This window comes from Erythrobacter sp. S227 (genome assembly GCF_057364925.1).
This window is the reverse complement of the sequence record NZ_CP200280.1, coordinates 1,955,001-2,070,343: the sequence shown is the minus strand read 5'-3', so window position 1 is coordinate 2,070,343 and position 115,343 is coordinate 1,955,001. Positions and strand designations below refer to the sequence as shown.

Genomic DNA, 115,343 nt, shown 5'->3' with positions numbered 1-115,343 from the left:
CGTGAGGTTGTGGCCAAGGTGTCCGTTTTTATATCTTCGCTCATGACGCCAATGGCTAGGCGAGGGCTTGCCAAAAGGAAAGCGTCGCCCGGCAAGCTGTCAACGGGCCCTTGCGCGCGCCCACTTGCGAACTTTGACGCAAACTGCCACGCCGCTGTGCATTCAAATCGGGAAAAGGGGGCAGGGATCGCCCATAAGCGCGTGACCTGCGGCTGAGTGCTTACGTGAGTGAAACTGCAACTTCGATGCTGTTCAGCGTCTTTGGTATTATCGCAATTCTGGCAATCGCATTCCTGCTTTCATCGGGAAAACGGCGCATAAAACTGCGGGTTGTGGGGGCGGCTTTTGCGTTGCAGGCGCTCATGGCTCTGCTGGTCCTGCGCACCGATTTTGGCGTGGTCGCAATCCAGTTTTTGTCCGACGGGGTCATCGCCCTGCTCGGGTTCTCGGTCGTCGGGATTGAGACACTGTTCGGTCCGATGGGTGACAATCCCTTCGCCAACACCTTCCTCATCGCCGCCCTGCCGGTGATCGTGTTCTTCGCAGCGCTTGTATCAATCCTCTATTATCTCGGTGTTATGCAGCGGTTGGTGCGCTGGCTTGGCGGGGCGATTGGTTGGCTCACCGGGATCAGCAAGGTCGAGGCATTGGGCAGCGCTGCCAATATCTTCGTCGGCCAATCCGAAAGCCCGCTTGTCGTGCGCCCCTATCTGGCCGCCCTACCTCCCTCGCGTCTGTTCACTTTGATGTGTGTTGGCATGGCGGGTGTGGCCGGCACTATCCTTGCTGCATATGCCTCTTTCCTCGGGTCTGACGCAGTGCCCTATCTTTTGGCAGCGGCCTTTATGTCAGCACCCGGAGGCATTTTGATGGCTAAAATCATTATGCCTGACGATCCCGAAGAAGCCGCCGAACACGACAAGCTTATGGAGACCGTTGCTGTCTCCGAAACCTTCGAAGAGGGCGAGGCGCCTGCCAATATTATCGAAGCGGCCGCGCAAGGGACCACTACCGGCGTTAAGCTCGCAGTGGCTGTTGGTGCGATGGTTATGGTGTTTGTGGCGCTGGTTGCACTTGCCAATGGCCTTTTAGGCGGTGTTGGTGGATGGTTCGGCTATCCTGATGTGACCTTCCAGCAGCTGCTTGGTTATGTCTTCGCGCCTGTCATGTTCCTGATCGGTATTTCGGATTGGGACCAGGCGCAGATCGCCGGCGGACTGTTCGGCACAAAAATCGTGCTCAACGAATTTGTGGCCTTCATCGAGCTTGGCGCAGTCGAAGGGTTGAGCGAGCGTAGCCGCTCTATCGTCACTTTCGCGCTGTGCGGTTTTGCCAATTTTTCCTCCATCGCCATCCAAATGGCGGTGACCGGCGGACTTGCTCCGAACCAGCGGCCAGTGATTGCGCGCCTTGGCCTTAAAGCGCTTGCTGCTGGCAGCCTCGCCAATCTGATGAGCGCGGCATTGGCGAGCCTATTTTTGCCTTTTTAGAGCAAACACTCTGGAATGGGGCGGCTCACTCCATTAAGTGGGCGCAATGACCGACACACGAGAAACCGCTCTGGCAACCGCCGGCATCGCCTCCGTTTCCCTGGCCCAGCCTCCTCAGGATATTGCGGAGGAATTGGGGCGCAGCTTTGCCGAATATGGCTTTGCGGTGGTGCGCGATCATGGCATTCCGCAAGAGTTGATCGAGCGCGCTGAAGAAACATCTAAAGCGTTCTTTGCCCTGCCCGATGAGGTGAAGCGCAGCTACAAGCTTGAGGGCGGAGGCGGCGCGCGCGGCTACACGCCGTTTGGCACAGAAAAGGCCAAGGACGCTGAGGTTTTTGATCTCAAAGAGTTCTGGCACGTTGGCCGCGAATTGCCGGAAGGTCATGAACTGGCCGAGTACATGGCGCCCAATGTGTGGCCCAAAGAGATCGCCCAATTCGAAGAGACATTCAGTGCGCTCTACGCCGCTTTCGAGAGCACCGGCCTACGCGTGCTCGAAGCGATTGCGCTGCATCTTGAGCTTCCACAGGATTTCTTCGCCTCAACGGTTAAGGACGGCAATTCTGTGATGCGCCTGCTTCACTACCCGCCGCTTGGAGACGATGCGCCGGAAGGGGCCATTCGCGCAGCAGCGCATGGCGATATCAACACGATCACCCTTTTGCTTGGCGCGGAAGAAGCCGGACTTCAACTGCTGACGAAATCCGGTGAATGGCACCCGGTCTTTGCCGAGGAAGGCTCAATTGTCATCAATGTGGGCGATATGTTGGAGCGACTGACAGCGGGCGTTTTGCGTTCGACCACGCACCGTGTGGTCAATCCGAAAGGGGCAGGGGCAAAGCGGTCTCGCTATTCTATGCCGTTCTTTCTCCACTTCCGCCCTGATTACATGATCGATCCCTTGGAAAGCTGCATCAAAAAAGAAGGCGCAGTCCCGCAAGCACCGATAAGCTCGCATGATTTTCTTCTGCAGCGGCTGCGCGAAATCAACCTCGCCTGAACCATCTGATTCGCCAAATCCGCGTTTTTGCGGGCGTTGATTAGGCCAAAATCAAAAAGGATTCCTGCGTGGCATCGGCGCAACACCGCGCTGTATGGCGCAGAATCCCTAGGGATTTTGGCGATTGGTCTAGGCTGAATGGTTAGTTTTCCAGTCAGGGCAAGGCGGCCGTCATGGACCTGTCACAAAAACCCCCTCATGGGCACCTCAGCGGGCGCAGGCCCGTGTCCAGTTATCCGATCCTTAAAGTGGTAAGGGGCCCCTCTCTCATGAAGTTAAAATATCTCCTAGCAGCAAGCGTTGTCAGCCTTTCGGCAGCAGCGACTATCGCTACACCTGTTCACGCACAGCAGATTACATCTGGCGTGGAAGGCAATGTCACTGACGAAGCAGGCAATGCGCTGAATGGTGCAACCATCGTCGTCACCGACACTCGTACAAACCAGGCCAGCACGCTTTCTGCTGGTTCTGACGGTAATTTCCGCGTTCAGTCGCTCCAGCCAGGCGGCCCGTACACTGTTACGGTGACCGCTGACGGTTTCGAAGGCCAAACCGTTGAAGACGTGTTCCTGAACATCTCAGGTAACACCAGCTTCAACTTCTCGCTGAGCTCGCAAAACGCAGGCAACACGATCGTTGTTACCGGCGTTCGCGCTCAGGTCAGCCAGGTTGCTGTGGGCCCGGGTTCGGCATTCGACACCCAAACGCTCGAAGCATTCCCTTCGATCACCCGCGACATTCGCGACATCATCCGCATCGACCCGCGCGTCAGCCTCGAGCAGAACAACGACGTTGATCGTATTTCCTGCCTTGGCGGGAACGACCGCACCAACACCTTCACCGTTGACGGCATTGTGCAGTCAGACGTGTTTGGTCTCAACGGTACGCCGTTTGCTGCACGTAACTCGCTCCCGCTTCCGTTCGACATCGTCGATCAGCTTTCGGTTGAGTTCGCACCATTCGACGTTGAGTACTCCGAGTTCACCGGCTGTCTCATCAACGTTGTGACCAAAGCTGGCTCGAACGAGTTTAGCGGTTCTGCGTTCATCACCTATTTTGACGGCGGCCTGTTCGCTGACAATCTCGATGGTGCACCATTGAACGCCAACGAAGAGAAGCGTTACGGCGCGACCCTTTCTGGCCCAATCATCAAAGATCGCCTGTTCTTCTCGGTCGGCTACGAAGAAGCTGATCTCACCGGCGGTAACAACTTTGGTCCTGCTGGCGGCGGCTTCACAAACGAAGCTGACTTTGTAAGCCAGGCACAGTTTGACGAATTCGCTCGTATCGCGCGCGACGTCTACGGTCAGGACATTGGCGGTTATCCGACGGCTCTTCCAGAAGGCAACAAGCGTTACTTTGCGCGTCTCGACGGTATCATCAATGACGATCACCGTATCGAGGCAACCTACCAGCGCCTTGAAGAAACCAACATCGAAAGCGATTTCGGTGGTCAGAACATCACCGGCTTCAACTCGTTTGAAGATGAAGGCACGACTTCTGACTACTACTCCGTCCGTCTCTACTCAGACTGGACAGATACGATCTCGACCGAGCTTCGTGTGAGCCGTGCCGAAGTCGGCGACGTCCAAGGCCCGGTCGGCTTTGGCGAAGCGCAATCTGACAACCCAACCCCGCGTCTTGTCGTAGGCGTCCTGCCTGACGGCACCGCGCGTTCGGATGGTGGTGTCACCGATCAAGAAGGCATCCTGAGCACTGGCCCGGGTATCTTCCGTTCGGCTAACCAGCTTGACACGCGTATCGATCAAGCCCGCTTCCAGATGAACATTGATGCGGGCGGCGGTCACTTTGTTAAGCTCGGCGCCGAGGTGAACGATTTGCAGGTGTTCAACCTGTTCGCGATCAACGCAACCGGTTCGCTCTACTTCCAGAACTTCGCTGACTTCGAAGCAGGTCTTTTGTCGCCAGGCACCGAACTGTTCCCGAACGCAGAAGAAATCGCTACTGGTGCAGCTCTTGGCGGCGATATCAACGCAGCTTCAGGCGGCGACATCAACAATGCAGCAGCAACCTTCGGCCGTACGATCTATTCGTTCTACGCTCAAGATGAGTGGCAAGCGACCGATCAACTGTCGATCAACGCTGGTGTTCGCGTACAGATCTATGACGGTGACGCACCGCAGTTCAACCAGAACTTCGTCGACCGTTATGGCTTCAGCAACGCTGTACCGTTCAGCTCGCTCGATCCTGTCATTCTCCCACGTCTCTCAGCGACTTATGAGTTCTTCAACGAAGGGTTCATCTCTGATAGCCGCGTGACAGGTGGTGTAGGCATCTTCTCGGGCGGTGATCCGGTTGTGTATTACTCCAACGCGTTCTCGAACAACGGTTTCTCGAGCGCATTGGGTACAACCCGCTTTGACTGTGGCCCTGGCGACATTCCTGTCGATCCTGTGACCGGCCAGTTCAACGTACTTGCTGGCGGCAGCTTCAGCGGCTTCCCTCAATGTGCGATCGACGGCGCAGCGGCCGATGCAGAAGCGGGCTTGGCTGACGTTCAATCAACCAATCCGGACTTTGATGTCCCAACGGTGACGCGTGCCAGCCTTGCGTTCCAAACCACTTTCGGAACCGACACCGGCTTCTTCAGCGACTGGAACCTGCAGCTCGACTACATCTACTCAAAGTTCAACAACTCGCTGAACTTCGTAGATCTGTCGCAGACACCTGACATTCGTACGGGCGTCAATGGCTTCACCACTGATGGTCGTCCAATTCTTGCAGCGATTGATAATGTTGCCAATGCTGATTGTAATGCGGTGCTTCAGGGCACTGGAGGAACGCCTCCGGTTTACACCGGCGTAACGCCAGAGTGCTTCAACACCAGCCGCGATGACAACATCCAGTTGACCAATGGCCGTGACGGCGATGCGCACTCGATCTCGGCTGTAATCAGCAAGCAGTTCCAGAGCGGTCTTCTCACGCAAGGCGGTTCGACACGTGTTCAGTTTGGTTATGCATTCACGGACAGCAACAACGCTCGTAACAACCAGTCATCGACGGCTACTTCGTCGTTTGACGCAACCGCAGCCTTTGATCGTCAAGATCCGGCACTGTCGACTGCAACCACGGAGACCCGTCACAACTTCACAGCGGCGGTTAACTTCCGCGAAGAGTTCTTCGATGGCTACGATACCAACATCGGTATTTTCTTCCGTGCCCGTGAAGGTCGTCCATACAGCCTGACCTTTGATGGTGGCGGTGTCTTCGCTGATCGTTCTTCGGGTAATGATAATGCGCTGCTTTATGTTCCATCAGGCATGAGTGATCCGAACGTATCACCGCTTTCTGATCCAGAAGCCGTGGCGGCTGTGATAGACTACGTGAATGCATCGGGTTGTGCTTTCACACCTGGTGAGAGCATCCGTCGCAACACCTGCCGTAACGATTGGCACTACGACATGGACCTGCGCTTCAGCCAAGAACTGCCGTTCATCGGTAGTCTCACGGGTATCAAGGATGACCGCATCGAGCTGTTTGCCGACTTTGCAAACTTCCTGAACCTGCTTGACAGCGGTGCGAACCTGCTGCGTTCACGAGGTGGTTTTAACGGCCTCGTTGACGTGATTGATGGTGAGATTGATGATGAAGGTCGTTATGTCTTCGATATCGATGACTTTAACCCAGACGATCAAAACTTCATCGCCATCAACCCATCTGCATGGCGCATTCAAATCGGTGCTCGCTACGAATTCTAATTCGAGCCTGCACTTGATACAAAAAAGAGCGGCGGGGCCTTCGGGTCCCGCCGTTTTTTATTGTGCCGCTTCTTTCCGGAGTGTTTCCGGCTTGGCTTTACGCATCGATTTTCGTCAGCGTGTCTTCCGGGTCATCGGCAACGGTGAGCAGCTCAAAGGCCAGCGCCTCACGAACATCGCCGGGAAGCCCCATGCGTAGAGCATTCTCGAGAGCCGCGGCCTGATCGCCAAGCTCGGCCTCGCCAAAAATCGCCGCAGTGCCGGCAAGCTTGTGCACCAGTCCGGCGATCTCATCCCAATTCTCGGGCGAACCGCGTTCTTCGCTCAATGTCCCTTTTTCCAGTGCAAGCCGCACTGCTTCTACCGCTTCGCTTCGGCGCTTGGTCCAGCGCTTGATAAGGTTAGGCGAATGGAATTGTGAAAGGCTCGAACCGAGCCTGTTCTTGATCTGCGTTTCGGGAAGAGCGATCTCACCGATTTTAGGAGGGCGCGCTGAGCGATCGCGTGAAATGTCGACGATTTCGGCGGTGAGTTCGGGCTCTGCATCCTCCTGCGCTTTCCCGCTATATTCGCCCGAGGGTTCCGCCTCAGCAGGCCTGGTTTCGTCCTCGTCTCTGAAATTGAGACGATTTTCCTCGACTGGAACAATCCGTGTGGGCAGCCAGCGTTGCAGGGCCCGCGCCAGGTCCGCAAAAACGAGTGGTTTGGCCAGATGCGTTTGCATCCCCGCATCGCGCGCAGCGGCCAGATCTTCGGGGAAGGCATTGGCTGTAAGAGCAATGATCGGAAGCTCGTCCGGCGTGATCCCTTCCATGCGAATGGCCCGTGTGGCGGCGTAGCCGTCGCAACCGGGCATCTGTATATCCATCAGCACAAGGTCATAAGGTTTGCCGCGCATGACAGAATCGATGACCATCGCGATTGCCTCGTTCCCGTCATAGGCGGTGGCGACGCTCTGTCCGCAGCGCTCCAGCATTTCCGACACCAGCAGCCGGTTGACGTCATGGTCTTCGACCAAAAGGATGCTGGCTGATTGGGGGAGCATATAGGGCTCAAATGGCTCGTCTGGTGCCGGTTCCGGGACCACAGGCTGGGTATAATTTGCAGGCAAGGTAAGGCGGAAGGTAGATCCTACTCCTGCCTTGCTTTCAACATTGATCGTGCCGCCGAGAAGCTCTGCCAGTTGGCGACTGATCGACAGGCCAAGACCGGTGCCGCCAAAGCGTCTTGCGGTGTCATTCTCACCTTGCGTGAAAGGAGCAAAGATCGACTGCAGCCGCTTTTCGCTAATTCCAATCCCTGTGTCCTTGATATCGACATAGAGCTCCTCGACGTCGCAAGAGACCACGATCTCGACCCAGCCAGCTTCGGTGAATTTTAAGGCATTGCCAAGCAGGTTGAGAATGATTTGGCGGAGGCGAAGGCCATCGGTCTTGATCCAGGGGTTGTTCGCTGAGGCATCTTCGCTCCCCTCAAGGTCCGGGCAGGCAACTGCCATGGAAACATCGAGTGAAAGCCCCTTCTTCTCCGCGCTTGGGCGGTAAAGTGCCGCACATTCGGAGATAGTGGCCATAAGGTCGACCGGCTCATCTGTGATCCCCACTTGCCCGGCTTCGATTTTCGAAAGGTCGAGAATATCATTCAAAAGCATCATCATGGACCGGCCCGACTGGACGATCATATCCACGTGGCGACGGTTCTCCTCGCTCAAATCGCTCTCCCGCATGAGCTCTGCAAATCCCAGCACTCCGTTCATCGGAGTTCTGATTTCGTGGCTCATATTGGCAAGAAACTCGCTTTTCGCGCTCGCTGCTTTTTCCGCTGAGCGGCGCGCTCGGGTCAAAAGCAACTCAAGTTCTACTCTGTCGGTCACATCGCGTGCTGACATGACAATGCCGGTGCGCTTGCCGCTCGATTTGTCGGTCACCACCGCGCAATCGGCCTCGATAAAGACCGGGTTGCCTTTGTCGTCATCCAGAAGGCGGCGATACGTCAGCCGCTCTTTCTCGCTTTGCCCGCTGACGAGTTTTTCGAACACTTCGTTTATGGGTTCATTAGCATCCTCATGGGTGCGTTCGATGATGTTATGGCCCACGAATTCGAGTGGCGGGCGACCTAATACGACCGCGACGGATGGCGAGGCGTAAGTGCACACGCCGTCAAATCCGATCATCAAAACCGCGTCAGTGATACCTTCTGTGAGCAGTGCGAGTTCGCGCTGGCCTTTGTCGAGTTCATCCGTCAGTCGTCGCCGCCCTGCCAAGATTGCGGCAATTGGCAGGCCGGTAAGGAAATTGGCAGCGATAAAGGTCTGGATCAGGTTGACTTGAGCAACCTGGCTGAACCCACCTTCTGCGATTGGACCGAGCCCGGCAAAGCTTGCAAGTAGTGTTACGATGGCGATGCCTGGTACAAACAATGCAGTGCCAAGCGCACCTAATCGGAAAGCGACCAGAAGCGTGACAGGGGGAATAAGGAAGAGAAGCGGATAGGAGCCCTGGTTGAAGACCAGATAGACAAGGCTGAGTGTCATAGACGAGATCAGGAGGGCCTCGCGAAAGCGTTGTCGAAGATCGGACAGAGGCGAGTTTCTGAGCTGTGCAACGAGCAGAATGGCGGGGACGACCAGAATGATGCCAAGGCTTTCCACCAGAAACCAGGTCGATGCTCCTTTCCAGATTGCGCTAAGTTCGGGGCCCATGACCGGGGCTGCGATTAAGGCTCCTGCGATCGGGCCCACCACGCCGCCATATCGAAGAAAATGCCCCAGATGCGTAAGGTCCGAAAGATCGGGTACTTCCCCGCAGCGTCGTCTGGTTAGCCAAGTAACCAGAAAAATGCCGACGATATTGCCGCCTGTGAATGCCAAAGCCATCCCGAAGGCGGTTCCCGAGAACATATTGGCAGCCAGACTGGCAACCGCCATAGTGAGAAAAGCGGGTAGTTCGTTGCGCAGGCGGCCAAGGAAAAGCGCTGCGATCGCAATCGCATTGGGTATCCAGACACTGGCCAAAGTGGCGTCAAAGCGCGCGATCGACAGGCACAATATGCCGGAAAAGAAGAAGGTGACGCCAAGCCCGAGGCTAAAACCCCATTCGCGCAATCCCGTATGAGGGGCAAAGAGGCCTTGCCAGCTCACTCGTGAGAATGGGCTGTCAAAGCCGGGGTGCCTCCCCTCAGCGGACTGATCTGAGTCCGTATCCTCCGGGCGCAAGGAGCCGGTCGGCGTTGGACAAGTTTGCACTTCGCTTCTAATTGTAGGCTCCATAGAAATTCACCCGAGGTGGTCGAAAGTGCAAGCCGAGTACTGGATTGTGAGATCCTTGCTTGTGGGCGGCTAACATCGTTCGAAGTCACAAAATTCCACTGTCACACTCGCAGAGAATCGATGATCAAGACCAAACCGCGCTATCAGGGAAAACCGCGATCACCGCGCTGGCCCTTGCTTGCGGGGATTGTCGTGTTTCATGTCGCGGCGCTTTACGGTCTCTCGCGCCTTCTTGCGCCGGAGTTCACCGCTTCGATCGAGCGTGAAGTGGTCAGCGCCCTGACGGTGACGATCACCACGCCCCAAGAACCCGAAACACCGCCCGAGCCCGATGAAGGGGCGCAAGGCGAGGCTGGCAAAGAAGCTGTGCCCCAACCAGTGACCGCGCCAAGTCCTGCGAAAATCCCAAAACGGCCCGAACCGCGCCCTCGCGCCTCCTCGACCGGTACGGCAAGTGTATCGGGTGCAACCGACGCAGGAGACGGCACCGGCAATCAGGGCGAGGGAGACGGGACCGGAAGCGGCAATGGCGGCGGCGGGCAAGGCAATGGCGTTGTCGTCAAGCCAAGCGTGCGTTCCGGATCGCTTGACCCGCGCCGCGATTTTCCTGTGCCAGAGGGAGGGCGCGCCTCACGCTTTGGCACCTCGGTAACGGTGGTTTTTACCGTTCTTCCCGATGGACGCGCCACCCGGTGTTCAGTTGCGCGTTCAACCGCGGATGCAGAAACCACCGCTTTGGTCTGCGGGTTGGTTATTCAAAAGATTAGGTTCAATCCTGCGCAAACAAGCAATGGCGACTATGTTTCATCCCGCTATGGCTACCGCGTTGATTTTCGCGAGCGATAATTCAGTTGCATTCAGGCATTGTTCTGCCTTGTAATAGGATGCATTGCAGAGAGGCGGGGCGGCACTTGAGGCAAGGACAGGAATACACGTGATCCACCCGGTTATACTATGCGGAGGCAGCGGCACGAGGCTTTGGCCTTTGAGCTTGAAAAAGCGCCCCAAACCCTTTCTCCCGCTTGTTGGTGACACCAGCCTGTTTGAACAGGCGATCGACCGGGTCGCTGGCGATGATCGTTTTGCGCCGCCCATCATTGTGGCGGGCACCGCACATATCGATTTGATCAAGAAACAGTTGGGCGATACGTCCCATCGCTTGATCGTTGAACCGGGGGCAAAGAACACCGCTCCTGCGATTGCTTTGGCAGCAGCAACGCTTGAGCCAGACGACATCATGCTCGTGTGCCCAAGCGACCATTACATCGCCGATCCGCGCAGCTTTCGCGAGGCTGCGATTGCGGCCGGAGAGCTTGCCGGGCAAGATTACCTCACGGCCTTTGGGATTACGCCTGATCGCCCCGAAACAGGCTATGGTTATATCCGTCAGGGCGAGGCTTTGGGCACCGGATTTGCGATTGGCGAATTTGTCGAAAAGCCCGATCTGGCCCGCGCTGAAGCCTATCTTGCAAGCGGCCAGTACAGCTGGAACGGCGGGATTTTCGCATTTCGCGCCGGCGCATTTCTAGACACCTTGGCGGAACATCGTCCCGCTATGGCTAAGGCAGTGAAAGCCTCGGTCGATGGCGCTTTGATTGATGGTTCAATGGTCCATCCCGGTGCGACGAGTTTTGCGGAGATCGAGGGCGAATCTGTTGATTATGCTGTGATGGAAAACTCCCGGCGTGCGGCCATGGTGCCTGCCGATATGGGGTGGTCCGATATCGGCAGCTGGGCCTCGCTTCAGGACGCTCTGGTCGAACAGGGCAGTGATTTGGAGCAGAGGAACGTTTCCAAGGGGAACGTCGACCTTGTTGATTGCCAGAACGTGGCTGCCATTACCGACGGGATGCGCGTTTCCGCGGTAGGTTTGGAAGACGTATGCATCATTGTCGCCAATGGCGAGGTTCTGGTGACCACGCGTGACGGCGCACAGAAAGTCGGCAAGCTGCCGGGCGCGGCCAATCAATGAACCGCGCTGCTGAAACAACCGCCAATATGGACCCGTTTGTACGCAAGCTGCCCAAACGCATGGTCGAAAAAGTATGGGGTCGTGATGCGTTGCCGGCCCCTTTCAAGACGCCTGAGGGGCAGCGGATAGGGGAAATCTGGTTCGAACCTCCCCCTGAGCTTGATGACCTTTTGGTCAAATATCTGTTCACGAGTGAAAAGCTCTCCGTGCAGGTCCATCCGGGTGATGAGAACGCTCTGGAAGGCGAGCAGGGGAAGGAAGAGTGCTGGCTCGTCCTCGACGCGCAGCCCGGCGCGCAATTGGCGATCGGTTTCGATGAGGAAATCAGCGCGGAAGCGATTGGCAAGGCCGCGTCAGATGGAACGATTGAGGACCTGCTCACATGGCATGATGTAAAGGCAGGCGATATCTATCATCTTACACCTGGCACGGTGCACGCAATCGGTCCCGGCCTGTCTCTGGTCGAAGTGCAACAGAACAGCGACACCACTTTTCGCCTTTATGATTATGGCCGACCAAGAGAATTGCACCTGGACCGAGCGTTGGCCGTAGCAAGCGGCGCTCCGTTCCCTGATGAATTGAAGGGTTCGCTAAAAGCCCGCGGCGAGACGCTCATTGATGGTAAGCACTTTCGGCTTGACCGGATCGAGGGCGCACCCGGACCCGATATCGAGAGAGTATACCCCGGTGCCTTATTGGCCTTGCCGCTGGAAGGCATGCTCAAAAGCGCTGCTGGCATGGAGGCGGGAAAGGGTGCTGGAGAGGTAATGGCACAAGAGGGCGAATGCCTCCTCGCCTCTAGTCTCAAGGCGCTCGATTTCAGCTATGCAAAAGTGACCTTGCTAACCCGCAGCATTTGACCCGCTAGCTCACCGGCTCTCCGGCGAGCGCGCGTTCGATCTCTTCCTTGCCATATGGTTTGCGGATCAACCCGTCCGCGCCCAAGCCTTCCAGATCCTTGCCCAGCTCTGAATAGCCGCTCGCCAAGACAAATCGCACGCCGCGCCGAGACAGTTCCTCTGCGATCTTGGCGCTTGACTCCGATCCCAGATTGAAATCGACCACCGCAAAATCCGGTTCGCGTTTCTCGATTGCAGCTAGGGCTCCGCTGACTGTGCTCTCGACGCTGACTGACTTTACCCCGGCATCGCGCAGGCAGTCTTCGGTATCGAGCGCGATGATCATATTGTCCTCGACCAAAAGGACATGCTCTGGAGCTGACCAACCGCGATCTGGTTTGTTGCCTTGCGCATCGATGATGTCTTCACCGCTGGCGGTTGCCTCCGTCTCGGTTTCCACCGATATGTGCCGCGCCGGAATGCGAAACTCTGCTTCAAGCCCCGAGAGTTTGAAATTCAATTCCGCCTCGCCGCGCAAATCGTGCGGGATGATGCGCGTGATGATTGTAGTGCCAAATCCGCGCCGTGTCGGCTGTTTGACCGGAGGGCCTCCGCGTTCGCGCCAGTAGACAAGCAAGTCGCCATTACCTGCACGCGCAACCTCGATATCAATCGTGCCCCGACTGTCGCAAAGGCTTCCGTATTTGGCAGAATTGGTGACGAGTTCGTGCACGACCAAAGCGAGCACGGTGTAGGCTTCCGGCTTGATCATCACCGGCTCACCCGTAATATTCAGCCGACCCTTCTTGCTGCTGAGATAGGCTTCAATCTCGCTTTCAAACAATGACGCAAGCGGAGCCGCCGACCAGTTCCGGCGGGTAATGTTGTCATGCGCCGTTGCAAGTGCTGCGATCCTGCCGTCGATATTGGTGGTGAAATCCGCAATGTTGACCGCGTCCTTTGTCGATTGCGAAACCAGCGAGCGGATCAGGTTCAAGATGTTGCGAACACGGTGATTGAGCTCCGCAATGAGCAAATCTTGCTGCTCACGGGCCCGTTTGCGTTCATTCGCGACTTCGTCGGTCATCCGCAAAATGACCTCAAGCAATGTGGTTCGCAGATTGTCGGCGATAGTCAGATCGCGATCATCCCACTCCTCGCTACACCCCTTGATCGTTTCCTCCCACGCGGCAAAACTGCTTCGTGGTTCAAGGCGTCCTTCACCGTCGGCCATGGCTTTTGCCGGATCGCCGGCCCAACGCACCGTTTGGGTAAGAGGTTTGCGCCACAGCACGAGGTAGTCGCGCGGCGACCTTGAAACCTGAAGAACAAGCGCGCCCGTCACTTGATTCGAGAAACGATCAGCTTCTCGAACGTGCTCGGAAAGCGAGCTTGTCGCCAGAAACTGATTCTCGGGAACTGCGCTTAGCCCGGGCAAAAGAGCGAGGAATTCATCGCGCCCGGGGCTTGTCCCAAAAGAGCGGTATTCATCACGGATGAACACCGACAATCCGTCATGCACGATCAAGTCGCCAAGCGCAGGGGCAAACATGTCAAGATCGTCAACAAAAGATGCGCCTTCTGCGAGCCTTCGCATGAGCATGTCATGGAGGTCCTGAGAACGAGCGCGCAAAGTCTCCGACCGCTCAATCAACAACCGGTCAAGCGTCATGGAGAACATGTGGCTCATCATCTCGGCAACGCTGCGCAGCGAATAGGGCACCACTTTGGGGCTTGTATGGTGGCACGAAATCATGCCCCACAATTTGCCTTGCCGGACGATGGAGATCGCAAGAGAGGCCTCTACGCCCATGTTTTTCATATATTGGACATGAACTTGCGAATGGGCCCGCAGCACGCTCATCGACAGATCGAGCGGTTCGGTCTCATCACCGGGTGGCGGCTCGATGGGGACAGGCTGCATGTCCATGTCCGCAATGATGCGGAAGCGGTTGCGCAAGAAGAGCTGGCGCGCTTGTTGGGGGATATCCGTTTTGGGATAACGAAGGCCCAGATAGGGCTCCAAATCGTCCCGCTTGTCTTCAGCGACCACTTCACCGCTGTCATCGCGGTGGAAACGATAGATCATCACCCGGTCATAGCCGAGCATTTCGCGCACATGCCGCGCAGCCAAATCGCATAGCGCATCGGTGCTGGTCGCTGCAGAAAGCTTGGCGATAAGCGGTGGGACCGCCCCGAGGTGGTCGCGAAATTCATCAGCCGCATGGGGCTCGAATTCCACAATGATGGTGTGACCCGATGCGTGGACCGCGCAGTCGAAAAGGGAGCCTGTGCTGGCCAGATCAAGGCCAAAAAGGCGCTCTACAGCGTCGTCTTCATTGATTTTGCCAAGCGCCGTTTTCAACGCAGAGACTGCCGATAGCGAGACATATTCTGCAAGCGGGCGACCGGTATCAACGGGTTCCTTGCTCCCCAACATTTGCGCACAATTGGCCGATCTATGGGTGATCACCCAATTTGCATCAAGCGCGATAAGAGCACCAAAAGCCTGCACAGCCGCAATGTGATGGATCGCTTCCCGATCGCATTCGGTCAGCTCTTGCGAGACGGAATGGAAGTTCAAAGCGCGGCTTCCAATACAGGCGACGAAGCATCAGAGCGCGCGACGCCCAAGAAGTGTTCAAAGACACACCGTGCAGCGCGCGTAGCCTCGTCGGCCTTGTCTTGGGAAACTGGCACTTCGACGCGGGAGCGCAATTCCTTCCAAAACCGGGTCATTGCCCGGCTGCCCAAAAACTCGTGGGGCCAGTGCGTGCCTTCAGGAAGATTGAGCCGCATATCGTGAAGCATGGCGCGATTGCCAAGAGACGAACCTGCCAGGACCCAGGCAACGCCCATCGTTGTTGCATCCCCTGTAAAGCCCAAATCAAATCTTGGTCGCTCGGCAGGGAGAGGCTCACCAAGCTGTGCAAGATCACGGGCAATGAAAGGGGTTTGTTCGGGCGGCTTCAGGCCGGGCGTTGCAAACATTGAAAGCCACAGTTCAACCGATGCGCGCGCGGCATATTGCGCATTCAGGAAACGGGCATAATCCGCGGGCGAGCGCCAGTCAGACGCCGGACGCATGGATGTGTCGAGCATGTCATGGGAATGCGCTGTCGCCCTGCGCAAATGTTCGCGCAGCGTTCGTGCTTGTGTGTCTGTGCGCAGGGATCCGATGGCGCTTTCTCGATCTGAGTCTAAAGTGTCAGACAAGGTAGCCTAAATCAGCGTCAATGCAACCTGACACTTGTTAATGTCAGTGCTATTTGATGGGAGGCAAGGGCTTCATCGGGACCGGCGTTTTGGCAGGTGCCGCGATCTATTCGAGCAGCTTGCCACCATGTTTGCGCACCGCGCGTTCAAGTGTGCCACCAAGGAAGCCCAGAATACCTGGCAGATCGAGGTCAATCACCACCTGATCATCGGTGATATCGATCCCGCCATCGATCTGCTGCCCGGCAGCAGTGATGAACAGGTCCATCCGGTCTTCATTTGGCCACTCGGTTTCAACCGTCGCCATGCCGGGTGGGAAATAGCTGCCGATATCGCCTGCATGTTTGTGCATCCGGCGGCGCACCTCCTCGCGGCCCAGCTGGTGGGGAAGCGCTATGCGCATTCCTAACCCGCCTCTTTCTTCGTCGCAGGAGCAACGTCAAAATCAGGGAGCGGGACGCCGGTGTCAGGCATGCCAGAGGCGTCTTCGAGAATGTCGTCCCCGCCAAAGCGGTAGTCGAGATAACGCGATTTCACCGCCAGATCATCCATGACACCTTCGGCGAGGCGGCGCGTTACCCGATCAATCTCGCCCGAGATTTTGGTGAGGCTCTCGACCAGACGTTCGTCTGCTGTGCTTCCTGCATGCTCTTCAGAGCGCAAATGCTCCGGGATTTTGCGATAATTGTCGATCGTCTCGGGGATGTAGTCGCCCACCAGTTCTCGCACTTCGGACATCGCGGGATGGGATTGGTCCATGGTCTCAAGCTGGGCGCCAAGCGCGTCCAACTGCCCGCCCATTTTCTCAACCAGAGCCGCAGCCTTCGGAGGAAGCCCGGCGCGCTGGCTTTCAAGCCAAAGCTCGACACGCGTCACCATCTGCTTGGGATTGCCCTGTTTGAGCTCGGACCGCTTGGGGATTTTGACCTTGGGGAAGCTTGAGAAGATGCCGACGGCAATCGCGGTCGCAAGTACAACCGCCATCACGCCCCAGAAACCGATCCCATTTACAAATGCACCCGCGATGCCTGCGCCGACCCAGATGGTCGCGATGGCGATGGCGAGATTGCGAAGCCGGATCAGCCAGTTCTTACGCTTGGCCATGGCAGAGCCCACACCAATCGAGGCCGCACGTCGGTGCACGCCGCCTGTGCGATTGGCGGTAAGCGACTGTTTCGCTGCGCCCAATATCTGATCGGATTCCCGCGTGCTGTCGGCCATTATTTATCCAGCGAAAGCAGCGACGGTTCGGAAGAAGCGACCTTGGCTTGTGCCTGCGCCTGACCTTCTGCCCGGGCGATATAGCCCTTTGATTTCTCAACCTCGTCAGTGAGCACATCAACCGTCTGCTTCATGCTGTCGAGCGCGCGCACCTTGAAGTCGTCGACCTCATCCATAGTGTCGTAGATGTTCTGGAACGCGCGTTGCAGCGTTTCGAGCGGTATGGTGCTGGAAGCGGCCTGCTCGTGGATTTGCCCTGTTTGTTCGCGCAGCAAAGTGCTGGTTGAATCGATGATATCGCTCGTCGTCTGGTTGAGTGCGGTGATTTGGCCGAGCACAAGACGCTGATTGGTCATCGCCTGCGCGACGGTCACCGCGGTGCGAAGTGCGCCAACAGTCGTGGTGCCAGCGCGGTCGACGCCTTTCACCAGCTCGACGTTGTTCTTTTTAACAAGATCGAGCGCAAGATAGCCTTGAACGCTCACCGCCATTTGGGTGAGAAGGTCTTGGGTGCGTTGACGCACGTAGAAAAGCGCGCTTTCGCGAAGCGCTTTCGCCTTTTCCGGATCACTTGCATCGAGTTCCAAGGCTTTGGCCTCGAGCTTTGCGTCCAGCGTTTTGGCGATGTGGATCATCTGTTCCAATTCGCCCATCGCATCCCACAGCTTGGCGCGCTCTGTATCGATCGCAGCATTGTCCATGTGGAGCTCTTTTTTGCCGTTCTCGAGCCGCTCAAGGATTGCCTGAATGTGGCCCTGGCTGCTGGTGTAGCTGTCGAAGTAGTTCTTGAGCTTGTTTCCAAACGGAATGATCCCGAACAGGCGGCGCGGCTCCAACAGCTTACCCTTTTTGCCCGGATCAAGGTCTTCGACCGTACGGCGAAGCTCTGCCAGGTCGCTTCCGACGCCGCTGTCTGCGTCCATTGCGCGAACGGGGCGGTCAAGGAACCTGTTGGAATGAGCAGCGGCCGCTCGGATTTGCTCCTGACCCATGCGGGTGATCTGATCGACCTTCGCGCCAAATTCGGGCGAATTGGCGTCGATTGAAATGAGGTCATTCACAAAGGCGTCGGCTTTCGACTCAAGCTTGGTTTGCTGTTCGGTTGGCACCGGCACGAGGCCCGCCGCTTTCTCAGGCGCCACATGGGGCACAGGTGTGGGCGGGGTCAGCTCAAAATCGGTGGCCGTTTTGGTCGGTGCTGAAACATTCAGATCAGGTGTCGTTTCGGTGCTCATGGCGAAAAAATCGTCGCTCCCTTATTGGCCGTCGAAAAGACCGCCTTGCTTACTCTACTGTATTAGGTATCTAAAACACGTTGTTCAAGACTGCCCTTTTCCGGTGCGCTCGTCCATGGTTTTGCGATGCGCAGACTTGTGTTTCGCGCTTTTGTTTGAATTCGATTGCCATTAAAGGGCGATGCTGAAGGGAACGAACTTGGCTGACAACGTCAAAAATTCTGGCAAGACCGACGATTCTTCTGCCGCAACTCCTGAAGAAACGACTTCTACCGAGCGTGATCCCAATGCAGTCTTTGGAAAAGTCGATAGCGCGGGCGAAGCGGTAAGGGCGGCCACACAAAGCCGCTATGGCTTTAAGCGTGTTCTTGCGACCTTGCGCGGCTGGTGGCGCGATGAGGTTGTGGATACGATTGAGCAGTCAGCTGTAATCGAAAAACGTCGCGCTGAATGCGATCTTTCCAGCCGATATTTGTTCATGACAGCGATGAGTGCCGGGATTGCGGTGCTTGGCCTTTTGCTTTCCTCGCCTGCGGTTGTGATCGGGGCCATGTTGCTCTCGCCGTTGATGGATCCGATTATGGGGCTGGGATTTGCGCTTGCGATTGGCGACTACCAATGGCTCAAGAAATCGGCGCGCAGCCTTTTTTGGGGCACTATCATCGCAGTCGGTTTGACGGCGACGCTGGTGTATCTCTCTCCGATCCAAACGATCACGCCAGAGATCGCTGCAAGGACGCAGCCCAATCTGTTTGACCTGTTTGTGGCGCTCTTTTCTGCGCTTGCCGGCGCTTATGCGATGATCCGCGGGCGCGAGGGCACGATCGTAGGTGTGGCGATTGCGACCGCGTTGATGCCGCCTTTGGCAACGGTTGGTTTTGGCCTTGCGACATGGAACTGGACGGTCTTTTCGGGCGCGCTTCTTCTTTACATCACCAACCTTATCACCATCGCACTCACAGCGCTCGCGATGGCGCGCCTGTACGGGTTTGAATCCTCGCTAAGTGCGCGCAACAGCCTGTTTCAAAATATTGCGGTGGCGACTGTGTTTGTGGCGCTTGCTGTACCGCTTGCCCTATCGTTGCAGCAAATCGCCTTTCAGACCAATTCGCAGCGGATCATCCGCGCCGAGATCGAAGTCGCATACGCCGGCAGTGTCGATATCGCTCAGCTTGATGTGGATTTTCGCGCCGACCCCGTTCTTGCGACCGCGACGGTCTATACTCCTTCGCCCAAAGTCAGCGCCGAAACCGACATTGAAGCGGCACTGATTGAACGACTAGGGCGACCAATCGAATTCAATTTACGCGAGTTTGGCGTCGATTCTGGCGCTAGCGCGGCGCAGCAGGCTGCGCTCTCTGCGGCCCGGGCGAGCGAGGAAGCCGCAGCTCAACAGCGCGCACAGACCTTGGCTTCGCGGCTCGCTCTCGTGGCCGGCGTCGATGAAGATGATGTCACGGTCGATCGAACGCGTCGACGCGCGACTGTTCGCGCAAGGGAATTGGAAGGCGCAACGCTTGCAGCCTACCGCGCTCTGGAGCTGCGAATTGCCAAGGATGAGCCTGAGTGGGTTATCGAACTGCTTCCGCCTCCGGGCGATCTGCCTGATGAAATCGGGTTTGGCGAGGATGGCCCTACGTTCGAGGGCTCTCAGGCGCTTGGCGTGATCGAATGGGCGGCAAAGCGCACCAGCCTGCCAATCGTGCTCGAGGGACGCGAAGAAGATGCCTCGCGCGCGGCCGAATTGCTTGGCCGGCGCGGAGTGAATGTGACGGTTGAAGGCGGTCTTGGCCCGGTAAGAGCCAGGTGGGGCCCGAATTAAGCGGCCAATTCAAGCGGTACGATTTCGCCTGCCAGATACAGCTTCTTCGCCTTGGCGCGGCTGAGTTTGCCCGAGCTTGTGCGCGGCAGCGTCCTTGGCGGGACCAATTCGACCACGCAGCTCATCCCGGTGACAGAGCGGACTTTGTCCGAGATCTGTTCGCGCAGTTTTACACGCTCGACCGGATCAGAGACGCGGCAATGGACAAGTACAGCCGGGGCCTCTTCACCGTTCTCGGTTTCAAGCGAAAAGGCCGCGATATCGCCGTGGTTAAAGCCGGGGAGTTGTTCCACGGCCCATTCAATATCCTGCGGCCAATGGTTCTTGCCATTGATGATGATCATGTCTTTGGCGCGGCCAACGATGAAGAGATATCCATCGGCGGTGTAGCCCATGTCGCCAGTATCCAGCCAGCCATCAACGAGGCAGTCTTTTGTCGCTTCCTCGTTGCGGAAGTAGGAGTGCATCACGGATGGGCCACGGCACCAAACTTTGCCGATCTGGTGGTCTTCGCGCGCCTCTCCGCTTTCGCCGGTGATTAGCACTTCCATGTCGGGCAGTGGCTTGCCGCAATTGACGATCGCTCGGTAGCGGGCAGGACGGCTAAGATCGCGCGGCGTACCCGACAAGCGCTCTTCCTCGACCAGCTCAACCTTGATCCCTTCGCCTGGCGGCATGACGGTGACGGCAAGAACCGCCTCGGCAAGGCCATATGACGGGGTGAAGGCGGACGCTTTGAATCCTGCATCGCTAAAGGCGTTGACGAAGCTTTGCATAACGTCAGGACGGATCATATCCGCACCGTTTCCGGCAATCCGCCAGCGCGAGAGGTCGAACCGTTCGGCCACATTTGTCTGGCTTGAAATCCGGCGCGCGCAAATGTCGTAGCCAAAGGTCGGTGAATAACTCGCAGTGTTGCCCGGATTGCGGCTGATCATGTCGAGCCAGGCAAGCGGACGGCGCGCGAAGGCATCGGGTTTCAGGAGGTCGGCCGAAAACTGATTGGCGATTAGCGAAAGGAAACAGCCGACGAGGCCCATGTCGTGATACCACGGGAGCCAGCTGATACAGCGGTCGTTTTCCCCCAGGTTCATCGAAACCGCGTGACCATAAAGATTGTGCAGCAATGCCTCATGCGTGACCGCGACACCGGTCGGGAAACGGGTCGAGCCAGAGGAATATTGCAGATAGCAAATGTCATCCGGCGACGCCTTTGGGAGCTCGACTTCGGGCGCGTCGTACTTGCCAAATTCCTGCCAGCTGATTCCAGAACATCCTTGCCGCTCGGCAGCCTGGCTGGCCATGTCAGCGATTTCTTCAGGATAGATCAGGACGACCGGGTCAGAGCTATCGAGCTGCACCGACAGCTGGTCGATATAGCTTTCCTTGCCGCCAAAACTGGTGGGCAGGGGCAGCGGAACCGGCCATGCACCGACATAGACACACGCACAAAAGAGCGCTGCGAAATCAGGGCCGGTCTCTGCGATCAGGGCGACGCGATCTTCGCGCTTAATTCCCGCAGCGATCATGCGGTAAGCCATTTGAATGGCGTCATCGCGCATCTCTGAATAAGGATACACCCGCTCCAGATTTCCACGCATATCGTGGAAGTTTAAACCCTTCTGGCTCTTGGCGGCATAGTCGATGGCGTCATTGAAGGTCGCGAACTGAGCGCGGATCCTTGGCAATTCACAGTCATTCGGCGTCGGTGTTAACGGGGGCGTCAAAGCGGCGTCGGTCATAGTGTTTGCAGTACCCGTCATTTCCTGTGCGCCTTTCAACCTGTTTGGTCGTCGAACGCACCCTTTCGATCCCACACCCCCAGCGATTTTACATACAGACCGGGGGTTTTGTCTTTTCCATTTGATAAGGACTGTGGCACGAATAAGGCGAAATGGCCCTTGATGGAAGCAAAAGGTCGCTTGGGAAGCGCAAAAATGCCCGGTTTTCGGACGAAAACGGGTCTGGGCGCGAGGGCCGAAAAGATGTGCGTAAACGCAAAAAGGCGCGCCCTCTCGACGAAACGACCTTGCGCGACCTTGCATTATCCTATGTCGCGCGCTTCGCTACGACGGGCTCCAAGCTGGAAGGATATCTGGCACGCAAACTGCGCGAGCGTGGTGTTGCAGAGGATGCGGACGGCAGGGTTCAGACACCTGATGTACATGCTCTTGTCACGCGACTTATCGAGCTTGGCTATGTCGATGATAAGGCTTATGCGCGCTCGAAAACCCGTGATCTGACGGCGCGGGGCTATGGAGCCCGGAGGGTGGAGCAAGCGCTTTGGGCGGCAGGCGTTGATGAGAACACGCGCGAAAAAACTGCTCCGAACGAGGCGGAAACGCGGCGCGCGGTGATACTTCTGGCGAAGAAGCGCAGGTTTGGGCCCTTTGCCCGGCACTTGGACGAAGATGAACCCGCAGATGCCTTGCGCAAGCGCCGCGATAAACAGGTTGCCGCCATGCTAAGGGCAGGCCACAGGTTCGAACACATCGCATTCATCCTTGATGCACGCGAAGAAGGCGACATAGACGAGTGGCTTATCGAAGCCGAAGATGAAGCCGAAAACGAAAAGGGTCCAAATTCATGGTGAGAATTGCTGTAGCATTGGCAGGTTTGGCGCTGGTGGCGTGCTCTCCGAACGGAACATCGGCACAAGAAACCGCGCCTGCACCCGCACCTGCGGCGCAAATCGGCGGAGTTTCCGAAGCGGGTCTGCGTCTCATTGATGTCACTGTCGTGAGCGGCGACACCCGCCACAGCTTTAAGACCGAGCTCGCAGCATCTCAGGAAGAGCAAGCCAAGGGCATGATGTTCCGCACGCAAATGGGAGATGATGAAGGGATGCTTTTCCCCTCATACACTCCGCAATTTCGCAGTTTCTGGATGAAGAACACACCGCTTCCGCTCGACATCATCTTTATCGGGCCAAACAAGCGGATTACCAATATCGAGGCCGGTGTGCCTTACTCGCTCGACAGCGTAACCTCGCGCGGAATGTCGATCGCGGTTTTCGAGATCAGGGGCGGATTGTCCGAGGAACTCGGTATTGGGCCGGGTGATATGGTCGAGTTTGAGCTGCCGACGGACGCTAGCCTCTAGTTTTTCGCTCCAACGTAAAACCTCTGGCTTGGCGTGCCGTGTCAATTCCGCTAACGGCTTGGCTTATGGGAATCCTAGGTAAGATATTCACTTGGTGGGACGGTGCGACGCTTGGTACGCATTGGTGGGCCAAACGCGTCGGCGGCGAGCATGTTGGCACGGACGCCGAAGGCAACAAATACTACCGCTCCAAAGGGACCGGCGGTCCCAATACTGGCTCTTACACGCAGAAAGAGCGCCGCTGGGTAATCTACAACGGCGTTAACGACGCAAGCCGCGTGCCGAGCGAATGGCACGGCTGGCTGCACGGAGCGTTCGATGACGTGCCGGAAAGCCACCTTCCCCCAGCCAAAGTGTGGGAAGCCGATTACACGCCTAACGCGACCGGAACACCGAACGCTTATCTGCCCCAGGGTATGATCGAGCGCGGTGGCAAGCGCGCCAAGGCCGATGGCGACTACGAAGCGTGGGCGCCTGAAGGCTGAGGGCCGAGCGATTTTGAGCCGCAGACTTTCTCTGACCTTTCCGCTTGTCGCCGCTTTTGCGTTGGCAGGATGCGACGCGGCCAGCTCTATTCTCGGATCAGAGGCAGAGGATGGCGACGTCGAGACGGACGAGCCGCAAATCTCAGCCCCGTCAGAAGCGACAGCCGCTGCATTGGCAGCCGCTGATGCCCAAGATGGTGCCACCCCTATGGCAGAGCGTGTTGCCACCATTGGTCTTCTCAACAAGCGCAACAATGTGAGCCAGGATTTCGAACTTCGCCCCGGTGAAAGCGTCGAAGAGGGTGCGGTGATTGTCCGGCTGGATGCGTGTGAGCGCACGGCACCTTATGAATTTCCTCAGGAAACCGGCGCCTTTGTGCAGTTGGACGTGCTGGAGCGTGGGCAGGACAACCACTCCCGCGTGTTTTCTGGCTGGCTGTTCAAGGAAAATCCCAGCCTGAATGTGGTTGAGCACCCGGTCTATGATGTTTGGATCAAAGACTGCGCGATGAGCTTTCCGGGCGAAGAGTGATCGCCTTGGGAATTGTTTGAGCAGCTTTCAAACGCGTCCATCAGGCCCATATCGGGGGCATTCCGCGCCATTGCTACAAGTTTGAGATATGCCTTTTGCGGCATCTCCACTGCACCCATGCTCGCAAGGTGATCGGTCATAAACTGGCAATCGAGCAGTTTGAAATTTGCAAGCTTCAGACACGCGACCAGCCAGCACAGCGCAACCTTGCTGGCATTGTCGGCAAGGCTGAACATGCTCTCCCCGCAAAATACCGAATCGAAGGAAACGCCATAAAGTCCACCGACCAGACGCCGCTCGCCGCTCTCTTCCTTCTCCCAACACTCGATGGAATGGGCGTGCCCTGCTGCATGCAATCCTTTGTAGCTTTCCACGATGCGCCCACTGATCCAGCTTTCCGGGTGGCCCGGACGGGGCGCAGCGCAGGCGTGCATGACGCCTTCGAAATCCTGATCGATCGTCACCGCAAACCGGTCAGATCGCAGCACTTTGCGTAAGGATTTCGAGACGTAGAGGCCTTCCAGCGGAATGATCGCCCGTTCGCGCGGCTCGACCCAGAATATCTCGTCATCCTCGCGATTGTCCGCCATCGGGAAAATCCCGCTGCGATAGGCAAGCAGCAAGGTCTCCACCGGGATAGGCGTCGGCGTCTGAGGGCGTTTCGGCGCGTGCATAGCGTTTGAACGCCTACCACCGCGCTTGCCACGCGTCAGTATGCAATTGACCTGCAAACTAACAAAAGAGTGCGCTTGCCTATTGCAAATGCACGTTCTAAAGGCGCTGTCTTGCGTAGGGGCGTAGCTCAGTTGGTAGAGCGTCGGTCTCCAAAACCGAAGGTCCAGAGTTCGAGTCTCTGTGCCCCTGCCATTCTCTCTACATCGCCGGATTGATTGCAGATCACCCTGCGTCACCCTTTGGGTGTGATGCGCAGGATGCGGCTGGTTTCGCCCTCTTCCTCGGTTAGGAGATAGAGCATTCCATCAGGTCCACTACGCACATCGCGGAAACGCACGTCGAGCTCACCGAAAAGCTCTTGCTGCTTGCCCAGTGTCCCATCCGCTTCCAGTTCGATATGGCGCACATGGCGGAGCGCAAGAGCGGAGAGGAAGAGGTCGCCTTGCCATTCGGGGAAAGCCTCTCCTGCATATTGCGCAAATCCCGAAGGCGCGATCGAAGGGGTGAAATGGACCAGCGATTGCTCGGTTCCCTCCAGCGCTTCGAATGGTGATACCCGCCCGCCCGAATAATCGAGCGCATAGGTGACCGTGGGCCAGCCGTAATTGGCACCTTTTTTGATATGGTTGACTTCATCGCCGCCTGCTGGGCCATGTTCGTTTGAGAGCACGCGGAAGTCGGCAGCCACAAGAATGCCTTGAGGGTTGCGGTGGCCGTAGGACCAGATCTCGGGCAGAGCACCCTCTTGGTCCACGAAGGGATTGTCATCGGGAACCGACCCATCGTCATTGAGCCGCACAATCTTGCCAAAATGGTTGTCGAGGCTCTGCGCTTCCTCGCGGAAGTGAAAGGCATCGCCTATGGGCATCAACAAAGTGCCATCGGGAAGGAAGGCGATCCGTGCGCCATAATGGTTGCCTTGAATGCGGCTAGGCGAGGCGCGGAAAATCTCTTCCCCATCCAACAGCTTCCCGTCTGCATAAACGAAGCGCGCCAGAATAAGCGTGTTCTCGCCATTTTCGAGAAGACCCGCATAAGAGATGTAGATGAGATCATTGTCTTCAAACTGCGGATGCAAGACCACATCGAACAGCCCCGCCTGTATCCCATTGCCAAAGTGGACCGGGGGAAGTTTCCAGCTTCCGGTGAACTCTTGAACCGTCTCTTGTGATCCATCGGGCTTAATCAACAAAAGCGCACCAGTCCGCTCTGTCACCAGCATGTTTCCATCAGGCAGGAAGGCAAGCGACCACGGATGATCGAGCCCCTCGGCCACCGTCTGGACCTCGTAATTGACCGGTCCCGCATCCACGCGCCCTGCAGAAACGCTGGTCTTGTCACCGGTTGGCGATGCGCCCTGGTCCTCGCATGCTGCCAACGCGAGGGCCGCTGCGCCCAAGGCCAGAGTGGTAAAAATCGCGCGCATGTTCGTAGTCCTCGAAGCCCCGGTCGTTTTGCGACGCTTATCAGATGGCATGGAGCATTTGTCCACTGGCATGCATATCACTTGATCACACACGCAAAGCATCTAGTTTGCGCAAAGCTTTTGGAGAGAGAAATGAAGCGTTTTGGACGGTGGATTGCCGCCTTGATCGTTGCAAGCATAGGCACCTATGTGCTGGCCGTGATCGCCAATGCGCAGTTCGTGATTGGCGCGCATAATGTGCCGGTCACCTTCACCGACAGGCTTAATATGACCGCCTTCGATATCTCCAACATGTGGCTTTACCTTGCGGTTATTGCCGCCGCGTTTCTGCTGGGTTTTGCAATCGCCGCCTTGGTCAAACGCATCCTGCCGGGTCTTTCCAGTGTTGCCTATCCGGTAGCGGGTGCTGCCGCTCTAGGCATGGTTTTGGGTCTCATGTATTTGCAGTTCCAAACTGTCCCCATCAGCGGCGCGCGTTCGGCGTTTGGCTTTACCAGCCAGATAATTGCAGGCGGCATCGGCGGATGGATTTTTGCAAAGGTTCTGGGCACTCCGGGCAAACCTGCAATGGCTTGACACTTGCGTGCGCCGTTACGCAATTTTCCGGATGTGGCAATTTGCACATCGCGACACGCTGCCACCCTGCATTTTCCGCCCCGAGTTCAGCGATTCGAAGGACTTGGTGTCAGGCACGATCTCTCTCGAAATGGCCTGATGATGATATCATGCGATTGATCTCACTGGGGGGTAAGATCGCTTGCGTGCCAACCTTTCGGATCGCTGCTCGCGGCCTGACGCTTGAGAGCAATCTTTGGAGCGTCCAGCTTGTGAGGCTCACTGCCACAAGGGCAATGACTTGTGGCGAAGCTGATCAAGGGTGCATGAGCCTCCCGCGGGCTCTTAATGAAGGCCGCAACTTATTGGGGGGACCTGTATCCGGGTGTTGGGAGCGTTCTTGCGAGTAGAACGCTCCCTTTTCCGGTTTAGGAGTTGTCTGGAGCCTAGTATTCCTCAGGCTCTTCGGGCGTGTCTGCCGTATGTGTCGGCCCTGCATCACGCATCCCTTGCGCCAGTTTGAACACCACACCTGAAAGCAGCAGCAGCGCCACAAGGTTGGGCAAGGCCATCGCCGCGTTGGAAATGTCGCCAAGGCGCCAAACCAGGGTGAGGTCCTGGGTCGAGCCGACATAAATCACCACGCACCACAACACGCGCCAGATCATGTGCAAGACCTTCTCACCGCCGCGGGTCGAGCCCGGGATGCGGTCATAGATGAACGTGATCGCCCGCTCGCCGTAATAGCTCCAGGTGAGCAAAGTGGTGAACACGAACAGGATCAGAGCCGTCGATGCGATAAGCGTGCCCAGAGGGATCGCAGCGATCTCGAACGGGAAGGCTGCTGCAAAAGCGCCGCTTGTCATCGCGAAGCCTTGAAGGTCGCTTTCATAGGCGTGTGCCACAGCTGCGCCGCCATTGCTGAAATCGCCCTGTACGGTGAGGATCACCAGCGCCGTCATGGTGCAGATCACGATCGTATCAATGAAACAGCCAAGCATCGCCATGCGACCTTGCTGTTCCGGATCGTTGGTCTGTGCCACAGCGTGCGCGATTGGGGTGGAGCCCTGTCCGCTTTCATTAGAGAACAGCCCGCGCGCAACACCGGCTCGGATCGCCAAAGCAATCATCGCGCCGGTAAATCCGCCCGCTGCTGCATCAAAGCCAAACGCGCCGCGGAAGATCAGACTGAAGGTCGCGGGGATATCCTGAATGTTCAGAATAAGAGCGATGACAGCCATGACGATGTACGCTGCGGCCATGAAGGGAATAACTTTCTCCGCAACGCCGCCGATGGACTTGATGCCGCCGATGATGACGACGAAAACGGCGACCGCTACGATCAATCCGCCCAGCCATTCTTCGATACCGAACAATTCATTGAGGCCGTCCGCCACGGCGTTTGCCTGAATGGAGTTACCGGTCACCATCGCTGAGAACAATGTGCCAAGGCAGAATACGATCGCAAGCCAGGTGAATTTGGGGCCAAGGCCAATCATGATGTAGCTCATCGGGCCGCCGCGATAGACCCCGTCAGAGGTTTTCTCGCGGTATCGGATCGCAAGCGAACCTTCGGCAAAGGCAAGCGCCATGCCGATTAGGGCGGTGATCCACATCCAGAAAATCGCGCCAGGCCCACCCAGCGCAATCGCGGTGGCAACGCCTGCAAGGTTACCTGTGCCCACCTGTCCCGAGAGCGCGGTTGAAAGCGCGGCAAAGGGTGAGATCTCCCCGTCGCCTTCGCTTTTGCGGCCCTTGAACAGGCCCGCAAAGGCGCTGCCCAATTGGCGGATAGGGTAAAATTTGAGGCCGAACATGATGTAAAGCCCTGCGCCAAGCAGGATGATCACCATCGGCGGGATGGGATTGCCAGCAATCGACAACCAGGAAAGCGTCTCGCCATTCCAGGTCCCTCCCCAGATGAAGTCAGAGATGTTAGTGACGTGATCGATCAGGCTCATCGACCCGTTATCTGCTGCGGCCATTGTGTGTGAAATCCCCGTTTGCTTCTCTCTATGCCGCGTCGACCTGTTGTGTAAGGTGGCCAATCGTCAGGCTGTATGAGCCATACGCTATCGCCGCGAGGCGCGGCTGGCTAGGGGAAATGAGCGTGCCACTGCGAATTGGCGTCAATAGGCTACACACCCTTGCCATCGACGCGGAAACGCCCTAATTGGGCCCGAATTCCGACATTGGTAGAGATTAGAGCCAGCCCGAGACCTTGTTCCCGGCGGCGATGAGCCCTACCTGAAAGCCGGAAAAAACGACATTCACGCGTAGCTGAGAGATTAAGTACATGGCTGAGGAACCAAAGGCCCCTGAAGCGAAGGGAGCAGCAAAGGCAGCGCAAAAGAAGCGCAAGACCTCGGTCCCCGAGTTTGTAAATCAGGTGCGCACCGAGACGAGCAAGGTTGTGTGGCCCACCCGCGAAGAGACAGTGCGCACTGCGATCTTTGTCTTCATCTTCATGGTGGTGCTCGCCCTGTTCTTCTTTGGTGTCGACAGCCTGTTCAACGCCGTTGTGAATTTTCTTCTCACGCTTGCATAACGCAGGCGCATTAGCGCTTTTTTCAAGGACAATTTTCCATGTCTCGTTGGTATATCATCCACGCCTATTCCGGTTTTGAAAACAAGGTCAAAGAAGCGATTATCGCGGAAGCCGAGCGTCTTGGCCTGACCGAGGGTGTCGAGGAAATCGAAGTTCCAACCGAAACCGTGACCGAAGTGAAACGCGGTAAAAAGGTTCAAGTCGAGCGCAAGTTTATGCCGGGCTACGTGCTTGCCAAACTGCGCATGAACGATGACATCTATCACCTCGTCAAGAACACGCCGAAGGTGACGGGCTTCCTTGGCAACAACAACAAGCCACAACCGATCAGCGAGCGCGAGGCTGCGCGCTACTTTGGCGGCGTTGAAGAAGCGAAAGCTGCGCCCAAGCAGGATATCAGCGTCGATTATGAAATCGGCGACTCAGTCAAAGTGCTCGACGGGCCGTTTGCAAGCTTCAACGGTGTGGTCGAAGAGCTCGACTTTGATAAAGCCAAGGTCAAGGTCAGCGTTTCGATCTTTGGCCGCGCAACGCCTGTTGAACTGGACTTTGAACAGGTCGAACTGGTCAAGTAAGCGCTGTTTGTGGGCATACGGTGAAGACCAGCCCCCGCATCTGCAATCGCAAGAAACGGTTTGCGACGCGTGCAGCGGCCGAAGAGGTCGCAGCCCGCGCGGACGTGACCTTGCGCGCATACAAATGCGAGCTGTGCCACCAATACCACCTCACCAGCCGGACCAAGGGCATGAAAACCCCGGCTTTTGAGCTGGCTAGGCGGACACGCTGATCACCTTACTTCGATTTTCGGCGCGCGCTTTTGGCAGGTGTACTTCCGCCGCGAAGCGCCTCGAGTTCTTTCTCGATCATCTCCTTGCGGCGCAGTTCCTCGATGTCGCGGCTGACCGCTGCCTCGGAAACGCTGGGTGACATCTCGTCGGTCGCGAATTCGGCGCGTTTTTGCAGCTTGTTGATTTTGGCGATGCGCTTGTCGGTTCTCGAACCCTTTGCGGTGCCCGAGGAAGTGGTTGCACCTGCGGCCTGATCCTGCGCACGCTGGCGGGCGTCTTCGCGCTTCACTTCCAGATCGCCAATAGCCTCTTCAATCGCATCCAGTTCGGCCTTTACGATGGCTCCTTCGCGTTTCACCGATTCCATAATCTCGCGGCAATCCTCGCGCGCCATGAGAGCCTGACGGGCAAGTGCCTCGTCACCGTTCTCCATGGCGGTCTTCGCTTTATCGCCCCAGTCGGCTTCGCGCATCTCGTTCTGGACGTATTTCGCCTCAAGCTCCTTCAACCGCGCCTTAGCCTTCGCCTTGTCCCCTTCAAGTGCAACGATGGAGCCCTCAATCTCGCGTTGGAGATTGTGCAGCAATTTGGCCGGGTTTGCGGCGGAATCGACCAGTGCGGTGACATTGCTGGAGACGATATCTTTGAGTTTGATTGCAGCGTTGAGCATCGGAAAAAGACCCCCTTGGGATGGCACAGTGATTGGCACGGTTATACTTTCTTCGAGGGCATAGCTGGTCTGTGTTAACAAACCTTGTCGCAGTTTTCTGGTCGCCTGCCCTTTAGGGGTGAATTGTCTTGCGCCAGCCGCACAAATCGCTATGTGCGCCTATTCGCATTTACGGTGCGATTCCGTGCGGGAGGCTCTCAATTTCGAGAACTGTTTGACCGCTTAACATGAGCCCGCCTCGACACGAAGCGGGCAACAGTGAGAAAAGGAGGCCTCTCATGGCCAAGAAAATCGAGGGCTATATCAAGCTCCAGGTGCCTGCTGGCACCGCTAACCCGTCACCGCCAATCGGCCCGGCTCTGGGTCAGCGCGGCGTCAACATCATGGAATTCTGCAAGGCGTTTAACGCTGCCACACAGGACCTTGAGAAAAACGCGCCGATCCCCACTACGATCACGGTTTACGCAGACCGCTCGTTCACCTTCACCACGAAGAGCCCGCCCGCTTCTTTCCTTCTCAAGAAGGCTGCGAAGATCAAATCGGGTTCTGGTGAGCCGAACAAGAACAAGGTCGGCAAAATCTCCCGCGCTCAGCTCGCTGAAATTGCAGAGGTCAAAATGAAAGACCTCAACGCAAATGACATCGACGCTGCTGTCAAGATTATCGAAGGCTCCGCACGCGCGATGGGCCTCGAGGTGGAGGGCTAGGACCATGGCGAAACTGACGAAAAAGCAAAAAGTTCGTGCAGAGCTCGATTTAGAAAAGCTCTACACCGTTGACGAAGCCATCGCGACACTGCGCGAGCACAAGGCGAAGTTTGACGAAACCGTTGAGCTGGCAATGAACCTTGGCGTTGACCCACGTCACGCTGACCAAATGGTTCGCGGCATGGTCTCGCTGCCATCGGGCACCGGTAAAGACGTGAAGGTTGCTGTGTTTGCGCGCGGTGACAACGCTGAGAAAGCCACGGCTGCTGGCGCTGACAAGGTTGGTGCTGAAGACCTCATGGAAGACATGCAAAACGGCAACCTCGATTACGACCGCGTGATCGCAACCCCTGACATGATGGGCGTTGTGGGTCGTCTGGGTAAAGTGCTTGGTCCAAAAGGCCTCATGCCAAACCCGAAGCTCGGCACGGTCACTCCTAATGTTGAGCAAGCCGTCAAGGACGCCAAGGGCGGCCAGGTTGAGTTCCGCGTTGAGAAGCAGGGCATCATCCACACCGGCATCGGCAAGCTCTCGTTTGACGATGCAGCGCTGAAGGCCAACTTCGAAGCGCTCACCCAAGCGGTTGTGAAGGCCAAGCCATCGGGCGCCAAAGGCAAATACGTCCAGAAGGTCTCACTGACCTCAACCATGGGCCCAGGCCTCAAGGTCGACCTTGGCGAGGTAGAAGGCGCGTAAATCGCGCTCGATTAGCGAGGCGTTAGCGTAAAGACGCGCGCCTTTCCTACTTCAAGTGAATATGAAAGGGGCTGGAAGCGTAATGCTTCCGGCCCCTTTTCCGTTGCTGCCTTTTTGGGGCCTAGTCGCTGGCTTTGTCTGACCAGATCAGCAGTAACAGCGCAGTGATGATGAAGATCGCAATTCCGGACAAAAGCCATGGATTTATGAACCACTGCTCACCCCATTCAAACTCGCCGCGGTTCATTCGGGCCCAACCGCCAAAGTGCTGACGCACAGCAACGCCAAGCCCGAAGATGGCAAACACAGCCGACATATATCGCACCAGCCAGAACTTGAGATCGGGCATCAGAAGCAGCAGGCCGAGCAGGCCAATGATCGTTCGCTGCGCCCGGCAATAGGGGCAGTTGTAGACCAGCTCCATCAGGTCCACCGACCAGGTGCCTGCGCAAATGAGGATAGCAAGAAGCCCAACCCAAATGCGGTGTTTGAGCAAGATGCTTGGCAAATCGGTAAAGTGGGCAAGGGCCCCTGTGTTGTTCGTCATATGACCCCTCGAAACTTATTGTGACTGCTGGCGCTGTCGTAACAGCTTTGCTCTTAAATTCCGCCTGGCGTGAAATCGAGGCCGTTGGTCGCGAGCCCATCGGTCAGGCTGTCGACCGCGCTTTTTACGGTTTCTGCATCGGTGGAGCGGATGACAAAGTTTGCGCCAACGCGCCCCTCGCGAAAGAAAGGGTAGGAACCGATTTGACACCCTTCGTGCGCTTCTTCGACTTCGCGCAAAAGGTCGGCAATCTCGCTTTCAGCGGTCCAGCAGCCGATGGTCTCTGACAGCAAAGGCGCACCGCCCTCCAGCTGCCCGGTGAGCGCATCAAGCATGCCGGCCGCGATATGCGGGACGCCTGCCATGACAAAGATATTGCCATGACGAATGCCGGGAGCGCCCGACTTCTTGTTGCGGATAAGCTCTGCGCCGTCAGGTACACGCGCCATGCGAAGGCGGCCTTCATTGAGCCCGCCGCGACCCTCATAATAGCCCTCGAGAATGGAGCGCGCCTCCGGGTGGATCACGACGTCCACGCCGAGGGCTTTCGCGACAGCATCAACCGTGATGTCATCATGGGTCGGCCCGATGCCGCCCGTGGTGAAGAGATAGTCATTGTCCGCGCGAAGGGCGTTTACGGCCTCTACGATTTTGTCTTCATCATCGGCCACCACGCGCACTTCGGCCAGACGAATGCCTTGCACCTGAAGCCAGGTTGCGATTTGTCCGATGTTCTTATCGTGTGTACGGCCCGAAAGGATCTCATCACCGATGATGACGAGGCCTGCGGTCCAGATTTTTGCGTGCTTGGGGTCGGGGGAGGTCATGAGACATCGCTTAAGCGAAGTGCCTCATGAAATCCATTCCAAACACCCAACTCGGTTGGGAGGCTTTTACTCAGCCGCCTCAAGCTGCTCGTCCGGGCTTTGCGCATTGGCTCCGGCACGTGAGAAAGTGAGAATACCGTCATCGACCGGATCGCTTGCCATGCGCTTCTTATCAAGGACATATTCCTGATTAAGCCGCCAAGGATACTCGGTCGCATTCTTCGGATTGATATCCTTCGCGCGGTTCAGATATCCGCTCGAAAAATCGCCAAAGATATCTTCATCGACGATATTCGCCCTGATCGCCGGGGTCATCACCGGATTGACAATATCTGATCCCTTGGCGCGCATTTTGTTGAGCACACGGCAGACAAAGTCGGAGTTGATGTCTGCGCGCAGGGTCCAGCTTGCGTTGATGTAACCGAACACGACCGCCAGGTTGGGAAGGTCGGAGTACATGCAACCTTTGTAGTAATAGCGCTGAGAGAAATCGACGGGTTGGTCGTTCACGCTCACTTTGATCTTGCCTGCGATCGCAAGCTTGAGGCCGGTTGCGGTGACGATAATGTCTGCTTCAAGAAGGTCGCCCGACTTCAAACGGATGCCATTCTTTTCAAAGCCTGCAATGTGGTCGGTAACGACCTCGGCCTTGCCCGCTTTCATCGCCTCGAACAAATCGTCGTCTGGCACAAGGCACAGGCGCTGTTCCCAAGGATTGTAAGGCGGTGTGAAAGCATCTTTGTCGAAGCCGGGGCCAAGCGCTTTCTCGATACCTTTATAAAGTGCCTCTTTGACTTTCTCCGGCTTCTCGCGGGCGCGTTTGAAAGCAAAATCCTGAAAGCGGATGTTCTTGAAGCGGGTGATGGCATAGGCGACGCGTTCGGGCAGGACCTTGCGCAAGAAGTTGGCAACGCCGTCTTTGGCAGGCCTTGCAAACATCCAGGTCGGCGTGCGTTGGAGCATCGTGACCTTTTCAGCCTTGTCCGACATCGACGGGACAATAGTCACGGCCGTTGCGCCAGAGCCAATCACCACGACTCTCTTGCCAGTGTAATCCAGGTCTTCAGGCCAGAATTGCGGGTGGATCACCTGGCCTTCAAAGTCGCCAAGCTCAAAACCTGCATCGTAAGGCTCATCATAGTCGTAATAGCCCGAGCCAAGATACAGGAAGTTAGCGGTGAGATGGGTGCGCGATCCATCGTTAAGCTCCATTTCGACATGCCATCGCGCTTCGTCTTCGCGGAAATTGGCACTGATGACCTTGTGGCCAAAGCGGATGCGCTCACGGATTTTGCGGTCATCCACGATCTTGTTGAGATAGTCGAGGATCGCAGGCGCATCCGCGATGCTCTTCTCGTGACGCCATGGCTCGAAATCAAAGCCAAGCGTGTGCATGTCGCTGTCTGAACGGATGCCGGGATAGCGGAACAGGTCCCATGTGCCGCCCAGATTTTCGCGCCGCTCGACAATCGTAAAGGTATGATCTGGCGCCTTCATCTGCATGTGTGCTGCCATGCCGATGCCGGAAATGCCTGCGCCAACAATCAGGACGTCAAAGTCGGGTGGTGTCGCTAACATGTGTTTTCTCTCTCCAGTTGACGTGAAGGTAAGCACAAGGGACCGTCAAAAGCGAGTCATGATTGCAAAAAGCAACTTACTTTTGGTTGCTTTGGGGCCAATGATGGCGCTACGCGCGGCAGCTATGAAGACCCCCTTATGGCTGTCAGCCTCCTCCATTCTTGCCCTTTGTATTCCTTTTTCTGCCAGTGCGCAGGAGGAGGACAACACCCCGGAAATCGTCGTAACCGGTGAAGGGCTTGAACCCGCGCTGTCGAACATTGTTTATTCGACCGTAGAAATCGACCGCGAGGCGATCGTCTCGACCGGTTCGGGCAGGCTTGAAGATGTGCTTTCCAATGTGGCCGGTTTTCAGCAGTTTCGCCGCTCCGACAGCCGTTCTTCCAATCCCACAGCCCAAGGTGTCACATTGCGGGCGCTGGGTGGAAATGCCACGAGCCGCGCTCTGGTATTGCTGGACGGGGTGCCGATTGCTGAACCGTTCTTTGGCTACATCCCGCTTTCGTCGATTTCGCCCGATACGCTTTCCAACATCCGCGTGACGCGCGGGGGCGGTTCGGGGCCGTTTGGGGCAGGCGCTTTGGCTGGCACAATCGAGTTGGAGAGCGCTGGGCCCGCGGCATTGGGCAATGCTACGGCAAGCCTACTGGTTAATAACCGCGAAGAGACGGAGCTTACGGGCGCTGTGGCTCAAGACCTTGGCGGTGGCTTTGCAGTCATAAGCGGACGATGGGACCGCGGGCAGGGGTTTTTCACCGCGCCAGACGAACAACGCGTTCCGGCAAGCGCGCGCGCTGCGTTTGATAGCTGGCAGGTGGGTCTTCGCGCCGTTGCTCCGCTTTCACCCGATGTGGAACTGCAGGCCCGGGCGAGCGCTTTTGATGACGGACGCACCCTTCGTTTTGAAGGTGCTGATTCAAACCATCGCGGACAAGATGCCAGCCTTCGAATCGTCGGGCGCGGCGATTGGCAGTTTGATGCGCTCGCCTATGTGCAGGCGCGCAATTTCGACAATGTGATCATCAGCTCGACCCGTTTTGTAAAAGTGCTGGACCAACGCAATACGCCTTCGACCGGGCTCGGTGGCAAGATTGAATTGCGCCCGCCCGTGGCCGAAGGTCATGATGTGCGTATTGGTGCCGACTACCGCCGCAGCGATGGCGAGCTTCAAGAGGATGCGTTCAGCGCTTTCACCGGAAACTTGCGCGAAAGCCGTCGTGCTGGCGGAGTGAACAGCAATCTGGGTTTCTTCGTAGAAGATGATTGGTCCATCGGTCCCATAGTTCTAACGGGAGGCCTTCGTGCTGACCACACGCTCATCGAAGACGGCTTTTTTCGCGCGGTCAATGCAACCGGCGCTTTGGTGAGCGAGACCATCGCCCCTGACCGCTCAGACTGGGCAGTAAGCTGGCGTGCAGGCGGTAGTGTCAATGTGAGCCGCGGACTTAGCCTTCGTGCAGCCGCCTACACCGGTCTTCGCTTGCCCACATTGAACGAACTCTACCGCCCCTTTGTGGTCTTTCCTGTTGTCACACAGGCCAATGCAGAGCTGGAGAACGAGCGGCTTGAAGGCTTTGAACTTGGCTTTGACTGGCAGCCATCGCGCAACGCTGTTGTATCGCTCACCGCTTTCGACAACCGCGTTAAGAATGCCATCGCGAATGTCACGCTGGAACCAAACCTGCGACAACGCCAGAATCTGCCAGCTATTGATGCGACCGGGATTGAAGGAACGCTTGCGCTACAATTTGGCTCGGTAAGTCTTGATACATCGCTTGCCTACACCGATGCGACGATTGATGGCGAAGGCGCTTCAATCGCGCTGAATGACAATCGTCCGCCACAAACACCCGAGTTTGCCGCATCAGCGACTTTGGCTTGGGAGCCATCTGAAGGCGTCCGGCTTGCGGGCACTCTGCGACATGTTGGCTCGCAGTTCGAGGATGATCAGGAAGCCGATGTCCTGCCTGCTTCAACAACGCTCAACCTGTTTGCGCAATTGCCCTTGAGCGATGCAATCTCGCTTATAGCGCGAGCAGAGAACGTATTTGATGAAACGATTGTGACCCGCAATGCGAGTGGGGCAATTGATCTTGGTGTGCCAAGAACCGTGTGGTTTGGTGTCAGTGTGGGGCTCTAACTTTCACGCAAATCCTGGCGCTGGGCTGAAACAAAATTCCCTACCGAACGAAAGTGTCGCACATATGCTGCGCTGCAGCGTAAATTGTGGCATTTTTGCATCATCAGCGCGATAACTAACTGAGGTCCCTTGGCAAGTGGGACACCGCTGATAGTCTCTTCTTTGGAAACCATTCTGGCATACACCAGATGGATGTGGAGAGAGAAAATATGACACGCAAGCTTGCCGCCTATGCGGCTGGCCTTATGGCCTGTAGTTCATTCACAGCACCAGCATTCGCACAGGACGGAGAGGCGGCTGCCACGCCCGAGGCGGATGATAACGTCATTATCGTGACGGCGACGCGCCGTGCGCAGGACGTTCAGGATATTCCGCTGGCTGTGACAGCGGTTGGCCCTGCCCAGCTTGAACGCCAAGGCGTAAACGAGATCAGAGACGTCACTGCGGTGGCGCCAAGCTTCTCGAGCACGACCGCGCAAACCGCCGCCGGTTCGGTGGTGCTTCGTGTCCGCGGTGTTGGTACGACTTCCAACAACATCGGATTTGAGTCCGCGGTCGGTATCTTTATCGATGGCGCTTATCAGTCACGTCCCGGCGTTGCCCTCGGCGAATTTGTCGATATCGAGCGGGTCGAGGTTCTACGCGGGCCGCAAGGCACACTGTTTGGCCGTAACACCTCGGCAGGCGCGTTGAACATTACAACTGTCCGCCCGGACTTGGGAGAGTTTGGCGGCTTCGCAAACGCAACCTACGGCCGGTTTGACGAGATGAGCCTCCAAGGCGCGGTCAACCTCCCGATTGTGGAAGACACACTGGCGCTGCGCCTTACCGGTGCCTATCGTAAACGCGACGGTGCGATTGCAGTTGTTGATGCGACCGGCACCCAGTTCGACGACACCAATGACACTGACCGCTATCTTGTTCGCGGCCAAATCGGTTGGGAAACCGATAGCGGCTTCAGAGGCCGCATTATTGGTGACTATTCAAACAACCAGTCGAGTGCCGGTGTTGCAACATCGGTTTTCGAAACACCGATTGCCCCGTTTTATGCGGCGGTCGGCCTTCCGGGGAATGGTGGTCAGCCTCTGGGCAACTTTGCGACCAATCCTTTCGATCAGGCAGGATTTGACGAAGCGGCACAGGACCGTGCGGTCGCAGCAACCTTTGCTCCGAGGGCAGATGTCGACAATTGGGGCGTTCTTGGAGAATTCGAGCATCCGATTGGAGACAATGCGGAGGCGATCTTCATCGCGTCCTACCGCAAATTTGACGCGGAAGAGTTTTACGATTCGGACTTCTCTGCGGTCGATGTTTTCAACGTCGAACTGCTTACAGAGATTGAGACCTTCACTGCCGAACTGCGTTTTCAGGGGGAAGCGTTTGATGGCCGCCTAAACTGGCTCGTTGGTGGGTACTATTCCGACGAACAAATCGAGGCGAACAACTCGTTTTTCCTCGAGGAAGACTATGGTGAATACATCGGCGCTTTGTTCGCAGGTCTTTCAGGCGGGGCAACACTCGGAACGCTGGGAGCCAATCCGCTGACCGCGTTGACGGGCTTTGATCCGGCAGGCTCGTTCAGCACAAACCGGTTTACCCAGGAGGCTGAGAGCTGGTCGATCTTCACGCATAACAGCTTTGAAATAACCGATGGCCTCGAGTTTACCGTTGGTCTTCGGTACACCGATGAAAGCAAGTCGGGCGGATTTGCGCAGGTCGCGAACTCCAATGATGTGTGCAACGCTCTTGTCCCTGGCTTTCTTGATGGGTCAATTCCAGGCGCATTAGGACCGCTAGCACCGCTCGCATTGGGAACCGGGTGTTTTGGCTTCACGGCCCCGGCCGACCTTCCAGCGTCGGCGGTTCTTCCGCTGCCGCAGACTTTCCAGGCCGATTTTAATGATGATGAACTCATCTACACAGTCAAATTGGGCTACGAAATCACTCCGGACATCAGCACCTATGCCAGCTTCACTCACGGCATTAAGGCGGGTGGTATCAACCTCGATACAACCGCAGGCGTTTTGGGCGCAGACCCGACCTTCCTTTCGGAAGAAGTCGATGCCTATGAGGTCGGTCTGAAAGCGCGTTTGCTTGATGATGCGGTCACCCTGAACGTCGCTGGTTTCCACCAGGAGTTTTCGAACTTCCAGGTTCTGGAATTTACAGGCGCTGCCTTTGAATCGTTCAACGTGCCCGAAGCGCTGACGACCGGTGTCGAGATTGAAAGCGTCATTCGCCCGAGTGACAATTGGACTTTCAACCTTGGCGCGACGATCCTGGATGCGCGTTATCCCGATGATTGCGCAGGCGACCTGACCAGCGTGACGGTTCTGTCGCTATGCGGCAATGACCTCACCAATGCGGCAGAAGTCACGGCTATCGCCGGGGCTCTGTACGAAACTGAGCTCAGCGACACGCTTGAATTCTTCGCCGCAGGGCAAATCCGGATAGTGTCAGATGAGCGGACTTCTACCCAGGCGATCGTTCCGCCTGCACAAGGAGCGACTATCGCTGAAACGCAGGCTGCGATTGATGCAGCGCCGCTGATTGTTGCCGATGTTCAGGATTCGAACATCAAGATCAATCTGCGCGCTGGTATTCGCACCTTCGATGAACGCGTATCGCTTGAATTCTACGTCCTCAACCTCACGAATGAGATCACACGGGGCGTGACCTTCAACAACGTGCTTCGTGGGACCGGGGCGATCAACGCCCGCTCGAGCTTCACCCTCGAACCTCGCACCTATGGCGCGACGATCCGGACGAAGTTCTAAGCGTTCTAAGCCAAACACGAAAGGGGGTGATCCGGGCAACCGGGTGACCCCCTTTTTTTGGCCCTAAAAAAGGCCGCCCGGTTTCCCGAGCGGCCTCTTTAAATGTCTCTGATCAATCAGCTTACATGCTGCGCGCGATCAGCATTTTCATCACTTCGTTTGAACCGCCAAAGATCCGCGTGATGCGGCTGTCGCGGTACATTTTGGCGATGGGGTATTCGTTGATGTAGCCGGCGCCGCCATGAAGCTGGAGGCATTTGTCGACGACTTCGCCCTGCAGCTCGGTGCACCAGTATTTGGCCATCGAAGCGGTCGCAACATCAAGCTCGCCTTTAAGCAGCTTTGCGATGCAATCGTTGACGAACACCCGCGCAGCTGTGCCGCGCGCTTTGAGGTCGGCGAGCACGAATTGCGTGTTCTGGAAGTCCCAGATTGTTTGACCAAACGCCTTGCGGCTCTTCACATAGTCAACGGTGGTGTCGAGCGCTTTTTCGATGCCAGTGCAGGCGCCCATGGCGATCACCAGGCGTTCCTGAGGAAGCTCGCCCATCAACTGATAAAAGCCTTTGCCTTCAACGCCGCCAAGCACGTTTTCAGCTGGCACGAAGACATTATCGAAGAACAGTTCCGAAGTGTCCGCTGCATCAAGCCCGATCTTGTCAAGTTTCTTGCCGCGCTGGAACCCTTCTGCGCCTTCTGTTTCGAGCAGCATCAAGGAGATGCCTTTGGCGCGCTCATTCGGGTCGGTCTTGGCGACGACTACGATGAAGTCAGCGGTCTGGCCGTTCGAGATGTAGGTTTTCGCGCCGTTGATGCGGTAGCCATTACCGTCTTTGAGAGCGGTGGTGGTAATAGACTGAAGATCGGAACCAACGCCCGGCTCAGTCATCGCAATCGCGCTGACGAGTTCACCTGTTACAAGCTTTGGCAGATATTTCTGCTTTTGCTCTTCGGTGCCGTGGCGCACGAGGTATGGGAGGATGATGGTATTGTGCAAGCTGGCCGCAAAGCCATCGACTTCATGCTTCGCCTGTTGGTCGATCACGACCATATCGTGGCGAAAGTCGCCGCCGTGGCCGCCATATTGCTCCGGAACCGAAACGCCTAGAAGGCCAGCGGCTCCCGCCTCGTTCCAAAACTCGCGTTCTACTTGCCCCTCATCGCGCCATTTCTGAACGCGCTTTTCAGGGGCGTGTTGCTGATAAAATTTGCCAACCGCGTCTGCGAAGATCGCAATCTCTTCGTCTTCCATGAACTCGGGCTGCGCTACGTCAATGACGGGCATTTCTCTCTCCTTGAATCCCTTGTCTACATACGGAGGGGCACCCTCGAAAGACGCCCCCTCGTCACATTATTTACCCTTCCAATTGGGCGCGCGTTTTTCAGCAAATGCAGCCGCACCTTCACGGGCATCTTCTGACACGAAGACAGGCGCGATGAGCTTACCCTGGTTGGTGTAGCGATCTTCCATCGCCCAGCCGCGCGATTCCTTGATAATCTGCTTTGACACACGCACGGCCAATGGACCATTGGCAGCAATCTTGGCCGCCAGCGCTTTTGCGCCTTCCAATGCAGAGCCATCGGTAACGGTGTTGATGAGGCCGAGTTCATAAGCGCGCTCAGCATCAATAAAATCGCCGGTGAGCGAGAGTTCCATCGCAATCCGCTCAGGGATTTGGTCAGGCAACATCATCACCCCGCCAGCTGCCGCCACAAGGCCACGCTTCACTTCGGGGATGCCGAATTTTGCGCCTGAATTGGCGACCACAAGGTCACATGCAATCATCAGCTCAAGACCGCCAGCAAGCGCATAGCCTTCAACTGCGGCGATCAGAGGCTTTGAAGGAGGGGCCTGCACAACGCCGCCAAATCCGCGTCCTTCGACGCTCGGCGTTTCGCCGCGAAGAAAGCCTTTGAGGTCCATGCCAGAACAGAACGTGCCGCCAGCACCGGTCAGAATGCCAACGCGCAAATCGTCTTCGGCGTCGAGGCGGTCCATGGCTGCCGCAATGCCTTCGGCTGCCGCCTTGGTCATGGCATTCTTCGCCTCGGGACGGTTGATAGTGACGATCAGTACGCCGTCTTCGACCTGTGTTAGAACTTCTTCACTCACCTGTGGCTCTCCCTATCACTTTTGACATTTCAAATTGAAACTCAATTCTTGTGTATGGAGTGCAGAGGCTTTACGCACCCGTCAACCGCATTTTCGATAAAAACGAGTTCTAGGGAAGAGAGATACCATGGCTGAAGCATATATCGTCGACGCAGTGCGCACCCCGCGCGGAATTGGCAAAGTGGGCAAAGGCGCGCTCGCGGGTCAACACCCACAGCATTTGGCTGCAACTTGTCTCAAAGCGATTGCAGAGCGCAACAATCTCGACACCTCAACCGTCGGCGATGTGGTTTGGTCAACCTCTTCACAAGAAGGCAAGCAAGGCGGCGACATGGGCCGCATGGCGGCGCTTGATGCGGGCTATGATGTGACCTCTTCGGGCATGACGCTTGACCGTTTCTGCGGGGGCGGCATCACTTCGGTGAACCTTGCAGCTGCGCTTATCATGAGCGGCATGGAAGATTGCGTTGTGGCAGGCGGCACAGAGATGATGAGCCTTACCTCGTCGATGATGCAGGAAAAAATGCAGGCAGGCATCATGCCGCTTGGCATGGGCAGTGGCAATGAACGCCTCGCCAAAACCCATCCGCAAACCCAGCAAGGCATTTGCGGCGATGCGATTGCCACCATCGAAGGCTTCACCCGCGAAGAGCTCGATATGGTTGCGTTCAAAAGCCAGGAGAACGCCGCGCGCGCGATCGAAGAAGGCCGCTTTGACAAGTCACTCGTCCCGGTGATCGACGACGACGGCAACGTCGTGCTCGACAAGGAAGAGTTTCCAAAGCCTGGCACCACCATGGAAATCCTCGGCCAACTGCCTGCGTCATTTGAGAAAATGGCTGGCATGTCCATGGGCGAAGGCAAGCCGACCTTTGTGGGTATGATCAATCAGAAATACCCTGACCTTGAGGTCAAGCACTTCCATGGTCCGGGCAACTCATCGGGCGTTGTGGACGGCGCAGCGGCCGTGCTGGTTTGCTCTAAAGAGTATTGCGAAGCCAATGGCCTCAAACCACGCGCCCGCGTTGTTGCCACGGCCAATATGGGCGATTGCCCAACGCTGATGCTCAACGCGCCGGTTCCCGCAGCTAAGAAAGTGCTCGAAAAAGCAGGGCTTACGACCGACGATATCGACCTGTTCGAAATCAACGAAGCGTTTGCCGTTGTGACGGCTAAGTTCATGAAGGACCTGGATCTCGATTGGGACCGCGTGAATGTGAACGGCGGCTCTATCGCACTTGGCCACCCTATCGGTGCGACCGGCTCGATCCTGATCGGCACCATTGTCGACGAGCTTGAGCGCCGCGAGGGTCGCTATGGTCTTGTCACCATGTGTGCAGCGGGCGGCATGGCCCCTGCGATCATCGTCGAGCGTATCGAAGACTTCGTAGACTGATGATAGCTGACAACACGCCGGTCATCATTGGCGTCGGCCAGTTTTCGCACAAAGTGACCGACCCGGATTACACGCCCCTTTCCTATGCTGATTTGGGCGGCCGGGCCTTGGCCGATGCAATTGCCGATTGCGGCGCTGCCAACACCGATGGGCAGGTTGCAGGCGCAATTGATACACTTTCGGTCATCCGCGCATTTGAAATGTCGCGCGCTGATCGAAAGCCGCCTTTTGGCGCGCCCGATAACATACCGGCGGCCTTTGCCTCGCGCGTGGGGGCAACGCCTGAGCGGCTGATCCTCTCCTCCACAGGCGGGCAAACCAATCAGCAAATGCTGGGCGAATTTGCCGTCGATATTGCCGAAGGGCACAACCAATGCGCTGCGATTGTCGGGTCAGAGGCGATCTCAACTGCGCTTGCTCTGGCGGCCAAAGGCGAAACACCGGATTGGTCGGAAACCCACGGCGGGACCCATGAAGACCGCGGGCTTGGCGTTGAAGATTTGATGGAGATGGAATTGTTCGCCCACGGCGCGACCGGTGCCATCCCGCTTTATGCGCTGGCCGAAAATGCGCGGCGGGCAAAGCTTGGCCTGTCGCTTGAGGAATATCGCCTCAAGATCGGTGAGCTGTTTGAACCATTCACGCGAGTAGCAGCAAATAATCCGCATTCCGCAGCGCCTGTTGAACGCACCGCTGAGGAACTGGCAACCGTCACGACACGCAACCGCATCGTCGCTGAACCCTACACCCGCATGACGGTGGCGCGCGATCAGGTAAACCAGGCCGCTGCGATTATCGTCGCCAGCGCGGCAAAGGCGCGCGAGCTTGGCGTTCCCGAAGACAAATGGGTGCACATCCACTCCATTACTTCGTCAACCGAGCTAAAGCTTATCAAACGGCCTGAGCTTGAGGGTAATCCTGCCTCGATCGCCAGTGTCGAGGCGGCGCTTTCGATGGCGGGTAAAAGCTTTGATGCAATCGATATCATCGATTTCTATTCCTGCTTTGCGATCCCCGTGTTCAACCAATGCGACCATTTTGGCCTCGCCGTGGATGACAGCCGAGGGCTGACGCTGACAGGCGGATTGCCGTTCTTCGGCGGCGCCGGAAACAATTATTCAGCCCACGCCATTTGCGAAGCGGTGGCGCGGGTCCGTGCAGCCCCCGGCAAAACCGCATTAGTCGGCGCCAATGGCGGGTGGATGAGCAAATATTCAACCGGCATTTATTCGACGGCACCTGCCGATTGGTCGGACGCATCTGCGCGCGTCGCAAAGCTTGAAAAGGCCACCAATGCGGTGCCCGTTTGCAAGGGCGACTATGCCGAGGCTGTGGTCGAAACCTACACGATCAACCGCAACAAAAAGGGTGATGTGGCTGTTTTTATCGGGCGCAATGCTGATGGAGAGCGGGTCGCGGGCAATGCGGATCTGAGCCATGAGGCAACTGCTGCGCTGTTCGAAGGCGGTATGCCGTTTGGCGCGAAGCTTTCGGTGACGCGCGAAGACAAAGGGCGTTTCGTCGGGCGGGCGGTTTAGCCCTTCTCCTCCCTATTCCCGCCAAGGAAGTCGAGCGCATCAAAGCCCTCTGGCGCAGGCACCTCGACAATCGGATCATCGCGGTCGTCAAACTCCGTGCGCAGCGCCCGGCTCATCACCGCGTGCATCATATAGAGGCTGGTGACGTAAGTGAGCTCCATGATCTCTTCGTCAGAAAACTCAGCTTTGAGCGCATCGAACAGGCTATCAGGCACCCGCCCTTGGTGCATCACGAGGCGGTCGGCATAAGCAAGCACGAGGCGCTCTTTGGCACTGTAACAAGTCGCGGTTTGCCAAGTGGGCAGGGCCTCAATCCTCTCTTCCGGGTAAGCGAGACCGCGCAAGGACTTGCAGTGCTGCGAAAACACAAACTGGCTTCCAGTCGCCCAACCCGCCCAAGTCTGGCCAAGCTCGCGAAGCACGGGGTCGAGCTTCCTTTTGGGCGAGCGGTAATAGGCAAAGCCTTGTGCTGCGTGTGCTAACGCCTCTGGAGAATTGGCGAACACGGTCCACCAATCCCCGGGTGTGCCGGTGGCGGTGCCGGGTTCAGCGACCGGATCGCGATCTCCGAACAGTAGCTTGTAAAGAGGGAGAACGCTTGCGTCGGCTTCGGCCTTGGGGACTTGTTTGAGGCGCGGCATCAGGCGGGCTCCACTCGGTCATTGGCGGTTGCGGGTTTGTGCGCGATGTCCTCAGGGCCAAAGCTCTTGGTGGTCGCGGCAAACTCCAGCATGATGCCATTGGGATCGGTGAAATAGACGCTGCGCACAAAGACACCCTCGTGCATTTCCTGCGTCATGCCTATCTTGCTATCATCGTGGTTGATGACTGCGTGCGTGTGCTCGACACCCGCTTCTTGCAGGCGGTCGAGCGCTGCCTCAAGCTCGCTTTCCTCCATGTCGAAGGCCAAGTGGTTCATCGAGCCCACGGCTGTTTTCGCGTCGTAGGGAAAGGCTTTGACTGAGGCGATGCCGGGTGCCGCTGGCGGTCCATCGGCCCACCAGAAGAACGCCACTGCATTCCCGCCTCCGCAATCGAAGAAGAAGTGCTGACCCCCGCCCGGAAGCTCGACCGTCTTGAACAGCGGCATATTGAGCACCTGCTCGTAGAATTGCACCGTTTCTTCCATATCGCGGCACACCAGAGCGATGTGATTGATTCCCTTGGTTTTGATCATTTGGCCTCACCTCTCGGGGGCAATCCTGCCCGCAAAGGCGATGCGGTTCAATTGACAAAAGCGCGCTCTGAGATTAAATAGTTTCAAAAGAAACTATATTTCGTTGATTCCCCGCTACGGCAGCGTTCATCAAATTAAGGCATCACATATGACCCTTCACCCCGGCGATCTCTTCGAAAACCCCGCTGGTCTTGACGGCTTTGAGTTCGTCGAATTCTCCGCGCCTGAGAAGGGTATGCTGGAGCCTGTGTTCGAGAGCATGGGCTTCACCCACATCGCCAACCACCGCTCGAAGGATGTGGCTTTGTGGCGTCAGGGCGGGATCAACCTTGTGGTCAATTATGAGCCCAAGTCCGCCGCATGGTATTTCGCGCGCGAACACGGCCCCGGTGCCTGCGGCATGGCCTTCCGCGTGCGTGATGCGGCCAAGGCTTATGCTCACGTGATCGAGCAAGGCGCAGAGCCCGTTGCTAATGCTCCCGGCCCCATGGAGCTTAGCATCCCCGCCATCCGCGGCATCGGCGGCTCGATCCTCTACTTCGTTGACCGCTATGCTGATGAAGGCGGCGAGGGCCTCTCGATCTATGACATCGACTTTGAGTATCTTCCCGGCGTCGACAAGCATCCGGAAGGCTGCGGCTTCAAGCTGATCGACCACCTCACCCACAACGTTTATGGCGGGCGCATGGCCTATTGGGCCGACTTTTATGAGAAGCTCTTCAACTTCCAGGAAATCCGCTATTTCGACATCAAGGGCGAATACACCGGCCTCACTTCGAAAGCACTGACCGCGCCTGACGGCAAGATCCGCATCCCGCTCAACGAAGAGGGCGAGAACGGCAAGGGCCAGATCGAGGAATACCTGCGCGAATATAACGGCGAGGGCATCCAGCACATTGCGCTCATCTGCGACGATATCGTGGCGGCATGGGACCGCCTTAAGAAGCTAGACGTGCCGTTCATGACAGCGCCGCCCGAGACATATTATGCAATGCTGTCCGAGCGCCTCCCCGGTCACGGTCAGGACGAGAGCGAACTCAAATCACGCGGTATCCTCCTCGATGGCACAACCGAAGGCGGCGCACCGCGCCTGCTGCTGCAAATCTTCGCAGAACCGCGCATTGGCCCTGTGTTCTTCGAGTTCATCCAGCGCGTGGGTGACTACAAAGACGGCTTTGGTGAAGGCAACTTCAAAGCCCTTTTCGAGAGCATCGAACGCGACCAAATCGCGCGCGGTGTGCTGAACGCTCAAGAGGAGCCTGCCGAATGACACACCCCGTCAAACTAGGCGGCGTCCACCACACAGCGCTTCGCTGCAAGGACGCCAAGGAAACGGTCGAGTGGTATTCCCGAGTGCTAGGCATGGAGTACACCACCGCCTTTGCCGAGGATCATGTGCCCTCAACGGGCGAGTATGATCCATACATGCACGTCTTCCTCGATGCAGGGAATGGCAACATCCTTGCCTTCTTTGAACTACCCAACCAGCCCGACATGGGCCGCGATGAGAACACGCCTGCTTGGGTGCAGCACTTCGCATTCAAAGTCGGGTCAGAGGAAGAACTCCTCGCGGCCAAAGCGCATATCGAAGCTGAAGGCATCGACGTGCTCGGCCCCACGCACCACGGCATCTTCAAGTCGATCTATTTCTTCGACCCCAACGGCCACCGCGTAGAGCTTGCTGCCGACATTGGCACACACGAGCAATACGCCGAGCTTAAACGCGTTGCACCCACAATGCTTGACGAATGGAGCAAGACCAAAACGGCACCGCGCCATGCCGATTGGCTGCATGAGATTGCCAGACAAGAACACGGCAACGCCTGAATACGGCCACTTGTCATTTCAATGAAAAAGGGGCGCGAAGGTTTTATCTTCGCGCCCCTTTCTTGCATGATGAGCCTGGAAGGCCGGGCTTAGAAGCCGCCTGAGATACCCAGGAAGAAGAACCGTCCGCGTGGACCAACGGGGCGCGCGAGGCTCCCGAGGAATGGTGTGCGGTCGAACACGTTGTTCACTCCGCCAAACACCTGCACGTTATCCTTCACGTCATAAGTGAAGTTGAAGTCATGCTCGAACGCGTTTCCGGTGCGGAACTGCGATGGATCGAGCAGGCCGGTGTTTTCAGACACCACGACTTCGCCGCTGACGATTTCGACATCGGTGCTGGCCGCGTTGGAGCGTTGCAGCGTGTTGTCTTCGAAACGGGTTCTCCAACCAACGCTCCAATTGTCATTGCGCCAGTTGAGACCGAAGTTCACGATCCAGTCCGGGTTGCCGATGACGCCCAGAAGGTCGCTCACGGTCGCTTGGTCTGTGATCAGCAATTCCTGTTGAAGCGGATCCGTTTCATTCGCGATGGTTTCGCCAATGACCGGGTCGCTTTCGGTGAAGCGTTCGAGGAAGTGCGAACCCGCAGCTGTCAGCTGGAATACACCCAAGTCACCATTGCCAAACGGCGCATCGAATTCATACCGTACTTCAAAGTCGATTCCGCGAGCCCGCAAGAACGCTAGGTTGATGTTGCCTGATGTAAAGCCGGAAATCGCACCGCCATTGTTCGGGTTACGCTGAATTGCGTCGCAGAACTGGTTGTCGGTCGATGGCAAATCAACACATGCGTTGGCAATCGCCTGACCCGTCAGGCTGCCGACAGCGTCCGTGATTTCGATGTCGTAATAGTCGGCAATAACCACCAGACCATCAAGCGCACCCCTTGGTTCAAAGATACCGCCTATCGTGAAGCTGTCCGAGGTTTCCTCGATCAGGTTGGGGTTGCCGCCGGTTGTGCCGGTGACAAACGCGGTAAGGAAGTCGGAGCTGTCGAAGCCTGCTGCGACAAACTCGGCGCAGTTTGCCGGACGGTTCGCACTTCCGTTGTTGATGTTGCCATCATCACAAGGGTCAGCGTCCACACCGATGAAAGCTGCGGTTTGTGGGCCGAAAAGCTCACCAATGTTAGGCGCACGGATGGCCCGCGAGTAGGTACCGCGAAGGGTCAGCCATTCGACCGGGCTGTAGATTGCACCGAACGAATAGGTCTCTGTGCTTCCGATCGTGTTGTAATCGGAATAGCGACCCGTTGCCGAGATTTCGAGAAGCTCAACAAACGGCATGTCTGCCAGCAGCGGAAGCCTGATTTCGCCAAAACCCTCATAGACCGTGATGCCCTGACCATCAGTGGGCGATGGGTTAATCACAACGCTGTTGTTGGTGATCACATCGCCTTCGATTTGGAAGAAGGCATCGGGTACGAACTGCGAGGTGTCTTTGCGATATTCAAAGCCTGCCGCAAAGCCGATAGGACCACCGGGAAGCTCAAAGAAGTGCCCGGTGTCGCCAGAGAGAACCGCGAGGAACTGTTGCTGTTCGATGGTTGTCGTGTCGAGCAGGTTGGGGAAGGCGAACGCTGCGCCATCACCGCTGATCGAGTTTGGTCCCAGAATGTTGATCGGTGCACACTGTCCATCAAGAATTTGATAGGTGACAGGCCTCGTCAAACCGCTGACGTCCACGCCATTGATGATCGTGCCATCTGCGAACAGCGGCGGGCCACCAACGAAAAGAGCGCCAGGCGACGGGTTGCCGGTTACTTCAGAACGGCAAACAATATCACCGACCTGCGCAGTGCCAGCATCGATAGCGATATTCTCACCGTTGCGGATGGCGTTCAAGGTGCCCGGACCGTTACCGCCAAATGCGGCAATCGGGTCGGTTCCATCAAGGTTGCCAGCGGTCAGCGCGACGGCGTCAATCGCCGCGAAATAGCGGTCGTTTACACGGGCGCTGCGGAAGGTGTCGTCCACCTCGGTGCGGCCCCATGTGTATGTCGCTTCAAGCGCGATATTGTTGTCCGGCGACTCCCAACGAAGGCCACCCGATGCGCGGATGGTCGAGCGTTCAATATCGGTGCCCGAACCGATCTCAGAGCCGAGATTGTCGCGGGCAACAAAGATGCTGGGCGTGTCCGGACCCAGCGCATCCACAACCGCAATCTGGTCGACCAATGCTTGTGGCAAGAACGGGTTGTCGAGTGCGATTGGAATATCGTCCGAGAATGGAATGCCAGCGATATTGCTGGTTTCGACATAGGAGAATTTCGCATCTGCAAAGAATGTGAGATTTGGCGCAATCTCATAATCCACGCCCGCGGCCGCGTTGAACCGTGTCAGCTCTGGAATAAGCGTGAGACCCGGCGCCGTTTCACCAATAGCGATGCCATCGCCGCCGCTCGCGTTGAATGCCCCGGTTGAAATGCCGGGATTAAACGCCCGCAGGTTTCCACTGGCGTCGATAATCTGAAGCACAGGAATAGAGGTGCCCGGTATGTTGGGGACAGTGTCTGTCTCCGGGTTAAAGTTGGAAACGAACGACAGCAACTGGCCAAACGGGAACGCAAACGGGGTTGGGTCAAGCGCGATGGTAGAACCAGCACTAGACACCGGAAGCGTGCGGTTAGGGACAAAGGCGTTCTCTGCATCGGGATCGAGGCCCAAGATACCGTTCAAGAATGCGTTGCTCGGGTTGAACGAGGAGAAACCGGGCCCTGCAAAATCAGGGCGGTCGCGGTTGAGGATCGATGTGGAGTGCGAGTATTCAACTGCGAAGACCGCGCTGCCGCGTCCATCGTTGAAGGTCCCGCCCCCTGCTACCGAGCCGAAGAATTCCTCTGCATCGCCTTCGTCGCTGATCCCGCCTTGGAGACGGTATTCAATACCGTCGAAATCACGGCCGTCGCGCATGATATAGTTCACAACGCCCGAAACAGCGTCTGCGCCGTAAACGCCAGAAGCGCCGCCGGTTAAGACTTCGACATTGGCGATAAGCGCCGATGGAATTGAGCCGACATCAACCGTCGCGGTACCTTCGATGCCCGGCACGTGGCGGCGTCCATCCTGAAGCACCAGCGTCCGGTTCGTGCCCAGTTGGCGCAGGTTGAGCGTGCTGGCACCAGTCAGAGCAAGGCCTTGCGCGTCTGAAAGTGTCGCTGGGTCTGAACCTTGAAGTGCGGGCAGCTCGCGCAGCGTTTGCGAGATGTCGATTTCACCGGCTGCCCGAAGGTTTTCGGCCGTGATGACTTGAACAGGGCTGGGCAGAGAAGTGGTCGAATCTGTCGCGATGCGCGAACCGGTTACGACAATCTGATTGCTTTGCTCCTCCTCTTGCTCACCCGAAGCGGTGGTAACATCCTGAGCGAGAGCGGAAAACGGAACAGTGCTGGCCGCCGCAAGCAGCAATGCTTGCGCCGAAAGTTGGAGAGGTTTCATCGGTACGTCCTTTTTTGTTCTGCCGTTATGCTCAATCGCTTCGCAAATGCTGTCAAGGAAGCGCGGCTAGAAAAGACCAATTCTGTCGCTCAGGTCGAAATATTGTTGCTCTATGGGCACAGTGAACGGGGTTATTCCATTGTTCCCCTATCCTCTTAGGCCGACAGGATGTCTCCAACGCGTTCTCTTGCGCTCTGCAATGTAAAGAGTAAGACCGTGGCCATGATCATACGACCTCTCCGGCTCTGCGCCGCTTATCTCGCAGTTGCATTCGCTTGTTTGACAGCGCCCACAGCCGCCCTCGCTCAGTCTTTTGTTGAAGCCGAGTTCGACCCGGCAATACCGACACTGACCGATGTGATTGGTCATAAGCCCGGTGAGCGGATCACCAATCCTGCAGAGACTGTCGAGTACCTGAAAGCGCTGGCGAAAGCTGCGCCTGACCGGGTCAAGATGGTCGAATATGCGACAAGTTGGCAGGGGCGTCCGCTCAACTATCTGGTGCTGACCTCGCCTGAGAATATGGCACGGCTGGGCGCCATTCAGGCGGATATGGCCAGTATCGCAGCTGGCCGCCCAAGCAATGGTTTAGCGCTCCCTGTCACATGGCTTGCCTATTCTGTTCACGGTAATGAGATCGCATCCACTGATGCTGCCATAATGATGGCCTATCACCTGCTTGCCGCGTCCAATGATCCACGGGTTCGGCGGATCATGTCTGACACGATTGTTGTGCTTGACCCGATCCAGAATCCGGACGGGCGGGCTCGTTTTGTCAGCCACTTCCGCAACGCCCTTGGCATGACGCCAATTGGCGACCGTCAGGCGGCAGAGCACGATGAAACCTGGCCCAGCGGCCGGGTCAATCACTACATGTTTGATCTCAACCGTGACTGGTTCACTCTGAGCCAGCCTGAAACGCGCGGCAAAGTGGCGGCACTTCGCCAATGGAACCCGGTTGTTGTGGCTGACATCCATGAAATGGGCGGTGACCAGACCTATTTCTTTGCCCCTGCGGCAGACCCCGTAAACCCCAACATTACGCCAGAGCAGCTCAGCCTCTATGAGGTTATCGGGCGCAATAACGCGCGTAACTTTGACAATATTGGCGAGCCTTACTTTACGAGGGAAATCTTCGACCTTTTTTACCCGGGCTATGGCGATACGTGGAATGCGCACCAGGGCGCGATCGGCATGACCTATGAGCAGGGGTCAGCGCGCGGGCTTATTTGGGATCGGAGCGATGGAACGGTGCTGCCCTACGCAACAACAGTGAGAAACCACTTTGTCGCAAGCCTCTCCACCGCAGAAGCGGTAGCCTTGAACTCAGATCGTTTTCTTAGGGACTACGCCAATTATCGCCGCGCCAATGCAAACGGGGCGACGGGTTCCGGTTCCTATCTGATCGACCTTTCAAGCCGCCGCTGGAATGCAGAGGGGCTTGGCCGCAGACTTGCCGCACAAGGGATCGAAGTGGTCCGCCGTGATGGTCCTGTAACCGCTTGCGGCAGATCCTATCCCAATGGCTATATCGCAATTCCTCAGGCGCAGCCGGCCGGAAAACTGGTGCGCAGCTTGCTCGATAAAGACACCGAGTTGCCTCGAGAGTTTATCCTCGAGCAGGAGAAACGCCGTTCCCAGGACCTTGCACATGAGCTTTACGATGTGACCGCTTGGGCCGTGGGCGCGATGTCCGGTGTCGCGGTCAATGTTTGTAACCGCGAAGTTGGCGGCCAGCCGATGACTGGCAAAGAACCTATCGCTGCCATCGGTGATCGTTCGGGCGCCTATGCGGTGGCGGTCCCGTGGACCGATAGCGGGCAAGCGCGTCTTGTGACCCTAGCTATTCGCGAAGGGATTGAAGCACGCTCCAGCGATGAAGCCTTCACCAAAAACGGACGCACGTTCCCGCGCGGTACAGTGCTTTTCCCCACAGCGATGAACACTCCGGAAAAGATGGCTCGCCTGCGCGAGCTTGCTGATGAAGTGGGCGCTGAAACAATTGGTATCGCTGACAGCTGGGTCGAAGATGGTCCCAACCTTGGTAGCTCGTCTTTCGTTCGCCTGACGCTGCCCAAGGTTGCAATTGCATGGGACGAAGGCGTCTCGCAGCTCAGCGCTGGCAGCCTTCGTTTCGTAATCGAGCAGCGATTGGGCCTTCCGATTGTCCCCATTCGCACCAATCGTTTTGGCCGCGCGGATTTGTCCGATTATGACGTTGTTCTGGTGCCCAATGGTTCCCCGCGCAGCGCGATGGGAGCTGGCGGCGTCCGCAACCTGCGCAGCTTTGTCCAAGGGGGTGGGGTTCTTGTTGCCGTGGGCAATTCTCTTGGCGCATTTGCATCGGGTGACGATCCGCTCCTTGCTGTTCAGCGCGAAGCCGCACTTGGGCTGTCCGCCAATGACGACAACGACGAGGCAGGCTCGCTTACCCAAGCGACGGAAATCACCAGCGAAGAGGAATACCGCGAGGCGATCGCCAATCAGGAAGCGCTCCCGGACACATTGCCCGGCGCTCTCTTGAATACGGTTGCTGATACAGAGCATTTCCTGTCGGCCGGATATGATGATGGCGCTGTTGTGCTCGCCAGTGGATCCTTGGTCTATACCCCGCTCGACCGGTCGGATGGCAGCAATGTCATGCGTTTTGCCGCGCGTGAAGCATTGATCGAGAGCGGATATGTCTGGGATGAGAACCGGCGTCAGATGGCATTTAAACCCTACATGATGGCGCAAGGGACCGGGCGCGGCCTGACAATCGGTTTTGCACACGATCCATCGACGCGCGCATATCTTGATGGTCTGGACCTTTTGATTGCCAATGCCGTCTTGATCGCACCCTCACGCATCCGTTAGGCGCGCGCATCCGGCAAGCGGATTGCCATTGGTCGAGCGCCATCGGTCGTTGATGGAGGCTGTTTAAAACTGGTGCTTTACACTGGCAATACACCTCTTTAGCCTCACGGCAAACAAGAGGGATGTGTTTCATGCTCGAGCTTAAAAATGTCAGCCATGTCTATTCGAACGGCGTCAGGGCACTCGATGATGTGAGTTTGACGATCCCGAAGGGCATGTTCGGGCTTCTTGGTCCCAACGGTGCGGGCAAGTCGACCTTGATGCGCACTGTGGCGACACTCCAGACACCAAGCTCGGGGCAGATCACCTTTGACGGTCTCGATATCTTGGCCGAACCTGAGGCATTGCGAAAACGCCTTGGCTATCTGCCGCAGGACTTCGGCGTTTATCCGCGCGTTTCCGCTTACGACATGCTCGATCATATGGCGGTTCTCAAAGGCATTTCGGCAAGAGGTGCGCGCAAAGATACCGTTGAGACACTGCTCAATCAGGTGAACTTGTGGGACGTGCGCAAGAAAGCGATTGCAGGTTTTTCGGGCGGTATGCGTCAACGTTTTGGCATCGCGCAGGCTCTTATCGGCAATCCTGACCTCATCATCGTTGACGAACCGACTGCCGGTCTTGACCCGGAAGAGCGCAATCGTTTCCTTAACCTGCTTGCAGAAATCGGCGAGAATGTGGTTGTGATCCTGTCCACCCACATCGTTGAGGATGTGGCCGATTTGTGCCCTTCAATGGCCGTCCTGGTGAACGGCTCGATCAAGCTTGAGGGCGCGCCCAAAGAGCTGATGACCAATGCTCAAGGTACGATCTGGGCCAAGACGATCGAGCGCGGTGAGCTTGATGGTTATCGCTCGATGTATGAGGTTATCTCCACCCGGCTTTTTGCGGGCGAGACTATCATTCACATTCTGTGCGATCATGATCCGGGCGACGGCTTCCAATCTGTCGATGGCGGGCTTGAGGATGTCTATTTCTCGACCCTTGCCGCATCGCGCCGCGGGGCATCTGAAGCCACGCAAGCAGCTTAAGCGGGAGAAGACCCATGTTCGGTTCAATCGCGCTATTTGAGCTGCGTTACCAATTGCGAAACCCGGTTTTCTGGGTGGCGCTTGTTATCTTCTTTCTGCTGACCTTCGGGGCAACGGTGTGGGATCAAATCCAGATTGGTGGCGGGGGCAATGTCAACATCAACAGCCCCTCTGCGATCCTTCAGACGCAGCAGGTTCTGACCCTCTTCTTCATGTTTGTGACCACCGCTTTCGTCTCGAATGTTGTCGTTCGCGATGACGATAGCGGCTTTGGCCCCATGGTGCGATCCACCCAGGTGACGAAGTTCGCCTATCTTATGGGCCGCTTTACAGGAGCCGTGATCGCTGCATTCATCGCGTTTGCGGCTATACCCATAGCCATATTTCTTGGTTCTTTGGCGCCTTGGCTTGATGCCGAGACAGTCGGGCCAAACCATGCCTATTTCTATGTGAACAGCTTCCTTTTCTTTGCTTTGCCCAGCGTCTTTATGCTGAGCGCAATATTTTTCGCAGTTGCGACCGTCACCCGGTCGATGATGTACACCTATGTCGCAGTCGTTGCTTTTCTGGTGCTCTATTTCGGTTTCATGGGTGTTGTCGGCGGTGAGCCGGAATACCGCGATATCGCTGCCATGTTCGAGCCTTTGGGCCTTGCGGCGGTTGCCAATGAAACCCGGTATTGGACCGTCTCGGAGTTAAACACACAGCTTCCCGCGCTTTCCGGTTCGATGCTCTTCAACCGCTTGTTTGCCGTCGTGATTGCGTTTGGTGCGCTAATCTTTGCACTTTGGAAATTCAGTTTTGCCGAGCGCGGAGTTTCGGCCCGCAAAGCGAATAAGCTTGCGAAAAGGGCAGAGAAACTGGCTCGTGCAAAACCGCAGACCGTTGCAGCGCTGCCGGCAGCTCAGCCAGAGAAAGCCGGGTTTGCGAGGCTAGTTGCGACCACAAGGTTCGAGATCTCGCAGGTCTTGCGCAGTCCCGCTTTTGCGGTCCTTTTGCTTCTTGGTCTGGTCAATTGCCTTGCTGCGCTGATCTTCGGCACAGAGACTTATGGTACGCCTCGTATCCCTGCGACTTTCTCTTTGATTGAGCTGGTTGCAGGCACTTTTAGCATCATCCCGTTGATTATCGCGATCTATTACGGGGGCGAGCTTGTCTGGCGTGACCGGGATCGCAAGTTCCACGAGATTATTGACAGCACCTCGCTGCCCGGTTGGGCCTATATGGTCCCCAAAACGATCGCAGTAACGCTTGTCCTGTTTGCGACATTGATGGTTTCTGTTGTCGCCGCAATGGCGGTTCAGGCAAGCCGCGGGTACTTCGATTTCGAGCTCGATAAATACGTTATGTGGTACGTTCTGCCGTATACCGCAGACTTGCTGTTGCTCGCAATCCTGTCGGTGTTTGTGCAGGCGCTGAGCCCAAACAAATACGTCGGCTGGGGCCTTATGGTCCTTTATATCGTGGCTACGATCACCTTCGCCGGGATCGGGCTCGATCATCCGCTCCTGCTTTATGGTGGCGGTATCGCTAACCCTGTTTCGGACATGAACGGAGACGCTGTTGCAGGCGCTCTGGGGTGGTGGATGCGGCTCTACTTTGGCGGCATGGCTCTGGTGATGGCAGTGCTTGCGCACCTTATGTGGCGCAGAGGCACCGAAACACGGTTGATGCCGCGTATCAAAGCGCTTCCGCGCCGCGCTGTGTCAGCGGCTGGTGCCTTGGGCCTTGTTGGCGTCCTCACATCTGTTGGAACAGGCGCGTTTCTCTACAATCAGATGAATGTCGAGAACACCTATCGAAACAGTGACGCGCAAGAGAAGCTGCTTGCGGATTATGAGAAGGAATATCTCCAATACGCCAGTCTCAAACAACCTTCGCTCACCGATGTAACCCTAGCTGTCGACCTTTATCCAGAAGAGCGCCGGATGGAAGCGTCTGGCACTTACGCGATGGTCAACGACACCGGCGCGCCGGTCGAGACGCTCCATGTGCGGTTGTTCGATGCTGACACCAAATTGCTCGAAGTCGAAATTCCCGGCGCGACGCTGGAGAAAAATGACGAGACCTATCAGCACCGCATCTATCGCTTCGACACACCGCTTGCACCCGAAGAGACGGCGACCCTGACGTTCAAAAGCCAGCGTTGGCACAAGGCATTGAGTTCGACCGGATACGGCACGCGTTTGGTCGAAAATGGCACCTTCCTCAACAATGCCGAGTTCACGCCGCAAATTGGAATGAACCAGCAAGGCTTGCTGACAGATCGCGCAACGCGTCGCAGCTATGGGCTCGAATCCGAGCTGCGCCTTCCAAAGCTTGAAGACGACAGCGCTCTTGAAGAGAACTATGTCGGGGATGTCGATTGGGTGAACTCGGACATAACTTTGACCACCTCAGCCGATCAGGTGCCGATTGCACCGGGCAAACGCGTCTCGGATGTGGTTCAGGGTGATCGCCGGATCGCCCGGTTCCAATCCACCAATCCAATCCTTGGCTTTTTCTCGATCCAATCGGCGCGCTATGAAATCATGGACCGCGATGCGGACGGGGTAAATTTGCAAGTCTACTACGATGCGCAGCACCCCTATAATGCGGAGCGGATGATTGATGCGATGGACGCATCGTTCAAATATTACCGCGCCAATTTTGGCCCTTATCAATTCGACTATGCGCGGATCATCGAGTTCCCGGGTTATGCGAGCTTTGCTCAAGCGTTTGCAGGTACGATGCCTTATTCCGAAGACATCGGCTTCCTTGCCAACCTCGCTGATCCGGGTGAAATCGACTACGTTACCTACATCACGGCGCATGAGGCAGCGCACCAATATTGGGCGCACCAGCTCATCTCTGCCAACCAACAGGGCGGCACGATGTTGGTGGAAACCTTGGCGCAATACTCGGCGCTGATGGTGATGAAGGAGCTTTACGGCGAAGACGATATGCGCCGGTTCCTGAAATTCGAGCTCGATAATTATCTCACATCCCGCGGCGCGGAAGCACTTGAAGAACTGCCTTTGGAACGCGTCGAGAACCAAGGCTATATCCATTACCGCAAAGGTTCGGTGGTGATGTATTTGCTCCAGGACCGCTTGGGTGAGGACCGCGTCAATGCGATGCTCGCAGGCCTGCTCGATCGCTTCCGTTTCAAGAGCCAACCTTATGCCAGCTCAAAGGATCTGGTCGAAGGCTTCTTCTCGCTTGCCCGCAACGAGGAAGAGCGCGCTCTTGTTCGCGATTTGCTTCAGAAGATCACGGTGTACGACCTCAAAGCCGAGGAAGCTGTGGTGAAAGAGCTTGGCGATGGCACATTCGAGACAACGCTCACCATCGCTGCTGCCAAGTATTATGCCGATGGTGAAGGCAATGAAACCGAAGCGGCGCTACGCGACCAAATCGAAATCGGCGCCTTTACCGAGCGTCCCGGCGCCGGCGTTTTTGAAAGCGCAAACGTGCTTTTGATGGAGCGTCGTCCGATCAAGTCTGGCAAGCAAACAATCAGAATTGTTTCTCAAAAGCGGCCAACTTGGCTCGGCATTGATCCTTATAACAAATATGTCGACCGCAATTCGGACGACAATCTGGTAGAGCCGACCTAGCTGAACCTATCGTTCGCCCCACAACCTCATCCGTCAAACAACGTCATTTGCACTCGATTGCCGCGCGATTGCTTGTATACCTCGTTCTTTGAAAACGGGGCGAACAAGTTGTGAAGCGAATTGTGGATTGGATCAAACGTCACCCGGTCGTCACGGGTGTGATCGCGCTCTTTGTCATTCTGGTCCTTTGGGGCCTGCTCTCATCGGGCGGGCGCGACTATGAATATGTCTCGCAAGATGCATCCAAAGGCGAAGTCGCGCGGGTTGTTTCCGCCAGCGGTACCCTAAGGGCGCTCAATACCATCAATGTCGGCGCAGAAGTGTCTGGCCAGATCACAGCAGTCTATGTTGATTTCAACTCGCCTGTTGCGGCCGGACAATTGCTCGCAGAGATTGATGCAACGCGGCCGCGAGCACGGGTGACGCAGGCGCGTGCTCAGGTTGATCTTGCAAGGGCAAGCCTTGCGCAAGCCCAGGCTTCGATCATTCGCTCAACGACCGACGTTGAAGTGCAAACGCGCGAATTTGCGCGGCGTAAAGAGCTAGCCGAGAAAGGCTTTGTTTCGACCGCCGGGCTCGATCAGGCTGAAAACGCTTTGGTCGCGGCAAAGGCTAACTTGAGTTCGGCACAGGCGCAGGCCCAAAGTGCGCGCGCTCAAATTGCCCAAAGTATGGCCGAGTTGGAATCGGCGCGCCTCGATCTGTCCCGCACGCGTATCATCGCGCCAACCAGCGGCGTTGTAATCGATAAGCTTGTGGAACCTGGCACCACGGTTGCGGCCAATTTCCAGACCCCAAACCTCTTTACTATCGCTGCCGATACGAGCCGCATGCAGGTCGAAGCATCGGTGGATGAGGCCGACATCGGTCAGGTGCGCGAGGGTCAAGAGGTGCGCTTTACCGTGGACTCTTACCCCGACGCCGAGTTCGAAGCGCTGGTCCAACAAATCCGCCAATCCGCTTCGCAAAATGGCAATGCGGTGAGCTATCTCGTCATTCTCGACGTCGACAATTCGGACGGCCTCTTGCTGACCGGGATGACCGCCAATGTCGAGATTATCACTGGTTCGAAGAAAGACGTCCTGCGGGTGCCTGTGGCCTCCACTCGTTTCCTGCCTCGCGAAGAGGATCGCGGGGAGCAACCTGACGAACAGGATGAGGGTAGCGGAGACAAGCAAGCCTATGTCTGGGTGCCGGGCGAAGATCCATATCTGCCTCGCCGGGTGCCTGTGACGACGGGCCTCCAGGGCGAGGACTTCATTGAGATCACCGATGGGCTCGAAGCGGGTCAGCCTGTGCTGGTCAGGTCTAAGAGCCTGCGCGGTGATGGTTCGGATGAAGGCTCGTAGATCGCATCATGGACCACTCTTCGGACCAACCGCTGATCGAAACCCGCGACCTCGTTAAGACCTACAATCTTGGCGGGGAAGTGATCCATGCGGTCAATGGAGTTTCGCTCGTCATTGAACGGGGCGAGTATGTGGCGATCATGGGTACCAGCGGCTCTGGCAAATCGACGTTCATGAATATGATCGGTTGCCTTGATGTGCCCTCATCAGGACAGGTTTTGATCGACGGAATACCAACAGCGTCGATGTCGAGTGATGATCTGGCGGTTCTTCGCAATGAGAAGATCGGGTTTGTCTTTCAGCAGTTTAACCTGCTTGCCCGGACGTCTTCGATCGACAATGTAGCGGTGCCCTTGATCTATGCCGGGGTCGATAAAGCCGAGCGCCATCAGCTCGCAACCGAGAAGCTGATCGACATGGGATTGGGCGACAGACTCCTCAATACGCCGGCCAAGCTTTCCGGCGGTCAGCAGCAGCGTGTTGCCATCGCACGGGCCCTGGTGACAGAGCCGCTTGTTTTGCTCGCAGATGAGCCAACCGGCGCGCTCGACACGCGCACCAGTGAAGAGATCATGGCGATTTTCGAAGGTCTCAATGCGGCTGGTATCACCGTGATCGTCGTGACCCATGAAGACGAAATCGCAGACCATGCCAAACGCCGGATCGAGTTTCGCGATGGCAAGGTGATCGAAGACCGTCTCATCCAGAAACGTATAGTGGCTGCAAACCCTCCTGTGGTGGAGGAAGCATAATGGCTAGCGTTCCTGCAAAGCGCAAAGGGCAAAATTTCCTTTCGAGCTGGGGCGTCAATATCGCCATCGCGCTCACCGCCCTGCGCACCAATTTGATGCGTTCGATTCTGACGATGCTAGGCGTACTGATCGGCGTTTTTGCAGTGACCTTGGCAGTTGCTGTGGGCAATGGCGCGCAAGAATCCGTGATGCAATCGATCAACAGTTTTGGCTCTAACATGGCCATAATTGTGCCCGAGCCTGACAATGAAGGGGGACGGCGATCTTTTGACCGGGGCCGCCTGACAAGCCGCGATCTGCGCGCAATCGAGCGCGAGGTGCCCGGCGTCATCGCCACCGCGCCGCAGTTGCGCTCGACCCTTGATCTTGTAACAGCAGGCGCCAACACTTCGTCTAGCGCGGTGGGAACCACTCCTGGCTTTGGTCTCATCACCAATCATCCAGCGGATCGAGGGCGCTACATCAGCGAAGCCGATGTACGTTCCGCAGCCCGTGTTCTGGTGTTGGGCCGAACCACCGCCGAAACTCTGTTTGGCGAATTTGATCCGGTCGGAGAGACGGTACGCGTGGACGGCGTGCCATTTCAGGTGATTGGTCTGTTGGAAGAAAAAGGCTCTACCTTTGGGACAGACAATGACGATACGATTGTCCTCCCGATCTCCACAATGCGTCAGCGTTTTGTCGGTGACACTTTGCCGGGCCCTGACGATTTGCAACTCGCATTTGCCGGGTTTGAAGAAGGTGCATCGCTTGTCCAAGGCAAGATCGACATCACCAATCTGATGAAGGACCGCTACCGGGTCCGGGATGGCGAGATTAACCCGTTCCGGGTCCGTACCACGCAAGAATTCATGGAGGAAAGCCAGTTCATAACGGGCATCCTGCAAGCTGTTCTGGTTGCGATTGCTTCGATCTCGCTCCTTGTGGGCGGGATCGGGATTATGAACATCATGCTGGTGAGCGTCACAGAGCGCACGCGTGAAATCGGTCTTCGCATGGCATTGGGCGCCAAGGGTAGCGATATTCGCAACCAATTCCTTGTCGAAGCAGCGGTTTTGTGTGTGCTTGGTGGTGCAGTTGGCCTTGTCTTGGCGTGGCTCGCTGGTTCGGCCTTGACCGCCTATGCTGATTTTCCTGTACCCATTGGCATCGGTGTTGCTCTTGGCTCCTTGGCCTTTTCGGCGGTGCTTGGTTTGGTGTTCGGGAGTTACCCCGCGATCCGAGCCTCGCGCCTGTCACCGATTGAGGCATTGCGCACCGAATAGGACGGCATTTTCGCCGGGGTCCTTACACTTTCCTGCCACCTAACAGCGATTGTCATAAGCGTAACCAAGCTTGTCAGCGGACGTAGCCGCGTGACTGCCCCATTGCTCGGCCTCAGCCTCCTTTGCGGAGGCAATTGATGGCAAGCCGGGGGCAAGCACACGATGAACAGACTTTGTAGATTGGTGATCAAAGCAGCGATGCTGGGCGCCGCTTCATTCGGTATGTTGATACCAATATCAGCGCACGCACAAAATGAAGAAGCCACGCAATCAGAAGAGACGGCTGCGCAAGGCGCATTTGAAGCGCTCAATGCTCAAGTAAGCGAGCGGGCGGGCGATCCTTCGTTCGATTATCAGCTTGGTATTGCCGCGCTGGATGCAGGACGTTTTGGCGATGCCATTATCGCGTTTCAGCGCGTGCTTGCGGTTCAACCAGGCAATGCAGCGGCAAGAGCGGAGCTTGCGCGTGCCTATGCCCTTGCAGGCGATATCGATACAGCGCGAGAGCAATTTGCGACCGTCGTTGAAGACCCGACGCTGCCAGATCCGGTGCGTCAGCGCTTCACCGGATTTGTCCGTCAATTTGATCGCCAGATTGCAGGCGGCGGATCGGATGTGAGCGGTTTCGTCGATACGAGGTTGGGCTTTGATAGCAATATCAACACCGCCACCGAGCTCGATACCATTGTGATCCCGCTGTTCAGCTTCCTTGGCGCAGGACAGCTTGGTGCCAATGCGATCGCACAGGAAGACGAGTTTTACGAAGTTACCGCCGGTGTGTCAGGAGTGACCGCGATTGGTCGGCAAGATCGTCTTTTTGCCTCCGCTCTCGGCAGCTGGCGCGACAATTTCGATAGCAGTGCTTTCGATCAGGCCGCGCTCACCGGAACGGCGGGATATGCGCGCACTTTTGCCAATCGCGATGTGTTGTCGCTCTCGGGTCAGGTGCAGAAGTTCTGGCTTGATGATGCCGCTTTCCGGACGAGCTATGGAGTGATCGCTCAATACACAAAACCGCTGGCGAAAGGCCGTGCGCTCAGCATTTCGGCGCAGTGGAACAGGCTCGACTTTGACAATGACCCGCTTCGTGATGCGGACCGCTTTGCAGCGGGCGTCGGCTATGTGGGCAAAGTCTTCGCGCTCAACCTGACCGGCGGCAAAGAAGAAACGCGTCGACGGGCAGGCGATGCGCAAAGCTTCGGCTTTGTGACTGCCAATGTAGGGGCCGAAGTACCTGTGTCCAAACGCGTGGCAGTGGTTGGTGGAGCAGCCTTTGATCTGCGCAGATACGATGCTGCTGATCCGCTGTTTTTGACAGAACGCGAGGACGAACGCCTTGATCTGCGTGCTGGCCTCAAGGTGGCAGTCGCAAACCGGATCTTCCTTCAGCCTACCGCCTCTTACACCCGCAATTGGAGCAATATTGCTCTGTTCGATTTTGAACGCTGGACCCTTTCGGTCGGCGCTCGCTTTGAATTCTGATCGCCATCGGGAGATTATGACATGACTTCGTTTTCGATGACTACATCGCGCAAATTGCGCTTCCTCTTGGTTGGTTGTTCAAGCCTTGCCCTGGCAATGCCTGTGGCTGCGAACGACGTGATCTTTACCTCGTCTGGCGCACAAATCGTGCCCGGCAAACGCACTATGCAGAGCGCCGGGGTGACACAAATCAGACTTGCTTCGGGCGGCATGGTGTCGATCACGCAAGGGACTGAGTACACCCTCAATGAGGACGGCTCGATTGATCTTTACAAGGGCTCAATCACCGTAACCGGGGCTGCTCGAGTGCCTGTCGAGGTCCGGATGCCAGACGGGATAGAGGGGCGGGTTATCGGCACCTCTTCATCGTCGAGCTTCTCGGTTGCTTATGACGGGAGGGTTTCTGGCCACACTTTGACGGGCGTGGTGCGGGTGAGCGCTGATGGCAACCGATACAGGTCCTATCGCGAAGGCCAGATGTGGAGCGCGAAGTCAGGGGATGGACCCAAGCGCACTTTGGCAAACGGTGCAGTTGACCAACCTAACAATGAACCATCGCAAGTGCTTGCAATCGGCGGAGATGCAGGCCCCGTCAATGCTGCTCTCAATGGCATTCCGGTCACGCTTGGTGATGGACTGGCAGCTGCGGGCGCGTCATCGGATATCATCGACGCTGGCCGCCGGGTCGAGGCGGCTGTTGCAAATCCATCGATCGACCGCTTCCCTGTGGGAGACCTGTCGCTGTTGGTCGCCGCAGCTGCGGACCTCGAGCGCGCCTATGGTGGCATCCCGTTCAACGGGGCGCAGGCCGATATCATTCGGACCTATCTCGCATTTCTGGCAAGCGGCGCATCAGGCGCGGATTTCTTGACCGCATATAGCAGCTTCACTCTTGGCTATCTGGAGCTTCTGCGTGCAGGCGGGGTCCCGAGTGGTTTTTCTAGCGGCAGCGCAAGCGCAGCCGACATTGATGCCTATCTTGCATTCATCAACCGGACCGGCGCGATTTCAACGCTGAGCGCGCATGATCGGGCACTGGCAGATGCTTATCTGGCCTTTATTGCCAACGGGCAAAATCGTGACGCGTTCGCGGCGTCCTTTACCGACCTGACCGCTGCCTACTTTGCTTTCCTGCGGTCAGGCGGAGTGCCGAGCGAGTTTACAGGGGCAAGCCAGGAAGCGCTCGCCCAATCCATCGCATTTCTTCAACAGAGCGGGCTCCTCGCTCAATTGAGCTCAGCCGACCAGGCATTGGTCGCAGCGTTTCTGAGCAATGGCGGGATTGGCTTTGCGAGCGAGTTTCAGACTGCGCTTGCGGACTATTTTGCATTCCTCGCAAGCGGACAAAGGCCGAGCGGATACACCGAGGTCGATCAAGCGACCTTGCGCGCATATCTTGAGACGCTTTCAAGCACGGGGCTTCTTGCCAATTTACAAGGCGATCAGGCGCAGTTCTTTGCCGATTACCTCGCATTCCTGCGCGGCGGCGGTGATGTCGACGCTTTTGCAGGGCTGCCCGCAAATGTTTTTGCAGGATATCAAGCCGACCTGAACTCCTACTTTGCGTTCCTTGAAAATGGCGGAATTCCATCTGCATACACGCCGCTTTCGCAAGAGGTGATCGCGCAGTATATTGCAGCGCTCGAAGGGGCAGGGGCGACCCAGTTCTTCCTCGGCGATCTGGCTGACTTTTATCAGGCATATTTCGCATTCGTCTCTGGTGGAGGAAATCCGGATAACTTTGCACAGCTTCCCGTGCCGCCTGACTTTCCGGCGTTTGCAGCTGCTTTGAATGCATATGCCGCGTTTCTTGCTGCCAATGGTCTGCCTTCAGACTTTACCGACACCGACTTGGCCGCATTGCAGGAGTTCTTTAACGCGGTGCAGCAATCCGGGCAGGTCAATGATTTGCTTGGCGCCAATGCCGATCTGCTCACAGCCTATTTCGCCTTCCTTAATGGCGGAGGGACCGCAGATGGTTTTGCGGGGCTACCGATCTATCTCGACTATGTCGCGGCTCTGAACGCCTATTTCGACTTCCTCGCCGCGGGCAATCTCCCGAGCGAGTATACGGTCCTCGATGCGGCAACAATTGAAGCCTACCTCGCCGCACTTGCCGCCTTGCAAGGCGGTCTTGCAGGGATTGGCGATCTCAATGCGTTCTTTGCAAATTACTATGACTTCTTGCTGGCAGGAAATGACCCGGACCTGTTCGACAATCTGCCTGGACAAGGGGGAGGTGGCGGCAATGAACCTGGCCAAGGGAACAATCCGACGCTTGTCTACACAGGCGGATTTACCCCTCAAGGAACCGGCATCATCGCTGCGGGATCATGGTCAGACGAGGGCCGGGATCCCATCGCAGACGCCTACACGCGTGATCTGCGCCAACTGGGTCCGGGATCCAATGATGCCATACTTGACGAAAATGGCGGTCTTGAGCGTTATGTTTTTGCACCGAGCAATTTCATCTACGCCGACAGAGGGACGGCGCAAACAGTTGATATCAGCGGCGATGAGAACCTTCTCATAGGCCGTTGGACTAATGGAACCTACCAACGCGCAAACGGAAGAGGCGAGCTTTTCGGATATACTCTGACTTCCAATCAGGGCTTTCATTATCTGCTCGCCAATGGCTTCTCCGGGCCAGCCAATTATCCGACTGGACGCGTGCGCTACGATCTTCTGGCAGCAACCGCTCCGACACTGATCGACGGATCGCAGGCTCCGGGAGTTTTTGAAGCCGACGCGGCGATCATCTTCGGAAGCAATCCGGCGTTTGCGATTGATGGTTCAATCACATTTGCCGATTTTGCTTACGACTTTGCCACAAGCGGAGGCGTCGATGGAGATGGCGGGGCCATATTCCTTCCCAATGAAGGCAACGGCAATCTTGGCTATTTCAATGTCACAGCGCCAGGATCGCGCGGGGACGGGTTCTCAGGGCAGATTACCTTCCAGGTTCAAATTCCCGATGCCGAAGCTTCTCGGTTCGGCGTCCAATACGCCGCGAGTGATTTCAACCTGAGCGATTCTTCCGACCAGATTGCGATCATCGGTGCAGCGATCTTCGGCGCTCGAGACGTAGATGGCGGTGGAGATGGTGGTAGCGGCAATCCAACAAGCGGCTTTACCGGCACCCGCGAGGGCCAAGTCTATTACACCTTCCTCGACGGCTCGCTCGCCTCTGCTTTCGGTGGATCAGCAGACTTTGTAAATGGCGAGATCACAGGCTTCACATCCGCGATTGGCACGGTTTCGAGCAATGATGCCCACATCGTCGAGGCGACTGATCTTGGCGAAATTGCATGGGCACGCTGGAGCGACGGAACGGTCCAGTCAGCTGGCTTGCTTGGCAACATCGACAGTGTGATTGGCCCAAATGGAGGCTATCATGTGATGACTGGTGAAGTGACCACAAATTTGCCGGGCGGGACCATTGCTTACCAGCTTATCGGCGGCACTTCAGCGACCGATAATGCAGGCTCTGCCCCTGGGTCGGTCACTGGCGATCTGGCTATCGCTTTTGGATCGGTCAACCGGGTCGGTTATGACCTAACGATGGCCCTTGGTGGGCGCAGTTGGTCGGTGTCGACCAGCGGCGGCGCCGCCAACCCGGGAGCAAGTGAGGTCAACCTTGTATCAGGAAGTGCAGGCTTCATCTTTGGCGGTGCTTTCACCAATTCAGCGGGGACAGTGACGTCCACCGGGGACACATGTGCACCAAGCTGCTTCGTCAACGTGAGCGGTACGCTTTATGGCGACAATGCCGCCTATGCTGCTTTGGCCATGAATGTGACTGACACCAATTCTACCGGTCTTGTGGCTGCATCGGGATTGGCCATTTTTGGGCAGGAAGGGGCAGGTCCTTCATCTATGCAACCGGCGAGTGTTGATACCTTGGCAGGTGCGACCGACTGGAGCCGTTGGGTTCCCGGACCATTGCCAGGTGCCGGCAATTCGAACGGCGTTCCCACTGCACCGATCGACCCGTCACTTCCTGTAGCTAACGGCGCAATTGCACCGGCAGACAGAGCCGCAGCGATTGCTGAAATCCAAAGCATCATGGGCGGTACGATAACGTGGAGTGAACACTACCAGGCCCGCTGATTGGTGAAGGAACCGCATTTCTAACAGCGATTGTCACGCACGTGACAAGAGCTGTGTGTGGTCCCTCCAACCTGCTCGGTCCACAACCCTTGAGACAAAAATGCAAGGGGAATGAAGCAATGAAGAACCTTAAAACCGGATTGGCGAGTGTCGCCATTATCGCCGCTTTGATCGCACCGACTGCTGCCATGGCAGATGATGATCTCCAGCTTGTCTCATGCGAAGAGAGTCTTGGCACAATTGCGATTGTCGATGGTGATACGCAGGGGTGGGCAGAGTTTGACCTTGGTTCACCGCGTCAGCTGATCAACTCGCTCGCAATCGATTCCGGTTGCTTCACGCCGCATTCGACAGCCAGCGGCGCTCCGGCTGACTTTCTTATGAATGTGATTGCTGGCAGCAGCGAAGAAGTTGACCAGTCGATCGAGCTTGCCAAATCGGCGGCGGTTGAAGGACTGGTGCGTTCTGGCGCAGCTGGCCAAGTGCTTGGCCGCGTTCCGGGCGCAGGCGCGGTCATGGGTATGTTCAATATGTTTGGCGGCAAGAAAAAGCGTGTCGCTGCGGGCATCAAATTGCTTTCTCCAGCTACGGGTCAAACGATTGTCACGGGCTCGGGCACTGTCAAACGCAGCTCGCTGAGTTTCCGTGGCTCGTCGCCCTGGAGCGCGCGTGCTGATGAAGTTGGCTATCGCGACAGCCGCAAAGGCAAGCAGCTGGTCGAAGCCTTCGTAATCGCCTTTAACGAAGTCGTTGCTCAAGAAGCTGTCATCGCTTCCGTCCCGGCTTCTGGTGCAGCGTCTCAACGTGCCGATGTTGCAACTGTCAATGTTGCGACCTCCTTGATGGCAATGCCCATGGCTGATGCAGAGACTGTGCGCGGGTTGCAGCCTGGCACCACGCTTAACCCAACTGGTCGGCGCGAGGGCCATTTTGTCGAGGTCGAAGACAATTTCGGCACCAAAGGATGGGTGTCGGTAGAAGCGCTTAACTGAGCGACCCGAGGGGGCGGACGGCGCTGGCGCAATCAGAGCTATGCGGCGTCCGCCTTTTGAACTTATCAATGGTTCGCTTGCAGGGAAGGCTAAGCAATGGCAACTCTTGACCCAGCAACAAGTCATACGGGCACGAAGGGTGACCGGGACGGGGGAATGGCAAAGACACCGCTCAGAATTCTCTATGTCGAGGATGATTTACGCACTGCGGCTGCAGTCAGCGAGCTGGCTCAGGCGAGCGGTGACGTGCTGATCTGGGAAGAGAACGGCAGCGCTGCTCTGTTGAGAGCGGGGATGGAGGCTTTTGACATCATCATTCTCGACCGGATGCTTGGTGACATCGACGGCCTCACGATCACTCGGCGCCTGCGCGAAAGCGGGATCGGAACGCCGATCCTGATGCTGAGCGCGTTAGGCCGAAGCAGTGACCGCGCCGAAGGCCTTGATGCGGGCGCGGATGATTATATGGCAAAGCCTTACGAACCAGGTGAGCTTATGGCTCGCCTGCGTGCGCTTCACCGGCGTTCGGCAGGGCAAGGACACCAGGCGGTCATCATCTACGGGGCGTTTGAATGTCACTTGAAGGCACGCACGGCATTTCGCGACAATCAGCATCTACCGCTTAGTCCCAAAGAGTTCGACCTGTTCCGTTATTTCATGGAGAATGCAGGTGGAACAGTGACGCGCGAAATGCTGCTTCGCGATGTATGGAATATCGATTTTGACCCCCAAACCAATGTGGTTGATGTCAATATCGGGCGGCTGCGGCGTAAGCTGGAAGAGGGTTTTGAGGCCCCTGCGCTTGAAACCATCTGGGGCTCTGGCTACCGCATTCTTCAAGGAAAATGACGTTGGAAGCCCGTCGCTCCATCTTTTCGCGGCTAGTGCTTGCGGCCATCGGGCTTTCGCTTGCCTTGGTCTTGGCGCTCTGGTTCGTAACCCATCAAACTGTCGTTGCGACTTTGAATGAGGGCGCCGCGAAAGAAGTGGACGTGGACATCGCAGGTCTGGTCGACATTTATGCGACAAGCGGGCTTGATGAACTGCGCGAGAGGATCGCGGACCGCATTGCGCTGACCCCTTCTGAAGGCAGTACACCGCACTATCTGCTTGCCAATGATACAGGAACGGCACTGGTAGGTGATATTACCGGGTGGCCGGCGCTTGACCCTATGGTGTCAGAGACCGGCGTCATACCTATCGGTGACAGCTCGCAAGGGTTCGCCAGAGCAGTGCAACTGGGGCCAGACCTGCGTTTGCTGGTCGCGCGCCGGACTGATGGCAACGATACCGTTCTGCGCAATATCGCGATCGCCTTCGCCGTAGGGGGCAGTCTCTTTGTCCTCTTGGTTGCATTGCTCGGCCGGTTGGCAGCCCTTGGGCTTCAGCGCAGAATTGGCCGCATCAATCTGGCCTTTCGCGAACCGGGAGAACAGAGCGAACTTGTCGAGGTCAAAAATGGCGATGAGATTGACGAGCTTGCCGGACGCAGCGCACAGGCTCTTGCCCGTCAGCGCGGGTTGATGGAGGCTTACAAGGAAACATCCGAGCAATTGGCCCACGAGATGCGCACACCATTGTCCCATTTGGACAATCGTCTGCTTAAAGCGCTTGAAGCTGCGCCTGCGCCGCGTATTGCGGAAAGACTTGTTGAAGCGCGCGCCGAAATCAAACGATTGGTTCAAACGCTGGAATCGCTACTGGATATTGCGTCAAGCAAGAGCCGGCGCGGGGATAAGGCGGGGCTTTCACCGGTCGATTTGAGCGCGATGGTGACGGATCTTTGCGAGCTTTATTCAGGCAGCGCCGAGGAGACCGGGCATTCGCTTGGCTGGACGATTTCGCCGGGCGTGATTTTAGAAGGGGAAGAGCGGCACCTAAGCCGATTGGTGACCAATCTGCTCGACAATGCGCTCAAATATGTGCCTCCCGGTGGCGAAATAGAAGTCACGCTGAAGCCGGGCCCCGAATTGATGGTTTCCGATAACGGACCGGGGATCTCTCCGGCTGACAAGGAAAGAATATTCGACCGTTTCTACCGGGGGCGAGGGAATTGCGAGGATGCCCGTGGAAGTGGCCTCGGCCTAGCTTTGGCAAAGGCGATTGCGGAGCGCCATGGTTTGCAACTTACGCTCGAAGAACGGACTTCGGGCTCAAGTTTTCGATTGGGGAGATAGCCCATGCAAAAGTTCTGCGTTTCCGATTGGTCGGGTTCTTACAAGGTTTTGCGAGCTAACCGCGTTAGCTTGTTTCCCATGGGACGGACGAGTCTTGCTTTACTGGCGGCGCTCACCGGGGGGCTTTTGACTGCGACGGGATGCTCTCCTGTCGCAGGTGAGCAGTCGGTTGCTTTGGCAAATGTGCCGGTTGCCGACACAACCGGCCGGGCTGAACCGTCCTTGCGCGCCGCGCGGCTTGCGCAAAATCTTGCTGATGCTGAAATGGCGCATGACCGGGGGGAAGGAGCGCGGCTGGGGGAGCTTGTAAGCGCCCTTTATGCAAGCGGACTTAGCCCGCGCGGCGAACAGCAAGCCGATGTGCTTGCAAAATGGGCGGTGGCTTCCGGGGGGAAGGCCACCGCCTTCCGTGGCCGGTTGCTTGGGCCTGCCTATGTCCGCGGCGAACTTGCGCCGGGCCAGCGCTGGAAAAGTGCTCAGACTTTCAAATCTGGCGAGCCGAGCACGCTCGCGGTCTCTCACAAAGGATCGGGGCCCGTAAGCATCAGCGTCAGTGATCAAAGATCGCGCAGCGTGTGCAATATCGGCAGCCAAGCCACGCCAGCCTGCCGTTTCACCCCCCTTTACACCCAGCGCTATTCAATCGAATTGGTCAACGAGGGGCCCGAACGTGCAGTCTATTTTCTCGTCTTTGATTAAGGCGTTTCTTGCCGCCTCTCTGATCACTTACACTGCCCCTGCAGCGGCCCAGTATTTCGATGTCTATGGCGAGGCCAACCGGACGCTTCCTGCGGCCCAGGCAGCCTTCGATGCGATGGATGACACTGCCTCAAAGTCACAGCGCAGTGCACTCACATCCGACCTCATCATGGGGCTGATCGGAAAGGCAAAGTACAAAGAGGCTTATGAGCTTTATCTGCAAAATGCCGACCTCGATTTGCACGCGGATGCGCGAATGGGAGCGGTTGGACACGGGCTCGTGGCTTTTGCCCCAGACGAGGCGGTTCAATCGCGATACATCGCCAAGCTTACGCAGATGGTGGAAAGCGAAAGCTGTGCGCCTTGCTATGCCCGAACATTTGCCGCCCACCATTTGGCGCGCTACTTCTTCTTGAGAGAAGATGATCTTGCGAAATCAATCCAGTGGCACAAAAAGGCGCTGGATATTGCGCTTGAGGACCTTGCACCAAACGATCCGGCCCGGGTCAATTTCGCCTATCAATATGCAGCCTATTTGCGCAATCAGGACCTTCAGGCGAGCGCCGAGGCGGTTCGGTTTACAGAGAGGCTCGCGTTTGAATTATTGCCGCGAGATGATCATCTTGGCTGGCTTTACGTGTTTCTTGCCAATGCTCTGATCGCCCTCGATAAAGGGCGTACGGCAGAGGCTGCGGACTTGTTTGGACGTATAGCCGATATTGGCGTCAAGGAATGGGGACCTGACAACCCGCAACTCCTCTCGATCTATCAAAACACTGCGGTTTTGCTCTCGCGGTTGGGCCGCAATCAGCAAGCCGTTGAAGTCGCGTTACGGGCTGAGGACAATCAAGCCTATTCCGATAAGAAGGAATTGGCCTATCAACAGGCTTTGGTTGCCCGTCTGTTGTTCGAAGCGGCCCGCCCTGATGAAGCGACCGAATATTTCCGCACGGCTCTAGGCATCTTTGAGAGCGCCGGAGTGCAGGACAAAGACCTTGCCCGCGCACAGTCCGATCTGGCGAATTTGCTGAGTATTGAAGGCAACCATGATGAGGCTCTGGCGCTGAACGAGGAAGCAATGGCAGAATATGCCAAGCTTGATCAGACCAATCCAGAGTGGCGCGAGCGTCAAACCATTTCTGCAGTCATCTATGCAAGGACAGGCCAGACGGGCAAAGCCGCTGAGATGATGGCTCCTGTGCTTGAGTTCAATGAAAACATCCTGCTCGATGTTTATGCCCAAGACCAAGATCGCCGCGCGATTGCATCAGACGGGACGGAGTTGTTTCGCGATTCCATGCTGGTCTCTCTCCTGAACAGTGACCTTGAGCGCGCTTGGCGCAGTGCGCAGCTTTCTGTGATTAGCGACCTTGCCCTTAGTGCCTCGGCGTTCACATATCCCGGCGATGCAGACGGTTTTGCAAAGGCGCTCGATGATGTGCGACTGGCGCGTAATTCGGAGAAGGAGGCACGCGCAAAGTTCGCGCAAGGAGATGGCAGTTCGGACGATCTGTCTGTCGCAGTAGCAGCGCGTGAAGCCAGTGAGGCTGCGCTGCGGGAGAGCTATCCGGATTTTGCCGAATATCTGCGGCCTCAGCCGCTTTCAATTTCCGGTGCGCAGGCGCTTCTTGCCGAGAATGAAGCTTATATTTTGCCAATGGTCTACTCTGACCGCGTCGTGACCATCGCTATCACTGTAGATGGATTTGCATGGGGACAATCGAGGACGCCGCTGTTTGCAGCGAGAGAACTTATTGCCCGCGTTCGCGACAGCCTCGATGCAAGTCTTGGAGGCGAGGACAATTTCGATGCCGAGGCGGCGCATGAGCTTTATCGCTTTATCTTTCCAGCCGAAACTAGAGCAGCGATTGCGGGCGTCGACAAATTGATCTTCCCGGCTGGCGGGCCTCTTGCAACCATTCCGCCATCCGTTCTTGTCACGCAACAAAGCGGCCAATCGCGGCCAAAGTTTCTGATCGAAGCCCATGCCATTGCCATTACGCCGGGCCTTGGTGCACGCCAACGCGAACGCGCTGCCGCGCCCAAACGCTTCGCCGGGATTGGCGCGCCGAGGCTCGCTGCGCCTCCTGCTGACAGGGCTGCACTGAGGGGTACTGTTGTGGATGTCGAGAGCATAAGCGCATTGCCTTCCCTACCGGGAGCGAGCGAAGAATTAGCCGCGCTTGAGGCTGCATTTGCGAGCGAAAGCACGCTTATCCTTTCCGGGACAGACGCGACCGAAAAAGCGGTCCGCGCCGCGCCGTTAGAAGAGTTTCAGGTGCTTGCCTTTGCCACCCATGGCTTGGTCAGTGGACAGATCGCAGGGCTTGGCGAGCCCGCTTTGGTCCTGACACCGGACGATTCCAATGCAAGCCCAAGCCCTGACAATGACGGGCTCCTCACCGCCAGCGAAATCGGTCGGCTCAAACTTGCCGCCGACTGGGTGGTCCTCTCTGCGTGCAATACGGCTGCTGGTGAGGGCCGGGCATCACCCACATACTCAGGCCTTGCCCGCGCGTTCCAATTGGCCGGAGCCCGGTCGTTGTTGCTTTCCCATTGGCCCGTGCGTGACGATGTCGCGACACGGCTAAGCATCGCCACGGTTAAGGCTTCAAGCAGCGGTGTCGAACGCAGTGAAGCGCTGCGCCAGGCTCAATTGGCATTGATCGCAGATGGTTCTTTGAACGGCGCAGCATCGCCTGCTCTTTGGGCGCCGTTCGTGATTATCGAATAAGCCGTTACGTTTTGATTTTGCCGAACAATACGCCGGCAACTTTGCGCATCTGGATCTCTTCCGAACCTTCCGTGATACGATAGCGGCGATGATGGCGGTAAATGTGTTCGAACGGTTTGTGCCGTGAATACCCGATCCCGCCATGAACCTGCATAGCGCGGTCTGCGGCATCACATACCAAGCGGTTTGCCCAGTAATTGCACATGGACACCTTGTGAGAGAGCCTTTTAGCGACCTCAGGTTTAGTCATCTGATCCATTTCCCACGCGGTCTTAAAGATCAGCAACCGGAGCATTTCGCACTGGGTCGATAGCTCCACGATCGGGAACTGGATCGCCTGATTAAGCCACAATGGCTTGCCAAACGGCTTGCGTTCTTGGGCATAGGTAATCGACTCCGCGACGCAGTATTCCGCAGCGCCAAGCGAGCTTGCGGCTTGTCTGATGCGGTTCTCATGGACAAAATGTTGAGCGGCGGCGAGCCCCCAGTCAAGATCGCCCAATACCATGTCGTCAGGGACGAAAACGTCGGTGAAGCTGCATTTGGGGTGGTCTGTGGGCATGTTGAAGGTCCACAGATATTCGCCAACCTCAAACCCTTCAGCCGATGTGTCGACAACAAAACAGCCAAGCCCTTTGGGGGCGCCCGCTTCGCCTGAATGGCGTGCAAAGGTCATGACATGGGTCGCGGTGTGCAGGCCAGTGGTCCACATCTTCTCCCCATTGATAAGCCAGCCTTCAACACCCTCCTTGGTGTGACGCACAGCCGTCGTTTCCATGTGGGTGGCGTCTGAACCGTGTGCCTCTTCGGTCAAGCCGAAGGCCCAGCGATGCTTGCCTTGAAGCATCCCTTCCATGAACCGCTCTTTTTGCTCAGGCGTTCCAAAGTCGCGCATCATAAGCGGCTGGACAAGGTTGCCGACTATCGAGTGTTCGTTTTGGAGGTCATTGTGGAGGCCCAGACCCTTTTTGGCGAGGTGATGGCGGATGACTGCCATGCCAAGGTTTGTTCCGTCCTGTCCCCCGAACTCTTTGGGTAGCTGATAGCGATAGTGGCCGGCTTTATCTGCCAGGGTTTTCGCCTCTTTCAGCAGCTCCTCCCATTCTTCGCGAGGGAGCCCGTCATTGTCCCAATCGGTACGCGCATGTTCACGCCTGTGATCGAAAAAGCGGATATTGTCTTCGCGTGCCTCAAGCGGTTTGATCTCGCGCTCGATAAAGTCATCGAGCACTGTCAGGTATTCTTGGATGTCCTTGGGCACTTCGAACATAGCATCCGCTCTCTTTGCAAAAATGAATTCACCTAGGGATGCACATTTTGTCCGGTACATGCAAAACGAGATTGCGCTTTTGAGCGCAAAGTCCGCCTATCAATTATGGCAGTGCACGTCGATAAAGGTGCCAGGTTGCATGTCCCAAAACGGGCAAGACGATCAGCAAGCCGAAGAAGGCAAGCGTCATCGCCGCTCCCAACATTACTGCAATCAACGCTGCCCAAGTTATCAGCACCCAAAAGTTGTCACGGAACACACTCAGGCTCGTAAAAATAGCAGTGAGGAAATCGGTCTGTTTGTCGACCAGCATCGGGAGACTGAAGACGGTGATCGCGAAAAAGACCAAAGCGATCACCGCTCCAATCGCACTCCCCACGAGCAGCATTGTGATGCCAAGGGATGTGAACAAAAATGCCAGCGATTCAGAGCCTGCTCCGGCCTCGACCAGGAATATGGAGAAGACCAAATGCGCGATAATCACCCAAAACCCGAAAGCGACAAAGATGATGACGCCCATAGACAAGATTTGTTCGTCGCCTCGTCCTCTGACTGCTCCCAGGATTGCGGGCCAAGTCATAGGGAGGTCGAGCTCGCGTCGCCGGCTGACTTCGTATAGACCGACGGCGGTAAAGGGGGCGAGGAGCGGGAAACCTGCCGTTGCAGGGATCAGCCATGAGACCTCTCCGCGCGCAATCAGAAGGTAACTTAGAGCAAGACCTGCAAGCGCATAGATCGCTCCGAAGAACAAGCCATATCGCGGCGCAGCCACAAAGTCCTTCCAGCCAGCAATCAGGGCAATGCGCAAATCTCCTATTTGAAGATCGCCCGCATGCTCCTGATCGCGCGGCGTTTGCAATTCATTTGCGTAATCGCCTTGGCTCATTCCTTTCCCCCTATTGCATACTAGAACCTATAGCTGACTCCGGCGCTGAGCACCCACGGATCGAGCTCGTGGTCGGTTTCAAGCACAAGAGTGTCGCCAGCGCTCACCTGAAGCGTTGTATCGATAAAATAGCGCTTGGCATCAAGTGTCACGCCAAATCCGCTATCGTTCACTGGAATATCGACACCAGCTTGTAACACGAAGCCTAGCTCGTTCGAAAGATCCGCGTCGGTCGCGCCCAATGGGACAATACCTGCCCCCGCACTGTCTTTGAGCCAGATGAAGTAAGCACCGCCGGCACCGACATATGGCTTGACCCCGCCAAGGTCGAAGTGGGCCTTCGCGGTGAAGGTCGCAGGCAACAGAAGGGCGTTGGAGACAACTTCGGTGCCAGCCGGAAGTCCTGAAACCGCGTCAACGTCGTGCTGCGTAGTGCCTGCGATGGTTTCGATCGAGAAGTTCTCAGATAAAAAATACTCGATCGCGATCGTTGGCACGAAGTTGTCATTGGCCGCCGTGTCCGTGCCAGCCGGAAGGCCCACTGCGTCAACGACGACTTCCTCAATTCCACCATCTGGCGAGACGAGCGTACCCACAACCTTGAGCTGAATATCGCCGGCCTCTTGGGCCATAGCAGGTGAGCTTACAATCGCCATTGCAGCAGTTGCGGCGCAAAATAGTGTCTTCTTCATTAATCAAATCCCTGATTTAGCCTGAATAATTGGTGGTGGTTCCGCCCAGCATAACAACAGCATCACAAACGCTTGTCGTCAGCCGGATGGGTTGCCGTCTGGCCTAAGCCGGATTCTTCCCACCCCTATCGGTCTTGGCTTTGTTCCCATGAGCAACAGTGGCCGCCCATTGCGGCCCAGGATGTTTGCTGCTGACGGTCAAATGGCTGGGGTCAGACTATCGCGCATTGATCTGGATCAATGTGTCTGCGCGAGTTTTCAGGGAAATGGGTGTGCATGGATACGAGAAAGACACCCGAGAAATGACATTTCCCGATTTGTTTGAGCGTTTCTCTGCGGAGATTTTGCCGCTCGGCAGTGCGGATGCCACCCATTTGCGGTTTCAGGCGATCGCTCGATATGCGAGCGCGCGGTCTGGCGATGCACCGTTCACCGTCGCTGATCAGGATCAAATCGTCTTCATCGCCAAAGGAAGTTGCAAATTGGTGGCCGAAGCCTCGCAAAGGCGCGAGCAGGTGGTCGCCTTTCACTTCGTTGGCGATTTGGTCTCCGTGCCTGCGCGCGGCGCTCATGCCTATACACTGTATGCGCTCGATGATTGCGAGCTGATTTTCTTCCCGGCTGACGAGTTCTTCAAACTCGCAAGATACGAAACCGGAATGATTGACAAGGCGCTCGAGCGGGCAATGCTCGCGCTTGCCCGTAGCCGCGAGAAAGCGATTTCCCTTGGTCGAAAGTCGGCCCAGGAACGCCTCGCAAGTTTCTTTCTCAACATGGCTGAACGCATCGGTTCGAAGCACGAAGAGGGCTGGGTGATGCATTTGCCCATGTCACGCGGCGACATCGCCGACAGCCTTGGCCTGACAATTGAAACAGTAAGCCGCCAGCTAAGCGAATTACGCGATGCGGGTCTGCTAACAACGAAGGGGCGCTCGCAGGTGCACCTTCTCGATTTGGAAGGGCTGGCAATGCGGGCAGGGCATCTTGTGCCTGCCGAGTAGGTCACTCCAATTTGACTGTCCTCAAGAAATAGAAGCGTGGAATGCTTTAAAAGTGTCAACCAACTTGGACACAAAGTCAGTTGATGTTAGGAAGTATTCGGGTTCAGGGCTGAAAATGGACGTTTAGCCCGACAATCAGATTGGACACATTGGATTGCCTGGAGACTAGGAAATCTCTCCGACAACCGGTGAATTGATCTGGGTCAAACAAATGGGTTGCGCGAATTGCTAGGTGGGGTTCGCACATTGAAGGGATCGAAATTATGGAAGCTGTGGTTGGCCGTGCTGGCCTTTGGTTTTTGCTCGCATTGGGCGCGCTTGCCGCAATGGTGGGTGCGCAGGATGCGGGCTTCGCGGTGCATTCATTGATCATCGGCCTGGTGGCATTTGGACTGGCGGTTTTCACCGCGGTTCAGTTTGATCCGCTCGCTAAGGCGCAGAGCATCTTCAAAATGCCCCCGGGGCCAGGACGTTACGATGACGACGTGGTCCGCTGGGGTGTTATTGCAACGATGTTCTGGGGGCTTGCAGGATTGCTTGCCGGGCTCTTTATCGCTCTGCAATTGGCATTCCCGATTTTGAACCTAGAGCCTTGGTTCACGTTTGGCCGGGTCCGTCCGCTCCACACCAGCGCGGTGATCTTCGCCTTTGGTGGAAATGCGTTGATCGCGACAAGCTTCTATGTTGTCCAGCGCACCTGCCGCACGACGCTCGCTCTGCCGGGCATGGCGCGGTTTGTGTTCTGGGGTTACCAGCTTTTCATCGTTCTTGCGGCGACCGGCTACCTTCTTGGTGTCACCCAGTCGAAGGAATATGCCGAACCTGAATGGTATGTTGACCTTTGGTTGACCGTTGTTTGGCTTGCCTATCTTGCAGTGTTTGTTGCAACGATCCTGAAGCGCCGCGAGCCGCACATTTATGTGGCCAACTGGTTCTTCCTCGCTTTCATCATCACTGTGGCGATGCTGCATGTGGTGAACAACCTTGCCATGCCGGTGAGCCTTCTGGGATCACGCAGCTATTCAGCCTTTGCAGGTGTGCAAGACGCTCTGACGCAGTGGTGGTATGGCCACAATGCGGTCGGGTTCTTCCTCACTGCAGGCTTCCTCGCGATGATGTATTACTTCGTCCCCAAGCAGGCGAACCGTCCGGTCTATTCCTACCGGCTGTCGATCATCCACTTCTGGTCGCTGATCTTCCTCTATATCTGGGCAGGTCCGCACCACCTTCACTACACCGCTTTGCCTGACTGGGCTCAGACGCTCGGGATGGTGTTCTCGATCATGCTTTGGATGCCAAGCTGGGGCGGGATGATCAATGGTCTGATGACGCTGAACGGCGCATGGGACAAGGTTCGCACCGATCCGATCATCCGCATGATGGTTATGGCGCTCGCTTTCTACGGGATGAGTACCTTTGAAGGCCCGATGCTGTCGATCAAGGCGGTGAACAGCCTCTCGCACTACACCGACTGGACAATTGGCCACGTGCACTCTGGCGCACTTGGTTGGAATGGAATGATTACATTCGCGTGTGTCTATTTTCTTGTGCCCAAGCTTTGGAACAAGGAGCGGCTCTACTCACTTCGCATGATCAACTGGCACTTCTGGCTCGCGACCCTCGGCATCGTTTTCTACGCTGCCAGCATGTGGGTTGCCGGAATCACCCAGGGCCTGATGTGGCGCGAATACGGGTCTGACGGTTATCTGGTGAACAGCTTCATCGACACCGTTGCTGCCCTTCACCCGATGTATCTGATGCGTGCCTTTGGCGGCCTTCTGTATCTCTCGGGCGCAATCATCATGACCTACAACATCTGGATGACCATTGCCGGATACCAGCGTGACGAAGCGCCGATGTCGGACATGGAATACGACGAAGAGGCGGACCGTCCGCTCGTTTCAAACCCTCAAGCTCAACCTGCGGAATAAGGAGCCCATACGATGAGCACCACCTCACCCGATACTCCTCCTTCTCAGGGCGTTTTTGAAGGCCACAAGAAGATCGAGAAGAATGTCACCCTGCTCGCAGCGGCCACTTTGGTAACAGTCGCAATCGGCGGGATTGTCGAGATCGCGCCATTGTTCTGGATCGACAACACGATCGAGCAGGTTGAAGGCATGCGTCCTTACACCCCGCTTGAGCAGGCCGGGCGCGATATCTACATCCGCGAAGGCTGTTACACGTGCCACAGCCAGATGATCCGCCCGTTCCGCGATGAAGTGGAGCGTTATGGTCACTATTCGCTGGCAGCTGAAAGCATGTTCGATCACCCGTTCCAATGGGGATCGAAACGCACCGGGCCCGATTTGGCGCGCGTTGGCGGGCGTTACACCGATGACTGGCATGTCCAGCATTTGAAAGACCCGCGCAGCCTGGTCCCGCAAAGCATCATGCCAAGCTATAGCTTTCTGGCTGAAACCACGCTTGATACGTCGACTACGGCCGCAAAGCTGACCGCGCTACAGCGCGTTGGCGTGCCTTATAGTGAAACCGATGTGGAAATGGCTGAGGCTGACTTGGAGGCGCAGGCCAATCCGGATGCGGACGCAGGCGATCTTGAGGAACGCTATCCCAAGGTCAAAATCCGCGACTACGACGGTGATCCTTCGCGGATTACAGAGATGGATGCGCTGGTCGCCTACCTTCAAATGCTTGGCACGCTGGTCGATGTGAACAGTGCTGCTGCCCAAGCCGAATTGGCAGAGGAGCGCGGCCGATGAGCTTTTACGAAACGCTGCGCCACTTTGCTGACAGCTACGGGCTTGTGGTGATTTTTGGTCTCTATCTGCTGCTTTGCGGTTGGCACTTCCTCCCCCGCTCACGTGAAGGCGTGGAGCAGGCTAAACATTCAATTTTTCAGGAGGACGATCATGCCTGATAAAAAGCGCATTGATGAACCCACCGGTACCGAATTTGTTGGCCACGAATGGGATGGCATTGAAGAACTGAATACCCCGCTGCCACGCTGGTGGCTCTGGACTTTCTATGCGACGATTGCCTGGTCGATTGTCTATGTTGTCCTATACCCGGCATGGCCGATGGTTTCGCAAGCAACCGAAGGGGTGTTCGGCTGGTCTAGCCGAGGCGATCTGCAAGCGGAAATGGTTGACGCGGAGCAAGCGCGCGCAGCTGTTTTCCAACGGATCGCTGCAACCGATCTTGAAGATCTGGCAAACGACCCGGCCCTGCTCAATCAAGCGATTGCAGGCGGAGCTTCTGCGTTCAAGCAGCACTGCGTCCAATGCCACGGCGCGGGCGCCGCTGGTTATGAGGAATATGGGTACCCCAACCTCAATGACGACGATTGGCTTTGGGGTGGTACGCTTTCCGATATCGAATACACGCTTGTGCATGGTGTGCGCTGGGAGGGTTCTGATGAAACTCGCCTGACTTACATGCCGGCCTTTGGCGAGATTTTTCAGAAGAGCGAAATCGACGCGATGGTCTCTCACGTTCTATCGCTAAGCGGTGAAGGTGCGGGCAGCGCCTCGGGTGCGGCCTTGTTCGAGACGAACTGCGCCGCGTGCCATGGTTCGGACGGCGCAGGAGACCGTACTCAGGGTGCTCCGGCATTGAACGATGCAATCTGGCTTTATGGCAAGGACAAAGCGGCCATTGCCCAGCAAATCCGCGCGCCGCGTCACGGTGTGATGCCGGGCTGGAGCGACAAGCTCGATCCAGTGACGATCCGCATGCTCGCAGCATACGTCCATTCACGCGGTGGCGGTGAAGCCCAAGCGGTCGAAGCGCCAGCCGAAGCTGAGGGCGAAGTGGCAGATGATGTTGCCGCTACAGAAGCGAGCGGAGCCGATGAGCGCGGCTGACGGCCTCGACACGCCCGAAAGGGGCGCGGATACAAAGCGCGATTGGGGTGTAGCTTTGGGATCGGTCGAAACCGATGCCATCGCTGCCTCCCGTCGCACTTCGCCCGGGCCCCCGCCGCCGGTAAAGCTCTATGAAGAGCGCAAGGCGGTGCACAACAAGCGGATTGACGGGCCGTTTCGCCGTTTCAAATGGCTGGTGATGCTGATCACGCTTATGATCTATTACGCAACGCCATGGATACGCTGGGACCGGGGCCCATATGCGCCCGATCAGGCGGTTCTTATCGATCTTGCGAACCGCCGGTTCTATATGTTCGATATCGAGATATGGCCGCACGAGTTCTACTTTGTAGCAGGCCTTCTCATCATGGCAGGCATTGGCCTGTTTCTGGTCACGACCGCGGTTGGCCGGGCTTGGTGTGGTTATGCCTGTCCGCAAACGGTGTGGACCGACCTCTTCCAGCATGTGGACCGCTTTTTCGATGGCGATCGCAACGCCCGGATCAAGCTGGATAAGGCTCCATGGGGTGCCTCCAAAACGGCGCGCAGACTTGGCAAATGGGGCGTTTATCTCCTGATCAGTTTCTGGACTGGCGGCGCGTGGATCATGTATTTTGCCGACGCGCCCACCCTCACTTACGAGTTTTGGCGCGGTGAGGCGGCGATGGTGGCCTATGCGACCGTTGCCATCCTTACTTTCACCACTTTCTGGCTCGGCGGATTTATGCGCGAGCAGGTGTGCATCTACATGTGCCCATGGCCGCGCATTCAGGGCGCGATGCTCGACGAAAAATCGCTGATCGTCACGTACAAGGATTGGCGCGGGGAAAAGCGAGGCAGCGTCAAGAAAGCGGCCAAGAACCCTGATGCCTATGGCGATTGTGTCGATTGTCTCCAATGCGTTGCGGTGTGCCCCACCGGTATCGACATTCGCGAGGGCCAGCAGATCGGCTGCATAACCTGCGGGCTCTGCATTGATGCGTGCGACAAGGTGATGAAAGACATCGGACGCCCACGCGGCCTCATTGATTATGCAACGCTTGACCAATGCGAAGCAGAAGCTGCCGGCGCGCCAGCGACACCTGCATGGAAAGCGCTGCTGCGGCCGCGTATCTTCATCTATTTCGGCGTCTGGGCTGCAATTGGTGCTGCCCTGCTGTTTGCGCTTGGCACACGGTCGCACACCGACATCACAGTCTCACCTGATCGCAATCCGCCCTTTATGCTGATGAAGGATGGATCGGTTCGAAACTCCTTCACCGTGCGCCTGCGCAATATGGAAGGGCGTCCCCGCGACATGCGGCTGTCGCTGGTAGGGTTGCCTGAGGGAAGCGTTATGTGGACCGATCAAATTGGCCGCGAAGGGGCTGCGGATAGCCAGACTATCCCGGTCAACGCCGATGAAACCCGCATTGTGCGTGCATATGTGGTCATCCCCACTGGGGCGGAAGCGGGCGAGTTCGCATTCGAACTGACCGCGCTTGATGGCCAGGGCGAACAAGACAGCGCTGATACCAAATTCACAATGCCAGGAGACCTATGATGGCGAGCAAACCCCGCAACCGCTTTACCGGGCGCCATATGGCCGCTGTTCTTGTGGTTGGCTTTGGCATTGTGGCGGCGGTCAATTTCACCATGGCTAGCTTTGCCACTGGTGGATTTCACGGCGTGGTGGTCGAAAACTCCTATGTCGCTAGCCAGAAGTATAACGACTGGCTCGCTCAAGCCGAGGCCTCTGAGGCGCTTGGCTGGGAAGCCGAGATGATGCGCGATGAGGCCGGCTTCGTGGTTGTGACCACAAATGGTGTGCCTGAAGGGGCGCAGATCACGGCAGAATTGCGCCGCCCCATTGGCGAACATGAATATGCAAATCTCGGCTTCACATCTCAGGGTGACGGCACCTTCCGTTCTACCAAGCCGGTTTCAGATGGGCGTTGGACAGTCCGGCTTTTTATTGAAAGTGGCGCGCAAAAATGGGCCGAGGAAAGCGAGCTGTAGGTGAACGCACCTGCACCTTCTCTTGCTCTAGATAAGGGCACGCCTCGCGGCACACGGTTTACCGTGCCGGGGATGCGCTGTGCAGGGTGCATCGCAAAGATTGAGCGCGAGCTTCCCAAGGTAGACGGAGTGATCGCCGCGCGGGTCAATTTCTCGGCTAAGCGCGTCGCGGTCGAACACGATGAAAGCGTAGATGAAGAGGCGCTCGCCAAAGCGCTCCAAGAACTTGGCTTCGAAGCACAGGCAGTCAGCGACAATCCGCTTGGGGTAGAGGCGGCAGAACGCAAGCAATTGATGCGCGCGCTTGGCGTTGCAGGCTTTGGCATGATGAATGTCATGCTCTTGTCGGTCAGCATCTGGTCAGGCGCAGAAGGTGCCACGCGCGAACTGTTCCATTGGCTGTCCGCGCTGATCGCTCTGCCGGTGATCGCCTATTCGGGCCGTCCGTTTTTTGCCAGCGCCTGGATGGCGCTCAAATACCGGCGCACCAACATGGACGTACCGATTTCTATCGGCGTGCTCCTGGCGACAGCTTTGAGCATTTATGAAACCGTCACGGGCGGCGAACACGCCTATTTCGAGAGCGCAGTCATGCTGCTGTTCTTCCTGCTGGCAGGGCGTGCACTTGATGCCGAAATGCGCACCCGCACGCGCGCTGGGATCGGCGCTTTGCTTGGCCGGATGGGCAAATCGGCAAGCGTTATCGATGCTGAAGGCAGTACTCGAAGGGTTGCTGCGAATGCGTTGGAGCCCGGTATGCTGGTGCAGGTGGCGGTCGGAGAAACGCTCGCAGCCGATGGCGAAGTTGAAAGCGGAATCAGCACGATCGACAACGCCATGCTGACAGGCGAAAGCACGCCAGAGGCAATAACCGAAGGATCAATCGTCCATGCAGGCGCGATCAATCTGGGTGATCCCTTCCGAATGCGCCTCACCCGTACCGCTGATGATACGGCGCTGGCGGAAATCGCGCGGCTCATGGATGAGGCGGGTCAATCGCGCAGCCACTATGTTCGTATCGCAGATCGCGCCTCCCGGGCTTACGCGCCCGTCGTCCATACTCTTGCACTCTTGGCGTTTGCGGGTTGGATGATCGCAGGCGCGGGCTGGTATCAATCGCTGGTCATTGCGATTGCCGTGCTCATCATTACTTGCCCCTGTGCCATGGGATTGGCCGTGCCCACCGCGCAGGTTGTGGCGTCCGGCGCTCTTCTTAAGCGCGGACTGTTGGTCAAAGACGGCAGCGCATTGGAACGTTTAGCCGAAGTCGATGTCGCCATGTTCGACAAGACTGGTACGCTCACTTTGGGTGAGCCGCGAGCCGATATTTCCGAGCTCAATGATACACAGCGCAGCGTCGCTTTGGCTCTTGCGCAACTCAGCCGCCATCCGCTTAGCCAAGGATTGGTCAAGGCACTGCGGTTCGACGCAGTAGAGCCAGCACAGCTCACAAACGCTACGGAAGAAAGCGGCAAAGGCGTTTTCGGGATGTGGAATGGCGAACCTGTGGCGCTTGAGCGGCCAGAGGGGGATCCCGGAGTTCTGGCCACCCGTTTGCGTGTGGGGGATACGATAACGACGGTCACCTTCAACGATCTGCTGCGCGCCGATTGCTTCGAGACGATTGAGGCTCTGAACAGCCAAGGGATCAAGGCGAGCATCATATCGGGCGATGGAACGCGCTCGGTCGAAGCGGTGTCCCGGCAATTGAGTATCCCGGCAAATGCCGAAGTCACGCCGCAAGGCAAACTCGCCATCCTCGAGAAGCTCACCAACGATGGCCACAGGCCGCTGATGATCGGCGATGGGCTGAATGATGGTCCAGCGCTAGCCGCGGCCCATGCTTCAATTGCGCCCGGCACCGCCAGCGACGCCAGCCAACAGGCGGCAGATGCAGTCTTTGTCGGCGAAAAGCTCATGCCTGTGGCGCTCGCCGTGCGTGTTGCGCGCCGCACGATGCAGGTTGTCCGCCAGAACTTTGGCTTTGCGATTGTCTACAACGTGCTCGCAATCCCGCTTGCTCTGTTCGGCTATGTCACCCCCCTGATTGCGGCCATTGCAATGTCGCTTAGCAGCCTCGTTGTGGTCGCCAATTCGCTGCGGCTCGCCTCAAGCGCCAAGGAGCCAATACAATGACCAGTCTAGCTTTCCTCATCCCCATCGCTCTGTTCATGGGGCTTGCCGGACTGGCCGCCTTCATGTGGTCCATGCGTAGCGGCCAATATGACGACATGGACGGCGCCGCACACCGCATCCTGATTGATGACGAAGAAGACAGCGCATGATGAAACTGCTCAGCATTCTGGCGATTGGTTCTATTGCGGCAGGTCCTATCCTTCCGGGCGGAAATGAACCTGCCGGCACTCTCACCATGAGCCTTTGCAACGGAGGGGAGATCACCATTCCTCTTGGCGATGGAGAGGGGGACGACCCCCGCGATTGCCAGTCTAACGCGTGCCATGCCACGACCTGCCGGGAGAAAAACAAGCGCTCTCCCAAACCCGATTTGATTTAGAACAAAGACCCAGCTTCCTGCGTCCTCTTTATGGGTCTTCATGTGGCCTTATCATCCTGACCTGCTCGAAACGGCTGTGCCGCGTTACACGAGCTATCCGACAGCAGCCGATTTCGGCGCTATTCCCGCAAACGCTCTGAACGAACAGATCGAGCAGGTGAAAGGCGATATATCGCTTTATCTGCATATCCCGTTTTGTGAGAAAATCTGTCATTATTGCGGGTGCAATACGGGCGCTGCGAACAGGCGCCAAAGGGTCGAGAGTTACCTCGCCGCTTTGCACAGCGAGATTGAAACTGTCGCCGCCCTTTTGCCGCGCGACACGCCGGTGCGCAGGATCGCCTTTGGCGGGGGAAGCCCCAATGCAATCGAACCGCGCGAGTTCATCGATCTTGTCGATGCGCTCAATCGCCACTTCTGGCTGGCAGACACCGAATGGTCGATTGAACTCGACCCACGTTCCATGACCAGCGTTTGGGGAGAAGCGATTGCGGAAGCGGGGATCACCCGTGCCAGCATGGGTGTGCAGACTTTCTCCGCCAAATGCCAAAAGGCCATCGGGCGCGAACAGGATGACAGCCTGATCTGCCGCAGTATTGACTGGCTGCGTTCAGCGGGCGTTACGTCGATGAACTTCGATTTGATGTATGGCCTGCCCTTCCAATCGCAGGAGGATCTGGCCGATAGCCTTGAATACACCAGCCTGCTCGGCGCAGACCGGATTGCGGTGTTTGGTTATGCCCATGTACCCCATATGGTGCCCCGGCAAAAGATGATCGATGTGAGCGCTTTACCCGACCGCGACACGCGGTTTGCAATGGCAGGCCAAGCGTATGACTATCTGACGAGTGAGGGTTACAAAGCCGTCGGCTTCGACCATTTTGCGCTTCCAAATGACCCAATGGCCATCGCCACAGCCGATGGCACTTTGCGTCGCAACTTTCAGGGGTTTACCGAGGATCAAAGCGAGGTTTTGATCGGCCTTGGAGCAAGCGCGATCAGCGGATTTCCCGAGCTCATCGCTCAGAACGAAAAGAACAATGGCCGCTACCGAATGATGGCGACAGATGGCAAACTAACGGCAAGCATTGGAATAAGGCGCGATGCAAATGACCGGCTGCGGGCAGGCGTCATCGAAGACCTGTTATGCCGCAGCAGGGTTGAGCTTTCGCCCTGCCTCCTTTCCCAAGCGCGCATGCACCTTTCCTCTTTCGTGGAACGTGGCCTTGCTACTCTTGAGGCTGGCACGCTGACGATCACGCCCGATGGGCTTCCCTACGCGAGAGTAATCGCCGCGATATTTGACGGTTACCGCCAAAAATCGCCCAATCGCTTCAGCTCGGCGATTTGACTTCTGGCACGCGTGCTAGGTTGCGTTGCGTAGTCCAAGCAACGCAGGGAGGGCTATAATAGCGGTGCTGAGAGTGTGTGGCGGAGACGGAGGGATTCGAACCCTCGATACCCGTAGTAGGTATGGTTCCTTAGCAGGGAACTGGTTTCAGCCACTCACCCACGTCTCCGCTGACGCATGTGCTTGCGTTTGGCTGTAAGCGGCGGCGTATAGTCAAGGGTTTCACACGCGGCAAGGGGCCAATGTGCATCATTTGCCAGTTTGCTTGGCGAACGGATCACATAATCACTTCGTGGGACTGCCCAGAGCACATTCAGCGCGAGTTTATTCCTCATCATCCACCTTCACTTCGTCGCGTTTCCGATTCGCTTGACCGATCAGCATTTGCCGCTTTCGGCCATTGGGACTCTGATTAGTTCCGGGGCCATGTGGCCAGCGCAGGAAACGCGTGGCAGTCGAGAGGTTTTTTACGATGCTTGGATCCATTCTGATGAAAGCGCGCAACCTGCGCGGGGCTTGCACAAAAGTGACGATCGGCGCGTGCGCAGCCGCGCTCGCAAGCCTTACGCTTCCCGCTCATGCGCAGGAAATGGAGACATTTGATCCGGATGCCGCTTTTGAAACGGTTGCGCCGACAGATGATCAGGCCGCAGCCCGCAATGAGGCAGCAGATGTCGCCGCACAAGCTGGCGCGATCGATGCAGATATCGAAGGCTCTGCGTTCAGGACTGCGCCCGCTCTTGATTCGCGTAACGGAACGCCCTCTCAGCCCGGTTTCACCGATGGAGAGAGCGACTGGGATGGTCCTGTTCAGACAGAGAATTGGGGCACTCAGGTACCCGCAACTGCTGCGCCCGTAACTTCTGCGCCTGTAACTTCTGTTCAGCCAGTTCCCCAATGGAGCACTCCGTCGGGCGAGCCTGTAGTGGCGAATGCGGCTGAACAGTCGGCAACCTATGGCGAAGACGACCTGATTGGCGCTGCCGAAGGTGTCTTTGGCAAAGGAGCCAAGGGGCTTGCCGGTCTCATCGAAGATCTGCTTCGCAAACAGGGCGAACCCAATGGTTACATCGTTGGCCGTGAGGCGGGCGGCGCGTTCATTTTCGGCGCGCGATACGGTTCTGGCACTTTGCACCATAAGGTCGAGGGCCAGCGCCAAGTCTATTGGACCGGTCCCTCCCTTGGCTTTGATGCAGGGGCCAATGCCGGAAATACCTTCGTTCTTGTCTACAATCTGTTCGACAGCGAGGACATCTTCAAACGCTATCCTGCGGGCGAGGGTCAGGCCTATCTGGTTGGCGGTTTGCACGCGAGCTACATGCGCCGCGGCGATGTGGTGCTTATCCCGATCCGGGTGGGCGCGGGGCTAAGGCTTGGCGTGAACGCAGGCTATATGCGCTTTTCCAAAAAGCACCGGTGGCTGCCTTTTTAGGCACCGCTTGACGTTCCAACAGCGCAAAGACGGTTGCAGTGCCGCGCTTGGTGGGTATGACGCTTGGCCATGCTCGACAAACTCAAAGAACAGGCCCCCGACGCGCTGCTTGCGCTGATCAAACTCTACGCGGCGGACACGCGCCCCGATAAGATCGACCTTGGTGTCGGTGTTTATCGCACAGGGCAGGGCGACACGCCCGTTTTCGCGGCTATCAAAGGCGCGGAAAAGTGGCTGGTCGATAATCAGGACAGCAAATCCTATCTCGGGCCTGAGGGCGACATGGGCTTTGTCCATGCGCTTATGCCGTACATCTTCGGTTCTGACGCCACGATGGGGGGGCGGCTAGAAGGAATGCAGACGCCGGGCGGAACAGGCGCGGTTCGTCTTGCGATCGCTCTTGCCAAGCAGATGGGCATCACAAAGCTGCATATGGGGACACCAAGCTGGCCCAACCATGCGCAGATTATCAAGGATGTCGCGCTCGATTGGCAGCCATTTGATCACGCCAACCCTGACGGCACCGCGAATGTCGATGCGGTCCTTGCTGCGATCAATGGAGCAGGGCCAGGCGAGGCCGTGCTGATCCATGGATGCTGCCATAACCCCACTGGCATTGATTACTCGCTCGAAGACTGGGAAGCGATCGGCGATGCCTTGGTTGCAAGCGGAACTTTCCCGATCATCGACACCGCTTACCAGGGCCTTGGCTTTGGGTTGGAAGAGGATGCGGCGGGTATGCGTAGCGTCCTTGCCAAAGTGCCCGAAGCCTTCATCGCTTATTCGTGTGACAAGAACTTTGGCATGTACCGTGACCGCGTAGGCGCGTTCTACATTCTGGCGCAAGGCGGAAGTGAAGGTGCCGAAACTCTTGTCAAAGCCTTCTCCAATGCCAACGCCCTGGCCCGTGCCAGCTGGTCGATGCCACCTGATCACGGTGCAGCGGCCGTTCGTGTCATCCTGCGCGATCCGGAACTGACGCAAGCATGGCTCGACGAGTTAGAGCAGATGCGCGCCCGAATGCGGCAGGTTCGCGAGTACCTTGGCGACGCCGGGCAAACGGGCAGCGTTGATCTGGCGCCCCTGGCAAAACAGAACGGCCTTTTCTCAACGCTTCCGGTGAGCAAAGATCAAGTCGTTCAACTGCGCGAAGAGCACGGGATTTATATGGCAGGATCAGGCCGCATCAACATTGCGGGGCTTACCATGGACAATATCGACAAATTTATCGGTGCGATTGCTGACGTAACGGGATGAACGCTTTTGCGAGCAGCGCCGGACTTGGTCCAATAGACCGTCCAGTTTCCCATCGCACTTCATTCATGGTTAGCGGCCTTGATTGTCCGTATTGAGGGATAATCCGAGGGGGTGCGCAAGGCTGGCTGGTAACCCATTTGGTGGACCTAGGAGAAACGCAATTTCTCAACAAAAGGGTTCTCCATTATGCACCGCTTTACCTTTGCTTCCGCCTCCGCGCTTGCCTTGGCCACGTCGTCTGCTGCTTTCGCTCAGGCTGACGTGACGATCAATCAGACCGGGCTCGATCACACCGTCTCTATTCTGCAAGTTGAGGATGTCCTCAATTCAATTACGATCACCCAGGCCGGGAGCGAGCAAAACGCGCAGGTCCGCCAAACCCTGCCCGGCGGCAATAACAGCACGGTTGTGAGCCAGGGTGTCACTGGCGGCATCGGCGCAAATTCGACCGAGATTCGTCAAACCGGTTCTGACAACATTGTCAGTGTCACCCAGAACAGCACGACCAACATTGCGCTTGTAACCCAGGATGGCGGTGGCAACGTGCTGAGTATCGATCAAGGCTTTGCCAATGGGGCAGGCGCTGATGGTGTCGGGAACAACACGCTGATCCGCATGGACGGCGATAACAACACCGCAACCATCCGGCAGAACTTCGATACCATTGGTGGCAGCAATGACGTTGATATCTTCCAGGTCAATGACAACAACGAGGTGACTGTTGATCAGGAGGACTCGAACAACACGGTGTTCATCGTACAGGGCGACCTGGCAGGAGCTGGAATGAATGTTGCGACCGCCTCGCAGGTGGGTTCAGGCAACCTTATCGCCATTGGCCAGAACGGTACCGGAAATGAAGCGGTCGCGACCCAAACCGGCAACAATAACTCCCTGTTTATCGACCAGGGGTTCAACAATGGCACCGGCCTTGGCGGCGATGGCAATTATGCCGAGGGTGTCCAGACCGGCAACAACAACACGCTCACGATCAACCAGAACGCAACCACTTCGGGTTCGGGCAACAGGGCGGTGATCAATCAGATCGGCGACGGGTTTGAATTGACCATCGATCAAGAAGGCAGCGGTATGATCAACGAGATCACGCAGATCTAACCGGTTCGTTTCCTCAACAAAGATAGGAGCGCATGGGGTGCACAGCGAAGGCTGCGCGCCCCATTTCGCGAATCTGCCAATAGGAACCTGCCATGAGGCAGGCGTCAGTCTTTTCGCCAATCCGCTCATCGCATGGCTGACACTGGATATCCGCGCATTGCACTGGATGAGGCTGCTTGTTCATCTGGCTGCAAGGTTTGGGCCATCATTCGGGCCTCATTGCAGGTTTGCAGTGTGCATGAACAATGCAAATACCATTGCAGATTAACCGTTTTTTGAATGGGGGGAAGGCAAGCCAGCCGTGGATTGATGAAGCTGTCAAATGGGTTACAAGGAATTCTGTTCCCCGCTGCGACATCCTTATTTGGCTGGTGGCCATGCTTGAAGGAGCAAAGATAATGAAATTGACCCCAGAGAAACGACTTGGGAAATCTCCAAACGCCCTGACGATGGCAGCAGCTTTGGCACTGCCCTTGGCTGTTGGCACATTTTCAACGGGCGCGTCTGCACAAGACGTTCAGCCTGTGCCCACCACCAGCGGCCCGGCAGAGGTGCTGACAACCGTAACTGCACCAATGCCAGGTTCGTTAGACGAGCTTGCCGTTGGTCCAGAAGTCGAGGGATTTATCTCCGGTCGCCGCGGTGACCGGGTTGAAGTGACTACGCCCGACGGTTCGGCCGTTGTAATTGCGATTACGCCGGAAACGCGGATTTTGGCTCGTGGCGGTTTTCTTGGCCTTGGTAGCAAAGACCTGGCTTCAGACGCACTGCTTGACGGCCTACCGGTGAAAGTCACGACCCGCGAATGGACCGGCGGTCTTGCCGCCGAACGCGTCCGCTTCTCGGGCAGTGACTACGAAACCGCGCTTATGATTGCACAAGGCACCAATGGTCGCTTTGTTCGCAACGAGGCACAGATCGAAGCCAACGCTCAGGCTGCAGAACAGTTGCGTGGACGTTTTGGCGATATCGACCAATACAATGTCAAATCGACCACCAATGTCTATTTCGACACGGGCCGCTCCAGCCTTTCACCTGATGCGCGGGCCGAGCTTTGCAATGCAGCAGCTGAGGCTAACGCGATCGACAATGCGCTGCTTCTGGTTGTGGGTTATACCGATTCCACAGGCAGTCAGGAACTGAACCAGCGCCTTTCAGAAAAGCGTGCCGGTAGCGTTGTCAACTTCCTCCAACAGCAGTGTGGCTGGGCTCCTTATCGGATGCTGACGCCAACGGGCATGTCCGAGTCGAATCCGGTTGCGGACAACTCAACAGCACAAGGAAAGGCGCAAAATCGCCGTGTTGCGGTGAACGTGCTGGTTTCGAAAAGTGTCGATGGCTACGAAAACCAAACTGACCGCACGGCACGCCGCTGACGGGCAAGCCGCTAAATTCATTGAAAAAGGGCGGGCCGCGTAGATGCGGGCCGCCTTTTTTCATTATGGGACAGAAACGACATTCTCTCCGGTGGTGACTAAGTACACTTGCGTATGATTTTACATGCGTTTACCTTTCATTAAGCAAAGCGCCTTTTGGGCGTGGGTGTATTTGGGGGAAAATCTGATGAAGAAGACAGCACTGCTTGGTGTGAGCATTATCGCATTGTCGGCCGCTGCGCCTGCCTTTGGGCAGAACCAGAGCACGGTTACGCAAACCGGCAACAACAGCGCAGTCGATGTGACGCAAGGCGGACCTGACGGCGGCAACGACTCGACCGTCGATCAATCGGCCAATGACAGTAATGTCACAATCAATCAGGAAGGTTTTGACGACGACCTGAGCGGCGCAACGAACACCAGTTCGGTTACCCAAGCGGGCGACAATCAGGATGTTCAGTCCACGCAAGTCGGCGACAATCAGACATCATCGGTCATCCAAAGTGGTGTCGATATGGAAGCGTTGCTCATCCAAGGCGGCACGGGCAACTCTTCGACTATCAGCCAGTCTGACACGAACAACTTCGCCGACGTTATTCAGGACGGTGATGACAACATCTCGAATGTCACGCAGTCCGATGAAGACGGTACAGTGGATGTCGACCAACTGGGCGAGCGCTTGACCAGCACCATATCTCAACAAGATGACAACGATCAGAACGCAGTGGTTCTTCAAACCAATGCGGACAACACATCGACCATTACACAAAGGGCTTCAAACAGCGACGTGTTCGTGACGCAAAGCGGCGCCGAAAACACGTCAACTGTTCTGCAAGGCAATATTTCTGACAATCAGGAAGCGACCATCCTGCAGACCGGTGATCGCAACACCTCTGATGTGCAGCAGGGCTTTGATATCTCCGGCCCGCTAGACGATGACAATGTCACGTTCGTCACGCAAAACGGCGATGACAACACCGCAGTCGTTCGTCAGATCAACGAGCGAAACCTTGCCGACATCCTTCAGGAAGGCGACCGCAACGAAGCCCGCGTCGAGAGCCAGGGCACCGGCGTTGCGGGTGGTGGCAATGAGGACAATATTGCCGACATCGACCAGTTCGGCGATGACAACTTTGCCTCTATCAACCAGCCTGGTGAAGACGGCACTTTTACAGTTGTCCAAAACGGTTTCGACAGCTCGTCCATCGGCCTGCAATCAGGCAGCAACGACACAGCGTCTGTTACCCAGAATGGCGAGTTCGACAGTTCGATTGTTGAGCAGTCCGGCTCTGGCAACGCTGCAACCGTGACGCAGGAAGGTTTCGACCTCGATCTTAGCCTCGCCGCCAACTCGAGCACGATCCTGCAGTCAGGCACTGACGGTACAGCAACCGTCGATCAGGTTGGCGACAACCAAAGCTCGTTCATCGCGCAAAGCGGTTCGGTCAGTACCGCGTCAGTGGTCCAAGGCGGCGTTGGTAACTCATCGGGCGTCACACAAAGTGGCACCGATGTGACGGCAACTGTGAACCAGGACGGCGATGGCAACTCATCGACGGTCACGCAGGCCAATGCCTTGAGCGATGCTGTGGTTTCCCAAACGGGCGACTTCGACACTTCGGTTGTCGCGCAAACGGGCATCGATGAGCAAGCCAACGTCGATCAGGCTGGTGAAACAGGCGTCAGCGAAGTCACACAGAGCGGTGACAGCAACTTTGCTGACGTCTTCCAGCGCGGCGCTGAGAACACCTCGTTCATCACGCAGAGCGGGACCGACGGCAATGTCGATCTTGATCAGACCGGCGATGAGAACTTCTCGAACGCCATCCAGGCTGGTTTTGAGGGTGATATTCTCGTCAATCAGAGCGGCAGCGACAACAGCTCGATCGTTAATCAGCAAGGTGACGCCACAGGCTTCAACTTTGCAACCATCGATCAATCGGGCAATGGCAACACGTCTGAAGCTGTTCAGTTCAACAACAGCAACAACGCCAATATTTTGCAAAGCGGGGACAACAACACCTCTTTCGCAACGCAAACTGGCACTGGAGAAACCGCTGATGTCGATCAGATTGGCGAAGGCGCGACGTCGAACATCGTTCAGGTTGGCGCGGGCAATTTTGCGACTGTAAACCAGGAAGGTATCGACCTCGACGCATCCGGCGCCACTGATACAAGCTTTGTCACGCAAGGTGGTACAGGCCAGGAGGCGGATGTCCAACAGGTCGGGGATGGCAACTTGTCAGACGTTTTCCAGGACAATGCGGACAATACCGCAAACGTGCTGACCGCTGGCATCGGCAACTCAAGCTTCGTGACACAGACTGGCCTCACAGGTCTTGCTACGGTCGACCAGCAGGGCGATGGTAACTCGTCGGTCGTTGCGCAGGGCGGTGCCAACGCTACCGCTGATGTGAGCCAGCAGTCCAATTCCAGCAGTTCGAACGTGAACCAGGCGGGTGACGATGTGCTGGCGCTTGTAACACAGACCGGCGACAACCAGAATGCCTCGGTGGTACAGCTTTCCGCTGGCCCAACCGGCGGTGTTGATCTCAACAACGGCGCGTTGATCGACCAACAAGGTGATGGCAACACCGCCAACATCACCCAGTCTGGCGGCTTCTCCGCCTTTTTCAATGTGCTTACTGGTACTGGCCTTTCGTCAGGTCAGATTGCTGAGATCCGCCAGAATGGTTCCGGCAACACCGGTACCGTCACGCAATCGGGGACGTCCAACATCGGTCGCTTCGAGCAGAATGGCGATGACAACAGCGCGACGATTGGTCAGACTGGGCAGGATTCGGACTCCAGCTTCGCTCAGACCGGTAACAACAATACGGCTAATGTAACTCAGGCGCTCACCGCACCTCCGGGTGGCATCGCCTTTGCTGACCCGAACCAGGTGGGCGACGGTAACTCTGCGACAGTCGTGCAGGATGGAACCGTCACCGGTTTCTTCACGACCCGGGCTCAGTCAGCGCAAATCGGTAACGGCAACAGCGTGACCACCACCCAGTCGGGCACTGATGATCTCGTATTCGTCGACCAGATTGGCGATGGCAACATGTCGACGGTGAACCAGCTTGCTGGCGGTATCAGCAACGAGGGCGACATCAACCAAACAGGTGATGATGGCATTTCCGAGCTTACCCAGTCAGGCACAGATCAGTTCGCTGAATTGTTCCAGTCGGGCGATCTGAACACCAGCCTGATTTCCCAAGCCGGTGCGACCAACACCGCGACCGTGACGCAAGCGACCGACGGTAACTTCTCTTCGGTCAGCCAAAACGGTACGGGTAACTCGGCAACAGTTACCCAGTAACTCTGGCAGCAAAGACCCATAAAAAGGGGGCGGGAGAGCATATGCTTTCCCGCCCCCTTTTGCATTCGGATTGCTGAGTGAACTTAGCCCCAAGTCGCCTAACCCTGTGCAGCGAGCCCTTGCATCCGCTTCAGATAGCGGGCCAGCACGTCGATCTCGAGATTGACAGTATCGCCCGCTTTCAGCTCGCCCAAGGTTGTGACCTCGGCAGTGTGCGGGATGATGTTGAGCATGAAATCGCATGCGCCATCGGCTTGGTCCTGAACCTCGTTCACGGTGAGAGAAACACCGTTGACCGTGATAGAGCCTTTGCCCGCAATATAAGGCGCCATCTCTTGCGGCGCGCGGATAATGATCTTCCAGCTGTCGCCGGTTGCCTCGGCCTCGACAACCTCGCCCACACAATCGACATGGCCGGTCACAATATGTCCGCCAAGCTCATCACCAAGGCGCAAGGATGGCTCCAGATTAAGCTTCGCGCCTTCTTCCCACATGCCTGCATGCGTGCGACTAACGGTTTCGCCTGACACATCAACGTCGAACCAGGCATCACCCGCCTCTCCTCCGCGAGCAACCACGGTCAGACATACGCCTGAACAGGCAATCGAGGCACCGATGTCGATGCGCGCGGGATCAAACGGCGCAGTAATCCGCAGGCGCAGATCGCCGCGCTGCTCGGCCTTGGCAACAGTGCCGATTGCAGTGACTATTCCAGTAAACATGTCGGTCTCGTATCCTCTTTATCGCACCCGCACATAAGAGGTGAAGGTGTCGCTGCCAAGCTGCCGCGTTTCGGCAAGGCACCAGCGGCCATGCGCATCCGAGAGGCTTTCAAGACCGATGTCGGTAAGTGCGCTTTGCCCGTCGCCGACAAGGATCGGTGCGCGGTAGAGGTGCAGCTCGTCGATGAGGTCTTCTGCGAGAAAGCTCGCTGCCGCGACGGCGCCCCCTTCAACATAGAGCGATTGGGTGTCTTCAAGGTCCGCAATCTGCGCGGGCGAGTTGATGACTTGCGTGTCTTTCGGGATCACTCCGCGGGTGAGCAGAACGCGGTCAGGACTGCGGTTTTCAAGGCCAGGGAGGCGCACATCAAGGCGCGGTTTATCGGCTCGCCATGTGCCGCCCCCTACAAGGATCGCATCCTGACGGGCACGGTGCGCATGGACATGGGCCCGTGCCGCTTCACCCGTAATCCATTGGCTCGACCCATCGGTAAGGGCAATGCGCCCATCGAGGCTCATCGCGAGTTTGAGCGTCACGTATGGGCGGCCCAATGTCATCTTGGCCAGGTAAGTCTTGAGGCTTTGGCGCGAAGCCTCGTCCTCCAATACGTCGACCTTGATGCCGGCCTTCTCGATCCGGTCGGCCCCGATACCCTTGGTGCGCTTATCGGGGTCCCACTGGCCGATAACGACCCGGTCCGGTTTTGCTTCGACCACCAGATCGCTGCATGCCGGACCTCGGTCCGATTTATGCGCGCAAGGTTCAAGTGTGACGTACAATACGGCGCCCTTCGCTCCGCCGTTGGCAAAGCCTTCCAATGCCTGCGCTTCTGCATGTGGTCGCCCGCCAGCCTGGGTAATCCCGCGCGAGATCACGCGCCCGTCTTTGACAAGAATAGCGGCGACACCGGGGTTGGGGCGACACAGCGGATAGGCTCTTGCGGCGAACTGCGCGGTCGCTGCTATCCAATCGGCATCGCTGGGGCCTTGGTCGGTTATGGCGCGGGGCTTTCTGAGGTAGGCTCAGCGCCGTCATCGGACTGATTTTCGGAGGCCTGACTGTCGGAGGCCTGACTGTCGGAGGCTTGTTCCCCCGAACCTGTCGTACCCGCTGCAGGCCCGAATGCGGCCTCTCGCTCTGCCCGTTCTGCTGCTTCCTCGGCTGCCCGTGCTTCTCTTGCGCGTCGATCGATTTCTTCGACATCCATGCCCGCTGCAGCGCCAAGGGCTTTGTAGAGTTCGCGCTTGCGATCAGCCAAGGCTTGCGCGTTAGCCTCGCGCATGTCCTTGATCTCTTGGTTGGCCTCGTTTGAAGCCATAATCTCGTTGTCGGTCCGGGTTGGATCGAAGGTTGTAATATAGGTGATCGATGGACGCTCCGGGTCTTTGTAAAGCGTTTCGCCCGAAAGCCACCAGAAGATCATCCCGAATGGCACCATAGATGCGAGCAATATCGGCACGCGTAAGGGATTGGGTTTTCGGAATTCATTCCAGAAGTCGGCGACCCCGGGGGCCGGATTGAATCGAGAATTAGCAAGGCGGCTGCGCATAACATTCAGGGATATAGGGCGTGTCTTGGAACAGCGCCAGAGGGCAAAGCAATACGGGCCGAGCGAGGTGGGCGCAATGATCGGGGCTAAGGATACTCTACGCTTATCGGTACGCGCCCGCGCAAATTGCCTGCGGCCTTTTGGTCTGCACCAAGTACCAGCGTGCCCGAGAAGCTGAACTCCAATTGCCCGAAGCTGTCGAGAACGGCGAATGTATCTACGTCGGAGACAAAGTCCCGAATAATTGCGTTCCCCCCCTGATTATCGCGCATGCTGACTTCACTGGGAAGGCTGATCATGACTTGTTCGAAAGGAGCGCCGGTAATCATCGCACGGCCTGTGAACGGCATTCCGCCCAGGTCATCGACGTCACCGATCAGGGTCTTCTCGCCTGTACTAAGGTCAAGGATCACTCTGCCTTCACCATCGCCCAAAAGGACGACGCGGCCAAAGTCGATGTCGCTTTCGATGGTGATGGAAAGCCGTTCGCAATTGGGTCTGCCATTGCCGTTTCCATTGCCATTATTGCCCTTGTCCTTGTTGTTGCCATTACCACGGCAGCCGGGCGGCAAGTCACAATTCGGGCAGTTTCCCTGAGCGAAAGCCGGCGAATTTGCTGCAGGCACACAAAGGCTTATCACCGCGAGCAGAGGCGCGAGGAGGCGCGTGCTGACGTGTAAAACCCGAATGAAGCCTGTCCAAAACATGACTGCATTCTAATTTTACAAGGTTAACGAAAAACTACGTAGTCGCGCGTGAGGCAGAATGCGGACGATCTTTACCTTAGCCGAAGGCCGAATACAGCGTGCGCCCATTCGTTTTCAGCCATTGATCCGCATGGGAAATGTCCCCTTCGTAAATGCTGCCAAGGAGCGCATGAAAGGCGGGACTGTGATCAAAATGGACAAGGTGAGCCACTTCATGCGCGGCAACAGAGCGGCGCACATGATCGGGGGCTTGCACTAGCCGCCAGTTGAGACGGATGCGCTTTGTGCCTGATGCGCCGCCATCTGAACAACTGCCCCACCGTCGTTGCGCGCGCGACAATCCTACCGGAACAGGCTCAAGCTCAGCCCGTCTGGTGTAATGGGCAATGTCTTCTACAAAAAGGCCAAGTGCTTCTTTCTCGAGCCAGCGTCTAAGGCGTCCCTCAAGCCCCGTCTTTGGGCCACCTATTTTTATGGTGCTGCGGCCAAGAGTAGGCTTCCTTGGGTGAGTCTCGTTCCATGCGACCTGCAATTCGGACCCGCGAAACCGGATATGGCTTCCGTTCCCCACTTCCATTTTGCGTGGAACTTTAGCGTGCTGCACGGCCAGCCATTCTTCGCGCAATTGCGCAAACGCAATCGCTTCGGCCGAACGCGCCCATTTTGGCAAGGTAATGCGGATCTCGCTCCCGTCGGGGGCAAGGCGCATTGTCAGGCGTTTGGCTGTGCGATGCCGTTTCAAAACGATCGGCACTGTCTTACCGTTCAGCTCGAGCTCGGGTTCAAGATGAGATCGTTTGAGCCAGTCGATCATGTTTCATCTGCTTCAAAAGGCACAGCGTTCAAGGGACGGTCCCAATCGACAATGTGATGTTCCAGCGGCCCCGCGTCGTTCTCGCTTATCACCCGTCCAGCAACTGAAACCCCGGCGCGAACCACATCTTCCCGGTCGCCGGTGATCAGATAATGCCATTCGGGCAAAGGCCGCCCTTCCGCCCGCACACGGTATGCACAAGTGGAAGGAAGCCAGGGCACGTCTTCGACAATCGAGAGCGTCAACCGCATGCAATCGGGCACGAAGGCCTTGCGATTGCGATAGTCGCTGCACTGTGCGGTTGAACAATCGAGAAGTTTGCACGCGACATTGGTGTCTTCAATTTCGCCCGTATCCGCATCTTCGATCTTGTGTAGACAACACCGCCCGCACCCGTCGCAAAGCGCTTCCCATTCAGGCCGCGAGAGATCGGCGAGCGGCAGCTGCCAGAAATTGTCTCTCAATTCACCCATTTCGCCAGTTCCCGGGCCACGGCATCGGCTCCTTCATCGGCGGGCAGGGTGGCAAGCGGCTCTCCTGCAGGGCCAAACAGATAGACGATGCGCGAATGGTCCATCAGATATCCGCCCCCATCGCTTTCTTCCCCGCGCGCATAAAAGACACGGAATTTCGAGGCTGCATCGGCGATCTGCTCGGGCGTACCGGTGAGCCCCATCAGGTCATCGGAAAAAGCGCTCGCAAACTCGCCAACGACTTCGGGCGTATCGCGCTCCGGGTCGATGGTGATGAAAATCGGCTGGATGTTGGCGGCTAGCCCGGGCTCTTCTTTTGCAAATGTGGCGAGCCCTTGGGCCGTGCGCTGCATGTCGGTGGGACAGATATCGGGGCAGTATGCAAAGCCGAAATAGACGATGCGATACTTGCCGTCGAAATCGCTCCACCGGACGGTTTCGCCGTCTTTATTGGTAAGCTCAAAATCGCCGCCGATGTCTGCGCCGGTCAAAGGTGGCTCCCCGTGATCGACCGCGTTACTGCAGGCTGACACGCCAAGCGCTGTGCCTACTGCGAGAGCAAGCAGGGCGCGTTTGGGAAAAGAACGGGAGGGATTGGCTTGAATGTTCATCGTCTGCTAATTGCTCATCCGTGACATGAGAGGAAACGTAACTATTTTTCTCCCATCATCCGTTTACCTGACAGGAAAAGCGAAAGGTTCAAAGCGTGGGTTTCTCTGTTTTGCGCAAATTAGGGTCTAAATTGCGAATTGCTATGGTGCTTGTTGCCAGCCTTCTCGCTGTGAGCGCGCTTCAGCCCGCCTATGCGCAGTTTCAATCAGATGGCTACAAGTTTCTCAAAGCGGTGAAAGACCGCGACGGTGATGTGGCAACCGAAATGTTGAGCGAGCCGGGCACACAGATTGTGAACTCGCGCGATATTACCACGGGCGAAAACGGCCTCCACATCGTGACGGCGCGCCGTGATACCCTGTGGATCAGGTTTTTGGCCGGTAAGGGATGCAACCCTAATGTGCGCGATCGCAACGGTGTCACACCGCTGCAAATCGCAGTGCGCCTCAATTATGTTGAAGGGGTCGAGGAGCTGATCAAAGCGGGTGCGGATGTCGATATTGCCGATAGCCAGGGCGAAACTCCTCTTATGACCGCCGTGCACCAACGCAATGTCGCTTTGGTGCGCCAATTGCTCGAAGATGGGGCGGACCCGGACGTAAACGACAACACTGGGCGCTCTGCACGCGATCATATGATGCGTCTGACATCCAACACACTGATCGCGCGCGAATTTGAAGAAGCGGACAAGAAACGCGAAGGCAAGGCCCGGCCCAAGCAATACGGCCCCTCTTTCTAGGACAACTGATCCCATGATATCCTCCCCTGATTTTGCCGATATGACCTTGGACGAACTTCGCGTGGCATTGGCCCCGGAAATCGCTGCGTCGGCTGTGTTTGATGGGTGGAACGAAACCGCCCTTGTGGCAGCTGCTGAAATGGCGGGCGCGGATGTCGACGTGGCAAAGCTCGCCTTTCCCGGCGGCATGTCACAATCGATGGATATGATTGAGGCATGGGTCTCCCATGTCGATCAGGCGATGGAAGAGGCATGGCCTCAAGACCGCCTTGCAGAGCTCAAAATCCGCGAACGTATCCGCACTCTGGTCGCTTTCCGACTGGAGGCGGTGGAGCATGTGGATGAGGCGGTTCGCCGCGCGCTTTCGGTCATGGCAATGCCGCACAATGCGCCGCGCTCTTTGCAATTGGGCTGGCGCTCAGCGGACATAATGTGGCGTCTGGCCGGTGACACTGCGACCGATTACAATCACTACACCAAGCGAGCGATCCTCGCCGGGATCTACTCGGCAACGCTTGCTGTCTTTGTGAATGATGAAAGCGAAGGCAAGGCGAAGACCCATGAGTTTCTGGGCCGCCGGATTGATGGCGTAATGAAGTTCGAAAAAGCAAAAGCGCAGTTTTTGAACAATGACCGCGAACTTCCCAGCCTCACCCGCTTTCTGGGCCGATTGCGTTACCCCAGCCGCTAATTCGCGGATTGAATTCTAGGTCGGGAAAACGTGGCACGCAGCCTCGCCACTCTTCGCGCCTTGTCCTATGAAGACTCAAGAGATTCGCGGTCTTTACAGGCCGTGCCCAAGTCTTGGGGTACAGTTTTCATAGGAAGGAATGCGCAAATGGCGGGCTCGCTCAATAAAGTAATGCTGATCGGCAATCTGGGGGCGGACCCGGAAATTCGCTCCTTCCAGAATGGTGGACGCGTTGCAAACTTGCGCATTGCGACCTCTGAAAACTGGAAAGACAAAAACACCGGCGAGCGCCGCGAAAAGACCGAATGGCACACCGTTGCAATTTTTTCTGATGGCCTTGTCAATGTGGTTGAGCGTTACCTTAAAAAGGGCTCGAAAGTCTTCGTCGAAGGCAAGCTTCAAACCCGCAAATGGCAGGACCAAAACGGCCAGGACCGCTACTCGACTGAAGTGGTGATCCAGGGCCTCGGCGGCACTCTTACCATGCTTGATGGTGCAAGTGGCGGCGGCGGCGGAATGGGCGGTGGCGGCCAGGGTGGCGGCTACGGCGGCGGTGCTGGCGGCGGCGGAGGCCAAGGCGGCGGCGGCTGGAACCAAGGCGGCGGTGGTTCTGGCGGCGGCTCCGGGGGCGGTGCTGGTAGCGGCGGTGCTGGCGGCGGCTATGATGATCTGGACGACGATATTCCGTTTTGATGTGCTCAAAAAAGGCAGATTTCACGGGGCCTCGCGATTGTATTGCGGGGCCTTTTTGAATTGGTCATGTTAAAATGTTTTGACATTCCTCGGAATATGTACAAAGGTTTTTACATATTTGAGGAGTTGATCATGCTTTTGTCCAAATACAACCGGCGCCATTGGGGCCTAACTCTCGCGGCTTTGGCGCTCACAATCCCGTTCGGATTGTTCGTCGGCTATGCCTCGCGCACCAACCTTTTGGGCGATAATGTCTGGCTCACATATGGCGTGTTTCTGGCGCTGGGGGCTGGGGTATGGGCGGTAACGATCCTGTGGTGGCGCAGCCTTGACGACGTGCATCGCCACGGTCAGATGACGAGTTGGTATTGGGGGAGCCTCTTTGGCGGCTTTGCGTTTCTGCTTTGGATTATCGCGAACAACGACCACCACACATCCTATAGCGAAGGCGCGTTTCATATGTTTGTGGCACAGTTGGCGCTTGGTCTTGTACTGTACGGAGTTTGGAGACTGCGCGGCAGTGCTTTTGGGCAAGGGTCTTCGGAGTGAGAAACTGCCTTCGCGACCTGCGTAAAGAGCGCAGTCTTAATCAGGCGGACCTTGCCGATGCGCTTGGGATTTCTCGCCAGACGGTGATCGGGATTGAGGCTGACAAATATGACCCCTCGCTGCCAATTGCGTACCAGCTTGCGGCCTATTTCGATCTGCCGGTTGAGGATATTTTCTTCAACCCGTGGCGCGAGACACCGGCCTAATCCTTAGCCAGCCCCCGCAGCATATCGGCGAGCGGGCCTTCAGCCTCGCCTTCTTTAGCTATCCCAGCTTTCTTGCGCGCTTCGTCGGCGTTTGGCCCTTCGGCGTATGGGTCAATCGCAAGGCCGAGGGTTTGCGCGACCGCTTCGCCCAGATCAAAGGCATCGCCCGAATATTCGATCTCGTCGCAATCCTCGGCATCAAGCTCGACTTCAATCTCGCCGTCTTCATGGACAGCCGGGTCAAGAGTGCCCTCTTCGACAAAACGCAGGTCGAGTGCCTCTTCGACATGGGCGGGGAAATCCTCACCCGAAATTGCGCAAAGTTGACGGATGGCCGCTTTGAGCGAGCCGGTTGCCCGGATTGCTGATCCGCGCTGTTCGACATCGATCTGGGCGCGAAGATGGTCGATCCCTGCAAGGCTGAAACGTTTTGCCAATGCCGCGCGTTCGCCAGCATCCGCTTCGATCACGATCGGTTCGGCTGGCAGGCCTTTGACCTTGACGAGCCTTTCCAATTCGCTGGTTGGTAAGGTCTTATCGCTATCTGGCTTCATGCGATCTGGTTTGCCTTAAGGATCTGCTTGTCGTCAAATTCGGCAAGGCGCTGCGACAGTGCCAGAAGCTCGGCCGCGATTTTCGCGCTGCATTCGCCTTCGTCCGCGCCTTCGCTGAAAGTCACATTGCGGGAAATCGCATCGGTCAGTTTCGCGTGGTCTTTATTCATAAAGGCCCCGCGATACGCGCCAAGCCTTCCGCCCAGCACGCTCATCAATTTGCCAACCCGCTTGCCGATCACGACATCGTTGACGCCAAACTGGCGCAGTTGACCGTCCATATCTTCGACAAAAAGCTCCGCCAAAAGCGCGCTTTCTGAACGCATCTCGCTTGCTTCGACCCGGACCATTACCGCGCACAGGATCGCCGTGATCATGTCAAACCGGCCTGCGACCGTGTCGGCGACCATGTAGTCGGTGTAGAATTGCGGTTTGCGGGCGAGCTCCACCACCCGGTGCCATAAGGGGCGCACAGCTTCGCGCGGGTCAGGGCCAGTGCCCAAAAGGCGGGAGAGAAATGACATGACTTCCTTTCATCAGCGCCGGGTTAAAGCGCCCGGTGCGTTTCTATGCCTCTCTGAACGGTCGGGGCACAAATGCGGTTCCTTGCCGCGTCCAAGCTACGGGGCTTTTACGCATTCAGCCGCAATTCACCGCGCAAACTCCAGCACTTTCGCTTGAACGCACATTGCCAGCGCCCGCTACACCGATTAAGGCGTTAGGCTTAAGCCTTCTGGGCGATATAGGCCCCTTGTCCACAGCGGCAAGTGGCAGGACAAGACGGGATTTAACTTAGCATATGCGTAAAGCTTCCCAAGGAAGAGCATTGTCGAAGAGCAAAGTGATCAAGGTATCAGCGATCAGTATGGCTGTGCTGGCCGTTGCAGGTTGTTCCTCTATCCGCGAATCGCGCGGTTTTGTGAACGACCCTTTGCTGGTGAGCACAGTTCAGCCCGGGATCGACAATCGTCGCTCGGTCGAAGGCACGCTCGGTCGGCCCACTTATGAAAGCCAGTATGGCGAAAAGACCTGGTATTACATCTCCAGTGTCACGGGCCGCCGCCCATTCGTACGCCCGCGCATCAACGAACACGCCGTGCTGACTGTTCGTTTCGACGATGCTGGCAATGTTGCATCTGTCGAAACGAAGGGTTTGGATGAGGTTGTCTACCTCCAGCCTGATGGTGACAAGACGCCGACCCTTGGCCGTGAACGCGGCTTCCTCGAAGATCTGTTCGGCAATATCGGACAGGTTGGCGGCGCTGGTGTTCCGGGTGCAGGTGGCCCTTAAGGCCTGCCAATCTTGACGGTTTAACCCGCATCCCCATATCGTGGGCTATGAACGATAAAGCGGCAAGCCACGGCCTGATCCAGTGGCACGGCACCACCATCATTGGCGTTAAACGAGGCGACAAGGTCGTTATCGCTGGCGATGGCCAGGTTTCCATGGGCAACACCGTGATGAAGCCTAATGCGCGCAAAGTGCGCCGGATCGGCGAGGGCGGTAAAGTCGTCGCTGGCTTTGCAGGTGCCACGGCTGACGCCTTCACCCTGTTTGAACGGCTCGAGAAAAAGCTCGAGCAGTATTCCGGACAGCTTTTGCGCGCGAGCGTCGAGCTTGCCAAGGATTGGCGCACCGACAAATACTTGCGCAATCTCGAAGCGTTGATGATCGTCGCCGATGAAGAGAGCCTTCTGGTGCTCACCGGCAATGGCGATGTGCTCGAACCCGAAGGCGGGATCGCCGCGATTGGCTCTGGCGGAAACTACGCTTTGGCTGCGGCCCGCGCGCTTTCCGATTATGAAGAAGATGCAGAGCAAATCGCGCGCAAGGCCATGGCTGTTGCAGCGGACATCTGCGTCTTCACCAATGGCAATTTGACCGTAGAAACGGTTTAGGAACTCCCTGACATGGATAATCTCACCCCCAAGGCGATCGTCGCCGCATTGGACGAACACATCATCGGCCAAAAGGAGGCCAAGCGAGCGGTCGCGGTCGCGCTACGCAACCGTTGGCGGCGTCAGCGCTTGGGGCCGGAACTCAAGAATGAGGTGACGCCAAAGAACATCCTTATGATCGGTCCAACCGGCTGCGGTAAGACCGAGATCAGTCGCCGCTTGGCGAAACTTGCCGAGGCTCCTTTCGTAAAGGTCGAGGCGACCAAGTTCACCGAAGTCGGCTATGTCGGACGCGACGTTGAACAGATAGCGCGCGACCTTGTCGAAGAGGCGATCCGCCTTGAAAAAGAGCGCCGCCGTGAAAGCGTGCGCGAGGCCGCAAGCGAGGCTGCGATGGAGCGGCTGCTCACCGCGCTAGTAGGCGATAATGCATCGGAGGCCACCCGCGAAAGCTTTCGCCAGCGCATCGTTCAAAACGCCATGAACGAGGTCGAGGTTGAGATCGACATTGCCGATACTGGCAACGGCATGCCCTTCGACATGGGCAATATGGGCGGCAATATGCAGATGATCGACCTGTCCGATATGATGGGCAAGGCGTTCGGCAAGGGCAAAACCAAGAAACAGAAAATGCGCGTGCCAGAGGCGTGGGATAAGCTCGTCGATGAAGAAGCGGACAAGCGCCTTGATGATGAAGACGTAAGCCGCACCGCGCTGCAAAATGCAGAGACCAATGGCATCGTGTTCCTGGACGAGATCGACAAGATCGCCGTTTCTGATGTGCGCGGCGGCAGTGTCAGCCGCGAGGGCGTACAGCGCGATCTTCTCCCGCTTATCGAGGGGACGACGGTTGCGACCAAATACGGTCCGATGAAAACCGACCATGTGCTGTTTATCGCATCAGGCGCATTCCACGTTGCCAAGCCTTCTGACATGCTGCCAGAGCTTCAAGGCCGTTTGCCCATCCGTGTGAACCTGCGCGCTTTGACACAAGAGGACTTTGTACGCATTCTTTCCGAAACACGTGCGAACTTGGTGGAGCAATACAGCGCGCTTCTGGGCACCGAAAAGGTCGAACTCGACATCACCGAAGACGCAGTTCAGGCGGTGGCGACCATCGCAGCACAAGTGAACGAAAGCGTCGAGAACATCGGCGCGCGGCGTTTGCAAACGGTGATGGAAAGACTGCTCGAAGAAATTAGCTTCGAAGCGGAAGAGCACGCAGGCGAGACGGTCAAGGTTGATGCAGCTTACGTGCATGAGCGGCTGGGCGAGCTTGCCGGTGACAGCGATCTGTCGAAATATATCCTGTGAGCGCAGGACCCGTCTCGGCATTGGGGGACATGCTTTCGGGCATGTCGCCAAAGCTCGATGACCGGCCTTTCGTCTTTATGCATGTCTCTAGGGAAGGCGCGGTATTACCGCCCGGCGCTTTTGCTTTGATCGAGGAAGACGAAGGCAAAACGCTTGTCGCGCCTGCGACGGAGGCGGGCCAAAACGGGCACTTCGCCCGGCTCACGCTCCAGGTCCACTCTGCGCTCGAAGGGGTCGGGCTCACCGCCGTCGTCTCAACCGCACTCGCGAAAGCTGGCATCGCCTGCAATGTGATCGCGGCTTTTCACCATGACCACCTGTTCGTGCCTTGGGAACGACGCATGGAGGCTATGACCGTTCTTGACAGTTTAAGCGAAGAAGCACGCAGGCGAGGTTGAAACTGTAGAGCGCACGCGCTTTAAGTGTGAGCCAGATGATTTCTCCCGAAAAGGCTCCCTTCATGCTTCGTAACATTCTTCTCGCAGGCACGGCTGCATTGGGCCTTGTTGCGAGCGCTCCTGCCTTTGCCCATGAAAATGGTCATGCAGATGACAATACGGGTGAGCATGCCTCGCAGCTTACGGCCCCTCCGATCGACTACACCATGTGGACGCTGGACAATGGCCTTCGTGTGATTGCTGTACAGGATGACGGGACCAGCACGGTCACAACATCGCTCTGGTACGAAATCGGTTCAAAGCATGACCCGGACGGGCGCTCCGGTTTCTCGCATCTGTTCGAGCATATCAGCAGCCGCAAGACCGAGAATATGCCTTACAATCTCATCTATTCGCTCACCGCGGATGTGGGGGGCACGCGCAATGCGTCGAATTGGGTCGACCGGACCAATTATTACGAACAAGTGCCTGCGCAATATCTTGAAACCATGCTTTGGACCCACCGTGAGCGGATGGCCAATCTGGTCGTGGACGAAGAGGTCTTTGAAACCGAGCGCGGCGTTGTGAAAGAGGAACTGCGCCAACGCGTCCTTGCGCCGCCTTATGGTCGTCTGCAACGGTTCATTATTCCTGAAAACGCCTATGATGTAATGCCCCACAGGCGTGCCGGGATCGGCTCGATTGCCGATCTTGATGCGGCAAGTTTCGAAGATGCGCGCGCCTTTTACGAAGCCTATTACGGGCCCGATACAGCAACCCTTATTGTAGCGGGGAACTTTGAGCTCGATGCGCTTCGCACGCTCGTTGACGAGTATTTTGCTGATATTCCGGCGCGCGAAGATCCGGTTTCGACACTTGTCGCTGAATTTGAGCCAGAGTTGGACGCGCCGCGAACGATCAATGCAACCGCACCCAATGTGCCCTTGCCGGTGATCGGGGGCGTTTGGAAAGGTCAGGCGATCACTCATCCGGATGCGCCGGCAATCCGCGTCTTGATGACGATCCTTAGCGGGGGCGAGAATAACAGGCTCACCAATGCCTTGGTCCGAAAGGGACTGGCGGTCGAGGCGTCAGGCCGCGCGCCCATGTTCCGCGATGCGGGCCATATGAGCGTCTATGCACTCGCGCGGTCCGACAAGCTTGAGGCGGCTGGTGAGGCGCTCAACGCAGAGATCGCGAGATTGCGCGCTGAATTGGTGAGCCCGGAGGAGCTCGCCGAGGCCAAAAGCGAGATAATGGCAAGCTCGCTTCGACGCCGCGAGACAGCGCGGGGCCGCGCGTTTGAGCTGGGCGAAGCATTGATGGCAAGCGGCGATCCTGATTATGCTGACCGTGGCCTCGCGTTGATCACCATGGTCACACCGAGCGATGTGCTGCGGGTGGCACAGCGTTATCTCGATCCGGAACGCCGCGTTACGATCGCCTATCGCAATGGCCCTGAAGATGCGGCTTCTTATGCGAACCCTGTGCCAATGCCTGACTTTGGCACGTTGAAAGCTGCCTCTGCGCCCATTCGCTCGGTCAAACCCGAGGGCGAGCGCGAGCAACCGCCCGGACCTTCGTCCGCGCCTGAGATTGTCGCGCCTGAAATGGTCGAGGCGACGCTATCCAACGGCATTCCGGTGATCGCTGCTCAAACTGGCACCGTGCCGATCGCCACCGTTTCAATGGTGTTTCCAGGCGGGAGCAAGACTGATCCGGAGGGGCATGAAGGGATTGCCGAGCTTGCGGCCTCTCTTGCGGTCAGCGGGTTTTATGAAACCGATGCGCAGACTATTGCCGCGCGGTTCGAGAGCCTTGGCGCAAGTTTTCGCGGAGAGGCGGATAGCGACGGTACGACCTTCTCTCTAACCGCGCCCACGGCGAATCTTGCGGAAGCGGGTGACCTGGCCGCGCGGATCATCAAGGGCGCGCTTTATCCGGATGAGGAATTCCTGCGCGAGAGGGCCCGCCGGATTGAAACTTTGCGCGTAACGATGACAGACCCCAGCGGCGTTTCGCGCCGTGCTGCTCGAACCGCGCTTTATGGCGATGCTCCATACGGCAACCACCCCGAGGGGACGCCAGAAAGCCTTGCCAATATCAACCGCAGCGATCTTCTCTACCACCGCCAGCATTTCTTCCACCCTGACCGGATGCAGATCGTCATTTCAGGCGGGCTGACGAGCGATGATGCCATCGCCGCAGCTGAGGCAATGTTCGGGGATTGGGAAACGCCCAACGCTGTAGGCCGGATTGTAGACAATGCCGCGGGAGAGGCGGCGGCGCCTCGTACAATCGTGGTCGATATGCCCGGCGCAGGACAGGCAGCGGTGTTTGTGGCGCTGCGTGCGCCTGCTCGCGATGCAGAGCACTTTGATGCATTGCAAATTGCCAACGCCGTATTGGGCGGCGGATCTAGCGGGCGATTGTTCGAAGAAATTCGCACCAAGCGCTCGCTTTCCTACGGGGCCTATTCGCGCATTGAGGGCCGCAAGGATGGCTCGCTCCTTACCGCAAGGGCGCAGACCCGCAATGAATCAGCTCACGAGGTCGCTGCAATCATGTTGGGCGAAATCGCGAAACTTAGTGCCGAGGACCTCGATGAGGAGCTGCTCGACCGCCGCCGCCTGTATTTGCAAGGAAGCTATGACCGGGTGATGGAAACAAGCTCTGGCTTCAACGCCATTGTTTCCGGACTTCTTTTGCATGGCCTTCCGGCATCAGATGCTACCCGAATGGCTGAGCGCCTGGCACAGGTTGACGCATCCGCTGCCAATGAAGCCGCGCGCGGCGTGATTGACGCAAAAGAGGCCACATTGGTGGTTGTTGGTGAGGCGGCTCAGTTCCTCGATGATCTTCAGACGATCAGGGACAATATCGAGGTGATCGGGCTGGATGATCTGGACCTTTCCAACCCGGATTTGCGCAAAGTGGTCGAGGAATAACGCTTTCTAATCCGCTTTCTCGGTTTCGCGGTTTTCCTGCGCCTGTTGGGCCCACATATCGGCGTAAAGGCCACCCTGGGCCAAAAGCTCGGCATGTGTTCCGCTTTCGCGCAAAGTGCCGTGATCGAGCACGATGATGCGGTCCGCATCCGCAACGGTTGAGAGCCGGTGCGCAATCGCGATGGTGGTGCGACCTTGGGCAAGGCGTTTGAGCGTGCCGAGGATTTCCTGCTCGGTGCGCGTGTCGAGCGCGCTGGTCGCTTCATCGAGAAGCAGGATCGGCGGATTTTTCACAAGGGTGCGCGCAATCGCAACGCGCTGTTTTTCGCCGCCTGAAAGCTTGAGGCCGCGCTCGCCCACCATCGTTTCAAACCTGTCACCCAGCCGTTCGATCAGCGGCATGAGCGCTGCATCGCGCGCGGCTTGCTCGACAGTCTGCTCGTCCGCGTCTTCTGCACCGTAAGCGATATTGTAGGCCAGCGTATCGTTAAAGAGCACGCTGTCCTGCGGCACGATCCCGATTGCCGCGCGCACGCTGTCCTGCTGGCATTCTGCAATGTCCTGACCATCGATGAGAATGCGCCCGCTACCCGGATCGTAAAAGCGGAAAAGAAGCCTTCCGATGGTGCTCTTGCCAGCGCCCGACGGCCCCACCACCGCAAGCGTTGATCCGGCGGGCACTTCAAAGCTCAGCCCGTTCAGAATTGTGCGATCATCATCGTAACCGAAGGTCACGTTGTCGAATACAAGGCTGGGCTGATTGACTTTGAGTGCTGGTGCACCGGGCTTATCCTCGACCTCAACCTCGGTATCGATCAGGCTGAACATCTGAGCCATATCGACAAGCCCCTGCCTAATGGTGCGATAGACCCAACCGAGCAGATCAAGTGGCCGGAAAAGCTGCATGAGGTAGGTGTTCACAAACACAAGGTCGCCAACCGTCAGCTCGCCCTTGCTCCATCCCCAGACGCTGTACATCATCGCGCCTGCCATCAAAGAGTTGGTGATCCCGGACTGCACGACGTTCAACAACGCAAGCGAGTTTTCCGATTTCAGTGCCGCATTGGCGTAAGCGCAAGCTGCGCTGGAATAGCGCTTCTGCTCGCGCTCCTCGGCTCCGAAATATTTGACCGTCTCGAAGTTCAGGAGCGAATCCACTGCGCGGTGAAGTGCCTGCCCGTCCAGATCGTTCATCTCGCGGCGCAGCTTGGTGCGCCATTCGGTGATCCACCGCGTGGTGAAGATGTAAGCGAGCACGCACAGCGCGGTTGCCGCAACCAACTCCCACCCGAAATTGAGGTAGAAGATGACGCCCACCGCGATCAGTTCGATGGCGGTTGGGGCGATGTTGAACAGCAGGAAGTACAGCATCATGTCGATGCTTTTCGTTCCGCGCTCAATGATCTTGGTGACTTCGCCCGTACGCCTTGTCAGGTGGAAGCGAAGCGACAAGCGGTGGAGCCGGTGAAAGACGTCTTCAGCAAGGCTGAGCGTTGCCATTTGCCCGACACGCTCGAACACGACATTGCGCAAATTATCGAACAGGAGCGAGGTGAACCGGCCAAGCACATAGGCAGCAACCAATGCCATCGCGACCTGGGCTGCGCCTGACATATCCTCAAGCGCGCCTGCTCCCTCCATCGCATTGACCGCGCCTTTGTAGGCAAACGGCAGCGACAAAATGACGGCTTTGGCCATGAGGACCAACCCCATCGAAACCACAATCCGCGTCCGCAGGCCCGGGTTGTCGGCAGGCCAAAGATAAGGAAGGAAACGCTTTAGCGTTGTCCAACCTTCGGCATCGACGGGCTTGGTGGGGCGATCAGAAGTGGCGGTGTCGGGCGGCATTGCCCGTCCATGTGGAGAGCGAGCCGTGCAACCGCAAGGCTTATCGCCCCTCGTTTAGTCTATAAGGTCAGGGACGAAGAGTGCTGCCTGCTCCTCTGGTTCGAGCCCGGCGCATAGCGCGCGCTACATCGCGCGGCACATCGAACAGGACCCGGCTTTCGGCAAAATCAATCGCTACCCGGTCAAAGATACGCAGGTGCTGCATCCCTAATGCAAGCACCGGCTTGTCGCCCAGACCAAGCGCTTCGAACGCCGGCGTGTCAGCAAAGGTCAAACCGACATTGTTAAGTGCAAGGCCACCAATTTTCAGGGAGCGCACCATTTGCATCTCACCGGCCAATTGCACGCCGTTTACGTCCGTGGTGATAACTTCTTCCGAGCGCTTGCGACGGATTTTTTCTCGTAAGGCAAGGCTGCCAATGCTCGCCTGCGCTCCGGTGTCGATAATGACGGTGGCACGGACGCCTTCGACAATCGCATCGGTGATGAGCAATTGTCCGAACTGCTGATTGGCGCGAACCACGATTTCAAAGCCCGAGCGATAGTTGTCGAGCTTCGAGACGTCTTGCACAGCGATGGTCTCTTCGCGAAAATCAATGAGCACACGGAAATCCTGCAGACTGTCGAGCCCGAGAATGCCCATCGCGCCAACATTTCGTGCGTCGAGAACAGGAGATATGAGGTCGGTCACCGTGTGCTGGCCAAAGGTCATCGTTTCAACCTCGACCAAATCAACCGAGCGGCGGCTGGCCATACCCACCAGAGTCGCTGTGCCCGATGGGGTAAGAGCAAGGCTGCGGTTGATCTGATGCGTGACAGCGGTTGCCTGGCTGCCGGTATCGATCATGAAATCGAACGGGCCTGCGCCTTCGATCATCACAGGCACCGTATATCGCCGCGAGCGATCTTCATCCAGATCAAGGATTTCGGTTGCGGGATCGGTAAAATCTGGGGCGACAGCCTGCGTCTCCAGTCCTTGGCCGGTAGCAGGCGGTTCGACTGCAACGGCCGCTGCGCTTGACGCGAGCAAGCTTGAGGCGATGGCGGGGAGGGCGCAAAGGAGGCTCATCAAACGTCTCTTCGGTTGTGCCCTTCTTGTGGGCTGATGCATAATGCTCAGTGCAGAGTATCAGAGATGTGAGCAGGGCCCAAATCAATCAGGCGAACGAGAGCCGAGCCTCGGACTTAAGCGATCTGCGCTGAAGCCTTTTTCGGATCCCGGTTTCTCAAAAGCGCCCAAGTCTCGCGAACAATCTCACGGTACGCGAACCAGAATGTCGCGGCGTACACCGCGGCGCCAACGCTTGCGCTTAAAAGGAGGGCAAAGAATGGGCTCTCAATGGGCAAGACCGCTTGAACGCCAAGCACCGCAATAATCAGAGCCGCGCATGCTACGATTATGGGTAGCACGGCCCGGATCAGCTCGAACGGTGTTACACCGACGCGCGGCAAAGTCACCGTAAGGGTGATCGCACAAAGAAGCGGGGCCGACATCCACCACGCATGAACCAGACCCAGCGCGCCGTCGCTGATATGCCACAAGAACATCGCCGGAAAGATCACCGCGCCAGCAATCGAGGTAAACAGATAGACCTTTGGCCTGCCCATCGCGTTAGTGACCGGTGAACAGATCAGGTGGAGCGCAAATGCAGGCATCGCAGCCGCCAGCCCCGCCACGATCGGGATCAATCCTGTCCACTTGTCACCCATCAGTACCGGGATCACGTGCTGCGCGGTCAAGGCGAGGCCTATATATACAGGCGCGCTAACCATCATCACTAGACGAACCGTCTTCAGGAAATAAGGGCCAAGCGGCTTGTCCGCCCGGTAAAGCTCGGAATAGGCAGCGAGAGCCACTTCGTTAATGGGCGGAATGAAACGACCCGTTACAATGAGCGCCAGGAACAAGGCCTGAGTGTAAAGCCCCAGATCGTGCGTCTCGAGAAGGCGGCCCGCAATCGCCACATCGGATTGGCTCTGGATTATCCAGAACAGCTGACACAGTGTAAGCGTGCCGCCGTATGTGAAGAGGTCCCATGCCCCCTTGGGGTTGAAGACCGGCATCACCCAGAATCGCGCTGCCCACATAAGTCCAACCGCGCGGCTCACGAATATGGAAAGCCCTGCATATATAAGGGCCCATACGCCCCATCCCGCCCAGGCAAGGGCAAGAGCGGTCATCGCGCCGACAAGTGCGCTCGCCATATTGGCCTGGCCTTGCTTTCGAAACT

At 57.0% G+C, this 115,343-nt stretch carries 97 protein-coding genes and 2 tRNA genes (2 of these 99 cut by a window edge); 63 read left to right on the top strand and 36 right to left on the bottom strand.

Going from position 1 to position 115,343, the window contains the following annotated elements; genetic code table 11:
- Window positions 1-44, bottom strand: the beginning of a protein-coding gene (locus AC0V6Q_RS09675) for a queuosine precursor transporter (protein ID WP_486168172.1). The gene continues 688 nt to the left of window position 1, outside the view; the window shows 44 of its 732 coding nt (coding positions 1-44); the start codon lies at window positions 42-44; its stop codon lies off the left edge, out of view.
- A 201-nt stretch (window positions 45-245) separates the two neighbouring features.
- Here AC0V6Q_RS09675 and AC0V6Q_RS09670 point away from each other — a divergent pair, with 201 nt between their 5' ends.
- The 3 genes from AC0V6Q_RS09670 to AC0V6Q_RS09660 all read left to right on the top strand — a co-directional run bounded on the left by AC0V6Q_RS09670 (window position 246) and on the right by AC0V6Q_RS09660 (window position 6,212).
- Complete coding sequence (locus tag AC0V6Q_RS09670) at window positions 246-1,490, top strand: NupC/NupG family nucleoside CNT transporter (protein WP_486169289.1); 1,245 nt, start codon at window positions 246-248, stop codon at window positions 1,488-1,490.
- Between the two features lie 46 nt (window positions 1,491-1,536).
- The gene (locus AC0V6Q_RS09665; protein WP_486168171.1) at window positions 1,537-2,493 is read left to right on the top strand and encodes an isopenicillin N synthase family dioxygenase; all 957 of its coding nucleotides are present in this window, start codon (window positions 1,537-1,539) and stop codon (window positions 2,491-2,493) included.
- Between the two features lie 269 nt (window positions 2,494-2,762).
- Window positions 2,763-6,212, top strand: coding sequence for a TonB-dependent receptor (locus AC0V6Q_RS09660; protein WP_486168170.1), 3,450 nt, complete (start codon window positions 2,763-2,765; stop codon window positions 6,210-6,212).
- A 97-nt stretch (window positions 6,213-6,309) separates the two neighbouring features.
- On the opposite strand, the gene AC0V6Q_RS09655 is transcribed toward AC0V6Q_RS09660, so the two are convergent.
- Window positions 6,310-9,351 (bottom strand): ATP-binding protein, encoded by a 3,042-nt coding sequence (locus AC0V6Q_RS09655; RefSeq protein WP_486168169.1) that lies wholly within the window; start codon window positions 9,349-9,351, stop codon window positions 6,310-6,312.
- 249 nt (window positions 9,352-9,600) lie between these two features.
- Here AC0V6Q_RS09655 and AC0V6Q_RS09650 point away from each other — a divergent pair, with 249 nt between their 5' ends.
- From AC0V6Q_RS09650 to AC0V6Q_RS09640, 3 genes are all read left to right on the top strand, one after another.
- Window positions 9,601-10,326 carry an energy transducer TonB gene (locus AC0V6Q_RS09650; RefSeq protein ID WP_486168168.1) on the top strand — a complete coding sequence of 242 codons (726 nt, stop codon included), beginning with the start codon at window positions 9,601-9,603 and terminating at the stop codon, window positions 10,324-10,326.
- An 88-nt stretch (window positions 10,327-10,414) separates the two neighbouring features.
- Window positions 10,415-11,452, top strand: a complete 1,038-nt coding sequence (locus tag AC0V6Q_RS09645) for a mannose-1-phosphate guanylyltransferase (RefSeq protein WP_486168167.1) — start codon at window positions 10,415-10,417, stop codon at window positions 11,450-11,452.
- Window positions 11,449-12,312: a class I mannose-6-phosphate isomerase gene (locus AC0V6Q_RS09640; protein WP_486168166.1), complete on the top strand. Its 864-nt coding sequence runs from the start codon at window positions 11,449-11,451 to the stop codon at window positions 12,310-12,312. The genes AC0V6Q_RS09645 and AC0V6Q_RS09640 overlap by 4 nt, the downstream gene beginning before the upstream one ends.
- 4 nt (window positions 12,313-12,316) lie before the next feature.
- Here the strand turns inward: AC0V6Q_RS09640 and AC0V6Q_RS09635 are convergent, their stop codons facing one another.
- The 5 genes from AC0V6Q_RS09635 to AC0V6Q_RS09615 all read right to left on the bottom strand — a co-directional run bounded on the left by AC0V6Q_RS09635 (window position 12,317) and on the right by AC0V6Q_RS09615 (window position 17,963).
- Window positions 12,317-14,875, bottom strand: a complete 2,559-nt coding sequence (locus tag AC0V6Q_RS09635) for an HWE histidine kinase domain-containing protein (protein WP_486168165.1) — start codon at window positions 14,873-14,875, stop codon at window positions 12,317-12,319.
- Complete coding sequence (locus AC0V6Q_RS09630; protein ID WP_486168164.1) at window positions 14,872-15,393, bottom strand: biliverdin-producing heme oxygenase; 522 nt, start codon at window positions 15,391-15,393, stop codon at window positions 14,872-14,874. Before AC0V6Q_RS09630 ends, AC0V6Q_RS09635 begins: the two co-directional genes overlap by 4 nt.
- Before the next feature lie 220 nt (window positions 15,394-15,613).
- Complete coding sequence (locus tag AC0V6Q_RS09625; RefSeq protein WP_486168163.1) at window positions 15,614-15,910, bottom strand: polyhydroxyalkanoic acid system family protein; 297 nt, start codon at window positions 15,908-15,910, stop codon at window positions 15,614-15,616.
- A 2-nt stretch (window positions 15,911-15,912) separates the two neighbouring features.
- Window positions 15,913-16,728: a hypothetical protein gene (locus tag AC0V6Q_RS09620; protein ID WP_486168162.1), complete on the bottom strand. Its 816-nt coding sequence runs from the start codon at window positions 16,726-16,728 to the stop codon at window positions 15,913-15,915.
- Complete coding sequence (locus tag AC0V6Q_RS09615; protein ID WP_486168161.1) at window positions 16,728-17,963, bottom strand: toxic anion resistance protein; 1,236 nt, start codon at window positions 17,961-17,963, stop codon at window positions 16,728-16,730. The genes AC0V6Q_RS09620 and AC0V6Q_RS09615 overlap by 1 nt, the downstream gene beginning before the upstream one ends.
- Window positions 17,964-18,162: 199 nt before the next feature.
- Between AC0V6Q_RS09615 and AC0V6Q_RS09610 the strand changes: the two genes are divergently transcribed.
- Complete coding sequence (locus AC0V6Q_RS09610; RefSeq protein WP_486168160.1) at window positions 18,163-19,785, top strand: DUF389 domain-containing protein; 1,623 nt, start codon at window positions 18,163-18,165, stop codon at window positions 19,783-19,785.
- Here AC0V6Q_RS09610 and AC0V6Q_RS09605 read toward each other — a convergent pair.
- Window positions 19,782-21,527 carry a fatty acyl-AMP ligase gene (locus AC0V6Q_RS09605; RefSeq protein ID WP_486169288.1) on the bottom strand — a complete coding sequence of 582 codons (1,746 nt, stop codon included), beginning with the start codon at window positions 21,525-21,527 and terminating at the stop codon, window positions 19,782-19,784. The genes AC0V6Q_RS09610 and AC0V6Q_RS09605 overlap by 4 nt on opposite strands.
- A 245-nt stretch (window positions 21,528-21,772) precedes the next feature.
- Here AC0V6Q_RS09605 and AC0V6Q_RS09600 point away from each other — a divergent pair, with 245 nt between their 5' ends.
- From AC0V6Q_RS09600 to AC0V6Q_RS09585, 4 genes are all read left to right on the top strand, one after another.
- Window positions 21,773-22,378, top strand: a complete 606-nt coding sequence (locus tag AC0V6Q_RS09600; RefSeq protein ID WP_486168159.1) for a regulatory protein RecX — start codon at window positions 21,773-21,775, stop codon at window positions 22,376-22,378.
- A complete protein-coding gene (locus AC0V6Q_RS09595; protein WP_486168158.1) occupies window positions 22,372-22,887 on the top strand; it encodes a DUF192 domain-containing protein in 516 nt (171 codons plus the stop codon). Before AC0V6Q_RS09600 ends, AC0V6Q_RS09595 begins: the two co-directional genes overlap by 7 nt.
- A gap of 65 nt (window positions 22,888-22,952) precedes the next feature.
- A complete protein-coding gene (locus AC0V6Q_RS09590) occupies window positions 22,953-23,372 on the top strand; it encodes an NADH:ubiquinone oxidoreductase subunit NDUFA12 (protein WP_486168157.1) in 420 nt (139 codons plus the stop codon).
- Between the two features lie 13 nt (window positions 23,373-23,385).
- Entirely contained in the window at window positions 23,386-23,904 is a 519-nt protein-coding gene (locus AC0V6Q_RS09585; RefSeq protein ID WP_486168156.1) for a DUF2155 domain-containing protein, read from the top strand.
- Here the strand turns inward: AC0V6Q_RS09585 and aat are convergent.
- Entirely contained in the window at window positions 23,853-24,578 is a 726-nt protein-coding gene (gene aat / locus AC0V6Q_RS09580; RefSeq protein ID WP_486168155.1) for a leucyl/phenylalanyl-tRNA--protein transferase, read from the bottom strand. The two genes, AC0V6Q_RS09585 and aat, sit on opposite strands and share 52 nt — an antisense overlap.
- Window positions 24,579-24,695: 117 nt before the next feature.
- Here aat and AC0V6Q_RS09575 point away from each other — a divergent pair.
- Window positions 24,696-24,771 (top strand) — tRNA-Trp (locus AC0V6Q_RS09575).
- Window positions 24,772-24,811: 40 nt separating this feature from the next.
- Here AC0V6Q_RS09575 and AC0V6Q_RS09570 read toward each other — a convergent pair.
- Window positions 24,812-26,005, bottom strand: coding sequence for a PQQ-dependent sugar dehydrogenase (locus AC0V6Q_RS09570; protein ID WP_486168154.1), 1,194 nt, complete (start codon window positions 26,003-26,005; stop codon window positions 24,812-24,814).
- A 132-nt stretch (window positions 26,006-26,137) separates the two neighbouring features.
- Between AC0V6Q_RS09570 and AC0V6Q_RS09565 the strand changes: the two genes are divergently transcribed.
- Entirely contained in the window at window positions 26,138-26,581 is a 444-nt protein-coding gene (locus AC0V6Q_RS09565) for a hypothetical protein (protein ID WP_486168153.1), read from the top strand.
- A 425-nt stretch (window positions 26,582-27,006) separates the two neighbouring features.
- Here AC0V6Q_RS09565 and AC0V6Q_RS09560 read toward each other — a convergent pair whose 3' ends face one another.
- On the bottom strand, window positions 27,007-28,545 hold the full coding sequence (locus AC0V6Q_RS09560) for an alanine/glycine:cation symporter family protein (RefSeq protein WP_486168152.1): 1,539 nt from the start codon (window positions 28,543-28,545) through the stop codon (window positions 27,007-27,009).
- Between the two features lie 311 nt (window positions 28,546-28,856).
- On the opposite strand from AC0V6Q_RS09560, the gene secE reads away from it, so the two are divergent.
- The 3 genes from secE to AC0V6Q_RS09545 are packed head-to-tail and all read left to right on the top strand — an operon-like array spanning window position 28,857 to window position 29,895.
- The gene (gene secE, locus AC0V6Q_RS09555) at window positions 28,857-29,108 is read left to right on the top strand and encodes a preprotein translocase subunit SecE (RefSeq protein WP_486168151.1); all 252 of its coding nucleotides are present in this window, start codon (window positions 28,857-28,859) and stop codon (window positions 29,106-29,108) included.
- Between the two features lie 38 nt (window positions 29,109-29,146).
- The gene (gene nusG, locus AC0V6Q_RS09550) at window positions 29,147-29,683 is read left to right on the top strand and encodes a transcription termination/antitermination protein NusG (protein ID WP_486168150.1); all 537 of its coding nucleotides are present in this window, start codon (window positions 29,147-29,149) and stop codon (window positions 29,681-29,683) included.
- A gap of 20 nt (window positions 29,684-29,703) precedes the next feature.
- Window positions 29,704-29,895 (top strand): hypothetical protein, encoded by a 192-nt coding sequence (locus AC0V6Q_RS09545; protein ID WP_486168149.1) that lies wholly within the window; start codon window positions 29,704-29,706, stop codon window positions 29,893-29,895.
- Window positions 29,896-29,900: 5 nt separating this feature from the next.
- On the opposite strand, the gene AC0V6Q_RS09540 is transcribed toward AC0V6Q_RS09545, so the two are convergent.
- Window positions 29,901-30,566, bottom strand: a complete 666-nt coding sequence (locus AC0V6Q_RS09540) for a PspA/IM30 family protein (RefSeq protein WP_486168148.1) — start codon at window positions 30,564-30,566, stop codon at window positions 29,901-29,903.
- A gap of 278 nt (window positions 30,567-30,844) precedes the next feature.
- On the opposite strand from AC0V6Q_RS09540, the gene rplK reads away from it, so the two are divergent.
- Together rplK and rplA are read left to right on the top strand one after the other, a co-directional pair.
- Window positions 30,845-31,273: a 50S ribosomal protein L11 gene (rplK, locus tag AC0V6Q_RS09535; protein ID WP_486156075.1), complete on the top strand. Its 429-nt coding sequence runs from the start codon at window positions 30,845-30,847 to the stop codon at window positions 31,271-31,273.
- 4 nt (window positions 31,274-31,277) lie between these two features.
- Window positions 31,278-31,970 (top strand): 50S ribosomal protein L1, encoded by a 693-nt coding sequence (rplA, locus tag AC0V6Q_RS09530; protein WP_486168147.1) that lies wholly within the window; start codon window positions 31,278-31,280, stop codon window positions 31,968-31,970.
- Window positions 31,971-32,091: 121 nt separating this feature from the next.
- On the opposite strand, the gene AC0V6Q_RS09525 is transcribed toward rplA, so the two are convergent.
- From AC0V6Q_RS09525 to AC0V6Q_RS09515, 3 genes are all read right to left on the bottom strand, one after another.
- Window positions 32,092-32,517 carry a hypothetical protein gene (locus AC0V6Q_RS09525; protein WP_486168146.1) on the bottom strand — a complete coding sequence of 142 codons (426 nt, stop codon included), beginning with the start codon at window positions 32,515-32,517 and terminating at the stop codon, window positions 32,092-32,094.
- Window positions 32,518-32,570: 53 nt separating this feature from the next.
- The gene (locus AC0V6Q_RS09520; protein ID WP_486168145.1) at window positions 32,571-33,344 is read right to left on the bottom strand and encodes a competence/damage-inducible protein A; all 774 of its coding nucleotides are present in this window, start codon (window positions 33,342-33,344) and stop codon (window positions 32,571-32,573) included.
- A 66-nt stretch (window positions 33,345-33,410) separates the two neighbouring features.
- Entirely contained in the window at window positions 33,411-34,922 is a 1,512-nt protein-coding gene (locus AC0V6Q_RS09515; RefSeq protein WP_486168144.1) for a flavin-containing monooxygenase, read from the bottom strand.
- Window positions 34,923-35,046: 124 nt separating this feature from the next.
- Here AC0V6Q_RS09515 and AC0V6Q_RS09510 point away from each other — a divergent pair, with 124 nt between their 5' ends.
- The gene (locus tag AC0V6Q_RS09510) at window positions 35,047-37,062 is read left to right on the top strand and encodes a TonB-dependent receptor (protein ID WP_486168143.1); all 2,016 of its coding nucleotides are present in this window, start codon (window positions 35,047-35,049) and stop codon (window positions 37,060-37,062) included.
- Window positions 37,063-37,271: 209 nt separating this feature from the next.
- On the top strand, window positions 37,272-39,839 hold the full coding sequence (locus AC0V6Q_RS09505) for a TonB-dependent receptor (RefSeq protein WP_486168142.1): 2,568 nt from the start codon (window positions 37,272-37,274) through the stop codon (window positions 39,837-39,839).
- Window positions 39,840-39,960: 121 nt separating this feature from the next.
- Here the strand turns inward: AC0V6Q_RS09505 and AC0V6Q_RS09500 are convergent, their stop codons facing one another.
- Together AC0V6Q_RS09500 and AC0V6Q_RS09495 are read right to left on the bottom strand one after the other, a co-directional pair.
- Entirely contained in the window at window positions 39,961-41,124 is a 1,164-nt protein-coding gene (locus tag AC0V6Q_RS09500) for an acyl-CoA dehydrogenase family protein (protein WP_486168141.1), read from the bottom strand.
- Window positions 41,125-41,190: 66 nt separating this feature from the next.
- Entirely contained in the window at window positions 41,191-41,952 is a 762-nt protein-coding gene (locus AC0V6Q_RS09495) for a crotonase/enoyl-CoA hydratase family protein (RefSeq protein WP_486168140.1), read from the bottom strand.
- 127 nt (window positions 41,953-42,079) lie between these two features.
- On the opposite strand from AC0V6Q_RS09495, the gene AC0V6Q_RS09490 reads away from it, so the two are divergent.
- Both AC0V6Q_RS09490 and AC0V6Q_RS09485 read left to right on the top strand, forming a co-directional pair.
- Entirely contained in the window at window positions 42,080-43,348 is a 1,269-nt protein-coding gene (locus AC0V6Q_RS09490) for an acetyl-CoA C-acetyltransferase (protein WP_486168139.1), read from the top strand.
- Window positions 43,348-44,886: an acetyl-CoA acetyltransferase gene (locus AC0V6Q_RS09485; RefSeq protein ID WP_486168138.1), complete on the top strand. Its 1,539-nt coding sequence runs from the start codon at window positions 43,348-43,350 to the stop codon at window positions 44,884-44,886. The genes AC0V6Q_RS09490 and AC0V6Q_RS09485 overlap by 1 nt, the downstream gene beginning before the upstream one ends.
- Here AC0V6Q_RS09485 and AC0V6Q_RS09480 read toward each other — a convergent pair.
- The gene (locus AC0V6Q_RS09480) at window positions 44,883-45,527 is read right to left on the bottom strand and encodes a carboxymuconolactone decarboxylase family protein (protein ID WP_486168137.1); all 645 of its coding nucleotides are present in this window, start codon (window positions 45,525-45,527) and stop codon (window positions 44,883-44,885) included. The genes AC0V6Q_RS09485 and AC0V6Q_RS09480 overlap by 4 nt on opposite strands.
- Window positions 45,527-46,063, bottom strand: coding sequence for a VOC family protein (locus tag AC0V6Q_RS09475; protein WP_486168136.1), 537 nt, complete (start codon window positions 46,061-46,063; stop codon window positions 45,527-45,529). The genes AC0V6Q_RS09480 and AC0V6Q_RS09475 overlap by 1 nt, the downstream gene beginning before the upstream one ends.
- A 148-nt stretch (window positions 46,064-46,211) precedes the next feature.
- On the opposite strand from AC0V6Q_RS09475, the gene hppD reads away from it, so the two are divergent.
- Window positions 46,212-47,333: a 4-hydroxyphenylpyruvate dioxygenase gene (gene hppD / locus AC0V6Q_RS09470; RefSeq protein WP_486168135.1), complete on the top strand. Its 1,122-nt coding sequence runs from the start codon at window positions 46,212-46,214 to the stop codon at window positions 47,331-47,333.
- Window positions 47,330-47,890, top strand: coding sequence for a VOC family protein (locus AC0V6Q_RS09465; RefSeq protein ID WP_486168134.1), 561 nt, complete (start codon window positions 47,330-47,332; stop codon window positions 47,888-47,890). The genes hppD and AC0V6Q_RS09465 overlap by 4 nt, the downstream gene beginning before the upstream one ends.
- A gap of 89 nt (window positions 47,891-47,979) precedes the next feature.
- Here the strand turns inward: AC0V6Q_RS09465 and AC0V6Q_RS09460 are convergent, their stop codons facing one another.
- Window positions 47,980-51,330 (bottom strand): TonB-dependent receptor domain-containing protein, encoded by a 3,351-nt coding sequence (locus AC0V6Q_RS09460; RefSeq protein WP_486168133.1) that lies wholly within the window; start codon window positions 51,328-51,330, stop codon window positions 47,980-47,982.
- Between the two features lie 222 nt (window positions 51,331-51,552).
- Here AC0V6Q_RS09460 and AC0V6Q_RS09455 point away from each other — a divergent pair, with 222 nt between their 5' ends.
- The 13 genes from AC0V6Q_RS09455 (at window position 51,553) to AC0V6Q_RS09395 (ending at window position 74,376) form a co-directional block, all read left to right on the top strand.
- Window positions 51,553-54,186 (top strand): M14 metallopeptidase family protein, encoded by a 2,634-nt coding sequence (locus tag AC0V6Q_RS09455; protein ID WP_486168132.1) that lies wholly within the window; start codon window positions 51,553-51,555, stop codon window positions 54,184-54,186.
- Between the two features lie 131 nt (window positions 54,187-54,317).
- Window positions 54,318-55,217: an ABC transporter ATP-binding protein gene (locus AC0V6Q_RS09450; protein ID WP_486168131.1), complete on the top strand. Its 900-nt coding sequence runs from the start codon at window positions 54,318-54,320 to the stop codon at window positions 55,215-55,217.
- Between the two features lie 14 nt (window positions 55,218-55,231).
- Window positions 55,232-58,816 (top strand): ABC transporter permease/M1 family aminopeptidase, encoded by a 3,585-nt coding sequence (locus AC0V6Q_RS09445; protein ID WP_486168130.1) that lies wholly within the window; start codon window positions 55,232-55,234, stop codon window positions 58,814-58,816.
- 122 nt (window positions 58,817-58,938) lie between these two features.
- A complete protein-coding gene (locus tag AC0V6Q_RS09440) occupies window positions 58,939-60,165 on the top strand; it encodes an efflux RND transporter periplasmic adaptor subunit (RefSeq protein WP_486168129.1) in 1,227 nt (408 codons plus the stop codon).
- A gap of 8 nt (window positions 60,166-60,173) precedes the next feature.
- A complete protein-coding gene (locus tag AC0V6Q_RS09435) occupies window positions 60,174-60,917 on the top strand; it encodes an ABC transporter ATP-binding protein (RefSeq protein WP_486168128.1) in 744 nt (247 codons plus the stop codon).
- Window positions 60,917-62,182, top strand: coding sequence for an ABC transporter permease (locus AC0V6Q_RS09430; RefSeq protein ID WP_486168127.1), 1,266 nt, complete (start codon window positions 60,917-60,919; stop codon window positions 62,180-62,182). Before AC0V6Q_RS09435 ends, AC0V6Q_RS09430 begins: the two co-directional genes overlap by 1 nt.
- Before the next feature lie 222 nt (window positions 62,183-62,404).
- Complete coding sequence (locus tag AC0V6Q_RS09425; protein ID WP_486168126.1) at window positions 62,405-63,664, top strand: tetratricopeptide repeat protein; 1,260 nt, start codon at window positions 62,405-62,407, stop codon at window positions 63,662-63,664.
- Between the two features lie 21 nt (window positions 63,665-63,685).
- Window positions 63,686-67,774: an autotransporter outer membrane beta-barrel domain-containing protein gene (locus AC0V6Q_RS09420; RefSeq protein ID WP_486168125.1), complete on the top strand. Its 4,089-nt coding sequence runs from the start codon at window positions 63,686-63,688 to the stop codon at window positions 67,772-67,774.
- Window positions 67,775-67,893: 119 nt separating this feature from the next.
- Complete coding sequence (locus tag AC0V6Q_RS09415) at window positions 67,894-68,766, top strand: SH3 domain-containing protein (protein ID WP_486168124.1); 873 nt, start codon at window positions 67,894-67,896, stop codon at window positions 68,764-68,766.
- A gap of 156 nt (window positions 68,767-68,922) precedes the next feature.
- Complete coding sequence (locus tag AC0V6Q_RS09410; RefSeq protein ID WP_486169287.1) at window positions 68,923-69,615, top strand: response regulator transcription factor; 693 nt, start codon at window positions 68,923-68,925, stop codon at window positions 69,613-69,615.
- Window positions 69,612-70,943 carry a sensor histidine kinase gene (locus tag AC0V6Q_RS09405; protein WP_486168123.1) on the top strand — a complete coding sequence of 444 codons (1,332 nt, stop codon included), beginning with the start codon at window positions 69,612-69,614 and terminating at the stop codon, window positions 70,941-70,943. Before AC0V6Q_RS09410 ends, AC0V6Q_RS09405 begins: the two co-directional genes overlap by 4 nt.
- A 78-nt stretch (window positions 70,944-71,021) precedes the next feature.
- The gene (locus AC0V6Q_RS09400; RefSeq protein WP_486168122.1) at window positions 71,022-71,642 is read left to right on the top strand and encodes a hypothetical protein; all 621 of its coding nucleotides are present in this window, start codon (window positions 71,022-71,024) and stop codon (window positions 71,640-71,642) included.
- Window positions 71,614-74,376 (top strand): CHAT domain-containing protein, encoded by a 2,763-nt coding sequence (locus tag AC0V6Q_RS09395; RefSeq protein WP_486168121.1) that lies wholly within the window; start codon window positions 71,614-71,616, stop codon window positions 74,374-74,376. The genes AC0V6Q_RS09400 and AC0V6Q_RS09395 overlap by 29 nt, the downstream gene beginning before the upstream one ends.
- Window positions 74,377-74,380: 4 nt before the next feature.
- Here AC0V6Q_RS09395 and AC0V6Q_RS09390 read toward each other — a convergent pair whose 3' ends face one another.
- The 3 genes from AC0V6Q_RS09390 to AC0V6Q_RS09380 form a co-directional block, all read right to left on the bottom strand.
- Complete coding sequence (locus AC0V6Q_RS09390; protein WP_486168120.1) at window positions 74,381-75,646, bottom strand: acyl-CoA dehydrogenase family protein; 1,266 nt, start codon at window positions 75,644-75,646, stop codon at window positions 74,381-74,383.
- A 103-nt stretch (window positions 75,647-75,749) separates the two neighbouring features.
- The gene (locus tag AC0V6Q_RS09385; protein ID WP_486168119.1) at window positions 75,750-76,532 is read right to left on the bottom strand and encodes a DUF2189 domain-containing protein; all 783 of its coding nucleotides are present in this window, start codon (window positions 76,530-76,532) and stop codon (window positions 75,750-75,752) included.
- Window positions 76,533-76,552: 20 nt separating this feature from the next.
- On the bottom strand, window positions 76,553-77,224 hold the full coding sequence (locus AC0V6Q_RS09380; RefSeq protein WP_486168118.1) for an OmpW/AlkL family protein: 672 nt from the start codon (window positions 77,222-77,224) through the stop codon (window positions 76,553-76,555).
- A gap of 302 nt (window positions 77,225-77,526) precedes the next feature.
- On the opposite strand from AC0V6Q_RS09380, the gene AC0V6Q_RS09375 reads away from it, so the two are divergent.
- From AC0V6Q_RS09375 to hemN, 11 genes are all read left to right on the top strand, one after another.
- Window positions 77,527-78,225 (top strand): Crp/Fnr family transcriptional regulator, encoded by a 699-nt coding sequence (locus tag AC0V6Q_RS09375; RefSeq protein ID WP_486168117.1) that lies wholly within the window; start codon window positions 77,527-77,529, stop codon window positions 78,223-78,225.
- A gap of 263 nt (window positions 78,226-78,488) precedes the next feature.
- On the top strand, window positions 78,489-80,156 hold the full coding sequence (gene ccoN, locus AC0V6Q_RS09370; protein ID WP_486168116.1) for a cytochrome-c oxidase, cbb3-type subunit I: 1,668 nt from the start codon (window positions 78,489-78,491) through the stop codon (window positions 80,154-80,156).
- Between the two features lie 12 nt (window positions 80,157-80,168).
- A complete protein-coding gene (gene ccoO, locus AC0V6Q_RS09365; protein WP_486168115.1) occupies window positions 80,169-80,948 on the top strand; it encodes a cytochrome-c oxidase, cbb3-type subunit II in 780 nt (259 codons plus the stop codon).
- On the top strand, window positions 80,945-81,106 hold the full coding sequence (locus AC0V6Q_RS09360) for a cbb3-type cytochrome oxidase subunit 3 (RefSeq protein WP_486168114.1): 162 nt from the start codon (window positions 80,945-80,947) through the stop codon (window positions 81,104-81,106). Before ccoO ends, AC0V6Q_RS09360 begins: the two co-directional genes overlap by 4 nt.
- Entirely contained in the window at window positions 81,099-82,052 is a 954-nt protein-coding gene (gene ccoP, locus AC0V6Q_RS09355) for a cytochrome-c oxidase, cbb3-type subunit III (protein WP_486168113.1), read from the top strand. The genes AC0V6Q_RS09360 and ccoP overlap by 8 nt, the downstream gene beginning before the upstream one ends.
- Complete coding sequence (gene ccoG, locus AC0V6Q_RS09350; RefSeq protein ID WP_486168112.1) at window positions 82,039-83,595, top strand: cytochrome c oxidase accessory protein CcoG; 1,557 nt, start codon at window positions 82,039-82,041, stop codon at window positions 83,593-83,595. The genes ccoP and ccoG overlap by 14 nt, the downstream gene beginning before the upstream one ends.
- On the top strand, window positions 83,595-84,050 hold the full coding sequence (locus AC0V6Q_RS09345) for a FixH family protein (RefSeq protein WP_486168111.1): 456 nt from the start codon (window positions 83,595-83,597) through the stop codon (window positions 84,048-84,050). Before ccoG ends, AC0V6Q_RS09345 begins: the two co-directional genes overlap by 1 nt.
- On the top strand, window positions 84,051-86,186 hold the full coding sequence (locus AC0V6Q_RS09340) for a heavy metal translocating P-type ATPase (RefSeq protein WP_486168110.1): 2,136 nt from the start codon (window positions 84,051-84,053) through the stop codon (window positions 86,184-86,186). It abuts the gene before it with no gap.
- Complete coding sequence (ccoS, locus tag AC0V6Q_RS09335) at window positions 86,183-86,335, top strand: cbb3-type cytochrome oxidase assembly protein CcoS (RefSeq protein WP_486168109.1); 153 nt, start codon at window positions 86,183-86,185, stop codon at window positions 86,333-86,335. The genes AC0V6Q_RS09340 and ccoS overlap by 4 nt, the downstream gene beginning before the upstream one ends.
- Window positions 86,332-86,565: a hypothetical protein gene (locus tag AC0V6Q_RS09330; RefSeq protein WP_486168108.1), complete on the top strand. Its 234-nt coding sequence runs from the start codon at window positions 86,332-86,334 to the stop codon at window positions 86,563-86,565. Before ccoS ends, AC0V6Q_RS09330 begins: the two co-directional genes overlap by 4 nt.
- A 40-nt stretch (window positions 86,566-86,605) precedes the next feature.
- The gene (hemN, locus tag AC0V6Q_RS09325; RefSeq protein WP_486168107.1) at window positions 86,606-87,916 is read left to right on the top strand and encodes an oxygen-independent coproporphyrinogen III oxidase; all 1,311 of its coding nucleotides are present in this window, start codon (window positions 86,606-86,608) and stop codon (window positions 87,914-87,916) included.
- A 78-nt stretch (window positions 87,917-87,994) separates the two neighbouring features.
- Here hemN and AC0V6Q_RS09320 read toward each other — a convergent pair.
- Window positions 87,995-88,085, bottom strand: a tRNA-Ser gene (locus AC0V6Q_RS09320).
- A 303-nt stretch (window positions 88,086-88,388) separates the two neighbouring features.
- Here AC0V6Q_RS09320 and AC0V6Q_RS09315 point away from each other — a divergent pair.
- The 5 genes from AC0V6Q_RS09315 (at window position 88,389) to AC0V6Q_RS09295 (ending at window position 96,416) form a co-directional block, all read left to right on the top strand.
- Window positions 88,389-89,348, top strand: coding sequence for a DUF1134 domain-containing protein (locus tag AC0V6Q_RS09315; protein WP_486168106.1), 960 nt, complete (start codon window positions 88,389-88,391; stop codon window positions 89,346-89,348).
- Between the two features lie 69 nt (window positions 89,349-89,417).
- Window positions 89,418-90,605: an amino acid aminotransferase gene (locus AC0V6Q_RS09310; protein WP_486168105.1), complete on the top strand. Its 1,188-nt coding sequence runs from the start codon at window positions 89,418-89,420 to the stop codon at window positions 90,603-90,605.
- A 186-nt stretch (window positions 90,606-90,791) separates the two neighbouring features.
- Window positions 90,792-91,718, top strand: coding sequence for a hypothetical protein (locus tag AC0V6Q_RS09305; RefSeq protein ID WP_486168104.1), 927 nt, complete (start codon window positions 90,792-90,794; stop codon window positions 91,716-91,718).
- Window positions 91,719-92,116: 398 nt separating this feature from the next.
- Complete coding sequence (locus tag AC0V6Q_RS09300) at window positions 92,117-93,094, top strand: OmpA family protein (RefSeq protein WP_486168103.1); 978 nt, start codon at window positions 92,117-92,119, stop codon at window positions 93,092-93,094.
- A 187-nt stretch (window positions 93,095-93,281) separates the two neighbouring features.
- A complete protein-coding gene (locus AC0V6Q_RS09295; protein WP_486168102.1) occupies window positions 93,282-96,416 on the top strand; it encodes a beta strand repeat-containing protein in 3,135 nt (1,044 codons plus the stop codon).
- Window positions 96,417-96,514: 98 nt separating this feature from the next.
- Here the strand turns inward: AC0V6Q_RS09295 and AC0V6Q_RS09290 are convergent, their stop codons facing one another.
- The 7 genes from AC0V6Q_RS09290 to AC0V6Q_RS09260 all read right to left on the bottom strand — a co-directional run bounded on the left by AC0V6Q_RS09290 (window position 96,515) and on the right by AC0V6Q_RS09260 (window position 101,293).
- Window positions 96,515-97,138 carry a riboflavin synthase gene (locus AC0V6Q_RS09290; protein ID WP_486168101.1) on the bottom strand — a complete coding sequence of 208 codons (624 nt, stop codon included), beginning with the start codon at window positions 97,136-97,138 and terminating at the stop codon, window positions 96,515-96,517.
- Between the two features lie 18 nt (window positions 97,139-97,156).
- Entirely contained in the window at window positions 97,157-98,137 is a 981-nt protein-coding gene (gene ribD, locus AC0V6Q_RS09285; RefSeq protein ID WP_486169286.1) for a bifunctional diaminohydroxyphosphoribosylaminopyrimidine deaminase/5-amino-6-(5-phosphoribosylamino)uracil reductase RibD, read from the bottom strand.
- Window positions 98,134-98,598: a hypothetical protein gene (locus AC0V6Q_RS09280; RefSeq protein WP_486168100.1), complete on the bottom strand. Its 465-nt coding sequence runs from the start codon at window positions 98,596-98,598 to the stop codon at window positions 98,134-98,136. Before AC0V6Q_RS09280 ends, ribD begins: the two co-directional genes overlap by 4 nt.
- A 176-nt stretch (window positions 98,599-98,774) precedes the next feature.
- Entirely contained in the window at window positions 98,775-99,260 is a 486-nt protein-coding gene (locus AC0V6Q_RS09275) for a DUF4402 domain-containing protein (RefSeq protein WP_486168099.1), read from the bottom strand.
- A gap of 211 nt (window positions 99,261-99,471) precedes the next feature.
- Window positions 99,472-100,209 carry a M48 family metallopeptidase gene (locus AC0V6Q_RS09270; RefSeq protein WP_486168098.1) on the bottom strand — a complete coding sequence of 246 codons (738 nt, stop codon included), beginning with the start codon at window positions 100,207-100,209 and terminating at the stop codon, window positions 99,472-99,474.
- A complete protein-coding gene (locus tag AC0V6Q_RS09265; protein WP_486168097.1) occupies window positions 100,206-100,682 on the bottom strand; it encodes a YcgN family cysteine cluster protein in 477 nt (158 codons plus the stop codon). Before AC0V6Q_RS09265 ends, AC0V6Q_RS09270 begins: the two co-directional genes overlap by 4 nt.
- Entirely contained in the window at window positions 100,670-101,293 is a 624-nt protein-coding gene (locus tag AC0V6Q_RS09260; RefSeq protein WP_486168096.1) for an SCO family protein, read from the bottom strand. Before AC0V6Q_RS09260 ends, AC0V6Q_RS09265 begins: the two co-directional genes overlap by 13 nt.
- Before the next feature lie 143 nt (window positions 101,294-101,436).
- On the opposite strand from AC0V6Q_RS09260, the gene AC0V6Q_RS09255 reads away from it, so the two are divergent.
- The 5 genes from AC0V6Q_RS09255 to AC0V6Q_RS09235 all read left to right on the top strand — a co-directional run bounded on the left by AC0V6Q_RS09255 (window position 101,437) and on the right by AC0V6Q_RS09235 (window position 104,172).
- Window positions 101,437-102,033 carry an ankyrin repeat domain-containing protein gene (locus AC0V6Q_RS09255; RefSeq protein ID WP_486168095.1) on the top strand — a complete coding sequence of 199 codons (597 nt, stop codon included), beginning with the start codon at window positions 101,437-101,439 and terminating at the stop codon, window positions 102,031-102,033.
- A gap of 13 nt (window positions 102,034-102,046) precedes the next feature.
- Window positions 102,047-102,724, top strand: a complete 678-nt coding sequence (locus tag AC0V6Q_RS09250; RefSeq protein ID WP_486168094.1) for a COQ9 family protein — start codon at window positions 102,047-102,049, stop codon at window positions 102,722-102,724.
- A gap of 147 nt (window positions 102,725-102,871) precedes the next feature.
- A complete protein-coding gene (gene ssb / locus AC0V6Q_RS09245) occupies window positions 102,872-103,417 on the top strand; it encodes a single-stranded DNA-binding protein (RefSeq protein ID WP_486168093.1) in 546 nt (181 codons plus the stop codon).
- A gap of 132 nt (window positions 103,418-103,549) precedes the next feature.
- Window positions 103,550-103,966 carry a hypothetical protein gene (locus AC0V6Q_RS09240; protein WP_486168092.1) on the top strand — a complete coding sequence of 139 codons (417 nt, stop codon included), beginning with the start codon at window positions 103,550-103,552 and terminating at the stop codon, window positions 103,964-103,966.
- Window positions 103,963-104,172, top strand: coding sequence for a helix-turn-helix transcriptional regulator (locus AC0V6Q_RS09235; RefSeq protein ID WP_486168091.1), 210 nt, complete (start codon window positions 103,963-103,965; stop codon window positions 104,170-104,172). The genes AC0V6Q_RS09240 and AC0V6Q_RS09235 overlap by 4 nt, the downstream gene beginning before the upstream one ends.
- On the opposite strand, the gene AC0V6Q_RS09230 is transcribed toward AC0V6Q_RS09235, so the two are convergent.
- Together AC0V6Q_RS09230 and AC0V6Q_RS09225 are read right to left on the bottom strand one after the other, a co-directional pair.
- Complete coding sequence (locus AC0V6Q_RS09230; RefSeq protein WP_486168090.1) at window positions 104,169-104,726, bottom strand: YceD family protein; 558 nt, start codon at window positions 104,724-104,726, stop codon at window positions 104,169-104,171. The two genes, AC0V6Q_RS09235 and AC0V6Q_RS09230, sit on opposite strands and share 4 nt — an antisense overlap.
- Window positions 104,723-105,250 carry a ubiquinol-cytochrome C chaperone family protein gene (locus tag AC0V6Q_RS09225; protein ID WP_486168089.1) on the bottom strand — a complete coding sequence of 176 codons (528 nt, stop codon included), beginning with the start codon at window positions 105,248-105,250 and terminating at the stop codon, window positions 104,723-104,725. Before AC0V6Q_RS09225 ends, AC0V6Q_RS09230 begins: the two co-directional genes overlap by 4 nt.
- A 341-nt stretch (window positions 105,251-105,591) precedes the next feature.
- Here AC0V6Q_RS09225 and AC0V6Q_RS09220 point away from each other — a divergent pair, with 341 nt between their 5' ends.
- From AC0V6Q_RS09220 to AC0V6Q_RS09200, 5 genes are all read left to right on the top strand, one after another.
- On the top strand, window positions 105,592-106,017 hold the full coding sequence (locus tag AC0V6Q_RS09220; protein WP_486169285.1) for an outer membrane protein assembly factor BamE: 426 nt from the start codon (window positions 105,592-105,594) through the stop codon (window positions 106,015-106,017).
- Window positions 106,018-106,064: 47 nt separating this feature from the next.
- Entirely contained in the window at window positions 106,065-106,625 is a 561-nt protein-coding gene (hslV, locus tag AC0V6Q_RS09215) for an ATP-dependent protease subunit HslV (RefSeq protein WP_486168088.1), read from the top strand.
- Window positions 106,626-106,637: 12 nt separating this feature from the next.
- Complete coding sequence (gene hslU, locus AC0V6Q_RS09210) at window positions 106,638-107,939, top strand: ATP-dependent protease ATPase subunit HslU (RefSeq protein ID WP_486168087.1); 1,302 nt, start codon at window positions 106,638-106,640, stop codon at window positions 107,937-107,939.
- Window positions 107,936-108,337 (top strand): ACT domain-containing protein, encoded by a 402-nt coding sequence (locus tag AC0V6Q_RS09205; RefSeq protein WP_486168086.1) that lies wholly within the window; start codon window positions 107,936-107,938, stop codon window positions 108,335-108,337. Before hslU ends, AC0V6Q_RS09205 begins: the two co-directional genes overlap by 4 nt.
- A 62-nt stretch (window positions 108,338-108,399) precedes the next feature.
- Window positions 108,400-111,264 carry a M16 family metallopeptidase gene (locus tag AC0V6Q_RS09200; RefSeq protein ID WP_486168085.1) on the top strand — a complete coding sequence of 955 codons (2,865 nt, stop codon included), beginning with the start codon at window positions 108,400-108,402 and terminating at the stop codon, window positions 111,262-111,264.
- A 6-nt stretch (window positions 111,265-111,270) separates the two neighbouring features.
- Here the strand turns inward: AC0V6Q_RS09200 and AC0V6Q_RS09195 are convergent, their stop codons facing one another.
- The 3 genes from AC0V6Q_RS09195 to AC0V6Q_RS09185 all read right to left on the bottom strand — a co-directional run.
- Window positions 111,271-113,112 carry an ABCB family ABC transporter ATP-binding protein/permease gene (locus AC0V6Q_RS09195; RefSeq protein WP_486168084.1) on the bottom strand — a complete coding sequence of 614 codons (1,842 nt, stop codon included), beginning with the start codon at window positions 113,110-113,112 and terminating at the stop codon, window positions 111,271-111,273.
- Between the two features lie 67 nt (window positions 113,113-113,179).
- Entirely contained in the window at window positions 113,180-114,181 is a 1,002-nt protein-coding gene (locus tag AC0V6Q_RS09190; RefSeq protein WP_486168083.1) for a retroviral-like aspartic protease family protein, read from the bottom strand.
- A gap of 116 nt (window positions 114,182-114,297) precedes the next feature.
- Window positions 114,298-115,343: the 3' portion of a lipopolysaccharide biosynthesis protein gene (locus tag AC0V6Q_RS09185; protein WP_486168082.1), read on the bottom strand. It continues 484 nt past the right edge of the window; 1,046 of the gene's 1,530 nt are visible here — the last part of the coding sequence; its start codon lies off the right edge, out of view — the gene reads right to left on this strand; the stop codon is at window positions 114,298-114,300.

Bases quoted from the DNA above. Each gene is read 5' to 3' on its own strand.
- ccoN (WP_486168116.1), top strand. From the start codon at position 78,489: ATGGAAGCTGTGGTTGGCCGTGCTGGCCTTTGGTTTTTGCTCGCATTG.
- AC0V6Q_RS09250 (WP_486168094.1), top strand. From the start codon at position 102,047: ATGATATCCTCCCCTGATTTTGCCGATATGACCTTGGACGAACTTCGC.
- nusG (WP_486168150.1), top strand. From the start codon at position 29,147: ATGTCTCGTTGGTATATCATCCACGCCTATTCCGGTTTTGAAAACAAG.
- aat (WP_486168155.1), bottom strand. From the start codon at position 24,578: ATGCACGCGCCGAAACGCCCTCAGACGCCGACGCCTATCCCGGTGGAG.
- rplA (WP_486168147.1), top strand. From the start codon at position 31,278: ATGGCGAAACTGACGAAAAAGCAAAAAGTTCGTGCAGAGCTCGATTTA.
- AC0V6Q_RS09360 (WP_486168114.1), top strand. From the start codon at position 80,945: ATGAGCTTTTACGAAACGCTGCGCCACTTTGCTGACAGCTACGGGCTT.
- AC0V6Q_RS09410 (WP_486169287.1), top strand. From the start codon at position 68,923: ATGGCAAAGACACCGCTCAGAATTCTCTATGTCGAGGATGATTTACGC.
- ccoO (WP_486168115.1), top strand. From the start codon at position 80,169: ATGAGCACCACCTCACCCGATACTCCTCCTTCTCAGGGCGTTTTTGAA.
- rplK (WP_486156075.1), top strand. From the start codon at position 30,845: ATGGCCAAGAAAATCGAGGGCTATATCAAGCTCCAGGTGCCTGCTGGC.
- AC0V6Q_RS09230 (WP_486168090.1), bottom strand. From the start codon at position 104,726: ATGAAGCCAGATAGCGATAAGACCTTACCAACCAGCGAATTGGAAAGG.
- AC0V6Q_RS09430 (WP_486168127.1), top strand. From the start codon at position 60,917: ATGGCTAGCGTTCCTGCAAAGCGCAAAGGGCAAAATTTCCTTTCGAGC.
- ccoS (WP_486168109.1), top strand. From the start codon at position 86,183: ATGACCAGTCTAGCTTTCCTCATCCCCATCGCTCTGTTCATGGGGCTT.
- ccoP (WP_486168113.1), top strand. From the start codon at position 81,099: ATGCCTGATAAAAAGCGCATTGATGAACCCACCGGTACCGAATTTGTT.
- ccoG (WP_486168112.1), top strand. From the start codon at position 82,039: ATGAGCGCGGCTGACGGCCTCGACACGCCCGAAAGGGGCGCGGATACA.
- AC0V6Q_RS09200 (WP_486168085.1), top strand. From the start codon at position 108,400: ATGCTTCGTAACATTCTTCTCGCAGGCACGGCTGCATTGGGCCTTGTT.
- AC0V6Q_RS09650 (WP_486168168.1), top strand. From the start codon at position 9,601: ATGATCAAGACCAAACCGCGCTATCAGGGAAAACCGCGATCACCGCGC.
- AC0V6Q_RS09625 (WP_486168163.1), bottom strand. From the start codon at position 15,910: ATGCGCATAGCGCTTCCCCACCAGCTGGGCCGCGAGGAGGTGCGCCGC.
- AC0V6Q_RS09510 (WP_486168143.1), top strand. From the start codon at position 35,047: ATGAAGACCCCCTTATGGCTGTCAGCCTCCTCCATTCTTGCCCTTTGT.
- AC0V6Q_RS09345 (WP_486168111.1), top strand. From the start codon at position 83,595: ATGGCGAGCAAACCCCGCAACCGCTTTACCGGGCGCCATATGGCCGCT.
- secE (WP_486168151.1), top strand. From the start codon at position 28,857: ATGGCTGAGGAACCAAAGGCCCCTGAAGCGAAGGGAGCAGCAAAGGCA.
- AC0V6Q_RS09435 (WP_486168128.1), top strand. From the start codon at position 60,174: ATGGACCACTCTTCGGACCAACCGCTGATCGAAACCCGCGACCTCGTT.
- AC0V6Q_RS09450 (WP_486168131.1), top strand. From the start codon at position 54,318: ATGCTCGAGCTTAAAAATGTCAGCCATGTCTATTCGAACGGCGTCAGG.
- AC0V6Q_RS09670 (WP_486169289.1), top strand. From the start codon at position 246: ATGCTGTTCAGCGTCTTTGGTATTATCGCAATTCTGGCAATCGCATTC.
- AC0V6Q_RS09195 (WP_486168084.1), bottom strand. From the start codon at position 113,112: ATGCCGCCCGACACCGCCACTTCTGATCGCCCCACCAAGCCCGTCGAT.
- AC0V6Q_RS09605 (WP_486169288.1), bottom strand. From the start codon at position 21,527: ATGACCGACGCCGCTTTGACGCCCCCGTTAACACCGACGCCGAATGAC.
- AC0V6Q_RS09260 (WP_486168096.1), bottom strand. From the start codon at position 101,293: ATGAACATTCAAGCCAATCCCTCCCGTTCTTTTCCCAAACGCGCCCTG.
- AC0V6Q_RS09415 (WP_486168124.1), top strand. From the start codon at position 67,894: ATGAAGAACCTTAAAACCGGATTGGCGAGTGTCGCCATTATCGCCGCT.
- AC0V6Q_RS09640 (WP_486168166.1), top strand. From the start codon at position 11,449: ATGAACCGCGCTGCTGAAACAACCGCCAATATGGACCCGTTTGTACGC.
- AC0V6Q_RS09190 (WP_486168083.1), bottom strand. From the start codon at position 114,181: ATGAGCCTCCTTTGCGCCCTCCCCGCCATCGCCTCAAGCTTGCTCGCG.
- AC0V6Q_RS09485 (WP_486168138.1), top strand. From the start codon at position 43,348: ATGATAGCTGACAACACGCCGGTCATCATTGGCGTCGGCCAGTTTTCG.
- AC0V6Q_RS09620 (WP_486168162.1), bottom strand. From the start codon at position 16,728: ATGGCCGACAGCACGCGGGAATCCGATCAGATATTGGGCGCAGCGAAA.
- ssb (WP_486168093.1), top strand. From the start codon at position 102,872: ATGGCGGGCTCGCTCAATAAAGTAATGCTGATCGGCAATCTGGGGGCG.
- AC0V6Q_RS09375 (WP_486168117.1), top strand. From the start codon at position 77,527: ATGACATTTCCCGATTTGTTTGAGCGTTTCTCTGCGGAGATTTTGCCG.
- AC0V6Q_RS09270 (WP_486168098.1), bottom strand. From the start codon at position 100,209: ATGATCGACTGGCTCAAACGATCTCATCTTGAACCCGAGCTCGAGCTG.
- AC0V6Q_RS09540 (WP_486168148.1), bottom strand. From the start codon at position 30,566: ATGCTCAACGCTGCAATCAAACTCAAAGATATCGTCTCCAGCAATGTC.
- AC0V6Q_RS09520 (WP_486168145.1), bottom strand. From the start codon at position 33,344: ATGACCTCCCCCGACCCCAAGCACGCAAAAATCTGGACCGCAGGCCTC.
- AC0V6Q_RS09665 (WP_486168171.1), top strand. From the start codon at position 1,537: ATGACCGACACACGAGAAACCGCTCTGGCAACCGCCGGCATCGCCTCC.
- AC0V6Q_RS09420 (WP_486168125.1), top strand. From the start codon at position 63,686: ATGACTTCGTTTTCGATGACTACATCGCGCAAATTGCGCTTCCTCTTG.
- AC0V6Q_RS09405 (WP_486168123.1), top strand. From the start codon at position 69,612: ATGACGTTGGAAGCCCGTCGCTCCATCTTTTCGCGGCTAGTGCTTGCG.
- AC0V6Q_RS09310 (WP_486168105.1), top strand. From the start codon at position 89,418: ATGCTCGACAAACTCAAAGAACAGGCCCCCGACGCGCTGCTTGCGCTG.
- hemN (WP_486168107.1), top strand. From the start codon at position 86,606: ATGTGGCCTTATCATCCTGACCTGCTCGAAACGGCTGTGCCGCGTTAC.
- AC0V6Q_RS09240 (WP_486168092.1), top strand. From the start codon at position 103,550: ATGCTTTTGTCCAAATACAACCGGCGCCATTGGGGCCTAACTCTCGCG.
- AC0V6Q_RS09615 (WP_486168161.1), bottom strand. From the start codon at position 17,963: ATGAGCACCGAAACGACACCTGATCTGAATGTTTCAGCACCGACCAAA.
- AC0V6Q_RS09590 (WP_486168157.1), top strand. From the start codon at position 22,953: ATGGGAATCCTAGGTAAGATATTCACTTGGTGGGACGGTGCGACGCTT.
- AC0V6Q_RS09290 (WP_486168101.1), bottom strand. From the start codon at position 97,138: ATGTTTACTGGAATAGTCACTGCAATCGGCACTGTTGCCAAGGCCGAG.
- AC0V6Q_RS09490 (WP_486168139.1), top strand. From the start codon at position 42,080: ATGGCTGAAGCATATATCGTCGACGCAGTGCGCACCCCGCGCGGAATT.
- AC0V6Q_RS09445 (WP_486168130.1), top strand. From the start codon at position 55,232: ATGTTCGGTTCAATCGCGCTATTTGAGCTGCGTTACCAATTGCGAAAC.
- AC0V6Q_RS09465 (WP_486168134.1), top strand. From the start codon at position 47,330: ATGACACACCCCGTCAAACTAGGCGGCGTCCACCACACAGCGCTTCGC.
- hslV (WP_486168088.1), top strand. From the start codon at position 106,065: ATGAACGATAAAGCGGCAAGCCACGGCCTGATCCAGTGGCACGGCACC.
- AC0V6Q_RS09500 (WP_486168141.1), bottom strand. From the start codon at position 41,124: ATGCCCGTCATTGACGTAGCGCAGCCCGAGTTCATGGAAGACGAAGAG.
- AC0V6Q_RS09300 (WP_486168103.1), top strand. From the start codon at position 92,117: ATGAAATTGACCCCAGAGAAACGACTTGGGAAATCTCCAAACGCCCTG.
- AC0V6Q_RS09400 (WP_486168122.1), top strand. From the start codon at position 71,022: ATGGGACGGACGAGTCTTGCTTTACTGGCGGCGCTCACCGGGGGGCTT.
- AC0V6Q_RS09220 (WP_486169285.1), top strand. From the start codon at position 105,592: ATGGCTGTGCTGGCCGTTGCAGGTTGTTCCTCTATCCGCGAATCGCGC.
- AC0V6Q_RS09315 (WP_486168106.1), top strand. From the start codon at position 88,389: ATGCTTGGATCCATTCTGATGAAAGCGCGCAACCTGCGCGGGGCTTGC.
- AC0V6Q_RS09425 (WP_486168126.1), top strand. From the start codon at position 62,405: ATGTTGATACCAATATCAGCGCACGCACAAAATGAAGAAGCCACGCAA.
- AC0V6Q_RS09595 (WP_486168158.1), top strand. From the start codon at position 22,372: ATGGTGAGAATTGCTGTAGCATTGGCAGGTTTGGCGCTGGTGGCGTGC.
- AC0V6Q_RS09380 (WP_486168118.1), bottom strand. From the start codon at position 77,224: ATGAAGAAGACACTATTTTGCGCCGCAACTGCTGCAATGGCGATTGTA.
- AC0V6Q_RS09385 (WP_486168119.1), bottom strand. From the start codon at position 76,532: ATGAGCCAAGGCGATTACGCAAATGAATTGCAAACGCCGCGCGATCAG.
- AC0V6Q_RS09330 (WP_486168108.1), top strand. From the start codon at position 86,332: ATGATGAAACTGCTCAGCATTCTGGCGATTGGTTCTATTGCGGCAGGT.
- AC0V6Q_RS09560 (WP_486168152.1), bottom strand. From the start codon at position 28,545: ATGGCCGCAGCAGATAACGGGTCGATGAGCCTGATCGATCACGTCACT.
- AC0V6Q_RS09515 (WP_486168144.1), bottom strand. From the start codon at position 34,922: ATGTTAGCGACACCACCCGACTTTGACGTCCTGATTGTTGGCGCAGGC.
- AC0V6Q_RS09265 (WP_486168097.1), bottom strand. From the start codon at position 100,682: ATGGGTGAATTGAGAGACAATTTCTGGCAGCTGCCGCTCGCCGATCTC.
- AC0V6Q_RS09570 (WP_486168154.1), bottom strand. From the start codon at position 26,005: ATGCGCGCGATTTTTACCACTCTGGCCTTGGGCGCAGCGGCCCTCGCG.
- AC0V6Q_RS09630 (WP_486168164.1), bottom strand. From the start codon at position 15,393: ATGCTCGACACATCCATGCGTCCGGCGTCTGACTGGCGCTCGCCCGCG.
- AC0V6Q_RS09305 (WP_486168104.1), top strand. From the start codon at position 90,792: ATGCACCGCTTTACCTTTGCTTCCGCCTCCGCGCTTGCCTTGGCCACG.
- AC0V6Q_RS09225 (WP_486168089.1), bottom strand. From the start codon at position 105,250: ATGTCATTTCTCTCCCGCCTTTTGGGCACTGGCCCTGACCCGCGCGAA.
- AC0V6Q_RS09455 (WP_486168132.1), top strand. From the start codon at position 51,553: ATGATCATACGACCTCTCCGGCTCTGCGCCGCTTATCTCGCAGTTGCA.
- AC0V6Q_RS09475 (WP_486168136.1), bottom strand. From the start codon at position 46,063: ATGATCAAAACCAAGGGAATCAATCACATCGCTCTGGTGTGCCGCGAT.
- AC0V6Q_RS09460 (WP_486168133.1), bottom strand. From the start codon at position 51,330: ATGAAACCTCTCCAACTTTCGGCGCAAGCATTGCTGCTTGCGGCGGCC.
- AC0V6Q_RS09525 (WP_486168146.1), bottom strand. From the start codon at position 32,517: ATGACGAACAACACAGGGGCCCTTGCCCACTTTACCGATTTGCCAAGC.
- AC0V6Q_RS09660 (WP_486168170.1), top strand. From the start codon at position 2,763: ATGAAGTTAAAATATCTCCTAGCAGCAAGCGTTGTCAGCCTTTCGGCA.
- AC0V6Q_RS09295 (WP_486168102.1), top strand. From the start codon at position 93,282: ATGAAGAAGACAGCACTGCTTGGTGTGAGCATTATCGCATTGTCGGCC.
- hslU (WP_486168087.1), top strand. From the start codon at position 106,638: ATGGATAATCTCACCCCCAAGGCGATCGTCGCCGCATTGGACGAACAC.
- hppD (WP_486168135.1), top strand. From the start codon at position 46,212: ATGACCCTTCACCCCGGCGATCTCTTCGAAAACCCCGCTGGTCTTGAC.
- AC0V6Q_RS09255 (WP_486168095.1), top strand. From the start codon at position 101,437: ATGGTGCTTGTTGCCAGCCTTCTCGCTGTGAGCGCGCTTCAGCCCGCC.
- AC0V6Q_RS09565 (WP_486168153.1), top strand. From the start codon at position 26,138: ATGAAGCGTTTTGGACGGTGGATTGCCGCCTTGATCGTTGCAAGCATA.
- AC0V6Q_RS09390 (WP_486168120.1), bottom strand. From the start codon at position 75,646: ATGTTCGAAGTGCCCAAGGACATCCAAGAATACCTGACAGTGCTCGAT.
- AC0V6Q_RS09480 (WP_486168137.1), bottom strand. From the start codon at position 45,527: ATGCCGCGCCTCAAACAAGTCCCCAAGGCCGAAGCCGACGCAAGCGTT.
- AC0V6Q_RS09505 (WP_486168142.1), top strand. From the start codon at position 37,272: ATGACACGCAAGCTTGCCGCCTATGCGGCTGGCCTTATGGCCTGTAGT.